The sequence below is a fragment of the Luteimonas sp. A537 genome, from assembly GCF_054052065.1.
In genome coordinates this window covers 562,976-675,628 of record NZ_JBSVRH010000002.1, presented here as the reverse complement: position 1 = coordinate 675,628, position 112,653 = coordinate 562,976, and the positions used below count along the sequence as shown (strand labels likewise).

The 112,653-nt window shown below is 68.2% G+C and carries 105 protein-coding genes, 6 tRNA genes and 1 pseudogene (2 of these 112 only partly in view); 80 read left to right on the top strand and 32 right to left on the bottom strand.

Annotated features, from left to right (window positions below; genetic code table 11):
• The 34 genes from rpoC to ACW7GZ_RS06950 form a co-directional block, all read left to right on the top strand.
• Window positions 1–2,903, top strand: partial view of a DNA-directed RNA polymerase subunit beta' gene (gene rpoC / locus ACW7GZ_RS07115; protein ID WP_457008535.1) — the 3' portion only. 1,342 nt of this gene lie to the left of the window's left edge; the window shows 2,903 of its 4,245 coding nt (coding positions 1,343–4,245); the start codon falls outside the window, past its left edge; its stop codon occupies window positions 2,901–2,903.
• A 353-nt stretch (window positions 2,904–3,256) separates the two neighbouring features.
• On the top strand, window positions 3,257–3,631 hold the full coding sequence (gene rpsL / locus ACW7GZ_RS07110) for a 30S ribosomal protein S12 (protein ID WP_343255887.1): 375 nt from the start codon (window positions 3,257–3,259) through the stop codon (window positions 3,629–3,631).
• A 102-nt stretch (window positions 3,632–3,733) separates the two neighbouring features.
• The gene (rpsG, locus tag ACW7GZ_RS07105; RefSeq protein WP_343279940.1) at window positions 3,734–4,201 is read left to right on the top strand and encodes a 30S ribosomal protein S7; all 468 of its coding nucleotides are present in this window, start codon (window positions 3,734–3,736) and stop codon (window positions 4,199–4,201) included.
• Window positions 4,202–4,332: 131 nt separating this feature from the next.
• A complete protein-coding gene (fusA, locus tag ACW7GZ_RS07100; protein WP_457008533.1) occupies window positions 4,333–6,423 on the top strand; it encodes an elongation factor G in 2,091 nt (696 codons plus the stop codon).
• A 52-nt stretch (window positions 6,424–6,475) separates the two neighbouring features.
• The gene (tuf, locus tag ACW7GZ_RS07095; RefSeq protein ID WP_457008531.1) at window positions 6,476–7,666 is read left to right on the top strand and encodes an elongation factor Tu; all 1,191 of its coding nucleotides are present in this window, start codon (window positions 6,476–6,478) and stop codon (window positions 7,664–7,666) included.
• A gap of 507 nt (window positions 7,667–8,173) precedes the next feature.
• Complete coding sequence (rpsJ, locus tag ACW7GZ_RS07090; protein ID WP_024891232.1) at window positions 8,174–8,485, top strand: 30S ribosomal protein S10; 312 nt, start codon at window positions 8,174–8,176, stop codon at window positions 8,483–8,485.
• 10 nt (window positions 8,486–8,495) lie between these two features.
• Entirely contained in the window at window positions 8,496–9,149 is a 654-nt protein-coding gene (rplC, locus tag ACW7GZ_RS07085) for a 50S ribosomal protein L3 (protein ID WP_457002921.1), read from the top strand.
• 12 nt (window positions 9,150–9,161) lie between these two features.
• Window positions 9,162–9,767 carry a 50S ribosomal protein L4 gene (gene rplD, locus ACW7GZ_RS07080; protein WP_457002923.1) on the top strand — a complete coding sequence of 202 codons (606 nt, stop codon included), beginning with the start codon at window positions 9,162–9,164 and terminating at the stop codon, window positions 9,765–9,767.
• Window positions 9,764–10,063: a 50S ribosomal protein L23 gene (rplW, locus tag ACW7GZ_RS07075; RefSeq protein ID WP_457002925.1), complete on the top strand. Its 300-nt coding sequence runs from the start codon at window positions 9,764–9,766 to the stop codon at window positions 10,061–10,063. Before rplD ends, rplW begins: the two co-directional genes overlap by 4 nt.
• Window positions 10,064–10,073: 10 nt before the next feature.
• Window positions 10,074–10,901 (top strand): 50S ribosomal protein L2, encoded by an 828-nt coding sequence (gene rplB / locus ACW7GZ_RS07070; protein ID WP_457002927.1) that lies wholly within the window; start codon window positions 10,074–10,076, stop codon window positions 10,899–10,901.
• Window positions 10,902–10,907: 6 nt separating this feature from the next.
• Complete coding sequence (rpsS, locus tag ACW7GZ_RS07065; protein ID WP_343255879.1) at window positions 10,908–11,174, top strand: 30S ribosomal protein S19; 267 nt, start codon at window positions 10,908–10,910, stop codon at window positions 11,172–11,174.
• A 10-nt stretch (window positions 11,175–11,184) separates the two neighbouring features.
• A complete protein-coding gene (gene rplV / locus ACW7GZ_RS07060) occupies window positions 11,185–11,520 on the top strand; it encodes a 50S ribosomal protein L22 (protein ID WP_343255878.1) in 336 nt (111 codons plus the stop codon).
• A gap of 4 nt (window positions 11,521–11,524) precedes the next feature.
• On the top strand, window positions 11,525–12,265 hold the full coding sequence (gene rpsC / locus ACW7GZ_RS07055; protein WP_457002929.1) for a 30S ribosomal protein S3: 741 nt from the start codon (window positions 11,525–11,527) through the stop codon (window positions 12,263–12,265).
• 3 nt (window positions 12,266–12,268) lie between these two features.
• Window positions 12,269–12,682, top strand: a complete 414-nt coding sequence (rplP, locus tag ACW7GZ_RS07050; RefSeq protein WP_343255876.1) for a 50S ribosomal protein L16 — start codon at window positions 12,269–12,271, stop codon at window positions 12,680–12,682.
• A complete protein-coding gene (rpmC, locus tag ACW7GZ_RS07045) occupies window positions 12,682–12,867 on the top strand; it encodes a 50S ribosomal protein L29 (protein WP_343255875.1) in 186 nt (61 codons plus the stop codon). Before rplP ends, rpmC begins: the two co-directional genes overlap by 1 nt.
• 13 nt (window positions 12,868–12,880) lie before the next feature.
• Window positions 12,881–13,147, top strand: coding sequence for a 30S ribosomal protein S17 (gene rpsQ, locus ACW7GZ_RS07040; RefSeq protein WP_457002932.1), 267 nt, complete (start codon window positions 12,881–12,883; stop codon window positions 13,145–13,147).
• A gap of 12 nt (window positions 13,148–13,159) precedes the next feature.
• A complete protein-coding gene (rplN, locus tag ACW7GZ_RS07035; RefSeq protein ID WP_343255873.1) occupies window positions 13,160–13,528 on the top strand; it encodes a 50S ribosomal protein L14 in 369 nt (122 codons plus the stop codon).
• Window positions 13,529–13,550: 22 nt separating this feature from the next.
• Window positions 13,551–13,865 (top strand): 50S ribosomal protein L24, encoded by a 315-nt coding sequence (gene rplX / locus ACW7GZ_RS07030; RefSeq protein WP_457002934.1) that lies wholly within the window; start codon window positions 13,551–13,553, stop codon window positions 13,863–13,865.
• An 11-nt stretch (window positions 13,866–13,876) separates the two neighbouring features.
• Window positions 13,877–14,419, top strand: coding sequence for a 50S ribosomal protein L5 (gene rplE, locus ACW7GZ_RS07025; RefSeq protein WP_343255871.1), 543 nt, complete (start codon window positions 13,877–13,879; stop codon window positions 14,417–14,419).
• A 15-nt stretch (window positions 14,420–14,434) separates the two neighbouring features.
• Window positions 14,435–14,740, top strand: a complete 306-nt coding sequence (gene rpsN, locus ACW7GZ_RS07020) for a 30S ribosomal protein S14 (RefSeq protein WP_457002936.1) — start codon at window positions 14,435–14,437, stop codon at window positions 14,738–14,740.
• 81 nt (window positions 14,741–14,821) lie between these two features.
• Complete coding sequence (gene rpsH / locus ACW7GZ_RS07015; protein WP_343255869.1) at window positions 14,822–15,217, top strand: 30S ribosomal protein S8; 396 nt, start codon at window positions 14,822–14,824, stop codon at window positions 15,215–15,217.
• 13 nt (window positions 15,218–15,230) lie between these two features.
• Window positions 15,231–15,758: a 50S ribosomal protein L6 gene (rplF, locus tag ACW7GZ_RS07010; RefSeq protein ID WP_457008529.1), complete on the top strand. Its 528-nt coding sequence runs from the start codon at window positions 15,231–15,233 to the stop codon at window positions 15,756–15,758.
• Window positions 15,759–15,788: 30 nt separating this feature from the next.
• Window positions 15,789–16,142 (top strand): 50S ribosomal protein L18, encoded by a 354-nt coding sequence (gene rplR / locus ACW7GZ_RS07005; protein ID WP_343255867.1) that lies wholly within the window; start codon window positions 15,789–15,791, stop codon window positions 16,140–16,142.
• A gap of 172 nt (window positions 16,143–16,314) precedes the next feature.
• Window positions 16,315–16,848, top strand: coding sequence for a 30S ribosomal protein S5 (gene rpsE, locus ACW7GZ_RS07000; protein WP_457002940.1), 534 nt, complete (start codon window positions 16,315–16,317; stop codon window positions 16,846–16,848).
• Window positions 16,841–17,038 carry a 50S ribosomal protein L30 gene (rpmD, locus tag ACW7GZ_RS06995; protein WP_144892887.1) on the top strand — a complete coding sequence of 66 codons (198 nt, stop codon included), beginning with the start codon at window positions 16,841–16,843 and terminating at the stop codon, window positions 17,036–17,038. The genes rpsE and rpmD overlap by 8 nt, the downstream gene beginning before the upstream one ends.
• A gap of 4 nt (window positions 17,039–17,042) precedes the next feature.
• Complete coding sequence (gene rplO, locus ACW7GZ_RS06990; protein WP_457002942.1) at window positions 17,043–17,477, top strand: 50S ribosomal protein L15; 435 nt, start codon at window positions 17,043–17,045, stop codon at window positions 17,475–17,477.
• Window positions 17,478–17,484: 7 nt separating this feature from the next.
• Window positions 17,485–18,840 carry a preprotein translocase subunit SecY gene (secY, locus tag ACW7GZ_RS06985; RefSeq protein WP_343255864.1) on the top strand — a complete coding sequence of 452 codons (1,356 nt, stop codon included), beginning with the start codon at window positions 17,485–17,487 and terminating at the stop codon, window positions 18,838–18,840.
• A gap of 345 nt (window positions 18,841–19,185) precedes the next feature.
• On the top strand, window positions 19,186–19,542 hold the full coding sequence (gene rpsM, locus ACW7GZ_RS06980; RefSeq protein ID WP_343255863.1) for a 30S ribosomal protein S13: 357 nt from the start codon (window positions 19,186–19,188) through the stop codon (window positions 19,540–19,542).
• Window positions 19,543–19,554: 12 nt separating this feature from the next.
• Entirely contained in the window at window positions 19,555–19,944 is a 390-nt protein-coding gene (rpsK, locus tag ACW7GZ_RS06975; protein ID WP_343255862.1) for a 30S ribosomal protein S11, read from the top strand.
• Window positions 19,945–19,958: 14 nt separating this feature from the next.
• Window positions 19,959–20,594 carry a 30S ribosomal protein S4 gene (gene rpsD / locus ACW7GZ_RS06970; RefSeq protein WP_457002945.1) on the top strand — a complete coding sequence of 212 codons (636 nt, stop codon included), beginning with the start codon at window positions 19,959–19,961 and terminating at the stop codon, window positions 20,592–20,594.
• Between the two features lie 49 nt (window positions 20,595–20,643).
• On the top strand, window positions 20,644–21,642 hold the full coding sequence (locus ACW7GZ_RS06965) for a DNA-directed RNA polymerase subunit alpha (protein ID WP_457002947.1): 999 nt from the start codon (window positions 20,644–20,646) through the stop codon (window positions 21,640–21,642).
• A gap of 25 nt (window positions 21,643–21,667) precedes the next feature.
• A complete protein-coding gene (gene rplQ, locus ACW7GZ_RS06960) occupies window positions 21,668–22,042 on the top strand; it encodes a 50S ribosomal protein L17 (protein ID WP_343277310.1) in 375 nt (124 codons plus the stop codon).
• Window positions 22,043–22,133: 91 nt separating this feature from the next.
• Entirely contained in the window at window positions 22,134–22,640 is a 507-nt protein-coding gene (locus ACW7GZ_RS06955; protein WP_457008629.1) for a disulfide bond formation protein B, read from the top strand.
• A 69-nt stretch (window positions 22,641–22,709) separates the two neighbouring features.
• Window positions 22,710–24,104 carry a class II 3-deoxy-7-phosphoheptulonate synthase gene (locus ACW7GZ_RS06950; protein WP_457002949.1) on the top strand — a complete coding sequence of 465 codons (1,395 nt, stop codon included), beginning with the start codon at window positions 22,710–22,712 and terminating at the stop codon, window positions 24,102–24,104.
• Window positions 24,105–24,155: 51 nt separating this feature from the next.
• Here ACW7GZ_RS06950 and ACW7GZ_RS06945 read toward each other — a convergent pair whose 3' ends face one another.
• Together ACW7GZ_RS06945 and typA are read right to left on the bottom strand one after the other, a co-directional pair.
• Window positions 24,156–24,740, bottom strand: a complete 585-nt coding sequence (locus ACW7GZ_RS06945; RefSeq protein ID WP_457008527.1) for a 2'-5' RNA ligase family protein — start codon at window positions 24,738–24,740, stop codon at window positions 24,156–24,158.
• Window positions 24,737–26,566: a translational GTPase TypA gene (gene typA, locus ACW7GZ_RS06940; protein WP_457002952.1), complete on the bottom strand. Its 1,830-nt coding sequence runs from the start codon at window positions 26,564–26,566 to the stop codon at window positions 24,737–24,739. The genes ACW7GZ_RS06945 and typA overlap by 4 nt, the downstream gene beginning before the upstream one ends.
• Before the next feature lie 190 nt (window positions 26,567–26,756).
• Between typA and ACW7GZ_RS06935 the strand changes: the two genes are divergently transcribed.
• From ACW7GZ_RS06935 to prpC, 6 genes are all read left to right on the top strand, one after another.
• On the top strand, window positions 26,757–27,251 hold the full coding sequence (locus ACW7GZ_RS06935; RefSeq protein WP_457008525.1) for a peptidylprolyl isomerase: 495 nt from the start codon (window positions 26,757–26,759) through the stop codon (window positions 27,249–27,251).
• A 133-nt stretch (window positions 27,252–27,384) separates the two neighbouring features.
• Window positions 27,385–28,584: an aminotransferase class I/II-fold pyridoxal phosphate-dependent enzyme gene (locus ACW7GZ_RS06930; protein WP_457002955.1), complete on the top strand. Its 1,200-nt coding sequence runs from the start codon at window positions 27,385–27,387 to the stop codon at window positions 28,582–28,584.
• 104 nt (window positions 28,585–28,688) lie between these two features.
• A complete protein-coding gene (locus tag ACW7GZ_RS06925) occupies window positions 28,689–29,675 on the top strand; it encodes a malate dehydrogenase (protein ID WP_457002957.1) in 987 nt (328 codons plus the stop codon).
• A gap of 543 nt (window positions 29,676–30,218) precedes the next feature.
• Window positions 30,219–32,105 carry a propionate--CoA ligase gene (gene prpE, locus ACW7GZ_RS06920; RefSeq protein WP_457008523.1) on the top strand — a complete coding sequence of 629 codons (1,887 nt, stop codon included), beginning with the start codon at window positions 30,219–30,221 and terminating at the stop codon, window positions 32,103–32,105.
• Between the two features lie 164 nt (window positions 32,106–32,269).
• On the top strand, window positions 32,270–33,151 hold the full coding sequence (prpB, locus tag ACW7GZ_RS06915) for a methylisocitrate lyase (protein WP_457008521.1): 882 nt from the start codon (window positions 32,270–32,272) through the stop codon (window positions 33,149–33,151).
• Window positions 33,152–33,203: 52 nt separating this feature from the next.
• Complete coding sequence (prpC, locus tag ACW7GZ_RS06910) at window positions 33,204–34,358, top strand: bifunctional 2-methylcitrate synthase/citrate synthase (protein ID WP_457002962.1); 1,155 nt, start codon at window positions 33,204–33,206, stop codon at window positions 34,356–34,358.
• Window positions 34,359–34,464: 106 nt separating this feature from the next.
• Here the strand turns inward: prpC and ACW7GZ_RS06905 are convergent, their stop codons facing one another.
• The 3 genes from ACW7GZ_RS06905 to ACW7GZ_RS06895 form a co-directional block, all read right to left on the bottom strand.
• The gene (locus tag ACW7GZ_RS06905) at window positions 34,465–35,076 is read right to left on the bottom strand and encodes a glutathione S-transferase family protein (protein ID WP_457008519.1); all 612 of its coding nucleotides are present in this window, start codon (window positions 35,074–35,076) and stop codon (window positions 34,465–34,467) included.
• Between the two features lie 108 nt (window positions 35,077–35,184).
• The gene (locus ACW7GZ_RS06900; protein ID WP_457002966.1) at window positions 35,185–35,640 is read right to left on the bottom strand and encodes a cell wall hydrolase; all 456 of its coding nucleotides are present in this window, start codon (window positions 35,638–35,640) and stop codon (window positions 35,185–35,187) included.
• A 274-nt stretch (window positions 35,641–35,914) separates the two neighbouring features.
• Window positions 35,915–37,939 carry an oxidoreductase gene (locus ACW7GZ_RS06895; protein ID WP_457008517.1) on the bottom strand — a complete coding sequence of 675 codons (2,025 nt, stop codon included), beginning with the start codon at window positions 37,937–37,939 and terminating at the stop codon, window positions 35,915–35,917.
• A gap of 400 nt (window positions 37,940–38,339) precedes the next feature.
• Between ACW7GZ_RS06895 and ACW7GZ_RS06890 the strand changes: the two are divergent.
• Together ACW7GZ_RS06890 and ACW7GZ_RS06885 are read left to right on the top strand one after the other, a co-directional pair.
• A pseudogene (locus ACW7GZ_RS06890) lies at window positions 38,340–38,474 on the top strand (OmpA family protein); the annotation flags it as partial.
• Window positions 38,475–38,594: 120 nt separating this feature from the next.
• Window positions 38,595–39,173 (top strand): hypothetical protein, encoded by a 579-nt coding sequence (locus ACW7GZ_RS06885; protein WP_457003950.1) that lies wholly within the window; start codon window positions 38,595–38,597, stop codon window positions 39,171–39,173.
• Between the two features lie 43 nt (window positions 39,174–39,216).
• On the opposite strand, the gene kbl is transcribed toward ACW7GZ_RS06885, so the two are convergent.
• Both kbl and tdh read right to left on the bottom strand, forming a co-directional pair.
• A complete protein-coding gene (gene kbl / locus ACW7GZ_RS06880) occupies window positions 39,217–40,470 on the bottom strand; it encodes a glycine C-acetyltransferase (RefSeq protein WP_457002970.1) in 1,254 nt (417 codons plus the stop codon).
• Between the two features lie 79 nt (window positions 40,471–40,549).
• A complete protein-coding gene (gene tdh, locus ACW7GZ_RS06875; protein ID WP_457003952.1) occupies window positions 40,550–41,581 on the bottom strand; it encodes an L-threonine 3-dehydrogenase in 1,032 nt (343 codons plus the stop codon).
• 160 nt (window positions 41,582–41,741) lie between these two features.
• On the opposite strand from tdh, the gene ACW7GZ_RS06870 reads away from it, so the two are divergent.
• The 10 genes from ACW7GZ_RS06870 (at window position 41,742) to ACW7GZ_RS06825 (ending at window position 56,106) form a co-directional block, all read left to right on the top strand.
• Complete coding sequence (locus tag ACW7GZ_RS06870; protein WP_457008515.1) at window positions 41,742–43,943, top strand: S46 family peptidase; 2,202 nt, start codon at window positions 41,742–41,744, stop codon at window positions 43,941–43,943.
• Window positions 43,944–43,979: 36 nt separating this feature from the next.
• Window positions 43,980–46,151, top strand: coding sequence for a S46 family peptidase (locus ACW7GZ_RS06865; protein WP_457002974.1), 2,172 nt, complete (start codon window positions 43,980–43,982; stop codon window positions 46,149–46,151).
• The gene (locus ACW7GZ_RS06860) at window positions 46,148–46,792 is read left to right on the top strand and encodes a histidine phosphatase family protein (protein ID WP_457008513.1); all 645 of its coding nucleotides are present in this window, start codon (window positions 46,148–46,150) and stop codon (window positions 46,790–46,792) included. Before ACW7GZ_RS06865 ends, ACW7GZ_RS06860 begins: the two co-directional genes overlap by 4 nt.
• Before the next feature lie 3 nt (window positions 46,793–46,795).
• On the top strand, window positions 46,796–48,097 hold the full coding sequence (gene folC, locus ACW7GZ_RS06855; RefSeq protein ID WP_457008511.1) for a bifunctional tetrahydrofolate synthase/dihydrofolate synthase: 1,302 nt from the start codon (window positions 46,796–46,798) through the stop codon (window positions 48,095–48,097).
• Window positions 48,098–48,126: 29 nt separating this feature from the next.
• Window positions 48,127–49,227, top strand: a complete 1,101-nt coding sequence (locus ACW7GZ_RS06850; RefSeq protein ID WP_457008509.1) for an SPOR domain-containing protein — start codon at window positions 48,127–48,129, stop codon at window positions 49,225–49,227.
• 78 nt (window positions 49,228–49,305) lie between these two features.
• Window positions 49,306–50,778, top strand: coding sequence for an amidophosphoribosyltransferase (gene purF, locus ACW7GZ_RS06845; RefSeq protein ID WP_457008507.1), 1,473 nt, complete (start codon window positions 49,306–49,308; stop codon window positions 50,776–50,778).
• A gap of 3 nt (window positions 50,779–50,781) precedes the next feature.
• Window positions 50,782–51,588 (top strand): ferritin-like domain-containing protein, encoded by an 807-nt coding sequence (locus tag ACW7GZ_RS06840; protein ID WP_457008505.1) that lies wholly within the window; start codon window positions 50,782–50,784, stop codon window positions 51,586–51,588.
• Between the two features lie 213 nt (window positions 51,589–51,801).
• Window positions 51,802–52,179, top strand: coding sequence for a BlaI/MecI/CopY family transcriptional regulator (locus ACW7GZ_RS06835; RefSeq protein ID WP_457002985.1), 378 nt, complete (start codon window positions 51,802–51,804; stop codon window positions 52,177–52,179).
• Entirely contained in the window at window positions 52,176–53,726 is a 1,551-nt protein-coding gene (locus tag ACW7GZ_RS06830) for a peptidoglycan DD-metalloendopeptidase family protein (RefSeq protein WP_457008503.1), read from the top strand. Before ACW7GZ_RS06835 ends, ACW7GZ_RS06830 begins: the two co-directional genes overlap by 4 nt.
• Window positions 53,727–53,850: 124 nt before the next feature.
• On the top strand, window positions 53,851–56,106 hold the full coding sequence (locus ACW7GZ_RS06825; RefSeq protein WP_457008501.1) for a TonB-dependent receptor plug domain-containing protein: 2,256 nt from the start codon (window positions 53,851–53,853) through the stop codon (window positions 56,104–56,106).
• A 22-nt stretch (window positions 56,107–56,128) separates the two neighbouring features.
• Here ACW7GZ_RS06825 and lpxH read toward each other — a convergent pair whose 3' ends face one another.
• Window positions 56,129–56,860 carry a UDP-2,3-diacylglucosamine diphosphatase gene (gene lpxH / locus ACW7GZ_RS06820; RefSeq protein ID WP_457008499.1) on the bottom strand — a complete coding sequence of 244 codons (732 nt, stop codon included), beginning with the start codon at window positions 56,858–56,860 and terminating at the stop codon, window positions 56,129–56,131.
• Window positions 56,861–57,122: 262 nt separating this feature from the next.
• Here lpxH and gltX point away from each other — a divergent pair, with 262 nt between their 5' ends.
• Complete coding sequence (gene gltX / locus ACW7GZ_RS06815) at window positions 57,123–58,520, top strand: glutamate--tRNA ligase (RefSeq protein ID WP_457002993.1); 1,398 nt, start codon at window positions 57,123–57,125, stop codon at window positions 58,518–58,520.
• A gap of 73 nt (window positions 58,521–58,593) precedes the next feature.
• Window positions 58,594–59,082 (top strand): transcriptional repressor, encoded by a 489-nt coding sequence (locus tag ACW7GZ_RS06810; RefSeq protein ID WP_457002995.1) that lies wholly within the window; start codon window positions 58,594–58,596, stop codon window positions 59,080–59,082.
• 54 nt (window positions 59,083–59,136) lie between these two features.
• Here the strand turns inward: ACW7GZ_RS06810 and ACW7GZ_RS06805 are convergent, their stop codons facing one another.
• Window positions 59,137–61,353, bottom strand: a complete 2,217-nt coding sequence (locus ACW7GZ_RS06805) for a TonB-dependent receptor (protein ID WP_457008497.1) — start codon at window positions 61,351–61,353, stop codon at window positions 59,137–59,139.
• 70 nt (window positions 61,354–61,423) lie between these two features.
• On the opposite strand from ACW7GZ_RS06805, the gene ACW7GZ_RS06800 reads away from it, so the two are divergent.
• Together ACW7GZ_RS06800 and ACW7GZ_RS06795 are read left to right on the top strand one after the other, a co-directional pair.
• Window positions 61,424–61,828, top strand: coding sequence for a MerC domain-containing protein (locus ACW7GZ_RS06800; RefSeq protein ID WP_457008495.1), 405 nt, complete (start codon window positions 61,424–61,426; stop codon window positions 61,826–61,828).
• Window positions 61,829–61,905: 77 nt separating this feature from the next.
• Window positions 61,906–62,097, top strand: a complete 192-nt coding sequence (locus ACW7GZ_RS06795) for a 30S ribosomal protein THX (protein WP_457003001.1) — start codon at window positions 61,906–61,908, stop codon at window positions 62,095–62,097.
• Window positions 62,098–62,157: 60 nt separating this feature from the next.
• On the opposite strand, the gene ACW7GZ_RS06790 is transcribed toward ACW7GZ_RS06795, so the two are convergent.
• A complete protein-coding gene (locus tag ACW7GZ_RS06790) occupies window positions 62,158–63,378 on the bottom strand; it encodes a dipeptidase (RefSeq protein WP_457008493.1) in 1,221 nt (406 codons plus the stop codon).
• A 210-nt stretch (window positions 63,379–63,588) separates the two neighbouring features.
• A complete protein-coding gene (gene hutI, locus ACW7GZ_RS06785) occupies window positions 63,589–64,845 on the bottom strand; it encodes an imidazolonepropionase (RefSeq protein ID WP_457003004.1) in 1,257 nt (418 codons plus the stop codon).
• A gap of 107 nt (window positions 64,846–64,952) precedes the next feature.
• On the opposite strand from hutI, the gene ACW7GZ_RS06780 reads away from it, so the two are divergent.
• Window positions 64,953–66,263 carry a formimidoylglutamate deiminase gene (locus ACW7GZ_RS06780; RefSeq protein ID WP_457008491.1) on the top strand — a complete coding sequence of 437 codons (1,311 nt, stop codon included), beginning with the start codon at window positions 64,953–64,955 and terminating at the stop codon, window positions 66,261–66,263.
• A gap of 69 nt (window positions 66,264–66,332) precedes the next feature.
• Here the strand turns inward: ACW7GZ_RS06780 and ACW7GZ_RS06775 are convergent, their stop codons facing one another.
• The gene (locus ACW7GZ_RS06775; protein WP_457003008.1) at window positions 66,333–67,253 is read right to left on the bottom strand and encodes a hypothetical protein; all 921 of its coding nucleotides are present in this window, start codon (window positions 67,251–67,253) and stop codon (window positions 66,333–66,335) included.
• Between the two features lie 235 nt (window positions 67,254–67,488).
• Here ACW7GZ_RS06775 and ACW7GZ_RS06770 point away from each other — a divergent pair, with 235 nt between their 5' ends.
• The 4 genes from ACW7GZ_RS06770 (at window position 67,489) to ACW7GZ_RS06755 (ending at window position 72,538) form a co-directional block, all read left to right on the top strand.
• The gene (locus ACW7GZ_RS06770) at window positions 67,489–69,588 is read left to right on the top strand and encodes an N-acetylmuramoyl-L-alanine amidase (RefSeq protein ID WP_457008489.1); all 2,100 of its coding nucleotides are present in this window, start codon (window positions 67,489–67,491) and stop codon (window positions 69,586–69,588) included.
• A 153-nt stretch (window positions 69,589–69,741) separates the two neighbouring features.
• The gene (locus ACW7GZ_RS06765; RefSeq protein WP_457008487.1) at window positions 69,742–70,212 is read left to right on the top strand and encodes an RNA polymerase sigma factor; all 471 of its coding nucleotides are present in this window, start codon (window positions 69,742–69,744) and stop codon (window positions 70,210–70,212) included.
• 2 nt (window positions 70,213–70,214) lie between these two features.
• Complete coding sequence (locus ACW7GZ_RS06760; protein ID WP_457008485.1) at window positions 70,215–70,802, top strand: hypothetical protein; 588 nt, start codon at window positions 70,215–70,217, stop codon at window positions 70,800–70,802.
• Between the two features lie 68 nt (window positions 70,803–70,870).
• Window positions 70,871–72,538 (top strand): serine hydrolase, encoded by a 1,668-nt coding sequence (locus tag ACW7GZ_RS06755; protein ID WP_457008483.1) that lies wholly within the window; start codon window positions 70,871–70,873, stop codon window positions 72,536–72,538.
• A 122-nt stretch (window positions 72,539–72,660) separates the two neighbouring features.
• Here ACW7GZ_RS06755 and ACW7GZ_RS06750 read toward each other — a convergent pair whose 3' ends face one another.
• The 3 genes from ACW7GZ_RS06750 to ACW7GZ_RS06740 form a co-directional block, all read right to left on the bottom strand.
• Window positions 72,661–73,161, bottom strand: coding sequence for a methylated-DNA--[protein]-cysteine S-methyltransferase (locus tag ACW7GZ_RS06750; RefSeq protein WP_457008481.1), 501 nt, complete (start codon window positions 73,159–73,161; stop codon window positions 72,661–72,663).
• Entirely contained in the window at window positions 73,158–74,714 is a 1,557-nt protein-coding gene (locus ACW7GZ_RS06745; protein ID WP_457008479.1) for an AlkA N-terminal domain-containing protein, read from the bottom strand. Before ACW7GZ_RS06745 ends, ACW7GZ_RS06750 begins: the two co-directional genes overlap by 4 nt.
• Before the next feature lie 90 nt (window positions 74,715–74,804).
• On the bottom strand, window positions 74,805–76,112 hold the full coding sequence (locus tag ACW7GZ_RS06740; protein WP_457008478.1) for an alkaline phosphatase family protein: 1,308 nt from the start codon (window positions 76,110–76,112) through the stop codon (window positions 74,805–74,807).
• A 420-nt stretch (window positions 76,113–76,532) separates the two neighbouring features.
• Here ACW7GZ_RS06740 and thrS point away from each other — a divergent pair, with 420 nt between their 5' ends.
• The 10 genes from thrS to ACW7GZ_RS06690 all read left to right on the top strand — a co-directional run bounded on the left by thrS (window position 76,533) and on the right by ACW7GZ_RS06690 (window position 85,445).
• Window positions 76,533–78,437, top strand: coding sequence for a threonine--tRNA ligase (gene thrS, locus ACW7GZ_RS06735; RefSeq protein ID WP_457008476.1), 1,905 nt, complete (start codon window positions 76,533–76,535; stop codon window positions 78,435–78,437).
• 92 nt (window positions 78,438–78,529) lie between these two features.
• Window positions 78,530–79,051, top strand: a complete 522-nt coding sequence (infC, locus tag ACW7GZ_RS06730) for a translation initiation factor IF-3 (RefSeq protein ID WP_457003954.1) — start codon at window positions 78,530–78,532, stop codon at window positions 79,049–79,051.
• Window positions 79,052–79,291: 240 nt separating this feature from the next.
• A complete protein-coding gene (gene rpmI, locus ACW7GZ_RS06725) occupies window positions 79,292–79,489 on the top strand; it encodes a 50S ribosomal protein L35 (protein ID WP_457003025.1) in 198 nt (65 codons plus the stop codon).
• Between the two features lie 13 nt (window positions 79,490–79,502).
• Window positions 79,503–79,862 (top strand): 50S ribosomal protein L20, encoded by a 360-nt coding sequence (gene rplT, locus ACW7GZ_RS06720; RefSeq protein ID WP_343254941.1) that lies wholly within the window; start codon window positions 79,503–79,505, stop codon window positions 79,860–79,862.
• A gap of 130 nt (window positions 79,863–79,992) precedes the next feature.
• Window positions 79,993–81,018, top strand: a complete 1,026-nt coding sequence (gene pheS, locus ACW7GZ_RS06715) for a phenylalanine--tRNA ligase subunit alpha (protein WP_457003027.1) — start codon at window positions 79,993–79,995, stop codon at window positions 81,016–81,018.
• A 43-nt stretch (window positions 81,019–81,061) separates the two neighbouring features.
• Window positions 81,062–83,443, top strand: a complete 2,382-nt coding sequence (gene pheT / locus ACW7GZ_RS06710) for a phenylalanine--tRNA ligase subunit beta (RefSeq protein WP_457008474.1) — start codon at window positions 81,062–81,064, stop codon at window positions 83,441–83,443.
• 13 nt (window positions 83,444–83,456) lie between these two features.
• Complete coding sequence (locus tag ACW7GZ_RS06705; RefSeq protein WP_457003031.1) at window positions 83,457–83,759, top strand: integration host factor subunit alpha; 303 nt, start codon at window positions 83,457–83,459, stop codon at window positions 83,757–83,759.
• Window positions 83,752–84,108, top strand: coding sequence for a MerR family transcriptional regulator (locus tag ACW7GZ_RS06700; protein WP_457003033.1), 357 nt, complete (start codon window positions 83,752–83,754; stop codon window positions 84,106–84,108). Before ACW7GZ_RS06705 ends, ACW7GZ_RS06700 begins: the two co-directional genes overlap by 8 nt.
• Window positions 84,109–84,174: 66 nt before the next feature.
• Window positions 84,175–84,251: transfer RNA gene (locus ACW7GZ_RS06695), tRNA-Pro, on the top strand.
• A 147-nt stretch (window positions 84,252–84,398) separates the two neighbouring features.
• Complete coding sequence (locus ACW7GZ_RS06690; protein WP_457008627.1) at window positions 84,399–85,445, top strand: TraB/GumN family protein; 1,047 nt, start codon at window positions 84,399–84,401, stop codon at window positions 85,443–85,445.
• A gap of 15 nt (window positions 85,446–85,460) precedes the next feature.
• On the opposite strand, the gene ACW7GZ_RS06685 is transcribed toward ACW7GZ_RS06690, so the two are convergent.
• The 6 genes from ACW7GZ_RS06685 to ACW7GZ_RS06660 form a co-directional block, all read right to left on the bottom strand.
• Window positions 85,461–86,564 carry a diguanylate cyclase gene (locus ACW7GZ_RS06685; RefSeq protein WP_457008473.1) on the bottom strand — a complete coding sequence of 368 codons (1,104 nt, stop codon included), beginning with the start codon at window positions 86,562–86,564 and terminating at the stop codon, window positions 85,461–85,463.
• 73 nt (window positions 86,565–86,637) lie between these two features.
• A complete protein-coding gene (dxs, locus tag ACW7GZ_RS06680) occupies window positions 86,638–88,554 on the bottom strand; it encodes a 1-deoxy-D-xylulose-5-phosphate synthase (protein WP_457008471.1) in 1,917 nt (638 codons plus the stop codon).
• A 69-nt stretch (window positions 88,555–88,623) separates the two neighbouring features.
• Window positions 88,624–89,775: a hypothetical protein gene (locus ACW7GZ_RS06675; protein ID WP_457008469.1), complete on the bottom strand. Its 1,152-nt coding sequence runs from the start codon at window positions 89,773–89,775 to the stop codon at window positions 88,624–88,626.
• A gap of 167 nt (window positions 89,776–89,942) precedes the next feature.
• On the bottom strand, window positions 89,943–90,599 hold the full coding sequence (locus ACW7GZ_RS06670) for an HNH endonuclease (RefSeq protein WP_457003055.1): 657 nt from the start codon (window positions 90,597–90,599) through the stop codon (window positions 89,943–89,945).
• Window positions 90,600–90,648: 49 nt separating this feature from the next.
• Entirely contained in the window at window positions 90,649–92,439 is a 1,791-nt protein-coding gene (locus tag ACW7GZ_RS06665; protein WP_457008467.1) for an acyl-CoA dehydrogenase C-terminal domain-containing protein, read from the bottom strand.
• Between the two features lie 46 nt (window positions 92,440–92,485).
• A complete protein-coding gene (locus ACW7GZ_RS06660; RefSeq protein WP_457003059.1) occupies window positions 92,486–92,962 on the bottom strand; it encodes an NDR1/HIN1-like protein in 477 nt (158 codons plus the stop codon).
• A gap of 131 nt (window positions 92,963–93,093) precedes the next feature.
• Between ACW7GZ_RS06660 and ACW7GZ_RS06655 the strand changes: the two genes are divergently transcribed.
• Window positions 93,094–93,726: a hypothetical protein gene (locus ACW7GZ_RS06655; RefSeq protein ID WP_457003060.1), complete on the top strand. Its 633-nt coding sequence runs from the start codon at window positions 93,094–93,096 to the stop codon at window positions 93,724–93,726.
• A gap of 12 nt (window positions 93,727–93,738) precedes the next feature.
• Here ACW7GZ_RS06655 and ACW7GZ_RS06650 read toward each other — a convergent pair whose 3' ends face one another.
• The 5 genes from ACW7GZ_RS06650 to ACW7GZ_RS06630 all read right to left on the bottom strand — a co-directional run bounded on the left by ACW7GZ_RS06650 (window position 93,739) and on the right by ACW7GZ_RS06630 (window position 101,147).
• Window positions 93,739–95,292, bottom strand: a complete 1,554-nt coding sequence (locus ACW7GZ_RS06650) for a Ppx/GppA phosphatase family protein (protein ID WP_457003062.1) — start codon at window positions 95,290–95,292, stop codon at window positions 93,739–93,741.
• The gene (gene ppk1, locus ACW7GZ_RS06645) at window positions 95,289–97,451 is read right to left on the bottom strand and encodes a polyphosphate kinase 1 (protein ID WP_457003063.1); all 2,163 of its coding nucleotides are present in this window, start codon (window positions 97,449–97,451) and stop codon (window positions 95,289–95,291) included. Before ppk1 ends, ACW7GZ_RS06650 begins: the two co-directional genes overlap by 4 nt.
• On the bottom strand, window positions 97,420–98,787 hold the full coding sequence (gene phoR / locus ACW7GZ_RS06640; RefSeq protein ID WP_457003065.1) for a phosphate regulon sensor histidine kinase PhoR: 1,368 nt from the start codon (window positions 98,785–98,787) through the stop codon (window positions 97,420–97,422). The genes ppk1 and phoR overlap by 32 nt, the downstream gene beginning before the upstream one ends.
• Window positions 98,788–98,796: 9 nt before the next feature.
• Window positions 98,797–99,486 (bottom strand): phosphate regulon transcriptional regulator PhoB, encoded by a 690-nt coding sequence (phoB, locus tag ACW7GZ_RS06635; protein WP_457003067.1) that lies wholly within the window; start codon window positions 99,484–99,486, stop codon window positions 98,797–98,799.
• An 86-nt stretch (window positions 99,487–99,572) separates the two neighbouring features.
• Entirely contained in the window at window positions 99,573–101,147 is a 1,575-nt protein-coding gene (locus ACW7GZ_RS06630; protein ID WP_457008465.1) for a M48 family metalloprotease, read from the bottom strand.
• 254 nt (window positions 101,148–101,401) lie between these two features.
• Here ACW7GZ_RS06630 and grxC point away from each other — a divergent pair, with 254 nt between their 5' ends.
• The 3 genes from grxC to ACW7GZ_RS06615 all read left to right on the top strand — a co-directional run bounded on the left by grxC (window position 101,402) and on the right by ACW7GZ_RS06615 (window position 104,350).
• The gene (gene grxC / locus ACW7GZ_RS06625) at window positions 101,402–101,680 is read left to right on the top strand and encodes a glutaredoxin 3 (RefSeq protein WP_457003070.1); all 279 of its coding nucleotides are present in this window, start codon (window positions 101,402–101,404) and stop codon (window positions 101,678–101,680) included.
• Between the two features lie 161 nt (window positions 101,681–101,841).
• Complete coding sequence (locus tag ACW7GZ_RS06620; RefSeq protein ID WP_457008463.1) at window positions 101,842–102,855, top strand: isocitrate dehydrogenase; 1,014 nt, start codon at window positions 101,842–101,844, stop codon at window positions 102,853–102,855.
• A gap of 28 nt (window positions 102,856–102,883) precedes the next feature.
• A complete protein-coding gene (locus ACW7GZ_RS06615) occupies window positions 102,884–104,350 on the top strand; it encodes a Na+/H+ antiporter NhaC family protein (RefSeq protein ID WP_457008461.1) in 1,467 nt (488 codons plus the stop codon).
• A gap of 248 nt (window positions 104,351–104,598) precedes the next feature.
• Here ACW7GZ_RS06615 and ACW7GZ_RS06610 read toward each other — a convergent pair whose 3' ends face one another.
• The 6 genes from ACW7GZ_RS06610 to ACW7GZ_RS06585 form a co-directional block, all read right to left on the bottom strand.
• Window positions 104,599–105,360, bottom strand: a complete 762-nt coding sequence (locus ACW7GZ_RS06610) for a Bax inhibitor-1/YccA family protein (RefSeq protein WP_457003074.1) — start codon at window positions 105,358–105,360, stop codon at window positions 104,599–104,601.
• Between the two features lie 84 nt (window positions 105,361–105,444).
• A tRNA-Leu gene (locus ACW7GZ_RS06605) sits at window positions 105,445–105,529 on the bottom strand.
• A gap of 76 nt (window positions 105,530–105,605) precedes the next feature.
• Window positions 105,606–105,681 (bottom strand) — tRNA-Lys (locus tag ACW7GZ_RS06600).
• A gap of 63 nt (window positions 105,682–105,744) precedes the next feature.
• Window positions 105,745–105,821 (bottom strand) — tRNA-His (locus ACW7GZ_RS06595).
• Window positions 105,822–105,906: 85 nt separating this feature from the next.
• Window positions 105,907–105,983 (bottom strand) — tRNA-Arg (locus tag ACW7GZ_RS06590).
• Between the two features lie 7 nt (window positions 105,984–105,990).
• Window positions 105,991–106,067, bottom strand: a tRNA-Pro gene (locus tag ACW7GZ_RS06585).
• Between the two features lie 202 nt (window positions 106,068–106,269).
• On the opposite strand from ACW7GZ_RS06585, the gene tig reads away from it, so the two are divergent.
• The 5 genes from tig to ACW7GZ_RS06560 form a co-directional block, all read left to right on the top strand.
• A complete protein-coding gene (tig, locus tag ACW7GZ_RS06580) occupies window positions 106,270–107,571 on the top strand; it encodes a trigger factor (RefSeq protein ID WP_457003076.1) in 1,302 nt (433 codons plus the stop codon).
• 26 nt (window positions 107,572–107,597) lie between these two features.
• Window positions 107,598–108,224, top strand: coding sequence for an ATP-dependent Clp endopeptidase proteolytic subunit ClpP (clpP, locus tag ACW7GZ_RS06575; protein ID WP_457003078.1), 627 nt, complete (start codon window positions 107,598–107,600; stop codon window positions 108,222–108,224).
• 129 nt (window positions 108,225–108,353) lie between these two features.
• Window positions 108,354–109,643: an ATP-dependent Clp protease ATP-binding subunit ClpX gene (gene clpX, locus ACW7GZ_RS06570; RefSeq protein ID WP_457003081.1), complete on the top strand. Its 1,290-nt coding sequence runs from the start codon at window positions 108,354–108,356 to the stop codon at window positions 109,641–109,643.
• Between the two features lie 390 nt (window positions 109,644–110,033).
• On the top strand, window positions 110,034–112,457 hold the full coding sequence (gene lon, locus ACW7GZ_RS06565) for an endopeptidase La (protein WP_457003082.1): 2,424 nt from the start codon (window positions 110,034–110,036) through the stop codon (window positions 112,455–112,457).
• 161 nt (window positions 112,458–112,618) lie between these two features.
• A protein-coding gene (locus ACW7GZ_RS06560) for an HU family DNA-binding protein (RefSeq protein WP_343255444.1) crosses the window boundary here: on the top strand, window positions 112,619–112,653 show its start. 238 nt of this gene lie beyond the right edge of the window; the window shows 35 of its 273 coding nt (coding positions 1–35); its start codon is at window positions 112,619–112,621; its stop codon lies off the right edge, out of view.

Sequence of the window (112,653 nt, the reverse complement as noted above, 5' to 3'; positions counted from 1 at the left end):
AGCTGCACCCGCTGGTCTGCACAGCGTTCAACGCCGACTTCGACGGTGACCAGATGGCCGTGCACGTCCCGCTGAGCCTCGAGGCCCAGCTGGAAGCGCGTGCGCTGATGATGTCGTCCAACAACATCCTGTCGCCGGCCAACGGCGAGCCGATCATCGTGCCGTCGCAGGACGTGGTGCTGGGCCTGTACTACATGACCCGCGCGCTCGAGAACACCCCGGGCGAAGGCATGGCGTTCGCCAACGTCTCCGAGGTCAAGCGCGCCTATGACAACAAGGCCGCCGGCCTCCACGCCAAGGTCAAGGTGCGCATCACCGAGACCGTGGCCGACGAGGAAGGCAACCGCGAGAAGAAGACCTCGATCGTGGACACCACGGTCGGGCGCGCCCTGCTGGCCGAGATCCTGCCCGACGGCCTGCCGTTCGCGCTGGCCAACACCGAGCTGACCAAGAAGAACATCAGCCGCCTGATCAACAGCTGCTACCGCATGCTGGGCCTGAAGGACACGGTCGTGTTCGCCGACAAGCTGATGTACACCGGCTTCGCGTACGCCACGCGCGCCGGCGTCTCGATCGGCATCGACGACATGATCATCCCCGACGAGAAGAAGGGCATCCTGGCCGAAGCCGAGACCGAGGTGCTGGAGATCCAGCAGCAGTACCAGTCGGGCCTGGTCACCGCCGGCGAGCGCTACAACAAGGTGGTCGACATCTGGTCGCGCACCAACGAACGCGTCGCCCAGGCGATGATGAAGACCATCGGCACCGAGATCGTGACCAACGCCAAGGGCGAGAAGATCGAGCAGAAGTCGATGAACTCGGTCTTCATCATGGCCGACTCCGGCGCGCGTGGTTCGCAGGCGCAGATCCGCCAGCTGGCCGGCATGCGCGGGCTGATGGCCAAGCCCGACGGCTCGATCATCGAGACCCCGATCACCTCGAACTTCCGCGAGGGCCTGAACGTCCAGCAGTACTTCATCTCGACCCACGGTGCCCGAAAGGGCCTGGCGGATACCGCGCTGAAGACCGCGAACTCCGGCTACCTGACCCGTCGTCTGGTCGACGTGGCCCAGGACGTGGTGATCACCGAGACCGATTGCGGCACCCTCGACAGCCTGACCATGACTCCGATCGTGGAAGGCGGCGACGTGGTCGAGCCGCTGAAGGATCGCGTGCTGGGCCGCATCGTGGCCGAGGACGTGTTCCTGCCCGGCGACGACGAGGATCCGATCGTGACCCGCAACACCCTGCTCGACGAAGCCTGGGTGCAGAAGCTCGAGGACGCCGGCGTGCAGACCATCCAGGTCCGCTCGACGATCACCTGCGAGTCGTCCTTCGGCGTGTGCGCGCACTGCTACGGCCGTGACCTCGGCCGTGGCCACCTGGTGAACCTCGGCGAAGCCGTGGGCGTGGTCGCCGCGCAGTCGATCGGCGAGCCCGGCACCCAGCTGACGATGCGCACGTTCCACATCGGTGGCGCGGCCTCGCGTGCGGCGGCGATCGACAACGTGACCGTCAAGACCACCGGCTCGGTGAAGTTCAACAACGTCAAGTCGATTTCGCACTCCGCCGGCCACCTGGTGGGCGTGTCGCGCTCGGGCGAGATCTCGGTGCTCGACCAGCACGGTCGCGAGCGCGAGCGCTACAAGCTGCCCTACGGCGCGACCATCAACGCGAAGGACGGCATGGCGGTGAAGACCGGCCAGACCATCGCGACCTGGGACCCCCACAATCACCCGATCGTGTCGGAAGTGAAGGGCGTGATGCGCTTCGTCGACTTCATCGACGGCGTGACCGTGATCGAGAAAACCGACGACCTGACCGGCCTGGCCTCGCGCGAGATCACCGATCCCAAGCGTCGCGGTTCGCAGGGCAAGGACCTCCGCCCGACCATCCGGATCGTCGACGCCAAGACCGGCGAAGGCCTCAACATCCCGGGCACGGACCTGCCGGCGCAGTACATGCTGCCGCCGCGCTCGATCGTCAACATGCAGGACGGCGCCGAGGTCGGCGTCGGCGACGTGGTCGCGAAGATCCCGCAGGAAGCGTCGAAGACCCGCGACATCACCGGTGGTCTGCCGCGCGTGGCCGACCTGTTCGAGGCGCGCAAGCCCAAGGACCCGGCGATCCTCGCCGAGAAGTCGGGCGTGGTCAGCTTCGGCAAGGACACCAAGGGCAAGCAGCGCCTGATCATCAAGGGCGTGGATGGCGACGATCACGAAGAGCTGATCCCGAAGTACCGCCAGATCATCGTGTTCGAAGGCGAGCACGTCGAGAAGGGCGAGACTGTGGTGGACGGCGAGCCGAGCCCGCAGGACATCCTGCGCCTGAAGGGCGTCGAGGAACTTGCGTCGTACCTGACCAAGGAAATCCAGGACGTCTATCGCCTGCAGGGCGTGAAGATCAACGACAAGCACATCGAGGTGATCGTCCGCCAGATGCTGCGCAAGGTCGAGGTCACCGACGCTGGCGACAGCACCCGTTTCCTCAACGGCGAGCAGGCCGAGCGCCAGCGCGTCATCGAGGCCAACGAGAAGCACAACGCCAAGGGCGAGCTGCCGGTGCACTACGACCCGGTGCTGCTGGGCATCACCAAGGCCTCGCTTGCGACCGAGTCGTTCATCTCGGCCGCGTCCTTCCAGGAAACCACCCGCGTACTGACCGAGGCCGCCGTCCGCGGCACCCGTGACAGCCTGCGCGGCCTGAAGGAGAACGTCATCGTCGGCCGCCTGATTCCTGCGGGCACCGGCATGGCGTACCATGCACAGCGTCGCAAGAACGCCTCGGGGCTGACTGAGTCCGAGATGGAGACCCTGTCCGGGGTCGCCGTGGCCGACGAGGTCATGGTCCAGGATGCACCTGTCGAGAACGCCGCCGCCGCAGGCGAGGGCGCGGAAGACTGATACACCGTTAGTGACGGCCCCCAAGGGGGCCGTCCCAGATCCCGAAATGAGGTGCCATGGAGGCGCTTCGTGTTCGGCCCAGGAAGGGCGGGAAAGAAGACTGCGGCCTTGGCCGCGTCCCGGTTGACGGGGCGCCGCCTGCCGCGTCCTTGCATGCGTTGACGCTGGCCGTCGGCGCAAGCTATACTTTTCCGTCTCGGCAGGCCGGGTTGAATCCGCCTGCCTTCGTTTTTCGCGTACGGAACCTGGACCGTGCGGCCGGCGGATCCCTTCGGGGAGCGCTACCAGAGCCGGGCCCAGGCCCGCCACACACCACCGCGGGCCGCGTGCCCGGAGCAGAAGACCCGACACTGATGGCAACGATCAACCAGCTTGTGCGCAAGCCGCGCAGCCCGGAAACCTACCAGAGCAACTCGCCTGCGCTGCAGAACTGCCCGCAGCGTCGCGGCGTGTGCACGCGTGTGTACACGACCACCCCGAAGAAGCCGAACTCGGCCCTGCGCAAGGTCGCCAAGGTGCGCCTGACCAATGGCTACGAGGTCATCTCCTACATCGGTGGCGAAGGCCACAACCTGCAGGAGCACTCGGTGGTGCTGATCCGCGGCGGTCGCGTCAAGGACCTGCCCGGCGTGCGCTACCACACCGTCCGCGGCTCGCTCGACGCCGCCGGCGTTGCGAAGCGCAGGCAGGCCCGTTCCAAGTACGGCGCCAAGCGTCCGAAGGCTTGAGTGTCCCGGGCGTCCTGCCCGGGAGGGTTTTCGCGAGGCGGGTAATGTCCCGCCATCCGGAACAAACGGCGGGCCAGTGCCCGCCCTACAGAGAATCGAACAATGTCGCGTAAAGGAAATACCCCGCAGCGCTCGGTGCTGCCCGACCCGAAGCACGGTAGCGAAACCATCGCCCGCTTCATCAACATGGTGATGTACAGCGGCAAGAAGTCGGTCGCCGAGAAGATCGTGTACGGCGCCATGGACGTGATTGGCGAGAAGAACCCCAATCCGCTCGAGGTCGTCGAGAAGGCCCTCGGCAACATTTCGCCGACGGTCGAGGTCAAGTCGCGTCGCGTCGGCGGTGCCACCTACCAGGTGCCGGTCGAAGTGCGCGCTTCGCGCCGCATGGCGCTGGCGATGCGCTGGCTGATCGACTCCGCCCGCAAGCGCGGCGAGAACAGCATGCCGCGCAAGCTGGCCGCCGAGCTGATCGACGCCTCCGAGAGCCGCGGTGGCGCGGTGAAGAAGCGCGAGGAAACCCATCGCATGGCCGAGGCCAACAAGGCGTTCGCGCACTACCGCTGGTAATGGCGCGCGGCCGGGACGCTTCGCGTGCCGGCCAAGTGATTGCGTAACCGGGTGCCGCCGCAGGGCGGCATTCGGCCTTTCGAACCAATTCGCACGTCCGCAGCCTGTGGACCAAATACAGAGAGATCGCCGTGGCCCGCACCACTCCCATCGACCGCTATCGCAACTTCGGCATCATGGCCCACATCGATGCCGGCAAGACCACCACGTCCGAGCGCATCCTGTTCTACACCGGTGTCAGCCACAAGCTGGGTGAAGTGCACGACGGTGCCGCCACCATGGACTGGATGGAGCAGGAGCAGGAGCGCGGCATCACGATCCAGTCGGCGGCCACGACCGCGTTCTGGTCGGGCATGGACAAGTCCCTGCCGCAGCACCGCTTCAACATCATCGACACCCCCGGGCACGTCGACTTCACGATCGAAGTCGAGCGCAGCCTTCGCGTGCTCGACGGTGCCGTGTTCGTGCTGTGCGCGGTCGGCGGCGTGCAGCCGCAGTCCGAGACCGTGTGGCGCCAGGCGAACAAGTACCAGGTGCCGCGCATGGCGTTCGTCAACAAGATGGACCGCACCGGTGCCAACTTCGACAAGGTCGTCGGCCAGCTGAAGTCGCGCCTGGGCGCGAGCCCGGTGCCGATGCAGGTGCCGATCGGTGCCGAGGACGGTTTCGAGGGCGTCATCGACCTGCTGAAGATGAAGGCGATCCGCTGGGATTCCGCCTCGCAGGGCATGGTGTTCGAAGTCAGCGAAATCCCCGCCGAGCTGGCCGACAAGGCCGCCGAGGCGCGCGCGTTCATGGTCGAGTCCGCGGCCGAGGCCAATGAAGAGCTGATGGACAAGTACCTGGAGGGCGGCGAGCTCTCCATCGAAGAGATCATCGGCGGCCTGCGCGAGCGTGTCATCAAGGTCGAGATCGTGCCGGTGTACTGCGGCACCGCGTTCAAGAACAAGGGCGTCCAGGCGATGCTCGACGGCGTGATCCAGCTGCTGCCGTCGCCGATCGACCGTCCGGCGGTGCAGGGCCTGAACGAGAGCGAAGAGATCGAGACCCGTCCCGCCGACGACAAGGCTCCCTTCTCGGCGCTGGCGTTCAAGATCATCACCGACCCGTTCGTCGGCTCGCTGACGTTCTTCCGCGTGTACTCGGGCGTTCTCAACGCCGGCGACCAGGTCTACAACCCGATCAAGTCGCGCAAGGAGCGCATCGGCCGCCTGCTGCAGATGCATTCCAACGATCGCGCCGAGATCAAGGAAGTCCGCGCCGGGGACATCGCCGCGGCCGTGGGCATGAAGGACGTCGCGACCGGCGACACGCTTTGCGCGCAGGACGCGATCATCACCCTGGAGCGCATGGTGTTCCCGGAGCCGGTGATCTCGATGGCGGTGGAGCCCAAGACCAAGTCCGACCAGGAAAAAATGGGCGTCGCGCTCGGTCGCCTCGCGCAGGAAGATCCTTCCTTCCGCGTGCGCACCGACGAAGAGTCCGGCCAGACCATCATCGCCGGCATGGGCGAGCTGCACCTGGATATCCTGGTCGACCGCATGAGGCGCGAGTTCAACGTCGAAGCCAACGTCGGCAAGCCGCAGGTCGCCTACCGCGAGACCATCCGCAAGACGGTCAAGTCGGAAGGCAAGTTCGTGCGCCAGTCCGGCGGCAAGGGCCAGTTCGGCCACGTGTGGCTGGAGATCTCGCCGCAGGAAGCGGGCAAGGGCTACGAGTTCGAGAACGCGATCGTCGGCGGCGTGGTGCCCAAGGATTACATCCCGGCCGTCGACAAGGGCATCCAGGAAGCGATGGCCAACGGCATCCTTGCCGGCTATCCGATCGTCGACATCAAGGTGAAGCTGTACGACGGCTCCTACCACGAGGTCGACTCCTCGGAAATGGCGTTCAAGATCGCCGGTTCCATGGGCTTCAAGGAAGGCTTCAATCGTGCCTCGCCGGTCCTGCTCGAGCCGATCATGAAGGTCGAGATCGTCAGCCCCGAGGATTACCTGGGTGACGTGATGGGTGACGTCAGTCGCCGTCGCGGCATCCTCCAGGGCCAGGACGACAGCCCGTCGGGCAAGATCATCAACGCGATGATCCCGCTGGGCGAGATGTTCGGCTATGCCACCACCCTGCGCTCGATGTCGCAGGGCCGCGCGACCTTCACCATGGAGTTCGACCATTACGCGGACGCGCCGGCGAACATCGCCGACGAAGTGGTGAAGAAGAAATAAGCGGCGCCGGAAACGGCAACCAAGTCAACCAACTTTCGAAGAGACTGCAATCATGGCCAAGGGTAAGTTCGAGCGCACCAAGCCCCACGTGAACGTGGGCACGATCGGTCACGTGGACCACGGCAAGACGACGCTGACGGCGGCGCTGACGAAGATCGGCGCGGAACGTTTCGGCGGCGAGTTCCATGCCTATGACGCGATCGACAAGGCGCCGGAAGAGAAGGCTCGCGGCATCACGATCTCGACTTCGCACGTCGAGTACGAATCGCCGACGCGCCACTACGCGCACGTCGACTGCCCGGGTCACGCGGACTACGTGAAGAACATGATCACGGGTGCCGCGCAGATGGACGGCGCGATCCTGGTGTGCTCGGCCGCCGACGGCCCGATGCCGCAGACGCGCGAGCACATCCTGCTGGCGCGCCAGGTCGGCGTGCCGTACATCGTGGTGTTCCTGAACAAGGCCGACATGGTCGACGACGCCGAGCTCCTTGAGCTGGTCGAGATGGAAGTGCGCGAGCTGCTGTCGAAGTACGATTTCCCGGGCGACGACACGCCGATCATCCATGGTTCGGCGCTGAAGGCGCTGGAAGGCGACCAGTCGGACATCGGCGTGCCGGCGATCATCAAGCTGGTGGACGCGCTGGACACCTGGATCCCGGAGCCGGAGCGTGACATCGACAAGACGTTCCTGATGCCGGTCGAGGACGTGTTCTCGATCTCGGGTCGCGGCACGGTGGTGACCGGTCGCATCGAGCGCGGCATCGTGAAGGTGGGCGAGGAAATCGAGATCGTGGGCATCCGCCCGACGGTCAAGACGACGGTCACCGGCGTCGAGATGTTCCGCAAGCTGCTGGACCGGGGCCAGGCGGGCGACAACGCGGGCCTGCTGCTGCGCGGCACCAAGCGTGACGACGTGGAGCGCGGCCAGGTGCTGTGCAAGCCGGGTTCGATCAAGCCGCACACGGAGTTCGAGGCCGAGGTGTACGTGCTGTCGAAGGACGAGGGTGGTCGCCACACGCCGTTCTTCAAGGGCTACCGCCCGCAGTTCTACTTCCGCACGACCGACATCACCGGTGCTTGCGAGCTGCCGGAAGGCGTCGAGATGGTGATGCCGGGCGACAACGTGAAGATGGTGGTGACGCTGATCAACCCGATCGCGATGGACGAGGGCCTGCGCTTCGCGATCCGCGAGGGTGGCCGTACGGTCGGCGCGGGCGTGGTTGCCAAGATCATCAAGTAAAGAGTCATATCCCGGCGGCCGTTGGCCGCCGCGATATGTGCTGACGTTGATCCGGCCTGCCAGCAGGCCGGATAACGCCAGCGGCCATCGGCTCACGCCGACGGTCTTGACGATGCCGGCGGGGCGCGGGCTCCTCGCAATTTGTTGGCCGAAGGTGTTGCGCGGCTGGCGGATAGGTGTCTATAATGTCCGACTACTTCGGCAAGTCCCTTCGGGGGCGCGCCGGAACCGCGAAATGAGGAGCAGGACGCACCTCGTTTTCGCCAGACAGGGAACACGTCGCGCGGCAGTACCCCGGTCCCTCCCGAAGTTCTTCGGGACATAGCGGACCAGGGGAATTGTCACGTTCGCTTCTCCGTCTGGGCGGACCGGGTCACCGGTCTGCCTTGTTTTTTGCAGGGAAGGTCGCCAGGGCGCGGGTCGTCAGTCCTGGTTGCCAATGAATCCATTTGGGGTTCCGCGCACCCAGCCGCGGGCCTGTCGCTCTTTTAACGAAGGAATTCCGTCATGGCGGACCAAAAGATCCGGATCCGGCTGAAGGCGTTCGATCATCGACTGATCGACCGTTCGGCCAGCGAGATCGTCGAAACGGCCAAGCGGACCGGCGCCCAGGTGCGCGGCCCGATCCCGTTGCCGACCAAGATCGAGCGCTACACCATCCTTACGTCGCCGCACGTCGACAAGGACGCGCGCGACCAGTACGAAACCCGCACGCACAAGCGCGTGCTCGACATCGTCGACCCCAACGACAAGACCGTGGACGCGCTGATGAAGCTCGAGCTCGCGGCTGGCGTCGACGTCCAGATCAAGCTGACCTGAGGCCACTGACATGACTGCGAAGAAATATTCGCTGGGTATCGTCGGTCGCAAGGCCGGCATGAGCCGGGTGTTCACCGAAGGCGGCCAGTCCGTGCCGGTGACCCTGATCGAAGCCACCCCCAACCGCATCACGCAGGTGAAGACCAGCGCAACCGACGGCTACAGCGCCGTGCAGGTCGCCGTCGGCAGCAAGCGCGCCGTGCTGGTGAACAAGCCCGAGGCCGGTCACCTGGCCAAGGCCAAGGTCGAGGCGGGTCGTGGCCTCTGGGAATTCCGCGTTGCCGACGACCAGGTCGGTGGCTTCGAGGTTGGCGGCGAAGTGAAGGCCGACATCTTCGAGGTCGGCCAGATGGTCGACGTCCAGGGCGTGACCAAGGGCAAGGGCTTCCAGGGCACGATCAAGCGCTGGAACTTCAGCATGGGCGACGCGACGCACGGCAACTCGCTGTCGCACCGCTCGCCGGGCTCGATCGGCCAGCGCCAGACGCCGGGCCGCGTGTTCCCGGGCAAGAAGATGTCCGGCCACATGGGCGCGGTGCAGCAGAGCACGCAGAACCTCGAAGTGGTCCGGGTCGACGCCGAGCGCGGCCTGATCGCCGTGAAGGGCGCGGTTCCTGGCGCACCGGGCGGAGACGTGATCGTGCGTCCCGCGAGCAAGGGTTAAGGAGAGATGACGATGGAACTCTCTATCAGGGATAGCAGCAGCAAGGTGTCGGTTTCCGAAGTGGTGTTCGGCCGCGAATTCAACCGTGACCTGGTTCACCAGGTCGTGGTCGCGTACCGCAACGCCGGCCGTGCCGGCACCAAGGCGCAGAAGACGCGCTCGGAAGTCCGCGGCACCACCAAGAAGTCGAAGAAGCAGAAGGGCGGCGGCGCGCGTCACGGCGCACTGACGGCTCCGATCTTCGTTGGCGGTGGCGTGACCTTCGCGGCCAAGCCGCGCAGCTTCGAGCAGAAGGTCAACCGCAAGATGTACCGCGCGGCGATGTCGGCGATCCTGTCCGAGCTCAACCGCCAGGGCCGTCTGCAGGTCGTCGAGTCCTTCGACGTCACCGAGACCAAGACCAGCGCGTTCGCCGAGATGCTCAAGGGCTTCGACCTCGGCAAGCGTCCGCTGATCGTCACCGAGGAGGCCTCGGACAGCCTGTACCTGTCGGCGCGCAATCTGCCGTACGTGCAGATCCGCGACGTCCAGGGCCTGGATCCGGTTTCGCTGGTCGGTGCCGACAGCGTGCTGGTCACCGCGGACGCCATCAAGAAGATCGAGGAGTGGCTGGCATGAACGACGCCAAGCTCTATGCGCTGATCCGTGCGCCGCGCGTGTCCGAGAAGACCGCGCGCCTGCAGGAAGCGTCCAACCAGTACGCGTTCGAAGTCGCCACCGATGCCACCAAGGCCGACATCAAGATCGCGGTCGAGAAGCTGTTCGACGTCAAGGTCGAATCGGTCAACGTGCTGAACGTGAAAGGCAAGCAGAAAGCCTTCCGCAATCGCAACGGCCGTCGCGCCGACTGGCGCAAGGCTTACGTGAAGCTCGCCGACGGTCAGTCGATCGACGTCATGAACGCCAAGGCCTGAGGAAGCCCCCATGCCATTGATGAAATTCAAGCCAACTTCCGCCGGTCGCCGTTCGGCGGTCCGCGTGGTCACCCCGGAGCTGCACAAGGGTGAGCCCTATGCGCCGCTGCTCGAGAAGCAGAGCCGCTCGGGTGGCCGCAACCACCATGGGCGCATCACAACGCGCCACATCGGTGGTGGCCACAAGCAGCACTACCGCATCATCGATTTCAAGCGCGACAAGGAAGGTATTCCGGCGCGCGTCGAGCGGATCGAGTACGACCCGAACCGCACCGCGCACATCGCGCTGCTGTGCTACGTCGACGGCGAGCGCCGCTACATCATCGCTCCCAAGGGCCTGAAGGCCGGCGACCAGGTGATCGCGGGCAACGACGCCCCGATCCGCGCCGGCAACACCCTGCCGCTGCGCAACATCCCGGTCGGTTCCACGGTGCATTGCATCGAGATGAAGCCGGGCAAGGGCGCGCAGATCGCCCGTGCCGCCGGCGCCGGCGTGCAGCTGGTCGCCCGCGAAGGCGTGTATGCCACGCTTCGCCTGCGTTCGGGCGAGATGCGTCGCGTGCCGGCCGAGTGCCGTGCCACCATCGGTGAAGTCGGCAACGTCGAGCACAACCTGCAGAAGCTGGGCAAGGCCGGTGCGAAGCGCTGGCTCGGCATCAAGCCGACCGTGCGCGGTGCGGCCATGAACCCGGTCGACCATCCGCACGGCGGTGGCGAGGCGAAGGCCGGCCAGGGCAACCCGCATCCGGTCACCCCGTGGGGCGTCCCGACGAAGGGCTACAAGACCCGCCATAACAAGCGGACGCAGCAGTTCATCGTGCGCGACCGCAGGAGCTGATAGACCATGGCACGTTCACTCAAGAAGGGCCCGTTCGTCGACCATCACCTCGTCAAGAAGGTGGAAGCCGCGGGTAACACCAAGCGTCCGATCAAGACCTGGTCGCGCCGTTCGATGGTGCTGCCGGAGATGGTTGGTTACACCATCGCCGTGCACAACGGCCGCAATCACGTCCCGGTGCTCGTCAACGAGAACATGGTCGGCCACAAGCTTGGCGAGTTCGCCCTGACCAGGACCTTCAAGGGTCATGGCGGCGACAAGAAGTCGCGTTAAGGAGATGACAATGGAAGCGAAGGCAATCCTGCGCACCGTGCGCATCTCCCCGCAGAAGGCTCGCCTGGTCGCCGACCAGGTCCGCGGCCTCTCGGCCTCGCGTGCCCTCGACCTGCTGAAGTTCAGCGACAAGAAGGCCGCGCACCTGATCTACAAGGTCGTGTACTCGGCCACGTCGAACGCCGAGAACAACCTCGGTGCCGACGTCGACGAGCTCAGGGTCAAGACGATCATGGTCGACGAAGGCCCGACGCTGAAGCGCTTCATGGCGCGCGCCAAGGGTCGCGGCACGCGCATCCTCAAGCGCACCAGCCACATCACCGTCGTTGTCGGCGAGGGGAAGTAAGCATATGGGTCACAAAGTTCATCCGACCGGCTTCCGCCTTGGCATCGCCAAGGACTGGAACTCCAAGTGGTATGCCGGCAAGAAGGATTACGCCGAGTACCTGATCTCGGACCTGAAGGTCCGTGAGATGCTTCGCAAGAAGTTGGCGGCCGCCGGTATCAGCCGCATCCTGATCGAACGGCCGTCGAAGTCGGCCCGCGTGACGATCCACACCGCCCGTCCGGGCGTGGTGATCGGCAAGCGCGGCGAAGACATCGAGAAGCTGCGCAAGGAAGTCAGCGCGATGATGGGCGTCCCGGCGCACATCAACGTCACCGAGGTCCGCAAGCCGGAGCTCGACGCGCAGCTGGTCGCCGAATCGATCGCGCAGCAGCTCGAGCGCCGCATCATGTTCCGCCGCGCGATGAAGCGTGCCGTCGGCAACGCGATGCGCCTGGGCGCGCTGGGCATCAAGGTCAACGTCGGTGGTCGCCTGAACGGCGCCGAGATCGCGCGTTCGGAGTGGTACCGCGAGGGTCGCGTGCCGCTGCATACGCTGCGTGCCGACATCGACTACGGCTTTGCCGAGGCGAAGACCACCTACGGCATCATTGGAATCAAGACCTGGATCTACAAGGGCGAGATCTTCGACTTCGCCCAGGTCGGCCAGGAAAAGCAGGACGATTCGCCGCGTGGCGAGCGTGGCGACCGCGGTGACCGCGATCGTCCGCGTGGCCCGCGCCGTGATCGCGAGGCGAGGGACTAAGTCATGCTGCAACCCAAGCGAACCAAATACCGCAAGATGCACAAGGGCCGCAACGACGGCCTTGCCTGGAGCGGCAATGCCGTCAGCTTCGGCGAGTTCGGCCTCAAGGCTACTCAGACCGGCCAGTTGACCGCACGCCAGATCGAGTCGGCGCGTCGCGCCATCAGCCGCCACGTGAAGCGCGGCGGCAAGATGTGGATCCGGGTGTTCCCGGACAAGCCGATCTCCAAGAAGCCGATCGAAGTGCGCATGGGCTCGGGCAAGGGCAGCGTGGAGTTCTGGGTTGCCCAGATCCAGCCCGGCCGCATGATCTACGAGATCGAGGGCGTTGACGAGGCGACCGCACGCGAGGCATTCCGCCTGGCGGCCGCCAAGCTCTCGGTCACCACCACTTTCGTGACCCGGACGGTGCGCTGATGGAAATCAAGGAACTCCGCCAAAAGTCGACGGACGAGCTGAAGGCCCATCTGCTCGAGCTGCAGAAGGAGTCGTTCTCGCTCCGCATGCAGAAGGCAACCGGCCAGCTTTCCAAGACCCACGACGCCCGTCGGGTGCGCCGCGAGATTGCTCGCGTCAACACCCTCCTTGGCGCCAAGCAGTAAGGACCGGGCAGACATGACCGAAAATACCGAAAAGAAGCTGCGCACGGTCGAAGGCCGCGTTGTCAGCAACAAGATGGACAAGACCGTGACGGTGCTCATCGAGCGCCAGGTCAAGCACGAGCTGTACGGCAAGTACATCCGTCGCTCGACCAAACTGCACGCCCACGACGCTGAGAATTCCTGCAACGAGGGCGATACCGTCCGCGTGGTGGAAATTGCGCCGATGTCCAAGACCAAGAACTGGCGCGTCGTCGAGATCGTCGCGCGCTCGGCTGAATAAGGAGGCTCCGAAATGATCCAGATGCAGAGCCACCTGGCCGTGGCCGACAACTCCGGTGCCAAGGAAGTGATGTGCATCAAGGTGCTGGGCGGCTCGAAGCGCCGCTACGCAGGCATTGGCGACATCATCAAGGTGTCGGTCAAGACCGCCATCCCCCGCGGCAAGGTCAAGAAGGGCGAGGTCTACGACGCGGTCGTGGTGCGCACCCGCAAGGGCGTTCGTCGCCCCGACGGTTCGCTGATCCGCTTCGACGGCAACGCCGCCGTGCTGCTCAACAACAAGCAGGAGCCGATCGGCACCCGCATCTTCGGGCCCGTTACCCGCGAGCTGCGCTCCGAGAAGTTCATGAAGATCGTCTCGCTCGCACCCGAAGTGCTCTGAGCCGGACGAAGAGGAAACCGACATGAACCGCATCAAGAAGGGTGACCGCGTCGTCGTCACCGCCGGCAAGGACAAGGGCAAGCAGGGCGAAGTCGTCCGCGTGCTCGGCGAGAAGGTCGTTGTCTCCAACGTCAACATGATCAAACGCCACACCAAGCCGAATCCCCAGGCCAACCAGCCGGGCGGCGTGATCGAGCGTGAAGCTCCGATCGACGCTTCGAACGTGATGCACTTCAACCCTGCCTCCGGCAAGGGCGAGCGCATCGGAACCAAGGTCCTCGAGGATGGACGCCGCGTACGCGTGTTCCGCTCGAGTGGTGAGGCGATTGACGCCTGAGGAATGCTGAAATGACCACCCGTCTGGAAAAGTTCTACAAGGAAGAAGTGGTGCCGAAGCTCACCGAGCAGTTCGGCTACACCAATCCGATGCAGGTCCCGCGCCTGTCGAAGATCACGCTCAACATGGGCGTGGGCGAGGCCGCGGCCAACAAGAAGGTGCTCGAGCACGCAACCGCCGACATGGCCAAGATCACCGGCCAGAAGGCGCTTGTCACCAAGTCGCGCGTTTCGGTGGCTTCGTTCAAGATCCGCGACGGCTGGCCGATCGGCTGCAAGGTCACGCTGCGCCGCGCGAAGATGTACGAGTTCTTCGATCGCCTGGTGAACGTTGCCCTGCCGCGCGTCCGCGACTTCCGCGGCGTGTCGGGCCGTTCGTTCGACGGCCGTGGCAACTACAACATGGGCGTGAAAGAGCAGATCATCTTCCCGGAGGTCGACTTCGACCAGGTTGACGCGCTGCGTGGAATGGATATCGCCATCACCACGACCGCCAAGACCAACGAGGAAGCCCGCGCCCTGCTGGAGGCGTTCCGCTTCCCGTTCCGCAACTGACCGGACAGAGAGACAATGGCCAAGACTTCAATGATCAACCGCGAAGTGAAGCGCGCGAAGCTGGCGAAGAAGTTCGCCGCCAAGCGCGACGAACTGAAGAAAGTCGTCAGCAGCGAGTCCGCGAGCTACGAAGAGAAGATGGATGCCGCGGTCAAGCTGCAGAAGCTGCCCCGTGACTCCTCGCCTTCGCGCCAGACCACGCGCTGCGCCCTGACCGGCCGTCCGCGCGCCGTGTACAAGAAGTTCGGCCTCGGCCGCAACATGCTGCGCAAGGCGACGATGAACGGCGACGTCCCCGGCCTGCGCAAGGCCAGCTGGTAACAGGTTCCAGGCCGGCCGCAAGGCCGGTTACAACGAATTCGCAATCCTGCGGATATCGGTGCACTCATAAGGTGATTTCAAATGAGCATGACTGATCCCATCGCCGATATGCTGACCCGCATGCGCAATGCGGCGGCTGTCGGCAAGCCGACGGTGAAGATGCCGTCCTCCAAGACCAAGGTGGCCATCGCCAAGGTGCTGCAGGACGAGGGCTACATCGCCGAGGCGCGCGTGATCGAGAATGGCGCCAAGGCCGAACTCGAGATCGAGCTCAAGTATTACGAAGGCCGTCCGGTCATCGAGCGCATGCAGCGCTTTTCCCGCTCCGGCCTGCGCCAGTATCGTGGCAAGGCCGATCTGCCGAAGGTCCTCAACGGCCTCGGCATCGCAATCATCTCCACCTCGAAGGGCATCATGACCGATGCGCAGGCGCGCCAACAGGGCGTCGGCGGTGAGGTTCTGTGCTTCGTGGCCTAAGGGAGTAACCGCAATGTCCCGAATTGCCAAGAAGCCGATTGCCCTTCCGAAGGGCGTCGAGCTGAAGATCCAGGACGGCACCGTTGCCGCGAAGGGCCCCAAGGGTGCCCTGTCGATGGCGATGCCGCTCGGCGTCGAACTCAGGATGGAAGACGGCCAGGCCGTGCTTTCGCCGGAAACCCCGGAGCAGATGGCCATCACCGGCACCATGCGTTCGGTCATCGCCAACATGGTGCGGGGCGTGTCCGAGGGCTTCGAGCGCAAGCTCGAGCTGGTCGGCGTCGGCTACCGTGCCGCGATGCAGGGCCAGGACCTGAACCTGTCGCTGGGCTTTTCCCATCCGGTGCTGTTCAAGCCGCCGGCGGGGATCACCATCAGCACCCCGACGCAGACCGAGATCGTGGTCAACGGCGCCGACAAGCAGCAGGTTGGTGAGGTCGCAGCGAAGATCCGCGGCTACCGCCCGCCGGAGCCGTACAAGGGCAAGGGCGTCAAGTACGCCGGCGAGAACATCATCCGCAAGGAAGCCAAGAAGGCCTAAGCCGGCCTTCAGCTTTCGGAGAACGAGACCATGCAGAAGAAAATTGCCCGCCTGCGCCGCGCCAAATCCACGCGCGCGCATATCCGCAACCTCGGCGTGCCGCGCCTGTCGGTGCTGCGCACCGGCCAGCACCTCTACGCCCAGCTGTTCACCGCCGACGGCTCCAAGGTCCTGGCTGCGGCCAGCACCACCCAGGCCGACGTCCGCGACGGCCTGAAGAACGGTCGCAATACCGAGGCCGCCGCCAAGGTCGGCCGCGCAATCGCCGAGAAGGCCAAGGCCGCCGGGATCGATTCGGTTGCCTTCGACCGGTCCGGTTACAGGTATCATGGGCGGATCAAGGCCCTGGCCGACGCCGCGCGCGAAGGTGGCCTGCAGTTCTAAGCGTCACGACGTGTTGAAAGGGTGGGGCACCGTCCCCACCCAAGCCTATCTGCCGATGCGGGCTGCATCGGACGCCTCCCGGCTTCTGCCCGGGAACGCGGTCCACCGATCCATATCACAACCATAAGCGGCTGAAAGCCGTACATCCTTCAACAACACAGGCAGCATCAAAATGGCAGAAGAACGCTCCCCGCGCGGTCGCGACCGCAACCGCGAGGAAATCGACGACGGGATGATCGAGAAGCTGATCACGGTCAACCGCGTCAGCAAGACCGTCAAGGGTGGTCGCCAGTTCACCTTCACCGCGCTGACCGTGGTCGGTGACGGCGCCGGCAAGGTCGGCTTCGGCTACGGCAAGGCCCGCGAGGTCCCGATGGCCATCCAGAAGTCGATGGAGCAGGCGCGCCGCAACATGGCCAACGTCGAGCTCAACGGCGGCACGCTGTACCACACGGTCAAGGCCGGCCATGGCGCCGCCCGCGTGTTCATGATGCCCGCGTCCGAAGGTACCGGCGTGATCGCCGGTGGCGCCATGCGCGCCGTGCTCGAGGCGGTGGGCGTGAAGGACGTGCTGGCCAAGGCCGTCGGCTCGCGCAACCCGATCAACCTCGTCCGCGCCACGGTCAAGGGCCTGGCCGGCATGCATTCGCCTGGCGCCATCGCGGCCAAGCGCGGCAAGAAGGTGGAGGACATCCTCAATGGCTAAGAACGAAGCCGGCACCGGCACCGTCAAGGTGCGCCTGGTCAAGGGCCTGCGCGGCTCGCAGGCCAAGCACCGCCTGTCCGTCAAGGCCCTGGGCCTGGGCAAGCTCAACTCCGTCCGCGAACTGAAGGACAGCCCGCAGGTCCGTGGCCTGATCAACAAGGTCCACTATCTGGTCCGGGTCGAGGAATAAGCACATGAAGCTCAACACCATGCAGCCCGCAGAGGGCGCCCGCACCGATCGCAAGCGCGTCGGCCGCGGCATCGGCTCCGGCCTCGGCAAGACCGCCGGCCGTGGCCACAAGGGTTCCTTCGCCCGCTCGGGCAAGGGCAAGATCAAGGCCGGCTTCGAAGGCGGCCAGATGCCGCTTCGCAAGCGCCTGCCGAAGGTCGGTTTCCGCTCGCGCATCGCCGGCGACACCGCCGAAGTCATGCTTTACCACCTCGACCGCCTCGAGGGCGACATCGACTTCAAGGCGCTGCGCGCCGCGAAGCTGGTGCCGGCCACGGCCAAGCGCGCGAAGATCGTCCTCAAGGGTGACGTGACCCGGGCGCTGGTGCTGAAGGGCATTCTTGCGACGGCCGGTGCCCGTGCGGCGATCGAAGCCGTCGGCGGCAAGGTCGAGGAGTAAGCGACGCATGGCACGCAGCGGCAGCGCAATGGGTGGCATGGGCGGGCTCGGAAAATTCACCGAGCTGCGCCAGCGCCTGCTGTTCGTCGTCGGGGCGCTGATCGTCTATCGCATCGGCTGCTACATCCCGGTGCCCGGCGTGAACCCCGACGCCATGCTGCGCCTGATGGAGCAGCAGGAAGGCACCATCGTGGACATGTTCAACATGTTCTCCGGTGGTGCGCTTTCGCGCTTCAGCCTGTTCGCGCTCAACGTGATCCCCTACATCTCGGCATCGATCATCATCCAGATGCTGGTGCAGATCGTGCCGAGCCTGAAGGCGATCCAGAAGGAAGGCGAGTCGGGTCGTCGCCGGATCACCCAGTGGTCGCGCATCGGCTCGATCCCGCTGGCGGTGTTCCAGTCGGCCGGCATCGCCGTGGCCCTGCAGAGCTCGGGCGCCAGCAATGGCATCCCCGTGGTCTACGCGCCGGGCATCGGCTTCGTTCTGACCGCAATCATCGCGCTCACGGCGGGCACCATGTTCCTGGTGTGGCTGGGTGAGCAGGTGACCGAACGCGGCATTGGCAACGGCGTGTCGCTGATCATCTTCGCCGGCATCGTGGCCGGGCTTCCGAGCGCGGTCATCACTACGTTCGAGGCCGCCCGCAACGGGGACATGAGCCCGATCGCGGTGATCATGATCGCGCTGATCGTGGTCGCGTTCACCTACTTCGTGGTGTTCGTCGAGCGCGGCCAGCGCCGGATCACGGTCAACTACGCGCGCCGCCAGGGTGGTCGCAACGCGTACATGAACCAGAGTTCGTTCCTGCCGCTCAAGCTGAACATGGCTGGCGTGATCCCCGCGATCTTCGCCTCGTCGATCATCATGTTCCCGGCCACGGCCTCGACCTGGTTCAGCCAGGCCGGCTCCGCCACCTGGCTGCAGCGCGTCAGCCAGGCGCTGTCGCCCGGGGAGCCGCTGTACATCCTGCTGTATGCGGGTCTGATCGCGGGCTTCACGTTCTTCTACACCGCGCTTGTCTTCAATTCCCAGGAAACCGCGGACAACCTGAAGAAGTCGGGCGCGCTGATCCCGGGCATCCGGCCGGGCAAGGCCACGGCCGACTACATCGACGGTGTGCTGACCCGTTTGACGGCTGCCGGCGCCACCTACCTGGTGCTGGTCTGCCTGCTCCCGGAGTTCATGCGTACCGAGCTCAACGCGTCGTTCTATTTCGGCGGTACGTCGCTGCTGATCGTGGTGGTGGTGGTGATGGATTTCATCTCCCAGATCCAGGCGCACCTGATGTCGCACCAGTACGAGAGCCTGCTGAAGAAGTCCAACCTCAAGGGTGGCGCGCGCAGCTTGCCGCGCGGCTGAAGATTCGAACGGATCCCGAGGGCCGCCGGCATTGCCGGCAGCGCCGAAGGATCCAGGCCCGGCCGTTTCACGGCTGGGCCTTGATGGGCGACCTGCGCGGCGATCCCGCGCGCAGGTGGTTCCAGGGCCGTCCCGGCGCCAGAGTAGCGCCGGGCGGGCAGGTCCCCCAAAGGGCCGGCCCAGCCAGGGAGCCGTCGCCGGAGCATGGGCACACTCCCCATGCCGGGCCGGTCGGACGCTTTTTTAGCGGCCGCGGGCTTTATTGACTGCCGGGATTCTGATACAATTTCTTGTTCACTGCGCCGGATACCCATTCGGCTGCCCCAAACAGTTGGAGATCCGCGCATGGCGCGTATTGCAGGTGTCAACCTGCCTGCCCAGAAACACGTCTGGGTTGGGCTGCAAAGCATCTACGGCATTGGCCGTACCCGTTCGAAGCAGGTCTGCGATGCCGCAGGCGTGGATTCGTCCACGAAGATCCGCGACCTTTCGGAGCCGGACGTCGAGCGCTTGCGCGCCGAAATCGGCAAGTTCGCGGTCGAGGGCGACCTCCGCCGCGAAATCGGCATGGCCATCAAGCGTCTGATGGACCTGGCCTGCTACCGCGGCCTTCGTCACCGTCGCGGCCTTCCGCTTCGCGGCCAGCGCACCCGGACCAATGCCCGTACCCGCAAGGGTCCGCGCAGGGCCATCAGGAAATAAGGAACCACCACCATGGCCAAGCCGGCAGCCAAACCGAAGAAGAAGATCAAGCGCGTCGTCACCGACGGCATCGCCCACGTCCACGCTTCGTTCAACAACACCATCATCACGATCACCGACCGGCAGGGCAACGCCCTGTCGTGGGCGACTTCGGGCGGCGCGGGTTTCCGCGGCTCGCGCAAGTCCACCCCGTTCGCAGCCCAGGTCGCCGCCGAAAAGGCCGGCAAGGTTGCGCTCGACTACGGCGTGAAGTCGCTTGAAGTCCGCATCAAGGGACCGGGCCCGGGCCGTGAGTCCGCCGTCCGCTCGCTGAACAACGTGGGCTACAAGATCACCAACATCATCGACGTGACGCCAATCCCGCATAACGGGTGCCGTCCGCCGAAGAAGCGTCGCGTCTAAGGGGGCGATAAGAAATGGCTCGTTATATCGGACCCACCTGTAAGCTCGCCCGCCGCGAAGGCGCCGACCTCTCGCTGAAGTCGCCCGCCCGCGCGCTGGATTCCAAGTGCAAGCTGGAGCAGAAGCCCGGCCAGCACGGCGCCGGTACCGGTGCACGTCGCAGCAAGCTTTCCGACTATGCCCTGCAGCTTCGCGAGAAGCAGAAGGTCAAGCGCATCTACGGCCTGCTGGAGCGCCAGTTCCGCAACTACTACAAGAAGGCTTCGACCACGAAGGGCAACACCGGCGAGAACCTCCTGCAGCTGCTGGAAACCCGCCTGGACAACGTCGTCTACCGCATGGGCTTCGCGATCACCCGCCCGGCCGCGCGCCAGCTGGTTTCGCATCGTGGCGTCACGGTCAACGGCAAGTCCGTGAACCTGCCGTCCTACCAGGTCAAGGCAGGCGACGCGATCGCGCTGTCCGAGAAGGCCCAGAAGCAGATGCGCGTCCAGGAAGCATTGACGGTGTTTGCGACCATGGACCTTTCGCCGTCCTGGGTCGAGGTCGACTCGAAGAAGTTCAGCGGCGTGTTCAAGGCGGTCCCGGACCGCGGCGACCTGCCCGCGGACATCAACGAAGCGCTGATCGTCGAGCTGTACTCGAAGTAATTCACCCGGCCCGCCGGTTCATCCCGGCAGGCCACAGGAGACACCAAACATGACGGTTACCGCCAACCAGGTCCTGCGCCCGCGTGGCCCCCAGATCGAACGACTCGCCGGAAACCGCGCGAAGGTCGTGATCGAGCCGCTCGAGCGCGGCTATGGCCATACGCTCGGCAACGCCCTGCGCCGCGTGCTGTTGTCGTCGATCCCCGGTTTCGCCATTACCGAGGTCGAGATCGACGGCGTGCTGCACGAGTACAGCACCATCGAAGGCCTGCAGGAAGACGTGCTCGAGGTGCTGTTGAACCTCAAGGACGTCGCCATCCGCATGGGCACCGGCGACAGCTCCACGCTCACCCTGGCCAAGTCCGGCCCGGGCGTCGTGACCGCCGCCGACATCAAGACCGACCACAACGTCGAAGTCCTCAACGGCGAGCACGTGATCTGCCATCTCACCAAGGATGCGTCGATCAACATGCGCCTGAAGATCGAGCGCGGCTTCGGCTATCAGCCGGCTGCCGCTCGCCGCCGCCCGGACGAAGAGACCCGCTCCATCGGTCGCCTGATGCTGGACGCGTCGTTCTCGCCGGTCCGTCGCGTCGCCTATGAGGTCGAAGCGGCCCGCGTCGAACAGCGCACCGACCTCGACAAGCTGGTGCTCGACATCGAGACCAACGGCACGATCGACGCCGAGGAAGCCGTGCGCACCGCCGCCGACATCCTCACCGACCAGCTCAGCGTCTTCGGCGATTTCACCCGCCGCGAGGGCAACGACCAGAAGGTCCAGACCCCGGGTGTTGATCCGGTGCTGCTGCGCCCGATCGACGACCTGGAGCTGACGGTGCGTTCGGCCAACTGCCTCAAGGCCGAGAGCATCTATTACATCGGCGACCTGATCCAGAAGACGGAAGTCGAGCTGCTCAAGACCCCCAACCTCGGCAAGAAGTCGCTCACCGAGATCAAGGAAGTGCTGGCCCAGCGTGGCCTCTCGCTCGGCATGAAGCTCGAGAACTGGCCGCCGGCCGGCGTCTCGGCGCACGGCATGCTCGGCTAAGACCAGACAGACAGGAACCAAGACCATGCGCCACCAGAAATCCGGCCGCAAGTTCAGCCGCACCAGCGCACACCGCGATGCCATGTTCACCAACATGGCGGCGTCGCTGCTCAAGCACGAGCTGATCAAGACCACGCTCCCGAAGGCCAAGGAGCTCCGCCGCGTCGCCGAGCCGCTGATCACCATGGGCAAGACCGACGGCGTCGCGAACCGCCGCCTGGCCTTCTCGCGCCTGCGCGACAAGGAAGCCGTGGGCAAGCTGTTCGTCGACCTGGGCCCGCGTTACCGCGAGCGTCCGGGCGGCTACCTCCGCATCATCAAGTGCGGTTTCCGCGACGGCGACAACGCGCCGATGGCCTACGTCGAGCTCGTCGACCGGCCCGAGGCCGCGGCGGAGTAATCACCGCCGTCGTCCGCTATGCAAAAGCCCCGGCCCTGCGCCGGGGTTTTTGCTATCTTGGCGTCCGTTTCGCGCGAGCCCAACGATGAACCTGAATCCGTTCCGCTGGTCGTTCCGCCAGCAATGCTTCGCCGGCTTTGCGATCTGCGCAGCGCTGATCGGCTTTGCGATCTACTCCCAGTTCGCCTGGGGCCTTGAGCCGTGCCCGTTGTGCATTTTCCAGCGCATCGCCTTCGCCGCGCTGGGCCTGGTCTTTCTGGTTGCCGCCCTGCACTCGCCGCGCGGGGCAGGGGGCAGGGCGTTCTACGGGGGCCTCGGCTTCCTTGCCGCCGCCGTCGGCATGGCGATCGCCGGGCGTCACGTCTGGATGCAGTACAACCCGCCGGAGATCCCCGGCTGCGGCCCGCCGCTGTCGTTCATGCGCGAAACCATGTCGACCGGCAACGTGATCCGCAAGGTGCTGACGGGAAGCGGTGACTGCGGCAACGTCGACTGGACCTTCCTCGGCCTGTCGATGCCGGCGTGGAGCCTGGTGTGGTTCGTGCTGCTGGCGATCCTGTTCGTGGTCGCGGCCTTCCGTCCACGACGCCATCGCTGACGACCATTGCGATACGCGGCGCGGCGGCGGATGATGGCTGTCGCTGCAGTGCAACAACCGCGAACTCCAATGCCCGTAAAAGAACGAAACCTCCAAGCCGTGAACATCCCCGAAGCCTGGGCGCCAGGAACCTGGCGCGGCCGCGCCGCGTTGCAGCTGCCCACCTACCCGGACGCCGGCGAGCTTGCGCGCGTCCAGGACGAGGTCCGGGCGCTTCCGCCGCTGGTAACGTCATGGGAGATCATGGCGCTCAAGCAGCAGCTGGCGGAGGCCCAGGAGGGTCGGCGGTTCCTGCTGCAGGGCGGGGACTGCGCCGAGAATTTCAGCGATTGCAGTGCCGAAGTGATCTCTAACCGGTTGAAGGTGCTGTTGCAGATGAGCCTGGTGCTCGTGCACGGCCTGCGCCTGCCCGTGGTGCGGGTGGGGCGCTTCGCCGGCCAGTACGCCAAGCCACGCTCGGCTGATACCGAAACCCGCGGCGACGTCACCTTGCCGAGCTATCGCGGCGACATGGTCAATGGCCCCGAGTTCAGCCCCGCCTCCCGGATTCCCGATCCCCGGCGCATGGTCAAGGCGCATGCGCGCTCGGCGATGACCATGAACTTCGTGCGCTCGCTGATCGATGGCGGCTTTGCCGACCTTCACCACCCCGAATACTGGGACCTTGGCTGGGTGACGCATTCGCCCCTGGCCGAGGATTACCAACGCATGGTGGGCAACATCGGCGAAGCCGTGCGCTTCATGGAAACGCTGTCCGGTACCGAGGTGCACAACCTCAACCGCGTCGACTTCTTCACGTCGCACGAAGCGCTGCTGCTGCCCTACGAGGAGGCGCTGACGCGCGAGGTGCCGCGGCAGTGGGGCTGGTTCAACCTCAGCACCCATTTTCCGTGGATTGGCATGCGCACCGCGGCCGCCGGCGGTGCCCACGCCGAGTATTTCCGCGGCATCCGCAATCCCGTGGCGGTGAAGATCGGCCCGTCGACGGCGCCCGACGAACTGCTTCGCCTGGTCGACCTGCTCAACCCGGCGGACGAGCCGGGGCGGCTTGGCCTGATTTGCCGCATGGGCGCCGGCAAGGTCGCCGAGCGGCTTCCGCCGCTGCTGGAGGCCGTCAAGCGGGAGGGGCGTCGCGTGCTGTGGATCTGCGACCCGATGCACGGCAACACCGAGTCGACCAGCAACGGCTACAAGACGCGGCGCTTCGACAACATCCGCAGCGAGATCGAGCAGAGCTTCGACCTCCACGCGGCCGCGGGGACCAGGCTGGGCGGCGTGCACCTGGAGCTCACCGGCGAGGACGTGACCGAATGCACCGGCGGCGCGCGCGACCTTGCCGAGTGCGACCTCGAGCGTGCATACCGCACGATGGTGGATCCGCGCCTCAACTACGAGCAGTCGCTCGAGATCGCGATGCTGATCGTGCGCAAGCACGAGCAGTTGAACGTTCCGGCCAGGGCCTGAGCGGCCTGGGCGGCCGCCGGGTCGGCGGTCGCCACCGGCGGTGGAAGGGCGCTAGAAAAGTCCCGCCTGCAGCGGCACCTGGGGGAGCGCGGCGCCGGTCAGCGGCCATTCGCCCAGCGCCTCGTATCGCCCTCCCGGGTTGAACAGCAGTTCGAAGCCGTCGACGCGCAATGCCTCGTCCGGGCAACGGACGGCGTCCAGCCAGGGTTGCGCGGGCAGCTGGCGTTCCAGGTAGGCCAGGGTCACATGGGGCTGGGTGGTTGCCTGCAGCGGCTTGATGCCGCAGCGGCGAATGGCGTCGCGCGTGGCGTCGCACAGCGCCTGGAGTTCGGGACAATCACGTGGAAGCGCGACCACGGCGCCGGAGCCTGCCCAATACGCGACGCGCGCGACCTGGAACACGTGCGCCGGAATGCGCCGCGCGGCGTCGGCCAGGCCCTCGCGCAGCGATGGCGTGAACATGTCCATCGCGTCGTAGCCGATGAAGCACAGGGTGGCGTGCCACTGGTCGGGGCGGCGGAGCTGCAGGCGCGGTCCGTCCGCAGGCCGCGCCGCCTCGATCCCGGCCACGAGCGTGGCCAGCTGCCCACGGGCGTCGGCGCCAGGCCTCCACCCCGGGAACAGCGCCCCGCTCACGCCGAGCGGCTGGCCCGCTTGCGGTCGGTTTCGCTGAGGTGCTTCTTGCGCAGGCGGATTTCCTTCGGGGTGACCTCGACCAGCTCGTCGTCCTCGATGAAGTCCAGGGCCTGCTCCAGCGTGTACTTGATCGCCGGCGTCAGCTTGATGGCGTCGTCCTTGCCGGAGGCGCGCATGTTGGTCAGCGGCTTGGTCTTGATGGCATTGACGGTGAGGTCGTTGTCCTTCGAGTGGATGCCGATCAGCTGTCCCTCGTAGACGTTGTCGCCCTCTGCCGCGAACAGCTTGCCGCGCTCTTCGAGCGGCCCGAGCGAGTACGCGGGAGTCGCACCCGGCGCGTTGGCGATCATCACGCCGTTGCTGCGCTTGGCGATCGCACCCTGTTCCTTCGGGCCGTAATGGTCGAACACGTGGAACAGCAGGCCGGTGCCCTGGGTCAGGGTCTTGAACTCGTTCTGGAAGCCGATCAGGCCGCGCGCCGGGATCATGTAGTCCAGCCGCACGCGCCCCTTGCCGTCGGACTCCATGTTCTTCAGCTGGCCCTTGCGGATGCCGAGCTTCTCCATCACGCCGCCCTGGTGCACTTCCTCGATGTCGATCACCAGCTGCTCGACGGGCTCCATCTGCTGGCCGTCGATCTCCTTGATGATGACTTCCGGGCGCGACACGGCGAGTTCGAAGCCCTCGCGGCGCATGGTCTCGATCAGCACCGACAGATGCAGCTCGCCGCGGCCGGAGACCAGGAACTTGTCCGGATCCGAACCTTCCTCGACCTTCAGCGCGACGTTGTGCAGCGTCTCGCGCTCAAGGCGCTCGCGGATCTGGCGGCTGGTGATGAACTTGCCGCCGCTGCGGTCCTTGTTGCCGGCGAACGGCGAGTTGTTGACCTGGAAGGTCATGCTGATGGTGGGCTCGTCGACGGTCAGCGCGGGCAGCGCCTCGGGCGTGTCGAGCGCGCAGATGGTGTCGGAGATCGACAGGTCCGCGATGCCGGAGAGGGCAAGGATGTCGCCGGCGTTGCCGCTCTCGACCTCGACGCGCTCCAGGCCCAGGAAGCCCAGCACCTGCAGCACCTTGGCCTGGCGCTTCTTGCCGTGGCGGTCGACCACGCTCACCGCCATGTTGGTCCGCACCGTGCCGCGCTGGATGCGGCCGATGCCGATCAGGCCGACGAAGTTGTTGTAGTCCAGCTGGCTGATGCGCATCTGGAACGGGCCGTCCGGGTCCACCGTCGGCGCCGGTACGTGCTTCATGATCGCTTCGTACAGCGGGGTCATGTCGCCGTCGCGGACGCTGTCATCCAGGCTGGCGTAGCCATGCAGGGCCGAGGCGTAGACGATCGGGAAGTCGAGCTGCTCGTTGGTGGCGCCGAGCTTGTCGAACAGGTCGAACACCTGGTCGATCACCCAGTCCGGGCGCGCGCCGGGGCGGTCGATCTTGTTGACCACCACGATCGGGTTGAAGCCCATCGCGAACGCCTTCTGGGTCACGAAGCGCGTCTGCGGCATCGGTCCGTCCATGGCATCGACCAGGATCAGCACCGAGTCGACCATCGACAGCACGCGCTCGACCTCGCCGCCGAAGTCGGCGTGCCCGGGGGTGTCGACGATGTTGATCCGGTTGCCATTCCAGTTGATGGCGGTGTTCTTGGAGAGGATCGTGATGCCACGTTCCTTTTCCTGGTCGTTGCTGTCCATCACGCGCTCGGTCATGACCGTGCGTTCATTGAACGTGCCCGACTGCTTGAGCAGGCAATCTACGAGGGTGGTCTTGCCGTGGTCGACGTGGGCGACGATGGCGATGTTGCGGAGGCGTTCGATGGACATCGGGAAAACCGCACCTCGTGCCTTCTTGGGGCAGGGCGCGCGGGACCTGGTTCGGGTGAGCCGATCATTATACTGCGTTCAAGGCCCGCGCAAAAGTATTGCAAATAGCCAGAGCGGCTCCATCTCAGCCCCGAGGCCGGCGGGGATGTCCCGCCGGTCACCTTTTCGACCCCCATTGCAGGAGTTCCAGATGTCCCTGAACGCCGTTTTCGACACCGACCGTGGCCAGATCAAGGTCGAGCTTTACGCCGACAAGGCCCCTCTGACCGTTGCCAGCTTCGTCAATCTCGCCAAGCGGGGCTTCTACGACGGCCTGGGCTTCCACCGGGTGATCCCGGATTTCATGATCCAGGGCGGTTGCCCCAAGGGCACCGGTACCGGTGGTCCCGGCTACAAGTTCGAGGACGAGACCGACAACGGCGTGAAGCATGATCGCGGCGTGCTGTCGATGGCCAATGCCGGCCCGGGCACCAACGGCAGCCAGTTCTTCATTACCCACATCAAGACCGACTGGCTGGACGGCAAGCACACGGTGTTCGGCAAGGTCACCGAGGGCCTGGACGTGGTCGACGCCGTCAAGCAGGGCGACGCCATCAAGTCGGTGAAGATCGAGGGCGATGTCGACGCGGTGCTGGCCGCGAAGGCCGACCGCGTGGCCGAGTGGAACAAGGTGATGTCGGCCTGACCCATGCCGGCCCGAGAGCCGGGCCGGGCGGGGGCGCGATGCTAGAATAGGCGGCTGCCGCGCGTGCAGCGGACAGCCGCGCGTCGCGTCCCGGACTCCCAAGAATCCCTCCCAGAATCCCGAGGTTCCCGCAATGCCCAAGCTTGCCAAGCGCATGGGTCGCGCCAAGCCCAGCGCGATCATGGTCGTGGCCGAGACGGCCCAGCGCCTGAAGGCCGAAGGCCGCGACATCATCAGCTTCTCGATCGGCGTCCCCAACTTCCTGCCCGGCGAGCATGTCTACGCCGCCGCGCGCAAGTCGCTGGAGTCCGACTCCGGCCAGTACGGCAACAACCGCGGCGCCAACGCGCTGCTTGACGCGTTCATCGCGCACATGGACGGCCTTGGACTCACCGGCTACACGCGCGCCAACTGCGCGACCGGCGTCGGCGCCAAGCACATCCTGTACAACCTGGCCGAGGCGCTGCTGGACGAGGGCGACGGCTTCGCCTTCGCCACGCCGTACTGGACCAGCTACATGGACATCGCCGAGATCGTCGGCGCCGACATCCAGCTGCTGCCGTGCCCGCCCGAGCAGGATTACAAGCTCACCCCGGCCCAGCTCGACGCCGCGCTGGCGAAGAAGCCCAGGGTGTTCCTGTTCAACAACCCGTCCAACCCGACGGGCATGGTCTACACGAAGGACGAGATCGCCGCCCTGGCGGACGTCATCGCGCGCCATCCCGACACCTGGATCATCACCGACGACATCTACAACAAGATGGTGTTCGACGATCTCGGCTACCACAACTTCGTGCAGGCGCGCCCCGAGCTGCGCGACCGCGTGATCTTCGTCGATTCGCTGTCCAAGACCTATGGCATGCCGGGCTGGCGCGTCGGCCTGATGGCCGGTCCCGAGGTCGTGGCCCAGGCGGTGACGGTCATGAACTCGAACCACATCACCAGCCTGCCCGAAGTCGTGGCCGCCGCCGCCACGGCTGCGCTGTCCGGCCCGCAGGACGTGCCGGCCGAGCGCTGCGCCGAGTTCCAGGCCAAGCGCGACCAGGTCGTGGCCGCGCTCAACGCCATCCCCGGCGTGGTCTGCCCGGTGCCGCAGGGCGCGTTCTACGCCTTCCCCGACATCAGCTGCGCCTTCGGCAAGTCGCACGACGGCAAGCTCATCGCCAACGACGTCGACCTGTGCAACGCGCTGCTCGAAGCCAAGGGCGTGGCCTGCGTGCCGGGTTCGGCCTTCGGCGAGCCGCGCGGCCTGCGCATCAGCTACACCTGCCCGACGCCGCAGCTGGCGCCGGGCCTGGCGCGCATCCAGGAATTCTTCGCCGAACTGTCCTGAGTCCGCCCACGGCGGCCGGGTCCCGATCACGGTCCCGGCCGCCAGCCGACAGCGCCATTGCGCATCCCGTTTTCCTCCAGTCCCACGCATCCGGAGCCACCCACATGAAGACCCCCGTCCGAGTTGCCGTCACCGGCGCCGCCGGCCAGATCGGCTATGCCCTCCTGTTCCGCATCGCCTCCGGCGACATGCTGGGCCGTGACCAGCCCGTCATCCTGCAGATGCTCGAGCTGCCGATGGAAAAGGCCCAGGCCGCGCTCAAGGGCGTGATGATGGAGCTCGAGGACTGCGCGTTCCCGCTGCTGGCCGGCATGGTCGGCACCGATGATCCGGACGTGGCGTTCAAGGACGCCGACATCGCCCTGCTGGTCGGCGCGCGTCCGCGCGGCCCGGGCATGGAGCGCAAGGATCTGCTGCTGGAGAACGCGAAGATCTTCACCGCCCAGGGCGCGGCCCTGAACAAGGTCGCCAGCCGCGACGTCAAGGTGCTGGTGGTCGGAAACCCGGCCAACACCAATGCCTGGATCGCGATGAAGTCGGCGCCGGACCTGAAGGCTGCGAACTTCACCGCCATGCTGCGCCTGGACCACAACCGCGCGCTGAGCCAGCTCGCCAACAAGGCCGGCGTGGCCGTGGGCGACATCGAGAAGCTGGTGGTCTGGGGCAACCACAGCCCGACCATGTATCCCGACTACCGCTTCGCCACCGTCAAGGGCGAGTCGCTGAAGGACCGCATCAATGATGCCGACTGGAACGCGAATGCGTTCATCCCGCAGGTCGGCAAGCGCGGTGCGGCGATCATCGAGGCCCGCGGTCTGTCCTCGGCCGCCTCCGCCGCCAACGCCGCCATCGACCACATCCGCGACTGGGTGCTGGGTTCGAACGGCAAGTGGGTGACCATGGGCGTGCCGTCGGACGGCAGCTATGGCATCCCCGAAGGCGTGATTTACGGCGTGGCGGTGACCACGGAGAACGGCGAGTACACCCGCGTCGAGGGGCTGGAAGTCGACGAATTCAGCCGCGCGGCGATGGACAGGACCTTGGCCGAGCTCGAGGAAGAGCGCGCGGGCGTCGCCCACCTGCTGGGCTGACATCGATGCGGGACCCGTCCCGCATGCCGCATCGAAGCGACCGGGCCTGGCCCGGTCGTTTTCGTTTGGCTCTTCTCCCGGTTGAGGGGCTTCCAGGTGGTGGCTTCGTCGGGGGCACACTGATTTCCGTGGGCGCGCGCGCTGCTCTCCGTGAGGGTGCACGCTGCCCGCCGTGGACGCAGGGGGGATGCCCAGCCGGATGTCTCCGCGTCCTGCTCCCATCATCCGGCCGCCGGCCATCCATGGCCGGCTCTGGACATCCCCCCTGCATCCACGGCGGACCCGGAGCTTCTGGGCGGTCGGCTGGAGCAAGCGCGCCTACGTCCGGAGCGATCGAGCCCTCACCGGACCTGACGATCACGGCCCGGCCACGCGGACGCCCCGCTTTTGATCTTCGGTCCGAAGCCGAATAGCGCCACAGCCCACCCCCTGGGTACGGACGGGCAGCGCTGACCACCACGGTGCGGTGAAGGCATTCGACCAACGTCGTAGCGCGCGTGGCGGCGTGGCGGACTAGCCTCGATCGAACCATTGGAGGCCGCCATGCGCTACGAAGACGTGTACCGGCGTTCGGTCGAGGAGCCGGAGGCCTTCTGGGCCGAGCAGGCCGAAGCCATTTACTGGCACAAGGCGCCGGAGAAGATCCTCGACTACTCCAACCCGCCGTTCCGAAAATGGTTCGTCGGCGGCGAGACCAACCTGTGCCACAACGCGGTCGACCGGCACCTCGACGCGCGCGGCGACCAGCTCGCGCTGGTGGGTTGTTCCACCGAGACCGGCAGCGTCCGCGAGCTGAGCTACCGCGAACTGCATCGTGAAGTGAACGTGTTCGCCGCCGTGCTCGGCTCGCTGGGCGTGGGCAAGGGCGACCGGGTGGTGATCTACATGCCGCACACCGTGGATGCGGTGGTGGCGATGCTGGCCTGCGCGCGCATCGGCGCGATCCACTCGGTGGTGTTCGGCGGCTTCGCCTCGAAGAACCTGGCGCTGCGGATCGACGACGCCGAGCCGAAGGTGCTGGTCTGCGCCGACGCCGGCAGCCGCGGCGGCAAGGTCATCCCCTTCAAACCGCTGGTGGACGAGGCGCTGGCCCAGGCCGCGCATCCGCCGGCGCGCGTGCTGGTGGTCAGCCGCGGGCTGGCCGAGGTGCCGATGCAGGAGGGCCGCGACCTCGACTACGCGACGCTGCGGCGCGGCCACGAAGACGCACAGGTGCCCGTGCAGTGGCTGGAGTCCAACGAACCCAGCTACATCCTTTACACCTCCGGGACCACCGGCACCCCCAAAGGCGTGCAGCGCGACGTCGGCGGTTACGCGGTGGCGCTGGTGCTGTCGATGTGGGCGGTCTACGACATCCGCGCCGGGCAGGTGATGTTCTCCACCTCCGACATCGGCTGGGTGGTGGGGCATTCCTACAACGTCTACGGGCCGCTGATCGCGGGCGCCACCTCGATCATCTACGAGGGAATGCCGACCCGGCCGGATCCGGGCATCTGGTGGGAGCTCTGCGAACGCTACGGCGTGCGCACGCTGTTTTCCGCGCCCACCGCGCTGCGGGTGCTGAAGAAGTTCGACACCACGTACATCACCGATCGCGACCTGTCGAAGCTCGAGCACCTCTTCCTGGCCGGGGAGCCGCTGGACGAGCCCACCGCGAGCTGGATCTCCGGCGTGCTCGGCAAGCCGGTGATCGACAACTACTGGCAGACCGAGACCGGTTGGCCAGTGCTGACCCTGATGCCGGGGCTGGACATGAAGCCGGTCAAGCTGGGCTCGCCGGGCCTGCCGAACCTGGGCTACAGGCTGCGGGTGATCAACGAGGTCACCGGCGAGGACGCGCCGGCCGGCGAGAAGGGCGTGCTGGTGATCCAGCCGCCGCTGCCGCCGGGATGCCTGAGCACGGTCTGGCGCAACGACGAGCGCTTCATCGCCAGCTACTTCAGCCACTTCCGGGAGCCGCTCTACAGCTCGCTGGACTGGGCGATCCGCGACGAGGACGGCTACGCGTACATCCTCGGGCGCACCGACGACGTGATCAACGTGGCCGGGCATCGCCTGGGCACGCGCGAGATCGAAGAATCGGTGTCGGGCCATCCGGGCGTGGCCGAGGTCGCGGTGATCGGCGTGCACGATGCGATCAAGGGCCAGGTGCCGGTGGTGTTCGCCACGCTGAAGCAGGCCGCGGACGCGTCCCTGGCCGCGCACGAGATGCAGGGCAGGGTGGTGGAGCAGCTGGGCGCGATCGCGCGCCCGGCGCGGATCTACGTGGTTGCGTCGCTGCCCAAGACGCGCTCGGGCAAGCTGCTGCGGCGCTCGATCCAGGCCCTTGCCGAGTCGCGCGATCCCGGCGACCTGTCCACGCTTGATGATCCGGGCGCGCTCGATGACATCCGTGACGCGATCGAACGCGGCGCCGACGCCGGCAGCTGAGCTGTTCCGGGAAATTGCCGCGACGGGCGGCCCGGGATGCCTCCGGCTGCCGACTCGCGAACAGGCCTTGGCAGCGCCTGCGCGCCCTGCGCCCGGGGCGGTCGCGGGGCCGTGCACCCGCGCGCTCCGCTAGAATGGCGGTGTTCCCCAACGCAGACTTCCCCATGTCCGAGCATGTTTCCGCAGGCGCGCGCTTCCGCGCCGCCGTCGCCGACGAATCCCCGCTGCAGGTGATGGGCGCCATCACCGCCTATGCCGGCCTGATGGCCAGGCGCACCGGTTACAAGGCGCTGTACCTGTCCGGTGGCGGCGTCGCCGCGAACTCCCTGGGTATGCCCGACCTCGGCATCAGCACCATGGAGGACGTGCTGATCGACGCCCGCCGCATCGTCGAGGCCACCGGCCTGCCGCTGCTGGTCGATATCGACACCGGCTGGGGCGGTGCCTTCAACATCTCCCGCACCGTCCGCAGCTTCGAGCGCGCCGGTGTCGCCGCCGTGCACATGGAGGACCAGGTCGGCCAGAAGCGCTGCGGCCACCGTCCCAACAAGGAAGTGGTGTCGAAGGGCGAGATGGTCGACCGGGTGAAATCCGCGGTCGATGGCCGCACCGAAGCCGGCTTCGTGATCATGGCGCGCACCGACGCGGCGGCGGTGGAGGGCATCGACTCGGCGATCGAGCGCGCGATCGCCTACGTCGAGGCCGGCGCCGACATGATCTTCCCCGAGGCGATGACCTCGCTCGAGGACTACCGCAAGTTCAAGGACGCAGTGAAGGTGCCGATCCTGGCTAACCTCACCGAGTTCGGTTCCACCCCGTTCTTCACCACCGACCAGCTGCGCTCGGCCGGCGTCGACATCGCGCTCTACTGCTGCGGCGCCTATCGCGCCATGAACAAGGCGGCGCTGAACTTCTACGAGACCGTGCGCCGCGAGGGCACGCAGAAAAACATCGTCGACACCCTGCAGACGCGAGCGGAGCTGTACGACTTCCTCGGCTACCACGCCTACGAGGACAAGCTCGACACGCTGTTCTCGAAGGACTGACCCACGCCGGCACGCGCGCTGCGCGACCACACACGTTGCACTGGAGTACCTGATGAGCGAGACCCCCAGCACCCTGCCCAAGCCGAAGAAGTCGGTGGCCCTGTCCGGCACCGCCGCCGGCAACACCGCGCTGTGCAGCGTCGGCCGCAGCGGCAACGACCTGCATTACCGCGGCTACGACATCACGCAGTTCGCCACTACGGCCGAGTTCGAAGAGGTCGCCTACCTGCTGGTCCACGGCAAACTGCCGTCGAAGGCCGAGCTCGCGGGCTACAAGGCGAAGCTGAAGTCGCTGCGCGGCATCCCGGCTGCGGTCAAGGCGGCACTCGAAGAGCTGCCGCCCTCGGCGCACCCGATGGACGTGATGCGTACCGGCGTTTCGGTGCTGGGCTGCGTTTCCCCGGAGAAGGACGACCACAACCATCCCGGAGCGCGCGACATCGCCGACAAGCTGATGGCCTCGCTGGGTTCGATGCTGTTGTACTGGTACCACTACAGCCACAACGGCCGGGTCATCGATGTCGAGACCGACGACGACTCCATCGGCGGGCACTTCCTGCACCTGCTGCACGGCGAGCCGCCGCGCGAGAGCTGGGTGCGCGCGATGCACACCTCGCTAATCCTGTACGCGGAGCACGAGTTCAACGCGTCCACGTTCGCCTCGCGCGTCATTGCCGGTACCGGCAGCGACATGCATTCCTGCATCACCGGCGCGATCGGCGCGCTGCGCGGGCCGAAGCACGGCGGCGCCAACGAGGTCGCATTCGAAGTCCAGCAGCGCTACGACTCGCCGGACGAAGCCGAGGCCGACATCCGTGAGCGCGTTGGCCGCAGGGAAGTCGTGATCGGCTTCGGCCACCCGGTCTATACCGTCTCCGATCCCCGCAACGGCATCATCAAGGAGGTCGCGAAGGAGCTGTCGGCGGAGCAGGGCGACAACACGATGTACGACATCGCCGAGCGCCTGGAGTCGGTGATGTGGGACGCCAAGAAGATGTTCCCCAACCTCGACTGGTTCAGCGCGGTGAGCTACCACATGATGGGCGTGCCGACGGCGATGTTCACGCCGCTGTTCGTGATCGCGCGCACCAGCGGCTGGAGCGCGCACGTGATCGAGCAGCGCATCGACGGCAAGATCATCCGCCCGAGCGCGAACTACACCGGTCCCGAGAACCGCGACTGGGTGCCGATGGCCGATCGCGGCTGAGGCGGGGCCAGGCTGCAAGCGAAGACGGCGCCCGATGGGCGCCGTTTTTTTTCCGGAGTGGGAGCCGCGATGCGGTGGTAGTGCGCTGCGGCCCCGCCGCTTTGGTCTATTCCAGTCCCTCGGCGTCCAGCGCGGCGCGCACGCCCGGGTCGGCCTCCATCCGTGCCTTGAAGGCCGCGATGTTGTCCAGCCCGGACATGTCCACGCCGGTGCCGTGCGCCCAGCGCACCGTGATGTAGAAGTAGGGATCGGCGAAGCTGCGGAAGCCGGCCAGCCATTCATGGTCCGCCAGGCGTCTGTCGGCGGTTTCCATGAGTCCCCGGACCAGCTTGCGCGCCGCGGCCTTCAGCGCATCGTGCCGCGACTCGTCACCGATGTAGCGCGATGGTCCGAAGATCGGCTTGAACGCCGGGTGCAGGTCGGAATTGACGAAGGCGAGCCAGCGTGCCGCCTCGGCGCGCTGGCGCGGCGAGCCGTCGCCGGCCAGGCCCGCCTGCGGCCGCAGGTCGGCGATGTAACCCATGATCGCGGCGTTCTGGGTGAGCACGAAATCGCCGTCGATGAGCGCCGGCACTGCTCCGCTGGGATTGATCGCCAGGAATGCCGGCGCCTTCATCGAGGACCCGTCAAGGATTTCCACCTCGAATGGGCCACCGCTCCACTGCAGTGCGACGTGGACGGCGGTCGAGCAGGCGCCCGGCTTTGAATACAGTTTCATGTGCGGCTCCGCGCGGGGGTAGGCCGTCATCATCGGCGCAGCCGGTGCCCCGCTCAAGGCTGGGCCGTGGGTGCAGGCGCGATCAGTGCAGGCCTGCGGAACCCAGGGTCACGACCTGGGCTTCAGGCGCTGCACGCGCAGGAAGGTGTGGTCGCCGATGGTCGCCACCTGGTAGGCGTTGCGCCAGCTCGGGCTGGCGATGGCGTGTGCCAGGAAGTGGCTGGCGCCGGGCACGACTTCCTTGCGCTCACCGGCCGGCAGCGCCCAGTTGCTCTGCGACTCGAGTGCGATGGTCACGGCCTGCGACCAGGCTTCGGTGTTGGTCAGGCGCGTGTTCGGCGAGACGATGGTCGGCGCGAACTGCTTGCGCGCGGTGACCACGTCGCAGACCGAATCACCCCACAGGCCGCTGTCGGCGCGCCGCAGGGCGACTTCGGCCACGGCATGCTGGCCGAGGACGGACTGGTCGCGGGCTTCGAGGTACAGCGTGGTGCTGAGGCAGAGGGAATCTGCGGCCGGTGGCGGCATGATCGATGCCAACCACAGGATCCAGGCGAGTTTCATGGCGGCTCCTTGCTCCGTTGCGCCGCCCGCACGGCTTTGGCGCCGGATCCCTGCATGGGTCCGGGCACCGCAGTGCGGATCGGCCTGGCGTGTTGGGGAGGGCGGCGGCACTCTGTGGCGCTTTGCTGCCCGGGCGCGAAGCCCGCGGGAGTGCGGGTCGTGCCGGTTCCGCCGAAGTGGCGACGGAGAAAGTGCGCGCAAGGTACTGCCGGTTTTCGCAATCCCAGCTGAACAGGGGGTCGGCGGGCTGTTGCGAGCGCGGCAAGAAAACGCGTCAAAGCGCAGCGGCGAGCCGGCTTCCCTGTTCGATCGCGCGCTTGGCGTCGAGCTCGGCGGCGACGTCCGCGCCGCCGATCACGTGCAGCTCCAGGCCGCGGCCGTCCAGTTCATCGAGCAGTGCGCGCCGCGGCTCCTGTCCGGCACAGACCACGACATGGTCGACATCGAGCACCTGCTCGACGCCGTCGATGGTCACGTGCAGTCCGGCATCGTCCACGCGGCGGTACTCGACCCCGCCCTGCATGCGTACGCCCTTGGCCTTGAGCGTTGCCCGGTGGGTCCAGCCAGTGGTCTTGCCCAGTTTCGCGCCCGGACGCCCTGCGCTGCGCTGCAGCAGCCACACCCCACGCGCCGGCGGCTCCGGTTGCGGCGGCTGCAGGCCGCCAGGCGTAGCGGAAGCGGGATCGACGCCCCATTCCTTCATCCAGCGGACGGGATCCAGGCTGGGCGAAGGTCCGTCATGGACCAGGAACTCGGCGACGTCGAAGCCGATGCCACCGGCGCCGATGATCGCCACCTTGCCGCCGGGAACGACGTTGCCGAGCAGCACGTCGGTGTAGCCCACCACGCGAGGATGGTCGTGTCCTTCGAAGTGCGCCACGCGCGGAACCACGCCCGTGGCCAGCACCACGGCATCGAAGCCTTCCAGCAGCCGCGGCGTCGCACGGGTGCCCAAGCGCAGGTCGACGCCGGTTTCGCGCAATTGCAGCCGGTAGTAGCGCAGGGTCTCCTCGAATTCCTCCTTGCCCGGGATCCGCCGCGCCAGGTTGAACTGGCCGCCAATCGAGTCTCCGGCCTCGAACAGGGTCACGGCGTGGCCTCGCCCGGCCGCCACCGTGGCGCAGGCCAGGCCCGCCGGCCCCGCGCCGACCACCGCGATCCGCCGTGGCGCAGTGGCTGGCGAATAGGCCAGCTCGGTTTCATGGCAGGCGCGCGGGTTCACGAGGCAGCTCGCGCGGCGATTCTGGAACACGTGGTCCAGGCAGGCCTGGTTGCAGGCGATGCAGGTGTTGATCGCATCCGCGCGCCCGGCGGCGGCTTTCGCCACCCAGTCCGGATCGGCCAGCAGTGGGCGTGCCATCGACACCATGTCCGCCTGGCCGGTGGCGAGGATCGATTCGGCGACATCGGGCATGTTGATCCGGTTGGTCGCCACCAGCGGCACCGAGACCTCGGGCATGAGGCGGGCGGTGACCCCGGCGAAGGCGGCCCGGGGCACCGAGGTGGTGATGGTCGGTACCCGGGCTTCGTGCCAGCCGATGCCGGTGTTGATGATGGTCGCGCCCGCTGCCTCGACCGCGCGTGCCTGGGCCACGATGGCCGGCCAGTCGTTGCCGTCCTCGACCAGGTCGAGCATCGACAAACGGTAGATGATGATGAAGTCCGGCCCGCAGGCCTCGCGCACGCGGCGCACGATTTCCACCGCGAAACGCATGCGGTTCTCGACGCTGCCGCCCCAGCGGTCGTGGCGTCGGTTGGTACGCGCGACCGTGAACTGGTTCAGCAGGTAGCCCTCCGAGCCCATGACCTCGACGCCGTCATAGCCGGCTTCGCGCCCAAGCCGCGCGGCGTGCGCGAAGGCGTCGATCTGGCGCTCCACGCCGCGCGCGGACAGCGCCCGGGGCCGGAACGGATTGATGGGCGCCTTCAGCGCCGACGCCGATACCGAGAGCGGGTGGTAGGCGTAGCGCCCGGCGTGGAGCAGTTGCAGGCAGATGCGCGAGTCATGCGCATGGACCGCATCGGTGACCTGCCGGTGCCGGGCCACTTCCGCGCGCCGCGTGAGCTTGCCGGCGAAAGGTTTCAGCCAGCCGGTCAGGCTCGGAGCAAAGCCGCCGGTGACCATCAGTCCGACGCCTCCGGCGGCGCGCTCGGCGAAGTAGGCGGCGAGCTTGGGGAAATCGCGCCGCTGGTCTTCCAGCCCGGTGTGCATCGAACCCATCAGCACGCGGTTGCGCAGGGTGGTGAATCCAAGGTCGATGGGCGAAAGAAGGTGCGGGTACGGAGATGCGGCGGTCATTCACATTCGTCGGCGTACGGGATGGGTCACGATGCGGGCATGTGACATCCACGGCAAGAGCCCGGCTCGGCCGCTTCCGGACGATTTGTTAGACCAGCGTTAACGCCATCTTCACATCTTCGAATCTAACCTGCACTCCGATGGCGGCCCGGGAGGCGGCCGTCGTGCCCCACAACTCGAGTGATGCGGTTCCGGCGCTGCCGGATTCGTGCACCTTTTCCAAGGAGCGACACCATGATGAACAAGAAGTTGCTGTGCGCAGCCCTGCTGGCTGGCTTGGGCGTCGCCCCCGCCGCCTTCGCCCAGGATTTCGACGACCGCTGGTACCTGACCGGTGGCGCTGGTTTCAACCTGCAGGACAATGACCGCGGTACGCGCGATGCGCCGTTCGCAANGCATCGACTCGTCGCGCATGGTGGGTCCGACCGGTTACGGCGAGAGCCGCCCGATCGCGCCGAACACCAATGACGACGGTTCGGACAACCCGGACGGCCGCGCGCGCAACCGCCGCACGGAGCTGAACGTCCAGAACTGAGGACGTCGGCACAGGTGACACCACGGAGCCCGGCCTTGTGCCGGGCTTCGTGCATTTGGAGGCTGCTAGACTCTCGCCCTGTGCAGACGAAGCGGGGCAAGAGCAATGAAGCGGTCAGCGTTGATGAGTGTGGCGGCAGTGGGCCTCCTGGTTCCGGGAATGGCCCTGGCGGCGATCGACTGCGGCAGCCTGCCGAGCGCGGGCGTCGCCGCGCAGCGGGTCACGGTGCTTGCGCCGCTGGCGACCGAACTGGCCGCGCCCTCGTACATGCTCGGCGCCAACAGCGGCGTGCTTGGGCATGCGTACGACGAGTCGCAGACGGTCGACGAAGTGCTGCTGCGCCGGCGCATCGAAGGCTGCCGCAACGTGGCGATCGCAGCGCCCGCGAGCGTGGCGGATCCGAATGACCCCGGTGCCTACAAGCCCAAGACCGAATTCGACAACACGCCCTGGCGCTTCGATATGAACCAGAACGGCCGGCAGATGACCGCCGACGAGTTCGATGCCTGGATGAAGACGCGCGGCGTCCGGATCGCTCGTGGCAGGACTCCCGCACCGGCGGCTGGCGCCGTGGCCGCACCGGCCGGCGATGCGGTGCCGGCCGTCGAAGGCGTGCCCGTGGGAGCCGCGCCCGAAGCCGCGGCCGCTGGAACACAGCCTGCCCAGGTCCCCGCGGACGACGGCTCCGAGCCGCGCTGACCTCCTCGCGGCCCGCGGCGCAGCTGCGCCGCGGCGTCGCGTTTCAGTCCTTGATGACGCCCAGTTCGTGCCCGATGCGGGTAAAGGCGTCGATCGCCCGGTCCAGGTGCTCGCGCGTGTGCGCCGCCGACAGCTGCGTGCGGATCCGCGCCTGGCCCTGCGGCACCACCGGGAAGAAGAACCCGATCGCGTAGATGCCTTCCTCGAGCAGGCGCTCGGCGAAGCGCTGCGCCAGCGGCGCGTCGTACAGCATCACCGGGCTGATCGGATGCGTGCCGGGCTTGATGTCGAAGCCGGCCGTGGTCATGCGCTCGCGGAAGTACGCGGTGTTCTCCGCCAGCCGCTCGCGCAGCCCGCCGGCGGCGTCGAGCATCTGGAACGCCTTCGTGCCCGCGGCCACCACGTGCGGCGGCAGCGAGTTCGAGAAGAGATACGGCCGCGAGCGCTGGCGCAGCAGCTCGATCACCTCGGCCTTGGCCGTGGTGAAGCCGCCCAGCGCGCCGCCCATGGCCTTGCCCAGGGTGCCGGTGATGATGTCGATCTTCTCGAGCACGCCCTTGACCTCGGCAGAGCCGCGGCCGGTTGCGCCGATGAACCCCGTCGCGTGGCACTCGTCGATGTGGACCAGTGCGCCGTACTTGCCGGCGAGCGCGGTGATCTCGTCGAGCGGCGCGATGAAGCCGTCCATCGAGAACACGCCGTCGGTGGTGATCATGATCGTGCGCGCGCCGTCGGCCTTCGCCTGCTTGAGCTGCGCTTCCAGGTCGGCCATGTCGCAGTTGGCGTAGCGGTAGCGCTTCGCCTTGCACAGGCGCACGCCGTCGATGATCGAGGCGTGGTTGAGCGCGTCGCTGATGATCGCATCGCCGTCGCCCAGCAGCGGTTCGAACAGCCCGCCGTTGGCGTCGAAGCAGGCGGCATAGAGGATCGTGTCCTCCTTGCCGAAGAAACCGGAAATCGTCCGCTCCAGCTCCTTGTGCAGGTCCTGGGTGCCGCAGATGAAGCGCACCGAGGCCATGCCGAAGCCGTGCGTGTCCAGCGCCTCGCGCGCGGCGGCGATGACGTCCGGATGGTCGGCAAGGCCGAGGTAATTGTTGGCGCAGAAATTCAGCACCCTGCGGCCGTCGGCGAGTTCGATCTCGGCCGACTGCGGGCTGGTGATGATGCGTTCGGCCTTGAACAGGCCCGCCTCGCGGATCTCTGTCAGGGTCTGGCTGTAGCGTTCGGTCAGGGACACAGGACACCTCAACGATGGGGAAGGCAGGTGGCGCCGTCGAGGCGCGACCTTCGGCGGCATGGATGCCGCCGAGAGCCTACATGGACGTATTCACGGCGTGTCGCGCCTCGGCGGCGCCACCTGCCTTCGCGCGACCGGGCTACCAGCTCAGGACCACCTTGCCCGACTTGCCCGACTCCATCAGGTCGAAGCCCTTCTGGAACTCGTCCGCCGGCAGCTGGTGGCTCAGCACCTTGTGCAGCGGGAAGCCCGACAGCACCAGCTGCGTCATCTTGTACCAGGTCTCGTACATGCGGCGGCCGTAGATGCCGTGCAGCGTGAGCCCCTTGAAGATCACCCGGTCCCAGTCGATGCCCGCGCCCTTGGGCAGCAGGCCGAGGAGTGCGACCTTGCCGCCGTGGTACATGCAGTCGAGCATGTCGTTGAACGCCGCCGGGTTGCCGCTCATCTCCAGGCCGACGTCGAAGCCGTCCATGTGCAGCTCGGCCATCACGTCCTTCACCGAGGTCTTGCTGACGTTGACCACCCGCGTGGCGCCCATGTCGGCGGCCAGCTTCAGGCGGAAGTCGTTGACGTCGGTGACCACCACGTTGCGCGCGCCGATGTGCTTGCAGATGCCCGCGGCCATCACGCCGATCGGGCCGGCGCCGGTGATCAGCACGTCTTCGCCGACCACGTCGAACTCCAGCGCGCAGTGCGCGGCGTTGCCGTAGGGATCGAAGAACGCGGCCAGCTCCGACGGGATCTGGTCGGGGATCGGCCACAGGTTGCTGGCCGGCATCACGATGTACTCGGCGAAGGCGCCGTTGCGGTTGACGCCGATGCCGACCGTGTTCGGGCACAGGTGCTGGCGGCCGGCACGGCAGTTGCGGCACTGGCCGCAGACGATGTGGCCTTCGGCCGAGACCCGCTGGCCGATCTCGTAGCCGGCCGCGCCGGGGCCGAGCTTCACCACGCGGCCCACGAACTCGTGGCCGATGGTCAGGCCTTGCGGAATGGTGCGCTGCGCCCACTCGTCCCAGAGGTAGATGTGCAGGTCGGTGCCGCAGATGGCGGTCTTCTCGAGGCGGATCAGGACCTCGTTGGCGCCGGGCTCGGGGACGGGGACTTCCTCCATCCAGATGCCGCGGGCAAGCTCGCGCTTGACCAGCGCCTTCATGGTGGCGGGAATGGTGGACTGCTGGGGCTGCGACATGGTTGGGCCGGTCGGATGGTCGAAACGCCCATTGTACCGCCGCCGCGGCGTGCAGCCCGGGGCATGACCGGCGACATTTGCACCCGGCCGCCGCCGCGGCCTATGGTCGCGGGCTGTCCAGACCACCGGTAATCCCATGCGCCCGAGCCCCATCGCCACGGCCCTCGCCGCCGCCCTGCTGCTGCCCGCCGCCGCCCTTGCCGACGAAGGCATGTGGCTGCCCTCCCAGCTGCCGGAGATCGAATCGGCCATGCGCGCTTCCGGCTTCCAGGGCGACCCCAAGGACCTGTCCGACCTGTCGAAGCCGCCGATGAGCGCCGTGGTCTCGCTTGGAGGCTGCACCGCGAGCTTCGTTTCGCCGCAGGGCCTGGTGGTCACGAACCACCACTGCGCACACGGCGCGATCCAGCTGAATTCGACGCCTGGAAACAACCTCATCGCCAACGGCTTCAACGCGCCGACGATGGCCGAAGAGCTGTCGGCGGGCCCGGGCGCGCGGGTGCTGGTCACCGACCGCTTCGAGCGCATCACCGATCGCATCCTGGCCGATGCCTGCGGCAGGACCGGCCGCGCCTACCACGACGCGGTCGAGACCGCATCCAAGGCCGCCGTGGCCGAGTGCGAGGCCGAGGAGCCCGGCTACCGCTGCAGCGTGGTCGACATGTACTACGGCACCGATTTCGACCTGGTGCGCCAGCTCGAGATCCGCGATGTGCGGCTGGCCTACGCGCCGCCGGATGCGATCGGCAGCTACGGCGACGAGATCGACAACTTCATGTGGCCGCGGCACAGCGGCGACTTCACCTTCTACCGCGCCTATGTCGGGCCGGACGGCAAACCCGCGGCGTATTCGCCGGACAACGTGCCGTTCAAGCCCGCGGCCTGGCTGACGGTCTCGACCGAGCCGCTGGCCGAAGGCGACTTCGCGATGCTGGCGGGCTATCCCGGCCGCACCTTCCGCCACCGCACCGCGGCCGAGTTCGCCGACCAGGTCGAGTGGCAGCTGCCCTCGCGCGTGGAGCTGATGACCGCGCTGCTGGCGGCGGTCGAGCGCGGCTCGGCCGGCGATGCCGACGCCGAAGTGCGCTATGCCGCCCAGGTCGCCAGCCTCAAGAACACGCTCAAGCGCGCCCAGGGCGAGCTCGACGGCCTGCGCCGCAGCGATGCCGTCGCCGGCCGCCGCACCGAAGAGGCGGCGATGGCGACGTGGCTGTCCGGCCAGCCCGACGCCGCCGCGACGCGTGCCGACATCGACGCCGCGGCCGAGGTGATCGCCTCTGCCCGGGCCACGCGCGAACGCGACCAGCTGTTCAGCCTGATGCAGGCCCAGACCCAACTCCTGGGCGGTGCGATGCGGCTGCAACGCCTCGCCCTGGAGCGCGGCAAGCCCGACGCCGAGCGCGAAAGCGGCTACCAGCTGCGCGACGAGGCCCGGATCGAGGCCGCCCTGCGCCAGGCCCAGCGCCGCTACGCGCCGGCGGTGGAGCGAGCGATCCTGGCCGAGCTGCTGGGCCGGCATGCCGCGCTGCCCGCGGAGCAGCGCGTGCCCGAAATCGATGCCGTCTTCGGTACCGACGAAGCGACGATCGCCTCGCGCCTGGAGCGCCTGTACACCGGCGCCCCCCTGGCCGACGAAGCCGAGCGCATGCGCCTGTTCGCGGCTGGGCCGGCCGAGGTCCAGGCATCGACCGATCCGCTGATGCAGGCGGCCGCGACCCTGCAGCAGGCCGACCTGCGCTTCGAGGACGAGGCCAAGGCACGCACCGGCGAGCTGCTGCGCCTGCGCCCGGCCTACATGCGCGGCATGATCGGCCACGCCCGCAGCGAGGGCAGGGCGGTCTACCCGGATGCCAACTCCACCCTTCGCGTGAGCCACGGCCGCATCGAGGGCCTGCAGCCGCGCGACGCGGTCAGCTGGTCGCCGCTGACGACCGTCGAAGGCATCGTCGAGAAGCACACCGGCGTTGCTCCCTTCGACGCGCCGCAGCCGCTGCTCGATGCCATCGCCCGCCGCGACTTCGGCGCCACGGTCGATCCGGGCCTCGGCACCCAGACCGTGAACCTGCTTACCAACCTCGACACCACCGGGGGCAACTCCGGCTCGCCGGTGATGGACGCGCGCGGCCGCCTGATCGGCCTCAACTTCGACAGCAACTGGGAGGCGGTCAGCGCCAGCTGGAAGTTCGATCCGCGCTACAAGCGCGCGATCCACGTCGACGCCCGCTACATGCGCTGGATCATGGCCCGCGTCTATCCCGCGCCGCAGCTGCTGCGCGAGATGGGGCTGCCGCTCGACCAGGCCGACAGGCAGGCTCCCGCCGCCGGCCTCGGCCGTTAAACTCCGAATCATCCAACCGTCCAGGACACCGAACCTATGGGCAAGACACTTCTCGCCGCCGCCGTCGCGGCCTTCGCGGCCGCTGCCGCCAGCCCCGCCCACTCCGGCGAAGGCATGTGGGTCCCGCAGCAGCTCCCCGAGATCGCCAAGCCGCTGAAGAAGGCCGGCCTCAAGCTCAAGCCCGAACAGCTTGCCGACCTGACCGGTGACCCGCTCGGCGCCGTGGTCTCGCTGGGCGGCTGCACCGCGAGCTTCGTCTCGCCGCAGGGCCTGGTGGCGACCAACCACCACTGCGCCTATGGCGCGATCCAGCTCAATTCCACGCCCGAGAACAACCTCATGCGCGACGGCTTCTATGCCGCGGCGATCGGCGACGAGATCAGCGCCGGACCGAATTCGCGCATCTTCGCGCTGGAGTCGATCGAGGACGTGACCGCCAAGGTGCAGGCCGCCGTGGCCGCGGCGCCCGATGCGATCGGCCGCACCAACGCGCTGGACGCGATCGAGAAGTCCCTGGTCGCCGGCTGCGAGGCCGACGAGGGCTATCGCTGCCGCCTGTACAGCTTTGCCGGGGGCAATACCTACCGCCTGTTCAAGAACCTCGAGATCAGCGACGTGCGCCTGGTCTACGCGCCGCAGGGCAGCGTCGGCGCCTACGGCGGCGAAACCGACAACTGGATGTGGCCGCGGCACACGGGCGACTTTTCTTTCTACCGCGCCTACGTCGGCAAGGACGGCAAGCCGGCGGCCTTCGCCGAGGACAACGTGCCCTACCAGCCGAAGCGCTGGCTCGAGTTCGCCGACAAGCCGCTGGGCGAGGGCGACTTCGTGATGGTCGCCGGCTATCCCGGCCGGACCGCGCGCTATGCGCTGGCCAGCGAGTTCAAGGACACCCAGGACTGGCAGTACCCGACCGTGGTCCGCCACTACAAGGCGCTGCAGAAGATGGTCGCCGAAGCGGGCGCGGCCAATCCCGACATCGAGGTTAAGTACGCCAGCACCATGCGCGGCTGGGAAAACGTCTACAAGAACTACGACAGCCAGCTCGCCGGCTTCGAGCGCACCAAGGCGATGGCCACCAAGGAGCGCCAGGAAGCCGAGGTGCTGGCCTGGGCACGAGACGAAGGCGAAGCCGGCCAGGCCGTGCTCGACGCCTACGCGCGCATTCTCGAGCTCAACGAAGCCAGCCGCGCCACCCGCGAGCGCGACCTGGTGTTCGGCCAGTTCAACGGCACCGGCGTGCTGTCGACCGCGATCCGCGGCTACCGCCTGGCGATCGAGCGCGAGAAGCCCGACGCCGAGCGCGAGCAGGGCTACCAGGAGCGCGACCTGCCCACGATCGAGGGCGCGGTGCGTCAGATGGAGCGCCGCTACGTGCCGGAAATGGACCGCGGCCTGCAGCGGTACTGGCTGGCCGAGTACGTCAAGTTGCCGCAGGCCCAGCGCCTTGAAGCCGTGGACGCCTGGCTGGGCGGCAGCGATGACAAGGCGATCAACGGCGTGCTCGACCGCCTCGGGCGCAGCGAGTTGGCCGACAGCACCGAGACCCGCCTGAAATGGCTGAAGGCCGACCGCAAGGCCTTCGAGAAAAGCAAGGATCCCGCGATCCGCTACGCGGTGGCGATCATGCCCACGCTGCTGGCGCAGGAGGCCGAGCGCAAGGCCCGCGCCGGCGACGCGCTGCTGGCGCGCCCGGTCTACCTGCAGGCGGTGGCCGACTACAAGGCCAGCAAGGGCGAGTTCGTCTATCCGGACGCCAACTCCTCGCTGCGCATCACCTTCGGCAACGTCAAGCCCTACACCAAGCTCGACGGCACGCCGCAGAAGCCGTTCACCGTGCTCGAGGAGATCCCGGCCAAGGACACCGGCGAAGATCCGTTCGACGCCCCGAAGGCGCTGCTCGATGCCGTGGCCGGGAAGCGGTACGGCGGCCTGCAGGACCGCCGCCTGAAGTCGGTGCCGGTCAACTTCCTCGCCGACCTCGACATCACCGGTGGCAACTCCGGTTCGCCGGTGCTCGATGCACAGGGCAAGCTGGTCGGCCTCGCCTTCGACGGCAACTGGGAGTCGGTGGCGTCGAACTGGGTGTTCGACCCGGTGATGACGCGCATGATCTCGGTCGACCAGCGCTACATGCGCTGGATCATGCAGGAGGTCTACCCGGCGCCGCGCGTGCTGGCCGAGCTGGGGCTGGAGCCGAAGCGTTGAGGGTGCTCCTCGCTCGCCACGGCGAGACCGAGTGGAACCGCGCCGGCCGCTACCAGGGGCAGGAGGACATCCCGCTCTCCGATACCGGTGCCAGGCAGGCGCTGCGCTTGGGCGAGCGCCTGCACGACGTGCGCATCGACCGCGCCGTGGCGTCGCCGCTGTCGCGCGCGTACGACACGGCGCGGCTGGCGCTGGGCGAGGCGCGTGCGGACATGCTCGAGGTCGACGAGGGGCTGATGGAAATCGCCCACGGAACCTGGGAAGGCAAGCTTGCCAGCGAGATCCGTGAAGTGGACCCGGAGCGCCTGGCGGCGTGGCGCGATACGCCGGACAAGGTGCAGATGCCCGGTGGCGAGTCGTTGAAGCAGGTGCTCGAGCGCGCCTGGCCGGCGTTCGCCAAGGCCTGTGAAGGCCTGGGTCCGGAGGACACCCTGCTGGTGGTGTCCCACGACGCGGTCAACCGCGTGCTGCTGTGCCGGGTGCTGGGCCTGCCGCTGTTTCGGCTGTGGACCTTCCGCCAGGCGCCGGCCACGCTCAACCTGCTTGAAGGGCCCGATGCCGGGCACCTGGACGTGGTGCGCATGAACGACTGCGCGCACCACACCCTGCTGTTCGGCGAAGCGGTGCACCGGGCGCTCTGAACCATGGCCGCAGCGCGCAGCCTTCAGGACTGGCTCCATGACATCGAGGGCCGGCATCCGCGCGAGGTCGACCTCGGCCTCGATCGCGTGCGCGCCGTGGCCGAGCGCATGGGCCTCGGCCGGCCGGCGCGCCTGGTGGCGACCGTCGCCGGCAGCAACGGCAAGGGTTCGACCGTGGCCTTCATCGAGGCGATCGCCGCTGCCTCCGGGTTGCGGGTGGGCGCGTACACATCGCCGCACCTGCTGGCCTACAACGAGCGCGTGCGCATCGATGGCGAAGACGTGGACGATGCCGGCCTGGTGGCGGCGTTCGAAGCGGTCGAGGCCGCGCGTGGCGCGACCACGCTGACGTATTTCGAATACGGCACGCTCGCCGCGCTGTGGCTGTTCGAACGCGCCGGGCTCGATCTCGCCGTGCTCGAGGTCGGGCTGGGCGGGCGCCTGGACGCCGTGAACCTGGTCGATCCCGACGTCGCGGTGATCACCACCGTCGACCTCGACCACCAGGACTGGCTTGGTGCCGACCGCGAGGCCATCGGCACCGAGAAGGTCGGCATCGCGCGGCCGTGGACGCCGCTGGTGCTGGGCGAGGATGATCCGCCGTCGAGCGTTCTCGGCCACGCCTATGCCATCGGCGCCTCCGCGATCCGGGCCGGCAGCGACTACCGATTCGGCCGCGATGATGCCGGCGATGGCTGGTGGTGGCGCGAGCCCGGGTTCGAGCTGGCGCTGCCGCGGCCGCGCATGGCCGCGCCGGCACAGCTGCGCAACGCCGCGGCCGCGATCGCCGCGCTGCGCGCGCTGGACGTGGAGATCGACGACGGCGCCTGGGCGTGCGGCGTGGCGGCCGCGCAAGTGCCGGGGCGCCTGCAGCGTTTCGAACGCGGGGGCGTGGAGGTGCTGGTGGATGTCGGCCACAACCCGCAGGCGGCGCGCGCGCTGGCCGAGTGGCTGCATGAGGCGCCGGCGATGCGCACCATGGCCGTGTACGGCGCGCTGGCCGACAAGGACGCCGTTGGCGTGGTCGCCGCGATCGCGCCCTGCGTGGATGCCTGGCATCTCGCCGGCATTGCCGGGGTCGGCGCTCGTGGCCGTGATGCCCATGCATTGGCCGACGCCCTGGCCGGCACCGCGGCCGGAACCGCGCAGCGCCACGCCGACGCTGCCGGGGCGCTGTCGGCGGCACTGGCACAGGCCCATCCGGGCGAACGCGTGATCGCCTTCGGCTCCTTCCACGTCGCCGGCGCGGCGCTCGCGTGGCTCGCTGCCGGGGATTCAGAAGCGGAGCCCGGCGGGGCCGTATAATTCAGCGGCCCCCGTTGCCTCGAGCCTCCATGGACTCCGGACTGAAACAGCGCCTGATCGGCGCCGCGGTACTGATTGCGCTGGCCGTGATCTTCCTGCCGATGCTGGTGCAGGGTCCCGCCCCCGACAGCGGCGTGTCGGATCTTTCGCTGCACGTCCCGGACGCGCCCTCTGGCGAGTACGTCACCCGCGACCTGCCGCTGGTGGCGCCCAGCGCCACGAGCAGCGCCGGCCTGCTCGCCGACGACGGCAGCCTGGCAACCGTGGACACAGCCACCGCAGCGCCGCAAGGCGATGCGCGCGCCGAAGATGCGGCCGATCTCGCATCCGACGTGGACGTGGCTCCATTGGCCGAGGGTGATGCGGCCGACGTGGCGCCCCTGCCGGCGCAGGAACGACCGGCCACGCAGCCCGAGCCTCTCGCGCCGCAGCGCCCCGTCGCGGCGGCCGGACCGGCGCCCGAAGCTCCGCTGCCGGCAAGGCCCGAGCCTCCCAAGCCGGAACCTTCAAAGCCCGAGCCCGCAACGCCCCCGGCGCGCCTGCCCGCGGCCACCGCCGGCGGCGACTACGCGGTGAACTTCGGCGCGTACGGTTCGCGCGCCGACGCCGGCACCGTCGTCAACCGCCTCCGCCAGTCCAACCTTCCTGCCTATGTGGAAGAAACCCGCGTTGGCGATCGTGATGCCTGGCGGGTCCGCATCGGTCCCTATGCTTCGCGTGCCGATGCGGAGTCCGCGCGCGTGCGCGCCGGCAGCATCGGCTCGCGCGCCACGGCCGCGGTGGTAGCGCTGGACGCGGCAGCGCCGGCATCGTCCGGTGGCAGCGCGGCGTCGCGGCCGCCGGCGCCGACTGCCGCACCATCCGCTCCGGCTCCGGCTCCAACGACCGCGGCCGGCACCGGTTTCTCCGTGCAGCTTGGCGCCTATGGCAACGCCAGCGAAGCCAATGCACTGCGCGACCGGCTGCGCGCCGCGGGCATCGGTGCTTTCACCGAGACCGTGCAGACCGACAAGGGCACGCTGACCCGCGTCAAGGCCGGTCCGGTGGTCACGCGCGGCGAAGCCGACCAGCTCAAGGCGCGGGTCAAGTCGAACTTCAACATCGACGGTCTCGTGCGTTCGCATCCGTAGCCGCTCGCTCGAAGTCGCGCGCCCGGCGCCGTCTTGCCGAAATCGCCTTTCCACTCCAGACACTCGCAGGTCCACCCCATGTGCGGCATCGTCGGCATCGTCGGAACCACTGAAGTCGCGGCCGCGCTGTACGACGGCCTGACGGTGCTGCAGCACCGCGGACAGGATGCCGCCGGCATCGCGACCGGATACGGCACGCGCCTGCGCGTGCACAAGGCCAATGGCCTGGTGCGCGACGTCTTCGACGACGCGGCGATGGCGCTGCTGCAGGGGCGCGTGGGCATCGGCCACTGCCGCTATCCCACCGCCGGCAGCGAGGGTCATGACGAAGCGCAGCCGTTCTACGTCAACTCGCCCTATGGCATCGCGCTCGCCCACAACGGCAACCTGATCAACACCGATGCCCTGCGCCGCGAGGTCTTCGAGACCGACCGCCGCAACGTCAACACCGAATCGGACTCCGAAGTGCTGCTCAACGTGTTCGCGCACGAGCTCGACCGCGAGCGCGCACTCACCCCCGAAGCCGCGCTGAAGGCGGTCGAGGGCCTGCACCGGCGCGCGCGCGGCGGCTATGCCGGCATTGCCCTGGTGCTGGGCCTGGGGCTGGTCGCGTTCCGCGATCCCAACGGCATCCGCCCGCTGGTGCTCGGAAAGCGCGAGGCCGAGGGTGGTACCGAATACGCGGTCGCCTCGGAATCGGTGGCCCTGGACATCCTCGGCTTCGAGCGTGTGCGCGACGTCGAGCCGGGCGAAGGCATCGTCATCACCGCGAACGGCGAGCTGCACGCGCGGCAGTGCGTGGAGGCGGGCGAGCACGCGCCGTGCATCTTCGAATACGTCTACTTCGCGCGCCCGGACTCGATGATCGAGAACATCTCGGTGCACAAGGCGCGGATGCGCATGGGCGTGACCCTGGGCGAGAAGATCCTGCGCGAGCGGCCCGACCACGACATCGACGTGGTGATCCCGATCCCCGACACCTCGCGCGACTCGGCGATGGAGCTCGCCAACGTGCTCGGTGTGAAGTACCGCGAGGGCTTCGTCAAGAACCGCTATGTCGGCCGCACCTTCATCATGCCGGGGCAGGGCGAGCGGGCGAAGTCGGTGAGGCGCAAGCTCAATGCGATCCCGCTCGAGTTCCGCAACCGCGTGGTGTTGCTCGTCGATGACTCGATCGTGCGCGGCACCACGTCCAAGCAGATCGTGCAGATGGCGCGCGACGCCGGCGCGCGCAAGGTCTATCTGGCGTCGGCCGCGCCGCCGGTGCGGTATCCCAACGTTTACGGCATCGACATGCCCTCGGTCGAGGAGCTTGTGGCCAACGGCCGCAGCGAGAAGAACATCGAGGCCTTCCTGGGCTGCGACTGGCTGGTCTACCAGGACCTGCCGGACCTCGAGACCGCGGTGGCGGGGCACAAGTTCCCGGGCAAGAAGTTCGACAGCTCCTGCTTCAGTGGCGAATACGTGACCGGCATCGAGCCGGGCTACTTCGAACGCCTGCGCCAGCTGCGCTCGGACGAGGCGAAGAAGAAGCGCCGCGTGGGCGCCTGAGGCGTGCGCGTTTCGCTGTTCGACGCCGCGCGCGACTGCCTTGCCGCGGCGTCGCCGGAGGACAAGGTCGCGGCCACGCATGCGGCTGCCAGGGCGTTCAGGCGCGGCGAGCTCGCCATCGACGCCGCCGGCTCGGGGCCGGAGCCCATCCGCATGCCCGGCCGGCCGCCACGACCGTGCCTGGTGCATCCACGCGAGCTCCCGCGCCGCGGCTTCGGCAGCGACGAAGGCCGCGCCGCCTTCATCCACGCCATCGCCCACATCGAGTTCAACGCCATCGACCTCGGCTGGGACGCGGTCTACCGCTTCCGCGGCATGCCGGCGCAGTACTACGCCGACTGGGTGATGGTGGCCGACGACGAAGCACGGCACTTCACGATGCTGCGCACGCGGCTGCAGGCGAAGGGCTTCGACTACGGCGATTTCGACGCCCACAACGGCCTGTGGGAGATGGCGGAGAAGACCGCGCACGACGTGCTGTCGCGCATGGCGCTTGTGCCGCGCGTGCTCGAGGCGCGCGGGCTGGACGTGACCCCGGGCATGATCGTGAAGCTGCGCGCGCTGGGCGACGAGGCCACCGTCGAAATCCTCGAGGTGATCCTGCGCGAGGAAGTAGCCCACGTTGCCGCCGGCAGCCACTGGTTCCGCTGGTGCTGCGAGCGTGCAGGCGTCGATCCGGAACCGAGGTTCCGCGAGCTGCTTGCCGAATATGCGCGCGCGGTGCTGCATGGCCCGTTCAACATCGATGCGCGCAGCGCGGCGGGGTTCAGCGAGGACGAGTTGGCGGCGTTGCAGCAGCTTTCGGGCTGAAGGTTTGGCGGCGGGCACCGGGTGCGTGGGGTACTCCGCCGACTGAGCAGCAAGCCGCTCTTTATGTCGGCTGCGTACCCCACGCACCCGGTGCTGCCATCGCGGTGGCGGGTTGGGGCGGGAGTGCCCGTGACGCTCATGGGACGAGGCTTGTCATGCGTGTGACAAGTGTCGTATGTTTGCGACTCACGACATGTCGCGGGCACAGTTTCGATGATCCATCCCTCGAATACCGAACTTGAGCTGCTCAAGTGCCTGTGGCGACACGCTGTCTGCAGCGCCCGCGAAGTGCACAACCATGTGACGCCCATTCTCGGCTGGTCCTACTCTTCCACCCGCAAGACGCTGGAGCGGATGGTGGAAAAGGGTCTGGTCGAAGAGTTCGATTCGCACGGTTTGAACGTCTACCGCGCGGCCGTCGGCAAGGTTTCGACGCTGGCGGCGTTGAGCATGGACTTCGCGCGGAGAGTGCTGGAGATCGAGGGGCCGCTTCCGGCACAGGCATTTGCCGACAGTCGCCTGCTCAGCGAGGACGAGGTCGACGAGTTGGAGGCGCTGCTGCGTGATCCCGACCAGGATGGGCAGGCATGAGCCTCTCCGTGCTGGATATCTGGTGGTTTCACGCCGGCGCCTGCCTGTTCGCCGGCGCGCTGGCCTGGTCGCTGGGGCTTGTCCTGCATCACGGCCTGCGCATCTCTCACGCGGCGCGCAGCTACTGGCTTGTCGTCTGGGCCCTGGCGATCCTGCCGACCTTGCTGGCGATCGCCTTCCACGGCTTCGCCTCGGCAGGTGCCAACTGGTCGCTGCCGACGCCGCTGCCGCTGCCATCGGTAGCCGGGCTGGGTGGGTGGTCGAGCGGCCTTGAAGCGCCGTGGCAGGACGCAGCGCAGCCGCTTGGCGCCAGGGCCTGGCAGGAACCACTGCTGCCGATGCTGTATCTGGCCGGTGCCGGGCTGGCGGCCCTGCGCTGGGGCAGGGGCATGCTCGCCGTTCGCCGCATCGTCCGGGCGTCGTCCCTGGTCGTTCCGGCTGCCTTGCCGGGGCCCCTGTCCGCAATGGAGCAGCAACGCCTCCATCGTCTTGGCATCGAACTGCGGTCGACCACGCGGCAGGTCAGTCCCTTCGCGGTGTGCTGGCCGCGGCGGGCGATCATCATCCCGGCTGCCCTGGCCGCTCGCCTGGAGGATCGCCAGTTGCAGATGGTCCTGCGCCATGAAGCGAGCCACCTGGCCCGGCATGACCCGCAGCGCGCGGCGCTGATGCGCCTGGTGGGCGTGGTGCTCTGGTTCAATCCCTTCCTGGGACTGATCGAGCGTCGTGTCCAGGTCGCCGCGGAACTGTGCTGCGACGCCGCGGCAGCGGGAGTGGAGCCGGAAGCCCGCCATGTCTATGCGAGGGCCTACCTGGAAGCCTTGCGCCTCTCGGCACGATCGCAGATGCCATCCCCGGTCGCGGCGTTCTCGCGCCATGACCCCGGCAGCCACAGGCTGAGGATCCGCCACATGGTGCAGGGGGATGCGCGGCGACGCCTGGCCCTGCCATGGCGCATCGCGCTGCTTGCGTTGGCGCTGGCGGCCGGCAGCGCGGTGGCTGCAGTGCAGATCGGCACGGTCACGCCTGGCCGCGGCCAGGCCGGCATCGACGAAGCTGCTGGCGGCCCACGGGCAGCCGTCGTGTCGGTCGTGGCGCCTTTGCGCAGTGAAGCGGCGGCTCCGGAAGCCACCGCCGGCGTGACTGCCAGGCCCGCCATCGACTTTCGTTTTCCGGTGGCGGCGCCCAGGATCAGCAGCCGCTACGGGGCCGAAGGCGGGCCCTACACGCGCCCGCACAGGGGCATCGATTTCGCCGCAGCGCGTGGCACTCCCGTCTACGCACCTGCGGATGCAACCGTCGCGGCGGCGACCACGCGTTATCCGGATGGCCCCAACTACGGGACGGTGGTCGTGCTCGACCACGGTGGTGGCTGGCAGTCACTGCATGCGCATCTCGACGGCTTCGACGTCCAGATCGGGCAACGGGTCGCGGCCGGTACGCAGATCGGCCGCGCCGGCACCACCGGCAAGGTGACAGGGCCGCACCTGCACATGGAGCTGCTGTTGAACGGGCAGCGCGTCGATCCGGAGCCCTTGCTGCGATGAGCGGATAGGCACGCAGCACGGCTGCACCGGAGTCCCGGTCGACGTATCCCCGGCTGGCTCCCCCACATCCATCACTTGCCGCGCTTCCCGGCTCACGGGAGGGACGGTGCTTGCCTGGCGAACCATGAAAAATCCGCTCCTGCAGATGAAAGCCCGCTCCGCATCGTCTTCGCCTCGCAACTGCCTGCGCCTGGGGCTTGCTGCTCCGCTGTTGCTGGCCTGCTTCCAGGCTGGCGCGGCGGCCGTTGCCACCGATCCCGCACCGGAGCCATCGACTGACGCGCCACTGCAGGCACCTGCGTCCGAAGGCGTGACCGACCTGCAGCAGGTGCAGGTCCGGGGCGAACGCCACGATCCGCGTCGGGACGACACGGCCTCCCGCCTGGTCGTCGGCAAGGACGAACTGGTCCGGCATGGTGATGCCACCCTCGTGGACGCGATCAAGCGCCTGCCGGGGGTGACCGTGACCACCGCTGCGCCCGGAAGCACGGGCAGCATCACCCTGCGCGGGATGGGCAAGGGATACACGCAGGTCCTGGTCGACGGGCAGGCTGCCCCGGCGGGATTCGATCCGGGCTCGCTGTCCCCGGACATGGTCGAGCGGATCGAAATCCTGCGCACGGCCACCGCCGACATGCGCGCCGAGGCCATCGCCGGGACGATCAACATCGTGCTGGCCAAGGCTGCACGCCAGGATTCAAGCGAGCTCAAGATCAGCCTGGCGGAATCCAATGGCCGGTCCACGCCCGGCATCAACTGGAGCCGGTCCCGTCGCGGTGAACACCGTGGCTACACGGTGAACGCCGCCTTGTCACGGCGCGCGTTCCTGGTGGAGGAAGCCGGTATCGAAGGGGGCTTCAGCCCTGAAGGTGTGCAGGACCTGCATCGCAGCACGAACCTGCGCGTCGAAGGGTTCCGCGATGTGCTTTCGCTGTCTCCTTACTTCAACGCCGTCCTGGAGAACGGCGACACCCTCGGCTGGCAGACGTTCCTGGAGGCCAGCAACTACAACAAGCATGGCGACATCGGCTGGCAGACGCAGTCCGGACCGGAGCTGCGGCACGTGCGTTACCGCCAGTCCACCGGCATCGACGTGGTCCAGCTCCGCACCGATCTCAGCTGGGCCCGTGAGTTCGACAGCGGCGGAACATTCACCAGCAAGCTGGGGCTGGGCGGCAACCGCGAGGACTACCGCTTCCGCGAACAGGGATATGGCGCCGACGGCATGCAGAACCTGGACGAAGCCACCCACGGATGGCTGCGCGTGCGGAACTTCGCCTCCTTCGGGAAGTACACCTGGCCAGGTAGCGGAGCGCATGTGTTCGAGGCGGGATGGGAGGGCAGCCTGGATCGCCGGCGCGAAGCGCGGGTGCAGCGCCTGCTGGCTTTCGATGGGATCCCGGAAGGCTTCAGCGATCTTTCATTCGATGCCCAGGTCCGACGAGCCGCGGTCTATGCACAGGACGAATGGACGGTGACGCCCGCCTGGTCCCTGTACCTCGGGGCGCGCTGGGAGCAGATCGAAACCCGCAGCGACGGCAACGGCTTCGAGCCGATCCGCAACCGGTCCGCCATATTTTCGCCCGTGCTGCAGTCGCGGTGGCGACTGCCGGATTCGAAGAACCAGGTCCGTCTGGGGCTGAGCCGTACCTATCGCTCCCCGGAACTCCGCCTGCTGGTACCAAGGCCGTACACCTCCACCAACAACCGTGAACTCGATCCCGACACCATGGGCAACCCGCTGCTGAAGCCCGAGCTGGCCACCGGTGTGGACCTGGCCTACGAGGCGTTTCCGGAGGACGGTGCTACGTTCAGCCTCGGCGGCTATGTCCGGACCATCGAGGACGTCATCCGCACGGAGACACGCCTGGTCGGTGACCGTTGGGTCGCCATGCCGACCAATGGCGGCAGCGCAACCGCTTGGGGCATCGAACTCGATACCAGGTTTTCGCTCCTGCAGACTCAGGATGCGTCAGGGCTGGAGCTTCGCTTCAACCTGACCCGCAACTGGTCACGGATTGACGATCTGCCGGGACCGGACAACCGCATCGACAAGCAGCCGAGCCTGAGCTCCACCCTGGCCGCGGATTACCGCTTCAGCCCCGCCTGGTCGGTTGGTGCCAGCTACAGCTATCGCAGCGGTGGTTCGACGCGAACCGGCATCCATCAGATCGCAGGCGAGTCCGCGCGGCGCGAACTCGATGCCTACATGCTGGCCAGCCTGTGGGACAAGGCCCGGCTGCGGCTGGGCGTGGCCAACGTGCTGCAGCAGGACATCGCCAGCAATACGGAATACTTCGATGCCAGCGGCAGGCAGCGGATCGAACGCCTGCGGCCGACGCACCTCAGCATTCGCGCCAATCTTGAAGTTGCGTTCTGAGGCGAGTCGAGGACGCGCGGCTTTACAGGCTCGCCAACTGGACTCCTGTCGCGTCCACGCGCAACACCGATCCCTGCTCGTACCAGTCGCCCAGCACCACCCGCGTGCATGCATGCCCATCGACATCAAGCGCATGCACCGCCGGTCGATGGGTATGGCCGTGGATCAGCAGATCCACGCCGTGCGCACGGAGCGCTGCTTCGACCGCAGCGGGCGCCACGTCGGTGATCGTTTCCATCTTGCCGGCGTCGCGCAGTTCGCCCTGCCGAACCTGGCTGGCCGCCCGGGCCTGCTGCGCGAACGCCTGCCGGGCCGCCAGCGGCTGCGCCAGGAACTGCCGCTGCCAGCCCGGATCACGCGTCTGCGCCCTGAACTGCTGGTAGGCCACGTCGTCGGTGCACAGCGTGTCGCCGTGCATCAGGAGTGCGCGCCGCCCGTGCAGGTCGATCACGGTCGGATCCTCCAGCAGCGTCATGCCCGCCCGCTGCGCGTAACCGGTACCAAGCAGGAAATCGCGGTTGCCATGCATGAAGTACACCGGCACGCCGCTCCCCGCCAATGCCGCCAGCCGCTCCGCCACGAACGCGCCGGTTTCCGAGGGGTCGTCGTCGCCCACCCAGGCCTCGAACAGGTCGCCGAGGATGTACAGCGCATCGGCGCCGCGCGCTTCGCCGTCCACGAACTCCCCGAACAGGCGGGTGATCTCCGGGCGCGCCGGGTCGAGATGCAGATCCGAGATGAGAAGGGTGGTCATCGGGGGATTGTAATTGGCTGCGCTGGTGGGGTCGCGGTGGCGCCGGGCGCGTGGGGTACTCCGCCGGCTGACCACGGTGGTGGTCTTTATGCCGGCTGCGTACCCCACGCGCCCGACGCTCCCATCGTCGTGGCGGGTTGTGGCGTCGCTTCGCGAGGCCTCTCAAGGCCCCGGCCTCACAAGCAGCGATCGCCCAGGCAGCCGTGAGGCTGTGCCCGGGTGGGCTAAAATCGCCGGTCATCCCAGCAAGCCCCTCGATGCCATGACCTGCCGCACCCGCTTCGCCCCCAGCCCCACCGGCTACCTGCACATCGGCGGCGCCCGCACCGCCCTGTACTGCTGGCTGGAGGCGCGCCGCCGCGGCGGCAGCTTCATCCTGCGCATCGAGGACACCGACCGCGAGCGCAGCACCCAGGCCGCCATCGACGCCATCCTCGAGGCCATGGAGTGGCTTGGCCTCGACTACGACGAAGGCCCGGTCTACCAGACCGCCCGCACCGAGCGTTATCGCGAGGTCGCCGAGCAGCTTGTCGCCTCCGGCAACGCCTACTACGCCTACGAGTCGAAGGAAGAGCTCGACGCTATGCGCGAAGCGGCGATGGCCAAGGGCGACAAGCCCCGCTACAACGGCGCCTACCGCGAACAGGGCGCCGCGTACCGCGACGACCCCAATCGCGTCATCCGCCTGAAGAACCCGCTCGATGGCGTCGTGGCCTGGGACGACAAGGTCAAGGGTCGCATCGAGATCAGCAATACCGAGCTCGACGACCTGGTCATCTTCCGCCCGGACGGCTACCCGACCTACAACTTCGCCGTAGTCGTCGACGACCTCGACATGGGCATCACCGACGTCGTCCGCGGTGACGACCACGTCAACAACACCCCGCGCCAGATCAACATCTACCGCGCGCTGGGCGCCGACGTGCCGGCGTTCTCGCACCTGCCGATGATCCTCGACGAGCAGGGCGCCAAGCTTTCCAAGCGCACCGGCGCCGCCGACGTCATGCAGTACCGCGACGCCGGCTACCTGCCGCACGCGCTGCTGAACTACCTGGTGCGGCTGGGCTGGTCGCACGGCGACCAGGAGATCTTCTCGATCACCGAGATGCAGCAGCTGTTCGACCTGAAGGACGTCAATGCCAAGGCCGCGCGCCTGGACATGGCGAAGCTGGGCTGGTTGAACCAGCAGTACCTGAAGGAGGACGCACCGGCGGATGTGGCGACGCATCTCGAGTGGCACCTGCGCAAGGCCGGGTACGACCTTGCCGCCGGCCCGGCGCCGGCCGACGTTGTCCTCGCCCTGCGCGACCGCGTGCAGACGCTGAAGGACATGGCCGAGCGCGCCGCGGTCTGGTTTCAGCCGCTCGCGGAGTACGACGACAAGGCCGTTGCCAAGCACCTGAAGCCCGAGGCGAAGGCGCCGCTGGCCGAGGCGCGCCACCGCATGGCCGCGCTTGCGGAATGGAACGTCGAAGCGATCGCCGGCGCCCTGCAGGCCACCGCGGAAACACTCGGCCTGGGCATGGGCAAGGTGGCGCAGCCGCTGCGCGTGGCGATCACCGGCACCCAGGTCAGCCCGGACATCGCGCACACCGTGTACCTCGCCGGCCGCGACGAAGCGCTGAAGCGGATCGACGCCGCGATCGCCATGGCCGCCTGACGACGCAGATCCTTGCGTTCCGGCGGGTGGCGCCCGGCTTGAGTCCCCGGCCGTTCGCCACCATCATCAAGGCATGCCAGCGCATGCCTGCACCGATCCCAAGCACCACGTCCACGACGCCTCGGCCTTCGTGGCCGCGGTCGAGCGCGCCTGCCGCGAGCGCGGCCTGCGGCTGACGCCGATCCGCGCCCATGTGCTCGGCCTGATCGCGGAGACCGGGCAGCCGATCAAGGCCTACGACCTGCTTGACCGCGTGCGCGAGGGCAACGGACCCGGGGCCGCGGGACCGCCCACGGTGTATCGCGCGCTGGACTTCCTGCTCGCCAACGGCTTCATCCACAAGCTGCAATCGGTCAACGCGTTCGTCGCCTGCCACCATCCGAGCACCGCGCAGCACTCGGTGCCGTTCCTGATCTGCGACAGCTGCCATTCGGCGGTCGAGCTCGAGGACAGCAAGATCGTGGCCGCGCTGGACGAACGCGCGCGCGGGCTCGGCTTCCGCCCGCGCGCGCAGACGCTCGAGGTGCACGGCACCTGCGCCGACTGCGCCGCGCAGGACTAGGTCGCCCGGGCGGCGCCGCTCGATCGCACGCGACGCCGCAGGCCGGCCCGGCTGCTAGAACAGCACGCGCACGCCGGCGCTCGCGCCACGGCCGGCCATCGGCGCGAGGTCCTTGAGGAACGAGGTGTGCACCCGGGCCTCCCTGTCGAGCAGGTTGTTGCCGTTGATGAACAGCTCGACTGCGTTGCCGCTGGCGGTGTCCATGTGCCAGGCCAGGTTCGCGTGCACCAGCGTGTGGCCGGGCGTGGCGTCCTCGAATCCGGCCACGTCGTCCTGCCGCGCGTAGCGCACTGCGCCGATGCCCGCGCGCCAATGGTTGCCGGCCCAGCGCAGGTCGGTGCCGATGCGCGCGGGCGCGATCCGGGGCAGGTTGCCGTCGAGCGCCAGCTCGGCCGCGTAGTCGTGCGCGTGGTCTCCGTGGGGCACGGACACCTCGATCGCGCGCGTCCCTTGCCCGGCAAGCCGCCCGCGCACCACGTCGGCGAAGGCGCTCAGGGTCCACGCGCCGCTGTCGTTGTCGATGAAGGTCCATTCCGCGTCCAGTTCACCGCCGCTGAAGCGCGCGTCCGCCTGGGTCCAGGCCCGCACCGGCAGGCCGCCGTCGACGATCCCGGTATCGGCCAGGTAGATGAAGTCGTCGTAGCGCACGTGGTAGATCGCCGCGCCCACGCGCAGCGGGCCGCGGTGCCAGTGCAGTCCGGCCTCGGCGCGGTTGGCGGTCTCGACGTCCAGGGCCGGATCGCCGAATTCGTGGCTCTGCGTCGCCACGTGCATGCCGCTGGAATGCAGCTCCTCGGCGGTGGGGGAGCGCTGCGCACGGTCGAGGCCGAAGGACACGTGCACGTCAGGCGTCAGGTCCCAGCGCGACGCCAGCGACAGGCTGGTGGTGCTGAAGTCACGCGAAGGCCCGGCGTCGGCCGCGATGTCGATGGCGTTGCGGTCGTGGCGCAGGCCGAGTTCCAGGCTGGCCGGGCCGAAGTCCCGTTCGCCGATCCAGAACAGGCCGGCGTCGCGCGATTCGGAATCGGGCACGAAGGCCTCGGCGCCGGCCGCGGCGAAGTCGCGCTGCGACCACTGCAGGCCGAAGGCGCCTTCCCAGCCGCCGAGCGGCCGGTGTGCGAGCTCCAGCCGGGCCTCGATGGTTTCGTTGTCGAACACGGTGCCGACCTCGTCGCCCTCGTATTCGGTGTGGGTGTAATCGGTGTGCGCGATCCGCGCGCGCAGGCTCTGGAAGGGGCCGATGTCGTCGAGCCCGCCGCGGAGCTCGGTGCGGCGCTGGTCCATCACGATGTGGACGCCGCCATGGTCGTCGGCATCGTGGTCGTGGTCGTGGTCGTGGTCTTCCTCCCCGCCGTGCCCGTGGCCATGGTCTTCCCCGGCGTGGACATGGCCGGGTACGCCGTAGCGCGTGTTGAACAGGCTCTGGCCGACGCCGATGAAGCCGCGGTCGCCGACCCAGGACAGGCCCAGGGCGCCGCTGTCGGTGCGCACGAAGCTGTTGGACAGCGTGCCGCGGGCGTCGTCGTGGTTGTCGTCGTCGTGGTCATGTTCCGCGCGCAGGGCGGCGCTTTCCGCATGGCCGGGAATCTCGACGTCACCCGTTTCGCGGTGCAGCGCGTCGACATGGAACACCAGCCGCCCCGAGGCCGCGGTGCCGTCCAGGCGGAGCATGCCGGTGCGCTCGTCGTTGACGCTGCCGGCGCGCAGTTCCGCGCGGCCCTCCAGCGGCCGCGACGTGGCGGCTTCCGGAATGCGCCCATCGACTACGTTGACCGCGCCGCCGATGGCGCCGTTGCCGTACAGCAGGCTGGCCGGACCCTTCAGGACTTCGATCTGGTTGGCGAGGAAGGGCTCGATGCTCACCGCATGATCGACGCTGACCGTTGACACGTCGCCGGCGGAAAGGCCGTCGCTGAGCACCTGGACGCGCGCGCCCTCCATGCCGCGGATGATCGGGCGGCCGACGCCGGCGCCGAAGAAGGAGGACTGGACGCCGGGCAGGCGCGCGACCGTTTCGCCGATGGAGTTGGCCTTTGCATCGTCAAGGCGCTCGCCGGCAAGCACCGCTACGGGCCGCGCAAGGTCCTCGGCGGTGCGGGCGATGGGGTTGGCGCGGACCCTGAGCGTATCGAGGTCGGTCACGCCGTGCTCGTGGCCGGGCGCGTCCTCGGCCGACGCAGGCAGGGCCAGGGCCAAAAGGATCGCGCCGGCGAGCGTGGCGAAGGCGGCGGCGCGCGGGGTGGTGCGTGAATCGCGTGGTCTGGTGGTCATGGGGGCAAGTGTGGTGAAGTCGATTGAAATGTTATACTGTTTCAATCCCGACGCCACCCCAACGAAAGTCATGACCACTTCATGCAACCTCAATCGAGCGGACCGGGTTGGTTTCGCGGCGTCGTTCCTCTGTGCGCTGCACTGCGCACTGCTGCCGCTGGCGCTGGCCGTGCTGCCCACGTTCGGGCTGTCGGTGGGCGGCTGGGTGGACATCGACCAGGCGGTCACGGTGTTCGCCACGCTGCTGGGCGCCACCACGCTGGCGATCGGCTTCCGCCGCCACCGCGCGTTCCGGGCGTGGGCGCTGCTGGTGCCGGGCCTGGTGCTGGTCTGGCTGGGGGCGTTCAGCCCGCTGCATGACCACGGTATGGTCCACGCTGCGGTGATGACCCTGGGCGGCCTGATGATCGCCGGCGCGCACCTGTTGAACCTGCGCCTGACCCACGCTGCCGCGGCGGCCCGCGCGACGCCGTGAAACCGGCGCGCGTGCTAGGATGCGCGCCCTGTGGCGTGCAAAAGCGCGCCCCACCGAACGAACTCCAGGAGCGACAGATGGGTAAGGGCGATCGCAAGACGGCCAAGGGCAAGCGCTACAACTCCAGCTACGGCAACGCCCGCAGCCACGCCACCGCGAAGGCGACCGGCGCCACCGCCGCGCCGGTTGCGAAGAAGGCTGGCACCAAGACCGTGGCCAAGGCCCCGGCAAAGAAGGTCGTGGCCAAGAAGACCGTGGCCAAGGACTGACGTCCTGCGCCAGCGTTGACGTACGAAGCCCCGCCAGAAGCGGGGCTTCGTCGTTTCCGGTCAGCGGGTCGCGGCCCCCGCCTCGATCACCGCCCATACCCGCAGCAGGTTGTCGCCCAGGATCTTGCGGATGTCTTCGTCCGAATGCCCGCGTGCCTGCAGCCCGGTGATGAAGTTGGGGAAGTCGGCCACGGTGCGCAGGCCTTCGGGCAGCTCGCCGTCGACGCCATCGAAGTCGGAGCCGATGCCGACATGGTCGACGCCGATCAGCTTGACCGCGTAGTCGATCTGGTCGAGCACGTCGCTGATCGGGGCCTCCACCTTGGGATGGTCCAGCTCCCACTGCGCTTCGAAGGCCTTGCGGTCCAGCGCCGGTTCGCCGGCGGCCACCGCCGCCGCACTGCGCCGGTCGAAGGCGAGCGACTCACGGAACCAGTCGCGGGTATTGGCCGCGGCGGTCGGATTGACGAACGCGGTGCCGAACGGAATCTGCACGACGCCGCCCTTCGCCGCGATGGCCCTGGCCAGTTCGTCGCTGAGGTTGCGCTCGAAGTCCGGAGTGAAGTGGCGCAGCGCGGAATGGCTGGCGATCACCGGCACGTTGCTGAGTTCGATCGCCTGGTGCACGGCGTCGTCGGACAGGTGCGAGACGTCGACCATGATCCCGAGCCGGTTCATCTCCCGCACCACTTCGCGGCCGAAGGGGCTCAGGCCGTTCCAGCGCTTCTCCACCGTGTAGGAGGAGTCGGCGATGCGGTTGTTGCCGCTGTGCGCCAGGGTGATGTAGCTCACGCCGCGGTCGCGGAAGAAGGCGAGCTGCGCAAGGTCTTCGCCGAGCGGAGCACCGTTCTCGAGTCCCAGCGGCAGCAGCACGCGGCCACCGGCACGCAGGCGTTCGACGTCGCCCGGCGAGGTCAGCAGGGCGAAGCGGTCCGGGTGTCGCGCGACCAGCGCCTCCACCGCGTCGATCTGGATGTTGGCCGCCTGCCAGGCGCTGCCGGACTCGTCCTGGCGCGCGGAGGTGTAGATCGACATGAAGGCGACGTCCAGGCCCCCTTCGCGCGCGCGCGGGTAGTCGAACTCGCGGTCGGGCGCGGCCTCGCCGAGGTCGGCCCAGCTGGAGACCAGCACTCCGGGCGCATCGATATGGGTATCGACGATGATCGCGTCGGCGGCCAGCGCGCGCGCGGCGTCGGTGGCCTGGGCCAGCGCGGTGGCGGGCAGGGCGAAGCTCAGGGCGAAAGCGAGTGCGAGTGCGTGGCGGCGTGGGCTTTGGGGCATCGGGAGGCTCCTTGTCGGACGGAAGGGTTTGTCGCGGCTGTAGGCGCTGCCACAGGGGGGTTCGGCAACCGTGGGCGGCATTCTCATAGCGGCATGTCCTGGTGGCATTCGTGGGAGCTACAGCCGCGATGGCACTTCGTAGCGGCATTTGTGGGAGCGGCTATAGCCGCGACGCCTTTCGTGCCGGCAACACATCTCATGGTCCCGCAATCAGGCCACCCGGCGGCCACCGGAATGGACGGAGGCGGCAAGCTCCCCGCCCAGCCAGTAGCACAGCGCCGCAGGCTCGCGCACGCGCCAGCGCACGAAGTCCGCGCGCAGGCCGGTGCGCAGCATGCCGCGGTCGCCGAGGCCCAGCGCGCGTGCGGCGTGGATGGTGGCGCCGCGCAGCGCCTCCGCCGGCGTCAGGCGGAAGTGGGTGCAGGCCAGCTGCATGGCCTGGCGCAGCGACAGCAGCGGCGAGGTCCCGGGATTGCAGTCGGTGGCGACCGCCATCGGCACGCCGTGCGTGCGGAACGCATCGATCGGCGGCAATGTCGTTTCGCGCAGCACGTGGAAGGCGCCCGGCAGCAGCACCGCCACGGTGCCGGCGGCCGCCATCGCGCGCACGCCTGCATCGGAGGTGTGTTCGACGTGGTCGGCGGACAGGCCGCCGAATTCCGCCACCAGCGCCGCGCCTTCGCCATCACTGAGCTGGTCGGCGTGCAATTTCACCGGGAGCTCGAGTGCGCGTGCGGCCTCGAACACGCGGCGGGTCTGCGCGTTGCTGAAGCCGATGCGTTCGCAGAAGGCGTCCACGGCATCGACCAGGCCTTCAGCGTGCAGTCGCGGCAGCCAGTCGCAGACGGCGTCGATATAGCCGTCGGGATCGCCGGCGTATTCGGGTGGCAGCGCGTGGGCGCCAAGGAAGGTGGTGCGCACGCCAATGCCAAGCGCGTCGCCGAGTTCGCGCGCGGTGCGCAGCATCTTGCGCTCGTTGTCGAAGTCCAGGCCGTAGCCGGATTTCACTTCCAGCGTGGTCACGCCATCGGCGACCAGGGCGCGGGCGCGTGGCAGGGTTTGCGCCAGCAGCGCCTGCGCGTCGGCGGCGCGGGTGGCGCGCACGCTGGAGACGATGCCGCCGCCGCCACGCGCGATGTCCTCGTAGCTGGCGCCGGTCAGGCGCTGCTCGAACTCGGCGGCGCGATCGCCGGCGAACACGATGTGGGTGTGGCAATCGACCAGGCCGGGGGTGACAAGATCGCCGCCGGCGTCGATCACCTCGTGCGCGAGCTCATCGGCGCGCGCGGGCAGCGCATCGGCCGCCCCGGCAAACACGATTCGTCCGTCGCGCCAGCCAAGCGCGGCGTTCTCGAGCAAGCCGTAAGCGTCCGGGCCGTCTTCAGCCGTGTCGCCGTCCAACCCGCCATCGTCAAGCGTGGCCAGGCGCGCATCGAGCAGCAGGCCGTCCCAACGTTCAGTGGCCATCGGCGAGCGCCCGGACGGGGGTGGTGGCTGCAGTGCAGGGCATGTCAGGACCTCGGGCTGGCATCGACGCGGTAGCCTATCGCACCCCGCCGCCGGAGCGTGCCGCCATGTCCCCGAACCCGATCCCCGAAGCGTCCGGCATGTCCGTCGCAGGCGAAGCGCGCGATGGCGCCTTCGCGCCGCGCGCGGTGGCCGGCGGCTGGCAGCTGCCAACGATCGCCAACCTGCATTCGCACGCTTTCCAGCGGGCGATGGCCGGGCTGGCCGAACGCCAGACGCATCCCGAGGATTCGTTCTGGACCTGGCGCGACACCATGTACCGCATGGCCGCGCGCTTCGATCCTGATTCGCTGTATGCGGTCGCAAGCCAGCTCTACGTCGAGATGCTGGAGGCCGGCTACGGCAGCGTCTGCGAATTCCACTACCTGCATCACGCGCCCAACGGCCGGCCCTACGCCGATCCGGCGGCGATGTCGCAGGCGCTGGTGGCCGCCGCGCGCGACACCGGCATCCGCCTGACCCTGCTGCCGGTTCTGTACATGACCGGCGGCTTCGACGGCCGCGCGCTGGGCGAGCGCCAGAAGCGCTTCGGCCACGACGTCGATGGCTACCTGCGCCTCTTCGAGACGATGCATGCACAGACCGGCGACATGCTGCGCGTCGGCTGCGCCCTGCACAGCCTGCGCGCCGTGCCGCCGGAGGCGATGCGCGCGGTGCTGGCGGCGCTGCCCGCCGACGCGCGCATCCACATCCACATCGCCGAACAGGTGGGCGAGGTGCAGGACTGCCTCGCCATCCGCGACCTGCGCCCGGTGGAATGGCTGCTGCAGAACGCCAACGTCGACGCGCGCTGGACACTGGTGCACGCGACCCACCTCAACGACTGGGAAGTCGCGGGCATCGCGAAGAGCGGCGCCACCGTCGCCATCTGCCCGACCACCGAGGCCAACCTCGGAGACGGCCTGTTCCGCCTGCGCGATTATCTCGATGCCGGCGGCGCCTGGGGCATCGGCTCGGATTCACATATCTCCGTGTCGCCGGTCGAAGAGCTGCGCTGGCTGGAGTACGGCCAGCGGCTGCTGAAGCGGCGTCGCAACATCGCCGTGGGCGCTGCATCGTCCAGCGTCGGCGAGACCCTGCTGCGCGGCGCGTACGCGAGCGCGGCCAACGCCGCCGGCTTCGATGCCGCCGGTGACATGCTGGTGCTTGATGCGGAGGCGCCGCTGCTTGCCGCTGCAACCGCGGGCGACGTTGCCGACCGCTGGCTGTTCAGCGGAAACCGGCCTTGCATCAGCGAAGTGCATGTGGCCGGCCGTCGGGTGGTGGCCGACGGCCGCCATGCGGACAGTGATGCGGTGCTTGCGCGGTATCGGACGGCGCTTGCGACGCTGTCCGGCGGGCACGCCACCAGCCGCTAGCAGAAGCGGCTGGTATCCCGCGCGCCCACGCAGATCAGGCGCAGCCGGCCTTTGCACTCATGAAGGGCTTCAGATGATCGGCGGCGCGACAATGCGCCACGCGTTCGCGATGACCGAGGTCACCGCCGAATAGACGTCCTGCAAGGCCCGCTCCAGCGGGTCGGTGGTCTCGATGCGATACGACGCACCCTGCTCGATCGCCGCCTTCACCGGCCCGATGTAGTGATTGCTGCCGATGTTCAGGATGCCCGCCGGATCGTTGAACTGGATGTGGGTGCCCAGCGGGTTGGGCAACATGTCGAGGACCGGGACCTGGCGCTGCACGCCGGTCGCCCAGTCGCCGTCGATGCTGTAGTGGCGCATCTGGCCGTTTTCCGCGCCATGGCGGATGGCCCCGGCGTCAAGGCCATGCTGGCGCAGCGTGTTGTCGTGGATGCCCTGCGCGTTGAACGTGATCGCGGTGCTGCCGGTCGCCGCCGCTGCCATGGACGCGAGACCGCCGCCAAGCGAGTGCCCGGTGTAGACCACGTTGTCGCCGCCAAAGGCGTTCTCGGCCTGATGCGCGAGGGTGACCGCAGTGTCGTACTGCCGGGTCTGGAAGCCCGCCGACTGCGCGATCACCGTGCCCACGTCCTCCACGCCTCCGGTGTCGTTTCCGGCATAGGCCACGACGTAGTTGCCGACACCATCGGTGTAGACGCCGGCCTCCATGCCGTGGCTGTACTGGAGGCCGGGATCGATCCCCGCCGCGGCCAGTTCGCCGTCGCCCATCCGCTGCCAGCCGTCCGCGTCCTGGCGCAGGTAGACGGCCTCCGCGACGCCCGCCATCGCGCTGTCGAATGCCTGGTCCATCCCCGTGCCGCCCACGGCCTGGTCGAAGCCGCCGTCGCGTCCCGGAACGCTCCCCGTGTTCGGGTTCAGGGCTTCGTGGACCTGGCGGAAGAAGAGATCGGCCGCGTGCAGCGCGTTGTTGATAAGGGGCTGGAACATGTCGGGACGGACCTCGGCGGCGCGCGTGGAACGCAGGATGCAGCGAGTCTCGTGTCCGTTCCCGGTGCGGACAACCTAGGGCTGACTGCAGGTGGCGATGACCGCGGTCACGTTTCACGACCATGGCGTCGCAGGCCGTGCGTCGCATGGGGCTGGCCCCAATGACGCCGAGCGGATGGATGTGGCCAGACTTGTTGGCCAGGGGATGGACCACATGACCGGACGGGAGAGTCTGATGAAGAAGAATGTGATGTTGACGGCCGCGGCCACGCTGCTGATCGCGCTGGCGGGGCCAGTCGCCGCGATGGAAACCACCGAAGCCGAACGCGAGTCGGCGATGGCGTTGCAGGCGCAGGAACGGGCGGACTATCCGATGTATTTCCAGCGCGCCCACGAGCGCTACCCGGCCATTCCACGCGGCGTGCTCGAGGCGATCGCCTACACGGAAACCCGCTGGGTCCACGTTGATCCCGATGCCCACGGCAAGGCCGGGCATCACCACATGCCGGCCTCGTACGGCGTGATGGGCCTCTATCGCGGCGGTGGGTTCGACAACCAGGTGGCGGAGGGCGCAAAGGTCCTTGGTGTCAGCGAGCGCCTGGTCGTGGTGGATCCGGAGACCAATATCCTGGCCGCTGCGGCGCTGCTGGACCGTGCACTGAAGAAGGATGGTGGCACCAGCCGGGCCGGCGGTGGTGTGGAAGCCATGGCCGGTGCGCTCGCACGCTATGCCGGTTATGGCAGCGGCGATGGCAACATCCACGGCTTCGCACGGCAGAGTTTCGCCTACGAGGTGCTGCAGACTTTGGCGCGTGGAGTGGACGAGAAGGGCATCCGCATCTCCGCCATGCCCATCGAAATGGAACTCGCCTTTCCCGCCGATCGCCTCCGGCTGCTCGGCGCCCCGGCACTAAGGCTGGACTACGGCACCGACACCATCGGTGCCACGGATGAGCTGGTGGAGGAGCACCCGGCGCGTGCAGCAGGGCGCGTGGAAGCGCAGGCATCCGACGTGGGCATCGCCATGGATTTCGGCGAGGCGATCTGGAACCCGGCGCATTCCAGCAACTACAGCACGGCCGGCAACGGCCGCTCTGCCGTGATCATGCATACGATCGAGGGCAGCTACGCTGGCGGAATCTCCTGGTTCAAGAACCCCGCATCGAACGTCTCGGCGCACTACGTGATCCGCAGGTCCGATGGCCAGGTCACGCAGATGGTGCGCGAGCACCACCAAGCCTGGCATGCGGCGTATCACAACTATTACACCATCGGCATCGAACACGATGGGCGCGCCGGTGACGCCGGCAACTGGACCTCGGCGATGATCAACGCTTCGGCGCGCCTGACCCGGAGCATCTGCGCGCGCCAGCCGGTCAACTGCGCGTCCGCATGGCAGGGTCCCGGCTACGACTACTGGCACGTGGTCCCTGACAGCGTTCGCATCAAGGGCCACGGGATGCTGACCAGCAACCAGAACCGCTACGACCCGGGCCGGTACTTCCCCTGGGCAAGTTTCTACAACCTGATCAACAACGGCGCACCGCCGCCGGCCACGGCACCGACCTACTGGGTCGACACCTACGCCAGCGCGCCCGGCTTTCCGTCGCCGACCGGTGGCTCGCAGAGCGGCAGCCTGCACGCCGGCACCAACTATGTGTACTGCAAGGCCTGGGGCCGCGAGATCCGCAGCGGCGCGACGTTCAACCGCTGGTGGCTCAAGACCGACCTCGACGTGGGGCCGGCGGGGCAGTGGGTGTCCGCCTATTACCTCTCGCGCTGGGGCAATGACGAAGCGCGTGACAACGACGGCTACGACCTGCCGCGCTGCGACGTCCTGCCGCATGGCGAGATTGGCAGGAAGTACTACGCCATGGGCGGCGTGCGCAGCCACCTGGGCGTGCCCGATCTGGCCGAGATGGCGGCCCAGGCGGGTGGTCGCTACCAGCAGTTCCGGAACGGCATGATCCTGTGGCATTCGCGCACCGGCGCGTTCGCGGTCGCCGGCAAGATCCTGGAGCACTACCGGGCCACCGGTTCGGAAACACGCTGGGGCTTCGCGATGATCGACGAGCTCAACGCCGCCGTGTCCCCGGTGTCGGGGCAGCGCGGCAAGTTCCAGTACTTCGAGGATGGCCTGTTCCTGTGGACGCCGGCCACCGGCGCGCACGCGGTGCACGGCGCGATCCTGGCGCACTTCGAGAACAACGGGCGCGAAGCGGCGCTCGGCTATCCGAAGACCGACGAGCAGGCGCACGGCAGCAACGGCCGCAAGCAGCAGTTCGAGCGCAAGACGCTGTACTGGACGCCCGAGCGCGGGGTCTGGGCGGAGTGAACACGATCGCCTGATCCGCGGCGGCCGGCATTCGCGTGCCGGCCGCCGCCTTCCCCGTGCACCATGTTCCGGTCGCGCTGCGCGACCGATGAAAATTTCCGTCGGGCGCTGCGACTAATACGTTGAGACCCAAGCAGCAGGCATCTTTCCGGGATGGAAATCGAAAGGGCGTTCACCGCCATGGTCCAGGACAACCGCGGGGCGCTGGTGCGCCTGGCGCGGCGATATGCCGGTCCTGACGACTGGCAGGACCTGCTGCAGGAAATGCAGCTCCAGCTCTGGCGCAGCTTCGGCGGCTTCGACGGGCGCGCGCAGCGCTCCACCTGGCTTTTCCGGGTGGCGCTGAACACCGCGCTGAGCCACGTGCGCAAGCCGCGTCGCGACCACCGTTCGCTGGACGACGTGCCCGAACAGGGCGACACCGGCCATGCGGTCGATCCCATGGGCGTGCTCGACGAGTTCCTCGCGATGCTCGATCCGCTGCAGCGCAGCGTCCTCCTGCTCGACCTTGAAGGGCTGCCCCGCGAGCAGGTCGCCGACGTGCTGGGCCTCAGCGTCAACGCGGTGGCGGTGCGCATGACGCGCCTGCGCCAACTGTTCGAACAGCGATTCCTGGAGGGCTGAGCATGGACTGGGACAAGATGAGGAACGCGTGGCGCGGCGACGCGCCGACTGTGCGCCTGCTGCCGATGGAAGAGCTTCGAACGCGCGACCAGGCGCTGTGGAAGAAGGTGCGCCGGCGCGACCTGGTGGAGACGGTCGCGGCGGTGCTCGTCGTCATCTTCTTCGCCCTGATCACGCTGGCGGCGCTCGTGGAAGGCGAGTGGCTGCAGGCGGGGTTCGCCCTGCTGATCACAGCCTGGGGCGTGGCGCTGCCGTTCCGGCTGCGCCGGTCCAGGCGGCTGGCACCGGATCCCGACCATGGCGTTCCACTGCTGGCCTACCTGCAGCGGCAGCGCGACGCCACGCTGGCGCAGGCGCGGATGCTCGAACAGGTCTGGCTCTGGTACCTGACTCCTCCAGCGATCGGGCTGACCGGGCTGACCTTGGCGCGCGACGGTGCGACCGCTGGCGCACTTCGCTATCTTGCGGTGATGCTGGTGCTGTACGCGGCCCTGGCCTGGATCAACCGCCGGGTGGCGCGGACGCAGTTCCGTGCCCACGCCGAAACACTGCAACGCCAGATCGACAGGCTGGCGAGGGACGACACGTGACAACGGACAGCGTCATTCTAGGAACACCCTCCGTGCCCGTGGATGCCACCCATGCCAAGGAGAGCGCCATGCCAACCCGTCCTGCTTCCGTATTCCCCGTGCTTGCCGGGCTCGCACTGGCCGTGAGCGGCAGTGTCCATGCCGCTGACAACGCCGCGCTTGCGACGCTCATCGACCAGCGACTGGCCGGTGACCGCACCGGCGCCTGCATGGCGGTGGCGGTGATCGACAAGGGTGACGTCGCGCGCGCGTTCCGCTGCGCCGACCCCAAGGCCACCGCACGCGTAGGCCCCGACAGCGCGTTCGAGATCGGTTCGGTCGCCAAGACCATGACGTCCACCCTGCTGGCCGACCTGATCGTGCAGGGCAAAGCTTCGCTGGACGATCCGCTGGCCGACTACCTGCCCGAAGGCACGGTGGTGCCGCAGTTCGAAGGTGCGCCGATCCTGCTGCGTCACGTGGTCACGCACACCAGCGGACTGCCGGCGCTGCCTGCGCGAATGGCGGTCACCAATCCCGCCGACCCGTATGCCGCGCTTACGGTGGATGACCTGCTCGCCTCGCTTGGTGACGTAACGCTGGCGCAGGCTCCGGGCACGCAGTTCGCGTACTCCAACTTTGCTTCGATGGTGCTGTCCTATGCGGTGACGCGTCGCGCCGGAAGTGACTTCGAAACCCTGCTCAGGCAGAAGCTGCTCGCGCCGCTGGGCATGGACACGGCTTACATCGGCCAGCGCCCCGAGGGCGTGCGCGCCGCGGACGGGCACACGCCCAACGGCGTGCCGACCGCGGCGTGGACCTTCCCGGTGGACGTTGCCGGCGTCGGCGGCGTGCGCGCCACGCTGGATGACATGGTGCGCTACGTGCAGGCCAACCTCGATCCTTCGGGAACGCCGCTGGAAGCTGCGATCGAACTTGCACAAACGCAGGTCGGCGATCAGCCGCCGATGGCCATGAACTGGATGATCCTGCCCGTGGACGAGCGCAGCGTGCTGGCGCACGAGGGTGGAACCGGAGGGTTCTCGTCGTTCGTGTCGGTGGACAAGGCGCAGCAGCGCGGCGTCGTCATCCTGTCCGACACCAACTGGAACTCCATCGATGGCCTGGGCAGCCTCGGCCTGCACCTGGTCGACGCTTCGTTCCCGATGGGCGAACCGCGCAAGCTGGTGGCACCGCCGCAGGAGCTGCTCGACGGGCTCGTCGGCGAATACCAGCTGCAGGGCATGATGAAGATGAGCCTGCGCCAGCGCCAGCGCGACGGCAAGCTGTTTGGCCAGGCCGAGGGCCAGGGCGAATTCGAGCTGTTCCACGACAGCGCCGGGGATTTCTTCCCGACGGTGGTGGATGCCGTGCTGCGGCCGCAGGAGAAGGCGGACGGCGGCTACGCGTTTACCTGGATGCAGGGCGGTGGCGCGATTCCGGCGACGCGTCTCGGCGAGGCTGGCGAGGCTGGCGAGGCCGCACAGGTGGCTGCGCTGTCGGACGGGGATCTCGCGGTCTATGCGGGCGAGTATCCGCTGATGCCAGGCTTCGCCCTGACCGTGCGTGCGCGCGACGGCACGCTGCATGCCCAAGCCACGGGGCAGGGCGAGTTCCCGCTCCAGGCGCGAGGCAAGGACACGTTCGAGGCGCCGGCGTTCGGCGTCGAGATCATGTTCAAGCGCGGCGCCGACGGCAGCGTGGAGTCGCTGGAGCTGCACCAGGGCGGGCAGGTGCTCTCCGGCAAGCGGAACTGAGCGCGCCGGTGCCAGGCAAGACCTGAAGAACCTGTGGGAGCGGCCATGGCCGCGATATCGCCAATCGCGGCTGTAGTCGCTCCCGCACACGATTACCGGTCGGGGCTGGTGCCGAAGGCTCCTCAGCCAAACAGGTCGTAGCCGGCCGGCAGCGCGCCCTCCAGCTTCAGCAAGAACTGCTTGGTCGGCAGGCCGCCGCCGAAGCCGGTCAGCGATCCATCGGCACCGATCACGCGGTGGCAGGGCAGCACGATCGGCAGCGGGTTGCGGCCGTTGGCGGCGCCGACTGCGCGGGTCGCGGTTGGCCTGCCGATCCTGTGCGCGAGATCGCGATAACTCCAGGTCCCGCCGTACGGAATTTCCGCAAGCGTGGTCCAGACCGCGCGCTGGAAGTCGGTGCCATGCGGCGACAGTGGCAGGTTGAACTGCATGCGCTTGCCAGCGAAGTACTCGCCAAGCTGTCGCTGCGCTTCGAGCAGCACGTCGTTGCTGCCTTTTTGCCAGCCATCGCCCGGCGATGGGCCGTGCGGCGGCGGGAAGTCGATGCGGCGCAGTCCGTCTTCGTCGGCGGCCAGGGTCAGCACGCCGATGGGCGTGTCCATATGCAGGCAGGTGATGGTCATGGGCTTGCCTCATGCGTTGTGGGTCGCGCGCGGGTGCGCGGCGTCGCGGCGCGGACCCGCGTCGCTGGAGGTGTCGTGGCGGCGCGCTCCATCGCGTCCTTCCACAGATGTATCACCGCGTAGGCGCGCCACGGGCGCCAGACCTCGGCGTGGGCGCCGAGCGCCTTGGCCGTGAGTCGGGAGCCGTCCGTCGGCAGCGCTTTTTGCAACACCAGGTCTTCCGCCGGGAACGCATCCGGGTGGCCGAGCGCGCGCATTGCGATGTACTGCGCCGTCCATGGACCGATGCCCGGAAGCGCCACCCACCGCGCGGCGAAGTCTTCAAGCGTGCGCTCGGGCTGGAAGTCGACCCGGCCATCGAGCAGTGCCCGCGCCACGCCGCGCACCGTTTCTGCACGCGCGCGGGTGAGCCCGATGCTGCCGAGGTCGGCCTCGGCAAGCGCGTCGGGCGTCGGGAACAGATGGTCGAGGCCTTCGTCGAACGGTTCCGACATCACCTCGCCGAAGCGCTGCACCAGGCGCGTGGCCAGAGTGCGCGCGGCGGCCACGCTGACCTGCTGGCCAAGCACGGCCCGCACCGCGATTTCGAAGCCGTCCCAGCCGCTGGGCAGGCGCAGGCCGGGACGCGCGTGCAGCAGGGGGCGCAGCCGGTCGTCCACTGACAACGTGGCGGCGATCAGTTGGGGATCGGCATCCAAGTCGAACATGCGCCGCAGCCGCTGCACGATGTCGAGCAGGCGCGCCGCCTGCGCTGCGTGCAGTTCCAGCCGCAGCGCATGCTCGTCGCCAGGCCATGCCGAGACCCGCAGCCACCCGTGCGGCGCGCCATCGATGCCGGCGATCACGCGCGCGTAGTGCGCATCGCCCACCGACTCCACGCCCGGCAGCGCGCGGCCGCGCAGGAACGCCAGCATCGCCGCGAAGTCGTAGGGCGGCCGATAGCCCAGGCGGAGCACCAGCGCATCGCCCGGCGCCTGGCGTGCCGCACCTGGCTGCCGGCGCAGGTCCCGCGGCGCCATCCGATACGCATCCTTGAAGCTGGTATTGAAGCGCCGGAGGCTGCCGAAGCCGGCCGCAAGTGCGACCTCGGTGACGGGCAGCGCGGTCTCGGTCAGCAGCTGCTTGGCAAACAGCAGGCGCCGCGTGCCGTGCACGGCGACCGGCGGCGCGCCGACACGCTCCACGAACAGGCGACGCAGCTGGCGCTCACCCATGCCGATGCGCTCGGCCAGCGCCGACAGCGGCGCATCGGCCAGTGCGCCCTGATCGATCAGAACCAGCGCGCGCGCGACCGCCGCGTCACCGCGCCGCCAGGCACCATCTGACGGCGACAGTTCCGGACGGCAGCGCAGGCATGGGCGGAAGCCCGCGCCCTCGGCAGCCGCCGCGCTGGCGTAATAGGTCACCCGCTTCGCGAACGGCGCCGGGCACACCGGGCGGCAGTAGATCCGCGTGCTGTGGACGCCGGTGAAAAACAGGCCGTCGAAGCGCGGATCGCGGCTGCGTCGGGCCTGGTCGCAGACCGCGGCGTCGGGGAGCAGGGGCGTAGCCATGGATGCAGGCTAGCACCGCCGCCATGACCTGACTCGCCGCTTTCGGACATCAGGGCGGAAGCCCCCCGGGAGGCTCCCGCCACGCTCGGCTCAGTGCGCGGGATCGCCCTCAAGCGCCGGCAGCAGCGCCGCCGGATCGCCGTCATGGTCGGCCGCGGGGATACCCAGCAGCCGCACCAGCAATGGGTAGACGTCGACGTTGTCGATCGGCTCGATCACCGCACCGCTGCGGAACGCCGGGCCGGACGCGATGAATACCGCGCGCATCGACGGCAGCGCAGGGTCGTAGCCGTGCGAGCCGCGCATGCCGCCGGCGGAGCGGCGTTCCAGCATCTGCGGCGCCAGCGCATCCCAGCCCTCGTCCATCTGGCAGACGATGGCCGGGATGCGCGGATGCGTGCCGTAGTGCCAGCGCGCCGGGAGCGCGTCCCGGCGCCAGCATTCGTAGTGATCGTGGCGGCCGGGCAGGCGTGCAACCACCTCGGCTTCAAAGCCGGGATTGGGCTGGACCTGGATCACCTGGCCGATGCTGACGATGCGCGCCTGTTCCATCGTCACCATGTCGCTGGTCGACACCTGGTTGCCCGGCGGCACCGGCGCCATGCCGTGGTCGGAGACCAGCACGATATTGGTGTGCTGCAGGCGCCCGCCGCGCTGCAGGTTCGCGAGCAGGCTGCCGATGGCGGCATCGATTTCATCCAGCGCCGCGCGCGCCTCGTCGGAATCGGGGCCAAAGGTGTGGGCCGCCGTGTCGACGTTGTGGAAGTAGAGCGTGGCCAGGTGCGGGCGGGTGGCTTCGGGCTCGAGCAGCCAGCCTGCGACCGTGTGGGCGCGCTCCAGTGGCGTGATCGACTCGTCGTAGAGATTCCAGCGCGTGGGGCGTACGCCATTGATCTCGGCCTCGGTGCCCGGCCAGAACATGGTTGCGGTGGACAGACCGGCGTTCTCGGCGCCCACCCAGATCGGCTCGCCTCCCCACCACGCGCTGGTGCCCACCGCATCGCGGTCGGACAGGCGGAAGGCGCCGAGCTCCGTGTCGAGCATCGAGTTGTGGACGATGCCGTGGCGATCAGGGCGCAGGCCGGTGGCGAGGGTGTAGTGGTTGGGGAAGGTCAGCGTGGGGTAGGACGGCGTCATCCAGCGTGCCTGAACGCCGCCCGCGGCGAGCCGGACGATGTTGGGCGAGTCGGTGGCGTTGATGCGGTCCGGATGCAGGCCGTCGATGGAGATGAGCAACAGCGGGTTGGTGCTGGCGCCGATGGCTGTGCCGGTGCTGGCAATGGCCTCAGCTTGAGCGTTCGTCGTGGTGGGCACGCCGGGGCTGCTGCAGGCGCCGAGTATCAACAGGGCGGCGAGAGTGGCGGCGAACTGCGCCGCGGGTCGGGTATGTAATGGCATTGGCGAATGGTACGGCGCGAGGATGACACTGCAATCGCGAGCCGAGGCGCTGAAAGTGCGCTCGGAGCTTTCTGCTCTCTGGACGCGGTCACATATCCATTGGCAAATGCTATTGAACGACATGCTGCAGGCCGGTTGCGTTCAGCCATTTTCATGGTCCGCCCGATCCCGCTGCAGGTCGCCTGCATGGTGTTCCCGTGCGGTTCGGGAACTGTGTCCGCACGGGACAGGCAATGGGCTAGAATCATGGGCGACACCGTTTCCGGACAGGTGGCCCGCGCCAACGCGCCGGCCGAGCGTGCGACATGAGCACTACCACCGCCCACTGCTGATCCTTGCCCGCGGCCGATCCGGAAGGCGCCCGCGTGGCGCCTTTTTCATGCCCGCGGGGCCACCCGCCAGACCAGAACGCCAGCCCACATGATCACCATCACGCTCCCCGACGGCAGCCGCCGCGAGTTCGAAGCCCCCGTCACCGTCATGCAGGTCGCCGAGTCGATCGGTCCGGGCCTGGCCAAGGCGACCGTCGCCGGCAAGGTCGACGGTCGCCAGGTCGATGCATCCGACCTCATCGAGCACGACGCCAGCCTGCAGATCCTGACCCCGAAGGACGCCGAGGGCGTGGAGATCATCCGCCACTCCAGCGCGCACCTGGTCGGGCACGCGGTGAAGCAGCTCTACCCGGACGCCAAGATGGTGATCGGCCCGGTGATCGACGAGGGCTTTTACTACGACATCTGGCGCGAACAGCCGTTCACCCCCGAAGACATGGTCGCGATCGAGCAGCGCATGCGCGAGCTGATCGACACCGAGTACGACGTCATCAAGCGCATGACCCCGCGCGACGAGGTCATTGAAACGTTCAAGGCACGCGGCGAGGACTACAAGCTGCGCCTGATCGATGACATGGGGCCCGAGGTCACGGCCATGGGCCTGTACCACCACCAGGAGTACGTCGACATGTGCCGCGGCCCGCACGTGCCGAACACGCGTTTCCTGAAGGCCTTCAAGCTGCTGCGCACCTCCGGCGCCTACTGGCGCGGCGACGCGAAGAACGAGCAGCTGCAGCGCATCTACGGCACTGCATGGGCCGACGCCAAGCAGCTCAAGGCTTACGTCCTGCGCATCGAGGAGGCCGAGAAGCGCGACCACCGCCGCATCGGCAAGGCCCAGGAGCTGTTCCACCTGCAGGAAGAAGCGCCGGGCCTGGTGTTCTGGCACCCCAAGGGCTGGGCGCTGTGGCAGGTGGTCGAGCAGTACATGCGCGGCGTGTACCGCAGCAGTGGCTACGGCGAGGTGCGCTGCCCCCAGATCCTGGACGTGAGCCTGTGGCAGAAGTCCGGCCACTGGGACAACTACAAGGAAAACATGTTCTTCACCGAGTCCGAGAAGCGGACCTACGCGCTGAAGCCCATGAACTGCCCCGGCCACGTACAGGTGTTCAACCAGGGCCTGCACAGCTACCGCGACCTGCCGATCCGCTACGGCGAGTTCGGCAGCTGCCATCGCAACGAGCCCTCCGGCGCGCTGCACGGGATCCTGCGCGTGCGCGGCTTCACCCAGGACGACGGCCATGTCTTCTGCACCGAATCGCAGATCGAGCAGGAGGTCACCGACTTCCACGCCCAGGCGATGAAGGTCTACGCCGATTTCGGCTTCACCGAGGTGCAGGTCAAGCTGGCCCTGCGCCCCGAGCCGCGCCTGGGCGACGACGCCACCTGGGACAAGTCCGAGGCCGCGCTGCGCAATGCGCTTTCCGCCGCGGGAGTGGAGTGGGAGGAGCTGCCGGGCGAGGGCGCTTTCTACGGCCCCAAGATCGAGTACCACCTGAAGGACGCCATCGGCCGCACCTGGCAGCTGGGCACCATGCAGGTCGATTTCATGATGCCGGGCCGTCTTGGCGCGGAATACGTCGACGAGGCCAGCCAGAAGCGCACCCCGGTCATGCTGCATCGCGCCATCGTCGGCTCGATGGAGCGCTTCATCGGCATCCTGATCGAGAACCACGCCGGAGCGTTCCCGGCCTGGCTGGCGCCGGTCCAGGCGGTGGTGATGAACATCACCGATGCCCAGGCCGACTGGGCCGACGAAGTCCGGAAAACCCTTGCAGATCAAGGCGTCCGGGTGGAATCGGATTTGCGGAACGAGAAAATCGGATATAAGATCCGCGAGCATACGCTGCAGCGCGTACCGTACCTGCTCGTGGTGGGGGACCGCGAGAAGGAACAGGGCACGGTCGCCGTCCGCACGCGTGCAGGGGAAGACCTGGGTTCGATGCCATTGGCCGATTTCACGGCCAGGATGCACGCGGAACAGGGTCCCTGAGTATCATGTAACCCGGTGCCTGCCCTTGCGGCGGGCGCAGTGGGTCCCGGACACGGGGCCTTGCCAGAAGTGCCACCCACGGAGATCGCAATATCAGTACCCCGGACAAGCAGAACCGCAGGAACCTCGACATCCGCGTACCCCGCGTACGCGTGATCGGCTCGGATGGCGAGATGATCGGCGTGCTTTCGCGCGACGAAGCCCTCGCCATGGCCGTTGAAGAGGGCTTGGACCTCGTCGAGATCCAGCCCAACGCCGATCCGCCGGTCTGCAAGATCATGGACTTCGGCAAGTTCAGGTTCGAGGCGCAGAAGAAGGCGAACGAAGCCAAGAAGAAGACCCGCCAGGTCGAGATCAAGGAAGTCAAGTTCCGTCCGGTGACCGACGAGGGCGACTACCAGATCAAGCTGCGCAAGATGCGCGGCTTCCTCGAGGATGGCGACAAGATCAAGGTCAACATCCGCTTCCGTGGGCGCGAGATGAGCCACCAGGAGCTGGGTCGCGGCATGGCTTCGCGCATCGAGGCCGACCTGGGCGAAGACATCGTCGTCGAGTCCAGGCCCCGCCTCGAGGGCCGGCAGATGGTGATGATGATCGCGCCGAAGAAGAAGTGATGCCGCGCGCCGCTGGCGCGTGACTTCCCCTCTTGTTTTGCGGGGGAGGCGTGATTTGCCACATGAACCCCTCTCCGTGCATAATGCGCGGCTCGGTTCGCCCGCGTTGCGGGTGGGCCGGTTGGACCCGCCTCGGCTGCTTTCGGCACCCGGGGCCATCAAGCAGGCAAGGGCAGGACGGAAAGAGTGGCGCCAGCCACCGCCCGGGCCAGTAGAAGAGCTACCAACAAGGACATCGCAATGCCCAAGATCAAGACGCATCGGGGCGCGGCCAAGCGCTTCCGGAAGACTGCTTCCGGCAAGTACAAGGCGGGCCACGCCAACCGCAGCCATATCCTCACGAAGAAGCCGACGAAGCGGAAGCGCAATCTCCGCCAGACGAACCATATCCGGGCGTGCGACAGCGGTCGCCTCGACCGCATGCTGCCGTATCTCTGAGGAGGACTGAACAATGGCACGAGTCAAACGTGGTGTGCAGGCACGCCGTCGTCACAAGAAGGTCCTCAAGCAGGCCAAGGGTTACTACAACGCGCGCCGCAAGGTGTTCCGCGTTGCCAAGCAGGCCGTCACCAAGGCCCTGCAGTACGCCTACATCGGCCGCAAGCAGAAGAAGCGCAATTTCCGCTCGCTGTGGATCACCCGCATCAACGCCGCGGCCCGCATCAATGGCCTGAGCTACAGCCGTTTCATGAACGGCATGCTGAAGGCCGGCATCACCCTCGACCGCAAGGTGCTGGCTGACATCGCCGTGCACGACGCGGCGGGTTTTGCCGCGCTGGCCGAGAAGGCGAAGGGCGCGCTCGCAGCGTAAGACGTGTCGCCCGCGCGCGGTGCCCCCGGCACCCGCGCCAGGCGGACATCGCGATACACGCATGGGGAAGGGCGCAAGTCCTTCCCCATGCTTCGTTTACGGCCCCCGAAGGCCTTCCGATGGTGCCCCGATGACCGATATCGAATCCGTCCGCGAGCAGGCGCTCGCCGACATCGCAGCAGCCGCGAGCCCCGACGCCATCGAGGCATTGCGCGTGGCGCTCCTGGGCAAGAGCGGCAGCGTCACCGCGCAGCTGAAGACGCTGGGCGCGCTTCCCGCCGACCAGCGCAAGGCGGCCGGTGAAACGATCAACCGCGCGCGCGATGCCATCGGCGCCGCGCTGTCGGCGCGCAAGGCCGATCTCGACGCCGCCGCGCTCGACGCGCGCCTGGCCAACGAGACCATCGACGTGACGCTCCCTGGCCGCGACGCCGAGGCCGGTGGCCTGCACCCGGTCAGCCGCACCATGGAGCGCATCGCCGACATCTTCGGCCGCCTGGGCTACGAGCTCGCCGACGGCCCCGAGATCGAGGACGACTGGCACAACTTCGAGGCCCTGAATTTCCCGCCGCACCATCCGGCGCGGGCCATGCACGACACCTTCTACACCGCCGACGACGGCAGCGGCGAGCGCCGGGTGCTGCGCACGCACACCTCGGGCGTGCAGGTGCGCTACATGCAGGACCTGCTCGCCCGCGGTGGCCAGCCGCCGCTGCGCATGATCGCGCTGGGCAAGGTCTACCGTTCCGACTCCGACCAGACGCACACGCCGATGTTCCACCAGTGCGAGGGACTGCTGGTCGACGAGCACGCGAGCTTCGCCGACCTGAAGGGCACGCTGTCTGAATTCGTGCGCGCTTTCTTCGAGCGCGACTTCGAGATGCGCTTCCGCCCGAGCTACTTCCCATTCACCGAGCCCTCGGCCGAGGTCGACATCGCCTGGGCGCAGCCCGACGGCAGCACCCGCTGGCTGGAGGTCTTGGGCTGCGGCATGGTGCATCCGAAGGTGCTGGCCAACGTCGGCATCGATCCCGAGCGCTACACCGGTTTCGCCTTCGGCCTGGGCGTGGAGCGCTTCGCGATGCTGCGCTACGGCGTCGACGACCTGCGCAGCTTCTTCGACAACGACCTGCGCTTCCTGCGCCAGTTCGCCTGACGCAGCTGCGTCAGTCCCTCGACCCTGACAACCGGGTGTTGCGATGAAATTTTCCGAGAACTGGCTGCGCCAGCACGTCCCCACTACGGCCACGCGCGAGGAGCTGGCCGCGACCTTGACCGCGATCGGCCTGGAGGTCGAAGAAGTCACGCCGCTGGGCGAGGCGCTGGGCGGCGTCGTGGTCGCGCGCATCGTGTCGGCCGGGAAGCATCCCGAGGCCGACCGCCTGCAGGTCTGCCAGGTTGATGCGGGCGCTGCCGGCATGCTGCAGATCGTGTGTGGCGCGCCCAATGCGCGCGTGGGCCTGGTGGCGCCGCTTGCGACCATCGGAACGACCGTCGGCGAACTCACGATCAAGGCCGCGAAGCTGCGCGGCGTCGAGTCCAACGGCATGCTGTGTTCGGCGAAGGAGCTCGGCATCGACGCCGATGCCTCCGGCCTGCTGGAACTCGCGGACGATGCGCCCGTGGGCACGCCACTGGCGGACCACCTCGGCCTGCCCGACGCCAGCCTCGAGCTCAAGCTCACGCCCAACCGCGCCGATTGCTTCAGCGTGCGCGGCATCGCCTATGACGTGGCCGCGGCCTGTGGCGGAACGGTCGTGGAGCTCGACGCAGCTCCGGTGCCGGCAACCGGCGACGCTGCGGTCGAAGTGCGCCTGGAAGCCGGTGGCGATGCGCCGCGCTACCTCGGCCGCGTCATCGAAGGCATCGACGCCACCCGTGCCACGCCGGTGTGGATGGCCGAGCGCCTGCGCCGCAGCGACATCCGCCCGGTATCGCTGCTGGTCGACATCACCCAGTACGTGATGCTGGAGCTGGGCCAGCCGATGCACGCCTATGACCGAGCCCTGCTGAGGGGTCCCGTCGGCGTTCGCCGCGCGCGCGCCGGTGAGTCGCTGGTCCTGCTCGACGGCCGCGATGCCGCGCTCGACGACGGCTTCCTCGTCATCACCGACGCCGACCGCGCCGTGGGCCTGGCCGGGGTGATGGGCGGCTTCGACACCCGTGTCACCGATGCCACGCGTACGGTGTTCCTCGAGGCCGCGCACTTCGCGCCGGCCGCGATCATCGGCCGTGGCCGCCGCCTTGGCCTGCACACCGAAGCGGGGCACCGCTTCGAGCGCGGCGTTGATCCCGAGCTGCCGCGCACCGCCATCGAACGCGCGACGCGTCTGGTCCTGGATATCGCCGGTGGCGTGCCCGGGCCCGTCAGCGAGGCGGTGATTGCCGATGCGCTGCCGCGCCCGACCACGATCACGCTGCGCCGCGCCCGCCTGTCGCGCGTGCTCGGCGTGGCCATCGCCGATGCCGACGTCGAGCGCATCCTGCGCGCCCTCGGCCTGGGCGTCGAGGCCGAGGCCGGAGGCGAAGGCTGGACGGTCATCGCGCCGACCCGCCGCTTCGACCTGGCCATCGAAGAGGACCTGATCGAAGAGGTCGCACGCATCCACGGCTACGACGCCGTGCCCACCACGCTTCCCGGCGGCTCGACCCGCCTGGTGGCGCCGACCGAAGGGCGCGTGCCCGAGCACGACCTGCGCCGCGTGCTGGCGGGCCGCGGCTACCTGGAAGCCATCAACTACGCCTTCGTCGATGCCGCTCTGCTGGAGCGCTGGCAGGTCGACGAGGCGCTGGTCCGGCTGGCCAACCCGCTGAGCGCCGAGCTCGGCGTGATGCGGCCGCGGCTGCTGCCCGGGCTGGTGGACGCGCTGGCGCGCAACGCCGCGCGCCAGCAGGACCGCGTGCGCCTGTTCGAGCTGGGCAAGGTGTTCACCGCGACTGCGGCCGGCAAGGCACCACGGGAGACGCCATGCATTGCCGCGGTGGCCAGCGGCAATGCTGCCGCCGAACAGTGGGGCGTGCCCGCGCGCCGCGTCGACTTCCACGACCTGAAGGGCGACCTGGAAGCCTTGGCGGCGCTGTCCGGCACGCGCCTTGAGTTCCGTCCCGCGACGCCGTCCTGGGCGCATCCCGGCCGCGCCGCCGACGTGCTGCGCGAAGGCGTGGTGGTGGGATCGATCGCCGAACTGCATCCGCGGCTGCAGCAGGCGCTGGATCTGGACCACCCGGTGGTGGCGTTCGAACTCGATCTCGCCGCGCTGCTGGCACGCGGCCTGCCGCGCGCGCGCGCGCTGTCGAAGTTCCCCTCGGTGCGCCGCGATCTCGCATTCATCGTTGCCGACTCCGTTGCCTGGGGTGAGCTCGAGGCCACGGCGGTGGCCGCCGCCGGACCCTTCCTGCGTAGCCTGCGACTGTTCGACGTCTATGCCGGCAAGGGCGTGGAAACGGGATGCAAGAGTGTCGGCATGGGCTTGATTCTGCAGGATGATTCGCGCACGCTGACCGACCGCGATGTGGATGCGGCGGTGGCTTCGGTCACCGATGCGGTCGCTGCGGCGCACGGCGCAAGGATCAGGAATTGACCAGGGGGCTGGCATGGCGTTGACGAAGGCTGAAATGGCTGAGCGGCTCTACGAAGAAGTGGGTTTGAACAAGCGCGAGGCGAAGGAATTCGTCGATGCCTTCTTCACCGCGCTGCGCGAGGCCCTGCAGGGCGGCCGCCAGGTCAAGCTTTCGGGTTTTGGCAACTTCGACCTGCGCCGCAAGAACCAGCGCCCTGGCCGCAACCCCAAGACCGGCGAGGAGATCCCGATCTCCGCGCGCACCGTGGTCACCTTCCGCCCCGGCCAGAAGCTCAAGGAGCGGGTCGAGGCCTACGCCGGAGGCACCCATGCTTGATCCCGGCAGCAACCGCGAACTCCCGCCGATCCCGGCCAAGCGCTACTTCACCATCGGCGAAGTCAGCGAGCTCTGCGACGTCAAGCCGCACGTGCTGCGCTACTGGGAAACCGAATTCCCCAGCCTCAGCCCGGTCAAGCGCCGCGGCAACCGCCGCTACTACCAGCGCCACGACGTGCTGATGGTGCGCCAGATCCGCGGCCTGCTGTACGAGCAGGGCTACACCATCGGTGGCGCCCGCCTGCGGCTGGAGGGCGACGATGCGAAGCAGGAGTCCGCACTCAGCAGCCAGATCATCCGCCAGGTGCGGATGGAGCTGGAGGACGTGCTGCTTCTGTTGCGGCGCTGAGCACATCCGAAGTTTCGACGCCGGACGGCTCCCATCGTGGCGCCGCGGCGGCTATAATTCTCCGACCGGGGTATAGCGCAGCCTGGTAGCGCACTTGTCTGGGGGACAAGTGGTCGTCGGTTCGAATCCGGCTACCCCGACCATTTCCAACACGAAGCCCGCCTTGTGCGGGCTTCGTGCTTTTCCGGGCGCGGGAACCTTCCGGTCGCGCCATGTTCCAATCGCTTCATCGCCAACATGGAGGGTGTGGAATGCGCGCGAAAGAGACAGGGATCCCGGTCGTCTTGGCGGTGCTCCTCGCGATGGCTGCGGCGGGTGCACAGGCGCAGCCGCAGCGCGCGGAGCTGATGGATACTCCGGTCGCAACGGAGTCCGCGGCCACGCTGGCCGGCGCACCGGAATCCGTGGATGGCCCGGAGCGGGCCATCGTCGACCTCGACACCATGGTCGTCTCCGGCGCGCAGCCGGGTCCGGGCATGTGGACGGTCCGGAGCGGCGACCACGTGCTGCATATCCTCGGCACGGTGTCGCCGCTGCCGCGGCGCATGGAGTGGAGCTCGGCCGGTGTCGAAGCCGTCATCGCCGGGTCGCAGGTGGTGATCGGCGCGCCGTCGATCGCGGTCGGCGCCGACCTCGGCTTTTTCCGCGGCATGGCTCTGGTGCCGGCGATGCTGCGCGCCCGCAACAACCCGGGCAAGCGGCCGCTGAGCGAGGTCGTGTCGCCGCAGCTGTACGCGCGCTGGCAGGTGTTGAAGGCGCGCTACATGGGCCGCGACCGTGGCGTGGAGAAGCGACGCCCGCTGCTGGCGGCGCAAGCGCTGTACGAGGCGGCGCTGGACAAGTCCGGACTGCGGATGAGCGGCGTGGTCGGTCCGGTGGTGCGCAAGGCGCGCAAGGCCGGCGATGTCCCGCTGGTCGCGACCACGGTGCGGCTGACGGTGGAGGATCCGAAGGCCGTGCTCAAGGAGCTCGGCGAGAGCGACCTGGCCGACCGCGAGTGCTTCGCCGGCACCATGGACCGGATCGAGACCGACCTCGACAACATGCGCGCGCGTGCCAATGCCTGGGCGCTGGGCGACATCGAAGGGCTGCGTGCGCTGCCCTACGAGAACCACTACACAAGCTGCCAGGACGCACTGACCGGCAGCGCACTGGCTCGGAGGCTGGGCATCGACGACATGCCGCGCCGCGCCGGCGAGGCCTGGCTGGAGAACGTGGACCGGGCGCTGGCCGAGCACGGCTCGAGCTTCGCCATGCTGCCGATGCACCATCTGCTGGGGGCCGACGGCATGCTGGAGAAGCTCGCGGCGCGCGGCTACGCCATCGAAGCACCGTAGCGCCCCGGGCGAGCTTCAGCCGTTCGCGCCCTCGGCCTCGCCGGGGGCCAGCACCAGGCGGTTGCGGCCGCCGCGCTTGGCCGCGTACAGCGCCGCATCGGCGGCGCCGATCCAGTGCTCGATGCGCGCATGGTTGGCGCGCGCCTGCGCGATGCCGATGCTCACCGAGTACACATCGCCCGGCGCTTCGGCCAGTGCGATGCGTTCGACCGCGGCCCGGTAGGCTTCGGCCAGCCGGGCGGCCTCGTCCAGTCCGGTGGCGGGGCAGACCACCGCGAACTCGTCGCCGCCATAGCGGCCGGCGATATCCCCCGGGCGCAGCAGCGTGCGCAGCGCGGCGCCGGCCGCGCGCAGCAGGGCATCGCCCGCGACGTGGCCGCTGTCGTCATTGACGCGCTTGAATCCGTCCACGTCGATCAACAGCAGGGCCGCGGGCCGGGCATGGGCGTGGACGTCATGCAGCGCCGCCGCGGCGTCGCGCTCCCAATGCCCGCGCAGCGCCAGCCCGGTGACCCGGTCGACGCGGCCGAGCAGGTCGAGCTCCCGGTTCTTCTGCAGCACCTTGCGCACCAGTTGCTGGCGGCCGAGGCTCACCATGCCGGTGTGGATCAGCAGCATCGGCAGGCAGGCCAGGATCACGGCGGTGCTGGAGGCGGGCTGGAAGGCGAAGCTGGTCGCCAGGCCACCAAGCAGCAGCGCGGCCAAGGACACGGGAAGCGTGCGCCGGAAGATGCCCGGCACGTCGGAGTTGACCTTGTCCGCCGCGGACAGCGCGACCAGCAGCACGCTGGGCAGCAGGTTGAAGTGCATCAGCGGCACCCAGAACGCGGCGATCGCGGAGTCGACCAGCAGGTTGCGCTGCTCGGCCGCGAAGGGGTCGGCACTGCGCCTGGCCAGCAGGTAGGCGATGTGCGGCCAGGCCAAGCCGGTGAGCGCGCACAGGGTCCAGCGCAGCGGTCCGGCCTGGAGCTCCCACAGCACCATCGCCATCGCCAGGGCGCCGAACCCCATGCCGAGTATGCGATAGCGGTAGACGCGCCGGGGCAGCGCCGCGCGCGCGCGCGGCGAACTGAACACGCTCGCGTGGGCGGCCTCTCCGTTCAGTGGTCCTGTCTTCACTGGCCCTCCCCACCGGTCGGCCGCCCCGCGCAGACGCGCCGGATGCCCGGAGTATAGGCCTTGCGGCCGGCCTTCAGCCGGCCGCGCTGCGCGGTCCCGGCGCCTCGGTCCGGCCTGCCTGCGGCCAGCGAGCCAGCACCGATGCGCGGATCCCCGCGGCGTCGATGCCGGCCTCGGCCAGCAGGTCCTCGCGGCTGGCGTGGTGCTGGAACGCATCCGGCAGTCCAAGGTGCAGCACGGGCAGGAGCACGGCCTCCGCGGCGAGGAGTTCGGACACGCCCGAGCCGGCGCCGCCCATCACCACGTTGTCCTCGATGGTCACGAAGCCTTCGTGCGTGCGCGCCAGCTCCAGCAGCAGCTCGCGGTCCAGCGGCTTCACGAAGCGCATGTTGACCACCGTGAGGCCGAGCTCGGCGCCCACGGCCTCGGCCGCGGGTACCGTGGCGCCGAAGGCGAGCAGCGCGATGCGCGCACCCTCGCGGCGCAGCTGCGCCTTGCCGATGGGCAGCGTCTCGAGCCCCGGATCGATCGCGATGCCGGGGCCGCTGCCGCGCGGGTAGCGCACCGCGGCCGGACCGTCGAAGCGGAAGCCGGTGGACAGCATCTTCCGGCACTCGTCTTCGTCTGCGGGCGCCATGACCACCATGTTGGGCACGCAGCGCAGGTAGCTGAGGTCGAGGTTGCCGGCGTGGGTGGCGCCGTCGGGACCGACCACGCCGCCGCGATCGATCGCGAACAGCACGTCCAACTCCTGCAGGGCCACGTCGTGCACCAGCTGGTCGTAGCCGCGCTGCAGGAAGGTGGAGTAGATCGCGACCACGGGCTTGGCGCCTTCGCAGGCCATGCCGGCGGCAAGCGTGACCGCGTGCTGCTCGGCGATCGCGACGTCGAAGTAGCGCTCGGGGTACTCCCGGCTGTAGCGCACGAGGCCGGAGCCTTCGCGCATCGCCGGGGTGATGGCCATGAGCTTGGGATCCGCCGCAGCCATGTCGCAAAGCCAGTCGCCGAAGATGTCGGTGTAGGTCGGCTTCTTCACCGCGCCGGGCTTGGCCACCAGGCCCTGGTCGGGATCGAAGGGCGACACCGCGTGGTAGCCGATCTGGTCGCCTTCGGCGCGCTCGTAGCCCTTGCCCTTGGTGGTGATGACGTGCAGCAGTTGCGGTCCCTTGAGGGTCCTGAGCAGCTTCAGCGCCGAGGCCAGGGCCTTGATGTCGTTGCCATCGATGGGGCCGGTGTAGTGGAAGCCCATTTCCTCGAAAAGCGTGGACGGCACGAACATGCCCTTCCAGTGTTCTTCCCAGCGGCGCACGAAGCGCGCCGGCGACTTGTTCTTGTCGCCCAGCAGCTTCTTCCCGCCCTCGCGCAGGGCGTTGAGCGTGTGGCTGCCGGTGGCGCGGCCAAGCATCTTGGTCAGGCCGCCGACGTTCTCGCTGATCGACATGCGGTTGTCGTTGAGCACCACCAGGATGTCGGGCTCGGGCTCCATGCCGCCGGCGTGGTTGAGGGCCTCGAAGGCCATGCCCGCGGTCATCGCGCCGTCGCCGATCACCGCGACCACCTTGCGCTCGTCGCCGGCGCGGGCGGCGGCGATGGCCATGCCAAGCGCGGCCGAGATGCTGGTGGAGGAGTGGCCGACGCCGAAGGTGTCGTACTCGCTTTCCTCGCGCTTGGGGAACGGCGCGACGCCGTCCTTCTGCTTGACGGTGTGGATGCTGTCGCGGCGGCCGGTCAGGATCTTGTGCGGATAGGCCTGGTGGCCGACGTCCCAGACGATGCGGTCGCGCGGGGTGTCGTAGAGGTAGTGCAGGGCGGTGGTCAGCTCCACCACGCCCAGGCCGGCGCCGAAATGGCCGCCGCTCTTGCCGACGGATTCAATGAGGTAGGCGCGCAGCTCGTCGGCGATGGCGGGCAGTTCCGCTTCGTCGAACTCGCGCAGGCGGGCCGGGCTGTCGATGCGCGCAAGGCGCGGATGGCGAGTGGAGTCGATCATCCCCGCATTGTAGGACGCCGTGGCGTACTGCGGCGCATTGAGGGGCCGGCGTCCACCCGCAGGCCCCGTTCAGCGGTTGCGGAGGCGGCCGAACAGCCCGCCGCGCGGCTTTGCCGGCTCTTCCGCGTGCACGGGCTCGTCGCGCACCGGCTCGGCAAAGCCGGTGGCCAGGTTGGCGTTGACGAAGTCGGCGACATCGGCTGCCGGAACGCCGCTGGCGGCGGCGAGCTCGGCCACGGTGGCCGGCCCCTTCATCATCTGGGTGGCGATGCGGAAGTGGCGCGGGTATTCGCGTTCGGTCTGCGGCCATTTGTTGAGCTGGAACAGGCCCATCGGGTCGAGGCCCGGCAGCAGCGCGCCGCCACCGGCAAGCAGGCCGTCGAACCAGCGCAGTCGCGAGAGTGGCTGGGGGGCGCCGGCTGACGCCGTCTCACGCGCCCATTCCTCCGCGCCCATGGGCTCGAAGTCCGAAGCCTCGATGCCGCGCTCGAAGCAGGCAGCCAGTGGCTTGAGCTGCGCCGGGCCAAACCAGCTGTCGTTCGACGCATCGATCAACAGGCCGGGTTGCCCGTCCTGGCGATAGCGCAGCTTGCCCGTGAGGGCGCCGGGCTGCAGCCACGTGGCCAATGAGCCTTCGACGGAAAGAGGCGGGGTGGCCGCCGGTTCGTTCGCGGGTGCCGAAACCGGCGGAACGGCTGCAGCGCCCGGCGGAACGGCTGCAGCAGCCGGGGCGGCCTCGGCCACGGGCGCCGGCTCGGGTTCGGCTTCGGCTGCTGCGCGCAGCAAGCTGGAGACGAGGGGTGCGGGTGCCACTGCCGGAGCCGCAGCCGGGGGTCCAGTCTCCGGCGGCACTGCGGGGGCGGGAGCCGGCGGGGTCATCGCGGCGCTGTCCCCCGCCTGCTGCAGCTCGATGCCCATCCCCCGCGCGACATCCGCCAGCAGCTCCACCAGCTGCGCGGTATCGAAGGGACGGCCGAGCCGGTAGTCGGTCTGGGTGCGCGGTGCGGAGGTCAGGCCGATCACCTTGCGGCCGGCGGCGTGCAGGCGCAGCCAGCTCATCGGCCCGTACATGCTGTCCATGTCCACGACGATGTGCCCGGCATCGGCGTCCGGGACCAGCGACCAGCGCTCGCCCAGGTGCGTGTTCGCCTCGATGAAGGCGGCCTTGAGTGCGGCTTCGGTGGCGGGGTCCATCCCGGTCAGGCCGAGGGTCAGCGACATCGCGCAGCATTCCTGACGTTGAATTGACCGAAGTGTTGCGGAGCGGGTCACGGCCGTCAACGCGCACAGGACGGCACTTGCGGCTGCGGTGCGTCACTTTCCCCTGTGTTCGGTGACGTCGGTCGCGTTCGCCCTGCGACGTGCTGCGCGTGACGGGCCCGGGATCCTCAGTGGCGCCGGCGCTTCGGCAACTGGCTGGAGAGGAAGGCCATCTGGTCGGCGAGGATGTTGCGGTTGGACAGGATCAGGTGCTCGATCCAGCTTGGCCGGTACGGGATCGCGAGCAGCGGCATCGACGCCTGCGCCGGATTGCGGCCGCCCTTGCGCGAATTGCAGGCGAAGCAGGCGGCGACCACGTTTTCCCAGGTGTCCACGCCGCCGCGCGACACCGGCTGCACGTGGTCGCGGGTGAGCTTCTGGCGCGGGAACGCGTGGCCGCAGTACATGCACAGGTGCTGGTCGCGGGCGAAGAGTGCGTTGTTGGTGAGCGCGGGGGTCGGGTCCAGCGCCCGCGCGCTGGCATGGCCGCGGGCGGCCACGATGGGATGCAGTTCGACCAGGCTGCGCGCCCCGGTGGCGCGGCTGATGCCGCCGCGGACCGCAAGGCAGGGTTCGCCAAGGGTCCAGGCAACTGCCCCGCGCACGTACAGGCAGGTGGCTTCCTGCCAGCTCATCCAGTCAAGCGCGCGGCCGTGGGCATCCAGGGCCAGCAGGCGCACGCGACCCAGGGCCGGGACCCCCATGCCCACGGACTGCGGGATCGCCGGTGGTGCCGGGGGTTCCATGCCGCTGACAAGGCGAAGTCGCGCTCTGCCGGGTTCCATGGGAACAGCAGTTTATACGCTCCCCACGGCGGCTTGTGTAGGGGCGGGCTCAGGCGCCGAAGTGATCGGCCTCCAGCGCCATCAGCGACCCGGCGCCGGCCCGGATCGCGGCGGCGTGGGCCAGCGTGCGCGGCAGGATCCTGGCGAAGTAGAAGCGGGCCGTCTCGCGCTTCGCCTCCTTGAACGCCGCCGGCCGCGATGAACCGCGTGCCGCCACGGCCGCGCGCAGCCACCAGTACGCCAGGACCACGTAGCCGGAATAGAACAGGTAGTCCCAGGCGGCCGCCCCGAGCTCGTCGGGGTTGCCGGCCGCACGGCCCAGCACGCCGGTGGTCAGCTCGCCCCATTCCGCGCACCTGGCGCGCAGGGTGGCGATGTCGTCGGCGAGTTCGCCGTCGCCGGCGTTGGCCGCGCAGAACGCCTCCACCTCGGCCAGGAACAGCTTCAGGCCCGCGCCCCCGGAGGAGGCCGTCTTGCGCCCGATCAGGTCCATCGCCTGGATGCCGGTCGTGCCCTCGTAAAGCGTGGTGATGCGGGCGTCGCGCGCCAGCTGCTCCATGCCGTGCTCGGCGATGTAGCCGTGGCCGCCGAAGCACTGCAGCGCGTTGTAGGTGTTCTCGATGCCCCATTCGGTCTGGCAGGCCTTGGAGATCGGGGTCAGGAAGCCGACCAGGGTCTCGGCGCGTTCGCGCGCGGCCGGGTCGCTGGCGTGCGCGGCTTCGTCCAGCAGGCTGCCGGCGTGCATCGCCAGCATGCGGCTGCCTTCGGTCAGCGCCTTGACCGACAGCAGCATGCGCCGCACGTCCGGGTGCACGATGATGGGATCGGCCGGCTTGTCGGGGAACTTGGGGCCGGTCAGCGCGCGCGACTGCAGGCGCTCGCGCGAGTAGCGCAGTGCGTTCTGGTAGGCGCGCTCCGACAGCCCGAGCCCCTGCAGGCCGACGCCCAGGCGCGCGGAGTTCATCATCGTGAACATCGCCTTGAGCCCGCCGTGCTTCTCGCCGACGAGGTAGGCCTGGGCGCCGTCGAAGTTCATCACGCAGGTGGCCGAGCCCTTGATGCCCATCTTGTGTTCGATCGAACCGCAGCGCACCGCGTTGCGCTCGCCGATGGTGCCGTCGCGGGCGACCTTGAACTTGGGCGCGACGAACAGCGAGATGCCCTTCGCCCCCGGCGGCGCATCCGGCAGCTTGGCCAGCACCAGGTGGATGATGTTGTCGGTGAAGTCGTGCTCGCCGGCGGTGATGAAGATCTTGGTGCCGGTGATGGAATACGCACCGTCGTCGACGGGCTCGGCACGGGTGCGCAGCAGGCCCAGGTCGGTGCCGCAGTGCGGCTCGGTCAGGCACATGGTGCCGGTCCAGCTGCCTTCGAGCAGCGGCTTCAGGAAGACCTCGCGCTGCCAGTCCTCGCCGTGCTGGCGCAGCGCTTCGACCGCGCCGTGCGAAAGCAGGGGGAAGTTGCCCCAGGCAAGGTTGGCGGAGTTGATCATCTCGCTCACCAGCGTGCCCACCAGGTGCGGCAGGCCCTGGCCGCCGTATTCCGGCGTCGCGGTCAGCCCCGGCCAACCGCCTTCGACGTACTGCGCATAGGCGGCCTTGAAGCCGTCCGGCGTGGTGACGTCGCCGGTGGCCGGGTCATGGTGGCAGCCTTGCTGGTCGCCGATCGCGTTGAGCGGCGCGAGCACGCTGCCGCTGAAGCGCGCGGCTTCCTCGAGGACCGCATCGATGACGTCGGGCGTGGCATCGGCGTGGCCGAGGCGGGCGAACTGCGTCGGTGCGTCGAGCACCTCGTTGAGGACGAAGCGGATGTCGTCGAGCGGGGCGGTGTACTGGCTCATGTCCGGGGACGTGTCCTTGCGATTGGTTGGAATGGGGTGGCGGGATTCAGCGCAATACGCCCGGCAGCCCCGGTGCGGGGCTGAGCGCGCTCTTGCGCGTCACCTTGTAGTCGCGGGCGGACCCCTTGTCCGCCGGTGCGGCCTGGATGCTGCCTTCGAGCCCGTAGTCGACGCCGCGGCCCGCGGCGAGCGCGTCGGCCAGCACCATGCGCGCGCTGGAGGCCGGCACCATCGCGACCGCGACCACGTCCGCCGACTCGGGGCCGATCTCGAGCGCCGGTGCGTGCTGCAGCGCGCCGGCGTCCTGGCCGCCGACGGTGACCTCCAGGTCCACCGAGTCGAAGCGCATCGGGATGCTGCTGTAGTTCTGCAGGCGCAGGTTGATCGACCAGCTGCCGTCGGCCTGCACGGTCAGCTGCTGGATGCTTGCCGCAGGCTCTGAAATGCGGCGCACCGGACCGCTGGAACAGGCGGTCGCAAGCAGCACAACCAGCGACGTGAACGCGAGGATTCGACGGCCCATTGCTGCCTCCTGAACGATTGTCCGGAGCATAGCATCGCTCGATACGGTGGCGGATGGTCCTGCTGCCTGTCGGGAACTGCCGCTGTTTAGCGTTTACAGTGAGTCGAAGACATCACGGAGCTGCAACAGAGATGAGTGCCGATCACACCCGGAACGGTTTCAAAGAGCGCCTGCCATGGACCATCGCCGCCATCGCGGTGGTCGCGCTGGTGGCGAGCCTGGTCTGGGACCGCCCGGACAAGGCGGACGCGGACGCGACGCTGGCCCAGCTGACCGAACGCCTGGACGCCTTGGAAAACACGCCGCCAACCCCTGCGCGACGCGCACCGGCGGGCATCCGGCCCGGGCCGGCCGGCGGCATCGGTGGCGACCTTGATGCCAGGATTGGCACCGGGGAGCCGCAGACGCCCGAAGAGATCGCCGCGGCGCGCGACCAGCAGCTCAAGGAGCTCGAGGCCAGCTTCGCCCGCGACGTGCCCGATCCGGTCAGCGGCCCGAGCACCGAGAACCTCCTGGTCGAGACCATCTCCGGTGAAACCATGGCCGGCACCGGCCTGCGCCCCGGCAACGTCGACATCGCCTGCAAGCAGTCGAGCTGCCGCATCGTCGGCAGCTTCGACAAGATGGGCGACGCCCAGGACTGGGGCCTGTTCTACATCACGGCCGCAGGCGGCAACGTACTGTCGCAGACGCGGATGGTGTTCGTGCCCAAGCCCGACGGCAAGACCGAAGTGCGCATCTATTCGGAGCGCGCGAAGGGCTGAGCGGACAGGTCGTTATCGCCCGGCGGGTGCGCGCTGGCTGAAGCGCAGCGCGATGCCCAGGGCAGCGGTTTCCGCAGGCTCGCCCGCAAGGTCGGCCTGCAGCAAGGGTCGCTCTTCGAGGTAGCGCGCCGGCAGCTGAAGTTGCAGCGCGTCGTCGCGGGCCACGGCGTCCAGCCCCGGGATGTCGGGACTCTCATGGCCGCGGTGCAGCAGCACCGCCAGCCGCAGCAGGGCCGACAGCCTGCGCGCAGAAGGCAGCAGGCGGTCGGGCAGGGCTTCGAACACGGTCTTCGGCACCTTGCGCCGGTGCGCGCGCACCAGGGCGGCGAGGAACTGCTGCTCCTGGCGCGAGAAGCCGGCGATGTCGGACTGCGCCAGGATGTAGGCGCCGTGCACCTGGTAATGGCTGTGCGCGATCGTCAGTCCCAGTTCGTGCAGCTGGGCCGCCCAGGACAGCATGACCCGGTCGTCGGGCGTGAGTGCCCACGCGGCCGCGACCTGGTCGAACAGCATGCCCGCGGTGGCCTCGACCCGGAGCGCCTGCGCGCGGTCCATGCCATAGCGCTGGACCAGCGCATCGACCGAAGCATCGCGCGGGTCCTGGTCGCCGGCACGGCCGAGCATGTCGTACAGCACGCCTTCGCGCAGTGCGGCCTTGCTTACCGCCATCCGCTCCAGGTCCAGGCTGCCGAAGGCCGCTTCGAGCACCAGCAGCCCGCCGGCGATGATCGGCCGGCGTTCGGCGGACAGGCCCGGCAGCTTGATGTCGTCGATATGGCCCGCGCGCAGCAGTTCGTCCCGGACCACGGGCAGCGCCGCGGCGGTGACCGCGCCCTTGGTGAGCTTCATCGCAGCGCAGATCTCACCGATGGCCTTGTTGGTGCCCGAGGCGCCGATGGCCTCCTGCCAGCCAAGGCTGCGATAGGTCGCCGCGAACTGCTGGAATTCCACGGAGGCTTCGATCAGCGCGTCGCGCCACTTCTTCTGTGACAGCCGGCCGCTGCTGAAATAGCGCATCGTGCTGGCCACCGCGCCCAGCTGCATGCTCTCGCGCTCCAGGGTCTCGAAGCCGCGGCCGATGATGCATTCGGTCGAGCCGCCGCCGATGTCGATCACCAGCCGGCGGTGTCCGGCCTTCGGCGGCTGCGCGTGCGCGACCCCCAGGTAGACCAGGCGCGCTTCCTCGCGTCCCGCCACGATCTCGATGGCATGGCCGAGCGCGGTCTCCGCAGGCATCAGGAAGGCCTGCGGCGCGGCCAGCTTGCGCACGCTGTTGGTGGCGACCGCGCGCACGCGATGCGGCGGGATGTGGCGGATGCGCTGGCCGAAGCGCGCCAGGCACTGCAGTGCGCGCTGGCGCACCTCCGTGACCAGGCCGCCGCGGGCGTCCAGGCCCTCGGCCATGCGCACGGTCTCGCGCAGGCGGTCGACGATGCGCAGCTGGCCCAGCGTGTAGCGGGCCACGACCATGTGGTAGCTGTTGGAGCCGAGGTCGATCGCGGCGAGCATGTCGCCGTCGACCAGCGGCTGGCTCTGCGAAGCCGGAGGCGCCGCCAACGGGCTCATCCGCAGATGTCCGCAAGCAGCGCCGCCTGCGCGGAATGCGCGGCTTCGCCCTCGGCCGGCGCGAGTTCGCGATAGCTGCCGTCCGGCTGCAGCTCCCAGGCGTTGGTGTTGTCGGCAAGATAGGTTTCGAGCGTCTCGTGGCGAACGCGCGCGGCGACCGCCGGGTCCAGGATCGGGAAGCAGGTCTCGACCCTGCGCAGCAGGTTGCGCTCCAGCCAGTCGGCGCTGGCGCACCAGGTTTCCGGCGCGCCATCGTTGCCGAACCAGTACACCCGGCTGTGTTCAAGGAAGCGGCCGACGATGGAGCGCACGCGGATGTTGTCGGAGACGCCGGGCACGCCGGGGCGAAGGGTGCAGGCGCCGCGCACGATCAGGTCGATCTGCACCCCCGCCTGCGAGGCGGCGTACAGGGCACGCACCACCTGCGGCTCGTTGAGCGCGTTCATCTTGGCGACGATCCGCGCCGGGCGGCCGGCGGCGGCGAACCGGGCCTCGCGCCTGATCGATGCCAGCACCGCTGCGTGCAGGGTGAACGGCGATTGCAGCAGACGCTTGAGGTGGATCGCCGGCGCCAGCCCGGAGATCTGCTGGAAGATCTGATGCACGTCGCTGCCGATGTCGGCATCGGCGGTCATCAGGCCGATGTCGGTGTACGCCCGCGCGGTTCCGCTGTGGTAGTTGCCGGTGCCCATGTGCACATAGCGGCGCAGGCGGCGGCCCTCGCGCCGCACCACCAGCAGCATCTTGGCATGGGTCTTGTAGCCGACCACGCCGTAGACCACCTGCACGCCGGCATCCTGCAGGCGGTCGGCAAGGCCGAGGTTGGCTTCTTCGTCGAAGCGCGCACGCAGCTCGACCACCACGGTCACGTCCTTGCCGTTGCGCGCGGCCTGCACCAGGTGCTCGACGATCGGCGAGTCGCGCCCGGTGCGGTACAGCGTCTGCTTGATCGCCAGCACACCCGGATCGGCTGCCGCCTGCTTGAGCAGCTCGAGCACCGGGCTGAAGGCGTCGAAGGGATGGTGGAGCAGGATGTCGCCTTCGGCGATGCGTTCGAACATCGCGTCGCCGCCGGGCAGGTGGCGTGCCTGGAAGGGCGGGAACTTGAGCTCGGGGCGGTCGACGTCGTTGTAGACGTGGATCACCCGGTTGAGGTTGACCGGCCCGTTGATGCGATAGACGGCGTTGTCGGGCAGGTCGAAGTTCCGCAGCAGGTCCTGCACGATCGGTGCCGGGCAATCGGCGGCGATCTCCAGCCGCATCGCGCGCAGGTAGCCGCGGCCGAGCAGTTCGTCGCGCAGCGCCAGCGCCAGGTTCTCGACCTCGTCCTCGTCGAGGATCAGTTCGGAGTTGCGGGTGACCCGGAACTGGTACGCGCCCTGGACCTTCATGCCCGGGAACAGGTCTTCGACGAATTCCGACAGCATCGCCGAGAGGAACACGAAGTCATGGTCACCGCCGGACACGCGCGGCGGCAGGCGGATGATCCGCGCCAGCGAACGTGGGGCGCGGACGATGGCCAAGTGCCCGCTGCGGCCGAACGCGTCCTTGCCCTTGAGCACCACCACCAGGTTGAGCGATTTGTTGAGGATCTTCGGGAACGGGTGCGACGGGTCCAGGCCCAGCGGCGACAGGATGGGCAGGATCTCTTCGCGGAAATACGCGCGCAGCCAGCGGCGCTGGCGCGTGTTCCAGGTTTCGCGAGCGAGCACTCGCACCCCGGCATCGGCGAGCGCGGGGCGCAGCACGTCGTTCCAGCAGGCGTACTGCGCGGCCACCAGTTCAGCGGTGCGCTCGTGGATCCTGCGCAGCACGGTGCCGGGCGACAGCCCGTCAGCCGGCAGCGGCACGTCGAAATCCTGCGCGTGGCGCACGGTGGCCGCGCGGATCTCGAAGAACTCGTCGAGGTTGGTGCAGGAGATGCAAAGGAAGCGCAGCCGCTCGAGCAGCGGCATGGTCGCGTCCTGCGCCTGTGCGAGTACGCGGAAGTTGAAGTCGAGCTGGGACAGCTCGCGGTTGAGGTACAGCGCGGGGTCGCGGAGCGAGTCCGCGGCCGGGTCGGTCGCGGCTCTCGCCTTCGCCGTGGCGGCCTGCGCGCGCGCGGCGAGGGTGCGGGCTGCGCCGGCGTCAGGCGGGTTGGCTGGTGTGGGTCTGGTCATGTGGCTCTTCATCATGGTCCTGCGTTCGCGCCAGGATGCGCTCGGCGCCGAAATGGCAGGAGAACGTGCTGCCGCGCCCGACTTCGCTGCTGATGTCCAGCCGCGCCTGGTGGAGCTGCAGTACGTGCTTGACGATCGCCAGGCCCAGGCCGGTGCCGCCGGTTTCGCGGGTGCGGCTGCTGGAAACCCGGTAGAAGCGCTCGGTCAGGCGAGACAGGTGCGCTTCGGGGATGCCGTAGCCGCTGTCCTCCACCACCAGCGAGACGCCACCGTGCGCGGCCGGCTGCAGGCGCACGGATACCGTGCCGCCGCTGGGCGTGTAGCGCACCGCGTTGGCGACGAGGTTGGAGAACGCGCTGTGCAGTTCGCGCGTGGAGCCGAGGAGGTCGACCCCGGCCAGGTCGTCGACGTTGACCTGGTGGCGGCCCTGGCTGATCGCTTCGGCCTCGCGGCGCAGGGTGGCAAGCATCGGCGCCATCGCGACTTCATCGTCTTCGATCGCCTCCTGCGCCTCCAGCCTGGACAGCATCAGCAGGTCCTCCACCAGCTGGGTCATGCGCTGCGACTGGCGCCGCATCTCGCTGATGATCGGCTCCCACTCGGCGGTTTCGGCGGCCTCGGCCGGGTCGAGCATGTCCAGGTAGCCGTGGATCACCGTCAGCGGCGTGCGCAGCTCGTGGGAGACGTTGGCCACGAAGTCGCGGCGCATCTTCTCCAAGCGCATCAGCTTGCCGACGTCGCGGGCCACCAGCAGCCACAGCGCGTCGGAGTAGGGGATCAGGCGCAGGCTGATGCGGATCGCCGGATCCGCGGGCGACGCGGCGTCGACGATCGGCTCGGCGTGGCGGCCGGCGCTCAGCCAGTGCGCGATCGGCAGCGGCTGCAGCCGTTCGCAGAGGCTGGCGCCGCGGTCCTGCGGGTAGCCGAGGCCAAGCAGCCTGCCGGAGGCGGCGTTGCACCAGATCACCCGCTGGGTGTTGCGGTCGACGACCACGAGCGCATCGGGCAGGGCGGTGGCGACCGCGCGATAGGCGCGCATCATCTCCACCAGCCGGCGCTCGCGGGTCCGGACCTCCTGGCGGGCGCGATGCAGCAGGCGCTCAACGGCCGACCAGGCGCCACCGCGCGCGCTGGGTGGCGGCAGGCGCATGCGTGCGTCCAGGTGGCCCATGATCCGGTGCAGGCGCAGCAGGTGCGCGGCCAGCAGCGCCAGCGCGGCCAACGCCACGGCGGGCCAGGGCTGGCCCACGGCCAGGCCGATGATCAGGGCGGCAACCAGGACCCCTGCCAGCGTTGCCAGGGTCCGCTGCCACGAAGTCTTGAGGGTCGGCGGCATGCCGCCAGTCTAGACCGAGGCGGAGAATCGGTAACCCGCGCCCCGCACCGTCTGCACCATGCCGTCGAGCGTGAAGGGCTCCAGGGTCTTGCGCAGGCGGCGGATGTGCACGTCGACCGTACGTTCCTCGACGTAGACGCTGCCGCCCCAGACGTGGTCCAGCAGCTGCGAGCGCGAATACACCCGGTCGGGATGGGTCATGAAGAAGTGCAGCAGGCGGTACTCGGTGGGTCCGATCGACACGGGCTCCTCGCCCGCGAACACCCGGTGCGCGGCGCCGTCGATGCGCAGGCCGCCGACGTTCACGCTGCCGTCCTCGTCGTCCTCCCGGGAGCGGCGCATGACCGCGCGGATGCGGGCCAGGAGCTCGCGCGACGAGAAGGGCTTGACCACGTAGTCGTCGACGCCGGCCTCGAGGCCGCCGACGCGGTCGTTTTCCTCGCCGCGGGCGGTGAGCATGATGATCGGGATCTCGCGGGTCAGCGATTCGCGGCGCCAGCGGCGGGCCAGCTCGATGCCGCTGGTGCCTGGCAGCATCCAGTCCAGCAGGATCAGGTCGGGCACGCGGTCGGCGATCGCCTCCTGGGCCTGGCGGGCATCGGCCGCATGGACCGGTTCGTAGTCGCCCTTGCGCACGGCGAAAGCCACCATGTCGCGGATGGCGGGTTCATCGTCGACGATCAGGATGCGCTTCTGCACGCTGCTACCGCTCACTTTTGGCCATGGCGGCCATTAGACGACGGTTTGGTGACTGTTTGGTGACAGCGCCGCGCGGCGGCGCGGTCTCACCGCCGGTGCAGGTCGGGGTCGCGGATGCCCTGGCGGCGGAGTTCAAGCACGGTCGGGGTGATCGCGGCGATCCGCGCATCGATCCGGGCGCGGGCGTAATAGTCGAGGTCGTCGCGCTTGCGCAGGGTATTGAGCTGGAGCAGGGCCTGCTCGGCGCGGCCGTTGAGGAAGGCGTTTTCCGCCCAGGCCTCGCCGGCGCGAATCGGGTCGCCGGCGCTGTCGCTGGCGCGGGCAAAGATGTGGTGGAACACCGGATCTTCGCCGGACGCGGCCATCAGCGGGCGCAGGATGTCCTGGGCACGACGCCCGGATTCGGCATTGTTGCGTTCGACCAGGGTTTCGGCATAGCCCAGCACCACGGCGCGGTTGCGCGGCATGCGCCGCACCAGGTCTTCGTAGCGGGCATCGGCTGCGGCGTGCAGGCCCTGGCGCGACTCGGCCCGTGCCAGGCCAAGCAGCAGCCAGGTGTCGCCGGGGTTCGAGGCCAGCAACGCTTCGAAGCCGCGTGCGGCCTCGGCCCCCTGGCCCGCAAGCAGCTGCGCCACGGCCAATCCGTAGCGCTGGGGGTCGGTGAGCTCGCCGCTGCGCGAAAGCCGGGCGTACTCGGAGATGGCGCGTGCCGGAGTCTCCGCGCTCAGCGCACGCAGGCGCTCACGAGCCCAACCGAACTGGTTGCCGCTGGCGGCGCCGGGAGCGCCCGGGCGCAACAGCGGCGGCAGCAGGGGGTTGTTGCCGGCAAGCCCGACGGTTGAAAAGCTGCCCTTGTTCCGGTCGGCATGCTGCTCGGCCAACTGCCGGGCCTCGCTGATCCGGACGGTGGTGACGGGGTGGGTGCGCAGGTAGTCCGGCATGCGCTCGCGCTCGCCTCCCTGGTTCGTGCGTGACAGCGCCTGCATGTGTTCGAACATCCTTGCCATAGCAGTCGTGTCGTAGCCGCTGCGGGCAAGCGTGCGCATGCCCACGCGGTCGGCCTCGGATTCGTTGGCGCGCGTGTAGTCGATCCGGCGCTGGAGCAGCAGGCCCTGGGCGCCGGCAACCGCCGCGACCGCGGCGTTTCCCGCCGAGTCGCTGCTGGTCTGCGAAGCCACGGCCATGGCGCCCAGCATCGCCAGCAGGATCGGAATGCTGTCGCGCTGGGCGCGCTCGGCCCCGCGCAGGACATGGGCCTGGGTCACGTGCGCGACTTCGTGGGCGAGCACGCCGGCGACCTCGTCCTCGCTTTCGGCGATCAGCACCAGGCCCGCGTTGGTACCGATGTACCCGCCCAGGGTGGCGAACGCATTGACCGAACGGTCCTTGATCATGAAGAAAGTGAACGGCTGCTCGGGCTGGTCGCTGGCCTCGGCCAGCCGGTTGCCCATGTGGCGGAGCCACGAATCGATCAACGGGTCATCGAGGATGTAGTCGTAGTGGCGCAGCTGCGCCAACAGCATCTGCCCGTACTCGCGCTGCTGTGCGGGTCCGAGCATGGTGTCCGCCGACGATCCGATATCGGGCAGCCGCTGCTGCGCAGGTGCCGCGGAGGCGGCCACTGCGAGAGCGAAGGCGATGGTGGCGGGAAGCAGGCGCATGCGGGATCGGATGGGCTGAGGCCAGGTCGTAGAGGGGGAGGGCGGGCTGACAGGATGGGGGCGACGCGGACGGCAGGCGTGAACACCTCGTTAATCCGGGCCCTCGATCCGGACCGTTGCGGCGCGTGCACGACGCGCCGTGCAAGATCGGCGAAAATGCAGCCGACCCGTGCGGAATCGGCCCGCGCGATATCCGCGTCCGCGCCCACCGCACCATTGACCGCGTCTGGCGCCACAAGTTTCCGGAGAATCCCTTGAACGAAAACACTTCCCCCGAGATCACCCTCTACACCAGCGCGGTTTGCGCCTACTGCGTCGCCGCCAAGAACTTCCTGCGCAGCAAGGGCCTTGAGTGGACCGAAGTGCGGATCGACACCGACCCCGCCGAGCGCGAGCGCATGGTGTCGCTTGCCGGTCGCACCTCGGTGCCGCAGATTTTCGTCGGCGACGCCCACGTCGGTGGCTACGACGACATGATGGCGCTGCACCGGGCAGGGGGCTTCGAGCCCCTGGTGACGGGCAAGGACGCGTAGGGCGCAAGGCGGCTGGCCCACGGGCCGCCACGCATTCATCACTGCGTTCAGGGGCGGCTGCGCGCAGTGCCGGACCGCTTGCGGCATAATCGGGGGCTGCATTTCGCTTCCCCGACGCCTGCGCATGCGCCCGGCGTCCCCCCCTGTATGGACCCCAAACAATGACCCAGACAATCACGGTCATCCGCGGCGATGGCATCGGCCCGGAGATCATGGACGCCACCCTGCACGTGCTCGACGCCATGGGCCTCGACCTTGCGTATGAAGAAGCCGACGCCGGCCTGATGGCGCTCGAGAAACACGGCGAACTGCTTCCGCAGGCCACGCTGGACTCGATCAGCCGCAACCGGGTCGCGCTCAAGAGCCCCCTGACCACGCCGGTCGGCGACGGTTTTTCGTCGATCAACGTCCAGCTGCGCCGCCACTTCGACCTGTACGCGAACGTGCGTCCGGCGACCTCGTTCCCGAACACCCGCTCGCGCTACACCGAGGGCGTGGACATCATCACCGTGCGCGAGAACACCGAGGGTGCCTACAGCGCCGAAGGCCAGGAAACCGCGCCCGACGGCAGCTGGGCGGTGTCGGTCACCCGCAACACCCGCAATGGCTCCGAGCGCATCGTGCGCTACGCATTCGACCTTGCGCGCCGCGTCGGCCGCAAGAAGGTCACGGTGGTGCACAAGGCCAACATCCTGAAGTCGACCTCGGGAATCTTCCTCAACGCCGCGCGCGAAGTGGCCAAGGAATACCCGGACATCGAGTGCAACGAGATGATCGTGGACAACACCTGCATGCAGCTGGTGATGCGCCCGGAGCAGTTCGACATCATCGTGACCACCAACCTGTTCGGCGACATCATCTCCGACCTCTGCGCCGGCCTGATCGGTGGCCTGGGCCTGATCCCGGGCGCCAACATCGGCAAGGACGCGGCGATCTTCGAGGCCGTGCACGGCTCGGCGCCGGACATCGCCGGCAAGGGCGTCGCCAACCCCTGCGCCCTGCTGTTGGGCGCGGTGCAGATGCTCGAGCACCTCGGCATGGTCGAGCAGGCCGGCAAACTGCGCGCGGCGATCGTGGCCACGCTGGAAGCCAAGGACTCGCTCACCCCCGACCTGGGTGGCTCCGGTACCACCATGGGCTTCGCCCGGGCGATCGCAGGCCGCGCCGCGGCCTGAGCCGGCGGCCTGCCGCGGGGCAGGCGGGATGGCAATGCAGACGGGCGCTTCGGCGCCCGTTTCGTTTCTGGAACACCGCTGTCCCGACGCTCGCCTCGACAGTGCGGGTCGTGCGGCCCACAATCGCAAATCCTTTCATGCGGATAAAGCGATGAATACCCGCCCCAGCGCCCTGGCGCTGACCCCGCTGCTGCTGTTCCTGGCGCTGTTCTTCGGATCCGGGCTCTATTTCACCCTGCAGGGCGAAGCGATGGGCTTCTACCAGCTGCGGGCGCCGGTCGCGATCCTCCCGGCGCTCGCGCTCGCCGCGTGGCTCGCCCACCGCCGGGGGGTGAAGGCGGGCGAGGTGCTGCTGCGCGGCATGGGCGACCCGAACATCATGACGATGTGCCTGATTTTCCTGTTGGCGGGCGCATTCGCCTATGTCTCGCAGGCGATTGGCGCGGTCGATGCGGTGGTTGCCCTGGGCGTCGGTGCGGTGCCTGCAGCGCTGCTGCTGCCTGGACTGTTCGTCGTCGCCTCGCTGATCTCGCTGGCGATAGGCACGTCGATGGGCACGATCGCGGCGGTGGTGCCGATCGCGTTGGGCGTGGCGGATGCGTCGGGCCTGGATCGCGCGCTGGTCGTGGGTGCGGTGATCGGCGGCGCGATGTTCGGCGACAACCTGTCGGTGATTTCGGATACCACCATCGCCGCCACCCGCAGCCAGGGCGCGGAGATGCGCGACAAGTTCCGCGAAAATTTCAGGATCGCACTGCCGGCGGCACTGGCGACGATGGTGCTGCTCGCCTTCCTCGGCGACCCGGCGCCGGTGACCACCGAGCAGCCGGCGTCGGCCTGGCTGGTGCTGCCCTATGTGCTGGTGCTGGCCCTCGCGCTCAGCGGTCTGGACGTGATCCTGGTGCTGGGCATCGGTCTCGCGCTGGCCGGCGCGTTCGGGCTGGCGCTGGGCCCGGACTACGACCTGGTGCAGTACGCCGGCGATATCTGGACCGGCTTCGAGGGCATGACGGAAATCCTGCTGCTGTCGCTGCTGATCGGCGGCGTTGGCGCGCTGATGAAGGCCGCTGGCGGCCTGGATTGGCTGGCGCGTGCGATCGCCCGCTTCGCGCGCGGCCATCAGGGACGGCGCACGGGCGAGTTCAGCATCGCCGCGCTCTCGGCGACCGCGGACGTGTTCACCGCCAACAACACCGTCGCGATCCTGGTCAGCGGCGACGTCGCCCGCGACATCGCCCACCGCCACGGCATCAGCCCCCGGCGCGCGGCGAGCGTGCTCGACATCTTCGCCTGCGTACCGCAAGGCGTGTTGCCCTATGGCGCGCAGATCCTGCTTGCCGCCGGCCTGGCCTCGGTCTCCCCGCTGTCGCTCTCGGGCAGCGTCTTCTACTGCTGGATCCTGGCGTTGGTGGCGATCGGCTTCATGGCCCGGCCGCGGCGCGAACCGGCGCTTGCGGCGGATGCGGCGGGTGCGGCGGGGCCAGGTGCTGCCTAGCCGGGAAAAGCCAAGAGCTTTTTTGCCACGGATTTACGCGGATTTTTCGCGGATCTACGCGGATAAGGCAGGAGAGGAGCAGGTCCGTGTGGCATGAAGCACCCGTTTTTCCCTGTTTTCGCTCTATCTGCGTAGATCCGCTTATCCGCGCGAATCCGTGGCAAAGGCTCTTGCTGTTCCCCTTGAAGCCCATACGCGAAGGGCGCCCCGCGGGGCGCCCTCCTGATGCGTGCTGCGTGGTGCAACCGTCAGCGGGACTGCAGCTTGGACAGCAGGCGCAGGAACTCGATGTACAGCCACACCAGGGTGACCATCAGGCCGAAGGCGCCGTACCACTCCATGTACTTCGGCGCGCCCTGCTCGGAGCCGGACTGGATGAAATCGAAGTCGAGCACGAGGTTCAGCGCCGCGATCACGATCACGAACAGACTGAAGCCGATGCCGACGATGCCGTTGTCATGGATCATCGGGATGTTGACGCCGAAGAAGCCCAGCACGATCGTCGCCAGGTACACCAGGAAGATGCCGCCGGTGGCCGCGACCACGCCGAGCTTGAACTTCTCGGTGGCCTGGATCCAGCCCGCGCGATAAGCGAACAGCATCGCGAACAGGGTGCCGAAGGTCAGCATCACGGCGTGGACCACGATGCCTTCGTACATATGGCTGTACAGAGCGGAGATCGCGCCGAGGAAAAAGCCTTCGACCAGCGCGTAGAGCGGCGCGGTCACCGGCGCCCATTCCTTCTTGAACACCGTGACCATGGCCAGGATGAAGCCGCCGATCAGGCCGCCCCACATGTACACGGAGAAGCCCGGGGCGATCTCGCCGCCCGGCGTGAACGCCTGGCTCCAGGCGAACGCCGCGGTCAACACTGTCAGGAACAGCAGGAACGCGGTCTTGTTGATCGTGCCGTTGATGGTCATGGTCCCGGCGCCATCGCGGGTCACGACGGTGCCGCTGCCAAGATCGAGGAAGGTGGAGTCGGAAAGGACCGGGTTGCCGCTGCGCATGGATTTCCCCAAGGGTTCAGTGTGCGTTTGCCTGCGCGGAAGGATACACGGGCCGGCTGGGCGGGAGCCTGCGCGGCCCCGGGGTGGTGCGAAAGGGGGGACTCGAACCCCCACGCCTTGCGGCACTGGTACCTAAAACCAGGGCGTCTACCAATTCCGCCACTTTCGCATCGTGCTGGGCCGGCCATCCGCCGGAGCGCCCCGCAAACAAAAAAACGCCCGGCGGGGCCGGGCGCTTCGGGTCTTGGTGGGCCGTCAAGGATTCGAACCTTGGACCTATTGATTAAGAGTCAACTGCTCTACCAACTGAGCTAACGGCCCCGAGCGGGAAATCTTAGCAAAACGATGGCCGGCAGATCAACACTGCAGGTCATCGGCGAAAGCTGGGGTGGAAGACGGGATTTGAACCCGCGACCCCCGGAATCACAATCCGGTGCTCTAACCAGCTGAGCTACATCCACCATTGGGTCCCGCGTCGAACCGACGGGCCGCGCATTGTAGCGCGGTCGGAAGTGAAGTGCGACGGGTTGCAGGCATCTGGAGATCTGGCGCGCCCGGCAGGACTCGAACCTGCAACCCCCGGCTTAGAAGGCCGGTGCTCTATCCGGTTGAGCTACGGGCGCAGAAGAATGGTCGGGGTAGAGGGATTCGAACCCCCGACATCCTGCTCCCAAAGCAGGCGCGCTACCAGACTGCGCTATACCCCGACGAATGCGGACAGCCGGTGCCGCCGCGGCTGGTCCGGGGCATTGTCGGGAGGCCTCCGGACGGTGTCAACGCGTGGTGCTGGCGGCAGCGGCCGGATTCCGCCAAAATGTCCCGTTCCGTCGCCGGATCCGGGCCAGCCCGCGGTTCGGCCAAACCAGACTATCAACGCCCGCGGCCCTGGCCGCGGTGGCAGGAGTGGGTATGCAAGTTTCAGTCGAGACCGTCGGCAACCTCGGACGCAAGATGACCTTCAGCCTGCCGGCCGAGCGCCTGCAGGACCAGATGGGCGGCCGCCTGCGCGAAATCGCACGTACGACGCGTATCAAGGGCTTCCGCCCCGGCAAGGTGCCGGCGAAGGTGATCGAGCAGCGCTTCGGCGCGCAGGTCCGCAGCGAGGTCCTGGACGGCCTGCTGCGCGAGGGCTTCGACAACGCACTGCGCGAGAACGAACTGCGCATTGCCGGCCAGCCCAGCATCGAACGCGAAGACGATGCCAACGACCTGTCGTACGTCGCCACCTTCGAAGTGGTGCCGGACTTCGGCGAGATCGACGTCTCCGGCCTCAAGGTCGACCGCGCGGTGGCCGAGGTCACCGAGGAAGACATCGACCGCATGATCGGGAACCTGCGCCAGCAGCGTCGCAGCTGGACCGCCGTGACCCGCGCCGCGAAGCAGGGCGATGCGGTCGACGTCGAGACCTGGTCCGAGGTCGACGGCGAGCGCATGCCTGCCGAGGGCACCGAGCGCGGCGTGTCGGTGATCGGTTCCGGCGCGATGTTCGCCGATATCGAAGCGGCGCTGGTGGGCATGTCCACCGGTGACGAGAAGGAGGTCGAGGTGACCTTCCCGGAAGGCTGGCGCGTGCCGCAGCTGGCCGGCAAGTCGGCGAAGGTGCACCTGCGCGCCGAGCAGGTGTCCGAGGAAGTGCTCCCGGAGGCCGACGCGGCGTTCATCCGCAGCTTCGGCGTCAAGAGCGGCGAGATGGACCAGTTCCGCGTGGACATCCGCACCAACCTCGAGCGCGAACTCAAGCACGCGCTGATGAACCGCCTGCGCCGCGCGGTCGGGGAGCAGCTGGTGGCCGCCTATGCCGACGTCGAGCTGCCGCCGAACCTGATCGAGCGGGAGGCGCGTGCGCTGGTTGCCCAGGTGGCCGAGCAGGCCCGCCGCGAGGGCCGCCCCTCCGAGCCGCCGGCCAATGCCCACGAGAATTTCATGGAGCCCGCGCGCAAGCGTGTCCTGGTCGGTCTGCTGGTCGGCGAGGTCGCCCGCAAGCACCAGCTGATCCTGGACCGCAAGCGCCTGGACGAAAGCCTGCGCCTGATCGCCTCGACCTACGAGGAGCCGCAGCAGGTCATTGACTTGTACCGCAACGATCCCCAGCTTATGAGTGGGCTGCAGAACCGGGTGATGGAGGAGCAGGTGATCGACTGGATCGCCGAGCGCGCCGAGCACACCGACACCCAGCTGACCTTCCAGGAAGCGATCGCGCCGCAGGCGTGAGCGCGTCCGACCGACACGGGAATCAAATGAACATCCAGACCAAGGCCCTCAACCTCGTGCCGATGGTGGTCGAACAGACCAGCCGCGGCGAGCGCGCGTACGACATCTATTCGCGCCTGCTGAAGGAGCGGGTGATCTTCCTGGTCGGCGGCATCGACGACCACGTTGCCAACGTGATCGTGGCGCAGATGCTGTTCCTCGAGGCCGAAAACCCCGAGAAGGACATCAACCTGTACATCAACTCGCCGGGCGGCATCGTCACGGCGGGCATGGCGATCTACGACACCATGCAGTTCATCAAGCCCGACGTCAGCACCATCTGCGTCGGCCAGGCGGCCAGCATGGGCGCGCTGCTGCTGGCCGCGGGCGCGGCCGGCAAGCGCTACGCGCTGCCGAACTCGCGGGTGATGATCCACCAGCCCCTGGGCGGCTTCCAGGGCCAGGCGACCGACATCGAGATCCACGCCCGCGAAATCCTCTCGATGAAGAAGAACCTGAACGAGATCCTGGCCCGCCACACCGGCCAGTCGATCGAGACCGTCGCCCACGACACTGAACGCGACAACTTCAAGAGTGCCGTGGCCGCGCGCGAGTACGGCCTTGTGGACGAAGTACTCGAACGGCGACCCGAAGACTCCATCCAGCCAGCCTGAGCAGGCAGGCCTGCCACTGACCCACGCCATGGCCCCGGCCATCGCAGCCTGGACCCCGCCGCGCTTGCGGCCCGGGGCCCGGGTGCTATTCTCGACCCCGACCCCCCCGAAACACCGATTGGCGAACGCATGACCGAAGACAGACAGGGCCGTTCCGGCGACAGCAGCAAGATCCTCTACTGCTCGTTCTGCGGGAAGAGCCAGCATGAGGTCCGCAAGCTGATCGCGGGCCCGAGCGTGTTCATCTGCGACGAATGCGTCGAGCTGTGCAACGACATCATCCGCGAGGAACTCGAGGAGAAGGCCCAGAGCGCGCGCAGTTCGCTGCCCAAGCCGAAGGAGATCCTCGAGGTACTGGACCAGTACGTGATCGGGCAGCAGCGGGCGAAGAAGACGCTCGCGGTGGCGGTGTACAACCATTACAAGCGCATCGAGAGCCGGCAGAAGAACGACGAGGTCGAGCTCGCCAAGTCCAACATCCTGCTGGTCGGCCCGACCGGCTCGGGCAAGACGCTGCTGGCGGAAACGCTGGCGCGGATGCTCAACGTGCCGTTCACGATGGCCGATGCCACGACGCTGACCGAGGCCGGCTATGTCGGCGAGGACGTCGAGAACATCATCCAGAAGCTGCTGCAGAAGTGCGACTACGACGTCGAGAAGGCACAGCAGGGCATCGTCTACATCGACGAGATCGACAAGATCTCGCGCAAGAGCGAGAACCCGTCGATCACCCGCGACGTGTCGGGCGAGGGCGTGCAGCAGGCGCTGCTGAAGCTCATCGAGGGCACGGTCGCCAGCGTGCCGCCGCAGGGCGGGCGCAAGCATCCGCAGCAGGAGTTCCTGCAGGTCGACACCCGCAACATCCTGTTCATCGTCGGCGGCGCGTTCGCAGGCCTGGACAAGGTCATCCAGCAGCGCAGCACCGACGCCAGCGGCATCGGCTTCGGCGCCAAGCTCAAGAGCTCCGAGCGCAAGGTCGAATTCGGCAAGGTGCTGGCCGCGGTCGAGCCCGAGGACCTGATCAAGTTCGGCCTGATCCCCGAGTTCGTCGGCCGCCTGCCGGTGGTCGCCACGCTCGAGGAGCTGGACGAGGCGGCGCTGGTCAAGATCCTGTCGGAGCCGAAGAACGCCATCACCAAGCAGTTCCGCAAGCTGTTCGAGATGGAAGGCGTCGAACTGGAGTTCCGCCCCGACGCGCTGGCCGCCATCGCCCGCAAGGCGCTGAAGCGCAAGACGGGCGCGCGTGGCCTGCGCACCATCGTCGAATCGGTGCTGCTGGACACGATGTACGACCTGCCGTCGCAGGAAAACGTGAGCAAGGTGGTGGTGGACGAGTCGGTGATCGAGCACAAGTCCGAGCCCTACCTGATCTACGAAACCCCAGCCGCCCCGCCGGCGAAGGCCGCCTCGGGCGACTGAACGCGGCCTCCGGGTGAGGCCGCCCCGGGGCGGCAGCCGGGGCTGGCGTCCGCCTTTGTCGAGTCCAGGCTTTTGTGGGGGCGGCCATGGCCGCGAATCCCGCCCGCCGGCATCGCGGCCGTGGCCGCTCCCCACAGTTGCACGCCCGCCGATCTCGCGGCCGTGGTTGTTTCCATGCAATCGCGGCTCGCGTCACGACCGCTCCCCGGGAGCGTCGCTTGGCCGCGGCTTGCGGCCGCCTGTCCGCCACTGCCTGCTGTCCATGAACGGGTACCGCGCCATGCGTCGGGGCGTTCAGCGCGGACCGGCTCGCAGCGCTTGCATCCACTTCCGCCGGACCCCATAACCAGAACCATGCGGCGCCCGGCCGCCCGTATTCCAGGAGTCCAGATGAGCACCCAGCCCACCACTTTTGACCTGCCGGTCCTGCCGCTGCGCGACGTGGTGGTGTTCCCGCACATGGTCATCCCGTTGTTCGTGGGCCGCGACAAGTCCATTCGCGCGCTTGACGTGGCGATGGAGGGCGACAAGCAGGTGCTGCTGGTCGCGCAGACATCCGCCGAAACCGACGATCCGGGCGCCGACGACCTGCACCCGGTTGGCACGCTGGCGCAGGTGCTGCAGCTGCTGAAGCTGCCTGATGGCACCATCAAGGTGCTGGTCGAGGGTGTCCAGCGCGCCTCGGTCGACGCCGTGCGCGAGGTCGATGGCGCGCTGGTCGGCACCGGCACCGCGGTGGACCCCGTCGAGGACCGCGAACCGCGCGAGGTCGAAGCCATCGCACGCTCGCTGATGGGGCTGTTCGAGCAATACGTCAAGACAAACCGCAAGCTGCCGCCGGAGCTGCTGCAGACGCTTGCGGGCATCGACGAGCCCTCGCGCCTGGCCGACACCGTCGCTGCGCACCTGGGCGTGCGCCTGGGCGAGAAGCAGCGCCTGCTTGAAACCTTCGGCACCGCTGAGCGGCTTGAGATGCTGGTCGGCCTGGTCGACGGCGAGATCGACGTGCAGCAGATGGAGAAGCGCATCCGCGGCCGGGTGAAGGGCCAGATGGAGAAGTCGCAGCGCGAGTACTACCTCAACGAACAGATGAAGGCGATCCAGAAAGAGCTGGGCGACATGGACGACGCGCCCAACGACCTGGAGGAACTGGCGCGGAAGATCGCCGCTGCCGGCATGCCCAAGCCCGTGGAAACCAAGGCGAAGTCCGAGCTCAACAAGCTCAAGCAGATGTCGCCGATGGCTGCGGAAGCCGCGGTGGTGCGCAACTACCTGGAATGGCTGCTCGGCGTGCCGTGGAAGAAGCGCAGCAAGGTGCGCAAGGACCTCAATGCTGCGCAGGACGTGCTTGACGCGGACCATTACGGGCTTGAGAAGGTCAAGGAACGCATCCTCGAATACCTCGCGGTGCAGACCCGCGTGAAGCAGATGAAGGGCGCGATCCTGTGCCTGGTCGGCCCGCCGGGCGTGGGCAAGACCTCGCTTGGCCAGTCGATCGCGAAGGCCACCAACCGCAAGTTCGTGCGCATGTCGCTCGGCGGCGTGCGCGACGAGGCCGAGATCCGCGGCCATCGCCGCACCTACGTTGGTTCGATGCCGGGACGCATCGTCCAGAACCTCAACAAGGCCGGCGTCAAGAACCCGCTGTTCATGCTCGACGAGATCGACAAGATGTCGATGGACTTCCGCGGCGACCCGTCCTCGGCGCTGCTGGAAGTGCTGGATCCCGAGCAGAACAACGCCTTCAACGACCACTATCTTGAAGTCGACCTCGATCTGTCGGAAGTGATGTTCGTCGCGACGTCGAACTCGCTCAACATCCCCGGTCCGCTGCTGGACCGCATGGAGGTGATCCGCCTTCCCGGCTACACCGAGGAGGAGAAGATCCACATCGCCATGCGTTACCTGCTGCCAAAGCAGATCAAGGCCAATGGCCTGCGCGATGACGAGATCAGGATCGCGGAGGGCGCGGTACAGGACATCGTGCGCTACTACACGCGCGAGTCCGGCGTGCGCAACCTGGAGCGCGAGATCGCAAAGATCTGCCGCAAGGTGGTGAAGGAGATCGCGCTGGCGGGGCCGCAGAAAAAGAAGTCGCGCGCGCTCAGCGTCGCCTCCAGGAACCTCGACAAGTACCTCGGCGTGCGCCGCTACGACTTCGGTCGCGCCGAGCAGGACAACGAGATCGGCCTGGTCACCGGCCTGGCCTGGACCGAGGTCGGCGGTGACCTGCTGCAGATCGAGTCCACCCTGGTTCCCGGCAAGGGCGGGCAGCTCACGCTCACCGGCCAGCTTGGCGACGTGATGAAGGAGTCGGCGTCGGCGGCGCTGTCGGTGGTGCGCGCGCGCGCCGAGCGGTTCGGCCTTGAGCCCGACTTCCTGCAGAAGCGTGACATCCACGTGCACGTGCCCGATGGCGCCACGCCCAAGGACGGCCCGAGCGCGGGCATCGCGATGGCGACCTCGCTGGTGTCGACCCTGACCCGGATCCCGGTGCGCGCCGACGTGGCGATGACCGGCGAGATCACCCTGCGTGGCAAGGTCACGGCCATCGGCGGGCTCAAGGAAAAGCTGCTGGCGGCGCTGCGGGGCGGCATCACCACGGTGATCATCCCGGAAGAGAACCGCAAGGATCTCGCCGACATCCCGAAGAACGTCACTCAGGGCATGAAGATCGTGCCGGTGAAGTGGATCGATGAAGTGCTTGACCTTGCGCTTGAGCGGCCGCTGCCTGCGTTGCCGCCCCCCGCGCCGGTCGAGCCGGTGGCGCGCGCGTCGCGCAAATCGTCGCCCAGGGCTGATGTCAAGCACTGACCGCGCCGCCTTTTTGTTGCGCGGCACCAAGCGCACTGGTATAAATTCCCGCTCGCTGCGCGACTTGTAGCCGCCAGCGATTCCGGAGCCGCGGCGGCCAGGCCGCCCGCAGGCCCGTCACCAATTCGAGCGACCCTTGGTCGCGCAGGAGCACCGATTAAATGAACAAGAACGATCTGGTCCAGGCCGTTGCCGA

Coding starts and splice junctions, on each gene's coding strand:
- rpsL (WP_343255887.1), top strand. CDS start 3,257: ATGGCAACGATCAACCAGCTTGTGCGCAAGCCGCGCAGCCCGGAAACC.
- rpsG (WP_343279940.1), top strand. CDS start 3,734: ATGTCGCGTAAAGGAAATACCCCGCAGCGCTCGGTGCTGCCCGACCCG.
- tuf (WP_457008531.1), top strand. CDS start 6,476: ATGGCCAAGGGTAAGTTCGAGCGCACCAAGCCCCACGTGAACGTGGGC.
- rpsJ (WP_024891232.1), top strand. CDS start 8,174: ATGGCGGACCAAAAGATCCGGATCCGGCTGAAGGCGTTCGATCATCGA.
- rplC (WP_457002921.1), top strand. CDS start 8,496: ATGACTGCGAAGAAATATTCGCTGGGTATCGTCGGTCGCAAGGCCGGC.
- rplD (WP_457002923.1), top strand. CDS start 9,162: ATGGAACTCTCTATCAGGGATAGCAGCAGCAAGGTGTCGGTTTCCGAA.
- rplW (WP_457002925.1), top strand. CDS start 9,764: ATGAACGACGCCAAGCTCTATGCGCTGATCCGTGCGCCGCGCGTGTCC.
- rplB (WP_457002927.1), top strand. CDS start 10,074: ATGCCATTGATGAAATTCAAGCCAACTTCCGCCGGTCGCCGTTCGGCG.
- rpsS (WP_343255879.1), top strand. CDS start 10,908: ATGGCACGTTCACTCAAGAAGGGCCCGTTCGTCGACCATCACCTCGTC.
- rplV (WP_343255878.1), top strand. CDS start 11,185: ATGGAAGCGAAGGCAATCCTGCGCACCGTGCGCATCTCCCCGCAGAAG.
- rpsC (WP_457002929.1), top strand. CDS start 11,525: ATGGGTCACAAAGTTCATCCGACCGGCTTCCGCCTTGGCATCGCCAAG.
- rplP (WP_343255876.1), top strand. CDS start 12,269: ATGCTGCAACCCAAGCGAACCAAATACCGCAAGATGCACAAGGGCCGC.
- rpmC (WP_343255875.1), top strand. CDS start 12,682: ATGGAAATCAAGGAACTCCGCCAAAAGTCGACGGACGAGCTGAAGGCC.
- rpsQ (WP_457002932.1), top strand. CDS start 12,881: ATGACCGAAAATACCGAAAAGAAGCTGCGCACGGTCGAAGGCCGCGTT.
- rplN (WP_343255873.1), top strand. CDS start 13,160: ATGATCCAGATGCAGAGCCACCTGGCCGTGGCCGACAACTCCGGTGCC.
- rplX (WP_457002934.1), top strand. CDS start 13,551: ATGAACCGCATCAAGAAGGGTGACCGCGTCGTCGTCACCGCCGGCAAG.
- rplE (WP_343255871.1), top strand. CDS start 13,877: ATGACCACCCGTCTGGAAAAGTTCTACAAGGAAGAAGTGGTGCCGAAG.
- rpsN (WP_457002936.1), top strand. CDS start 14,435: ATGGCCAAGACTTCAATGATCAACCGCGAAGTGAAGCGCGCGAAGCTG.
- rpsH (WP_343255869.1), top strand. CDS start 14,822: ATGAGCATGACTGATCCCATCGCCGATATGCTGACCCGCATGCGCAAT.
- rplF (WP_457008529.1), top strand. CDS start 15,231: ATGTCCCGAATTGCCAAGAAGCCGATTGCCCTTCCGAAGGGCGTCGAG.
- rplR (WP_343255867.1), top strand. CDS start 15,789: ATGCAGAAGAAAATTGCCCGCCTGCGCCGCGCCAAATCCACGCGCGCG.
- rpsE (WP_457002940.1), top strand. CDS start 16,315: ATGGCAGAAGAACGCTCCCCGCGCGGTCGCGACCGCAACCGCGAGGAA.
- rpmD (WP_144892887.1), top strand. CDS start 16,841: ATGGCTAAGAACGAAGCCGGCACCGGCACCGTCAAGGTGCGCCTGGTC.
- rplO (WP_457002942.1), top strand. CDS start 17,043: ATGAAGCTCAACACCATGCAGCCCGCAGAGGGCGCCCGCACCGATCGC.
- secY (WP_343255864.1), top strand. CDS start 17,485: ATGGCACGCAGCGGCAGCGCAATGGGTGGCATGGGCGGGCTCGGAAAA.
- rpsM (WP_343255863.1), top strand. CDS start 19,186: ATGGCGCGTATTGCAGGTGTCAACCTGCCTGCCCAGAAACACGTCTGG.
- rpsK (WP_343255862.1), top strand. CDS start 19,555: ATGGCCAAGCCGGCAGCCAAACCGAAGAAGAAGATCAAGCGCGTCGTC.
- rpsD (WP_457002945.1), top strand. CDS start 19,959: ATGGCTCGTTATATCGGACCCACCTGTAAGCTCGCCCGCCGCGAAGGC.
- ACW7GZ_RS06965 (WP_457002947.1), top strand. CDS start 20,644: ATGACGGTTACCGCCAACCAGGTCCTGCGCCCGCGTGGCCCCCAGATC.
- rplQ (WP_343277310.1), top strand. CDS start 21,668: ATGCGCCACCAGAAATCCGGCCGCAAGTTCAGCCGCACCAGCGCACAC.
- ACW7GZ_RS06950 (WP_457002949.1), top strand. CDS start 22,710: ATGCCCGTAAAAGAACGAAACCTCCAAGCCGTGAACATCCCCGAAGCC.
- typA (WP_457002952.1), bottom strand. CDS start 26,566: ATGTCCATCGAACGCCTCCGCAACATCGCCATCGTCGCCCACGTCGAC.
- ACW7GZ_RS06935 (WP_457008525.1), top strand. CDS start 26,757: ATGTCCCTGAACGCCGTTTTCGACACCGACCGTGGCCAGATCAAGGTC.
- ACW7GZ_RS06930 (WP_457002955.1), top strand. CDS start 27,385: ATGCCCAAGCTTGCCAAGCGCATGGGTCGCGCCAAGCCCAGCGCGATC.
- ACW7GZ_RS06925 (WP_457002957.1), top strand. CDS start 28,689: ATGAAGACCCCCGTCCGAGTTGCCGTCACCGGCGCCGCCGGCCAGATC.
- prpE (WP_457008523.1), top strand. CDS start 30,219: ATGCGCTACGAAGACGTGTACCGGCGTTCGGTCGAGGAGCCGGAGGCC.
- prpB (WP_457008521.1), top strand. CDS start 32,270: ATGTCCGAGCATGTTTCCGCAGGCGCGCGCTTCCGCGCCGCCGTCGCC.
- prpC (WP_457002962.1), top strand. CDS start 33,204: ATGAGCGAGACCCCCAGCACCCTGCCCAAGCCGAAGAAGTCGGTGGCC.
- ACW7GZ_RS06905 (WP_457008519.1), bottom strand. CDS start 35,076: ATGAAACTGTATTCAAAGCCGGGCGCCTGCTCGACCGCCGTCCACGTC.
- ACW7GZ_RS06900 (WP_457002966.1), bottom strand. CDS start 35,640: ATGAAACTCGCCTGGATCCTGTGGTTGGCATCGATCATGCCGCCACCG.
- ACW7GZ_RS06895 (WP_457008517.1), bottom strand. CDS start 37,939: ATGACCGCCGCATCTCCGTACCCGCACCTTCTTTCGCCCATCGACCTT.
- kbl (WP_457002970.1), bottom strand. CDS start 40,470: ATGCCGCCGAAGGTCGCGCCTCGACGGCGCCACCTGCCTTCCCCATCG.
- ACW7GZ_RS06870 (WP_457008515.1), top strand. CDS start 41,742: ATGCGCCCGAGCCCCATCGCCACGGCCCTCGCCGCCGCCCTGCTGCTG.
- ACW7GZ_RS06865 (WP_457002974.1), top strand. CDS start 43,980: ATGGGCAAGACACTTCTCGCCGCCGCCGTCGCGGCCTTCGCGGCCGCT.
- folC (WP_457008511.1), top strand. CDS start 46,796: ATGGCCGCAGCGCGCAGCCTTCAGGACTGGCTCCATGACATCGAGGGC.
- ACW7GZ_RS06850 (WP_457008509.1), top strand. CDS start 48,127: ATGGACTCCGGACTGAAACAGCGCCTGATCGGCGCCGCGGTACTGATT.
- purF (WP_457008507.1), top strand. CDS start 49,306: ATGTGCGGCATCGTCGGCATCGTCGGAACCACTGAAGTCGCGGCCGCG.
- ACW7GZ_RS06835 (WP_457002985.1), top strand. CDS start 51,802: ATGATCCATCCCTCGAATACCGAACTTGAGCTGCTCAAGTGCCTGTGG.
- ACW7GZ_RS06830 (WP_457008503.1), top strand. CDS start 52,176: ATGAGCCTCTCCGTGCTGGATATCTGGTGGTTTCACGCCGGCGCCTGC.
- ACW7GZ_RS06825 (WP_457008501.1), top strand. CDS start 53,851: ATGAAAAATCCGCTCCTGCAGATGAAAGCCCGCTCCGCATCGTCTTCG.
- lpxH (WP_457008499.1), bottom strand. CDS start 56,860: ATGACCACCCTTCTCATCTCGGATCTGCATCTCGACCCGGCGCGCCCG.
- gltX (WP_457002993.1), top strand. CDS start 57,123: ATGACCTGCCGCACCCGCTTCGCCCCCAGCCCCACCGGCTACCTGCAC.
- ACW7GZ_RS06810 (WP_457002995.1), top strand. CDS start 58,594: ATGCCAGCGCATGCCTGCACCGATCCCAAGCACCACGTCCACGACGCC.
- ACW7GZ_RS06805 (WP_457008497.1), bottom strand. CDS start 61,353: ATGACCACCAGACCACGCGATTCACGCACCACCCCGCGCGCCGCCGCC.
- ACW7GZ_RS06800 (WP_457008495.1), top strand. CDS start 61,424: ATGACCACTTCATGCAACCTCAATCGAGCGGACCGGGTTGGTTTCGCG.
- ACW7GZ_RS06795 (WP_457003001.1), top strand. CDS start 61,906: ATGGGTAAGGGCGATCGCAAGACGGCCAAGGGCAAGCGCTACAACTCC.
- ACW7GZ_RS06790 (WP_457008493.1), bottom strand. CDS start 63,378: ATGCCCCAAAGCCCACGCCGCCACGCACTCGCACTCGCTTTCGCCCTG.
- hutI (WP_457003004.1), bottom strand. CDS start 64,845: ATGGCCACTGAACGTTGGGACGGCCTGCTGCTCGATGCGCGCCTGGCC.
- ACW7GZ_RS06780 (WP_457008491.1), top strand. CDS start 64,953: ATGTCCCCGAACCCGATCCCCGAAGCGTCCGGCATGTCCGTCGCAGGC.
- ACW7GZ_RS06775 (WP_457003008.1), bottom strand. CDS start 67,253: ATGTTCCAGCCCCTTATCAACAACGCGCTGCACGCGGCCGATCTCTTC.
- ACW7GZ_RS06770 (WP_457008489.1), top strand. CDS start 67,489: ATGAAGAAGAATGTGATGTTGACGGCCGCGGCCACGCTGCTGATCGCG.
- ACW7GZ_RS06765 (WP_457008487.1), top strand. CDS start 69,742: ATGGAAATCGAAAGGGCGTTCACCGCCATGGTCCAGGACAACCGCGGG.
- ACW7GZ_RS06760 (WP_457008485.1), top strand. CDS start 70,215: ATGGACTGGGACAAGATGAGGAACGCGTGGCGCGGCGACGCGCCGACT.
- ACW7GZ_RS06755 (WP_457008483.1), top strand. CDS start 70,871: ATGCCAACCCGTCCTGCTTCCGTATTCCCCGTGCTTGCCGGGCTCGCA.
- ACW7GZ_RS06750 (WP_457008481.1), bottom strand. CDS start 73,161: ATGACCATCACCTGCCTGCATATGGACACGCCCATCGGCGTGCTGACC.
- ACW7GZ_RS06745 (WP_457008479.1), bottom strand. CDS start 74,714: ATGGCTACGCCCCTGCTCCCCGACGCCGCGGTCTGCGACCAGGCCCGA.
- ACW7GZ_RS06740 (WP_457008478.1), bottom strand. CDS start 76,112: ATGCCATTACATACCCGACCCGCGGCGCAGTTCGCCGCCACTCTCGCC.
- thrS (WP_457008476.1), top strand. CDS start 76,533: ATGATCACCATCACGCTCCCCGACGGCAGCCGCCGCGAGTTCGAAGCC.
- rpmI (WP_457003025.1), top strand. CDS start 79,292: ATGCCCAAGATCAAGACGCATCGGGGCGCGGCCAAGCGCTTCCGGAAG.
- rplT (WP_343254941.1), top strand. CDS start 79,503: ATGGCACGAGTCAAACGTGGTGTGCAGGCACGCCGTCGTCACAAGAAG.
- pheS (WP_457003027.1), top strand. CDS start 79,993: ATGACCGATATCGAATCCGTCCGCGAGCAGGCGCTCGCCGACATCGCA.
- pheT (WP_457008474.1), top strand. CDS start 81,062: ATGAAATTTTCCGAGAACTGGCTGCGCCAGCACGTCCCCACTACGGCC.
- ACW7GZ_RS06705 (WP_457003031.1), top strand. CDS start 83,457: ATGGCGTTGACGAAGGCTGAAATGGCTGAGCGGCTCTACGAAGAAGTG.
- ACW7GZ_RS06700 (WP_457003033.1), top strand. CDS start 83,752: ATGCTTGATCCCGGCAGCAACCGCGAACTCCCGCCGATCCCGGCCAAG.
- dxs (WP_457008471.1), bottom strand. CDS start 88,554: ATGATCGACTCCACTCGCCATCCGCGCCTTGCGCGCATCGACAGCCCG.
- ACW7GZ_RS06675 (WP_457008469.1), bottom strand. CDS start 89,775: ATGTCGCTGACCCTCGGCCTGACCGGGATGGACCCCGCCACCGAAGCC.
- ACW7GZ_RS06670 (WP_457003055.1), bottom strand. CDS start 90,599: ATGGAACCCGGCAGAGCGCGACTTCGCCTTGTCAGCGGCATGGAACCC.
- ACW7GZ_RS06665 (WP_457008467.1), bottom strand. CDS start 92,439: ATGAGCCAGTACACCGCCCCGCTCGACGACATCCGCTTCGTCCTCAAC.
- ACW7GZ_RS06660 (WP_457003059.1), bottom strand. CDS start 92,962: ATGGGCCGTCGAATCCTCGCGTTCACGTCGCTGGTTGTGCTGCTTGCG.
- ACW7GZ_RS06655 (WP_457003060.1), top strand. CDS start 93,094: ATGAGTGCCGATCACACCCGGAACGGTTTCAAAGAGCGCCTGCCATGG.
- ACW7GZ_RS06650 (WP_457003062.1), bottom strand. CDS start 95,292: ATGAGCCCGTTGGCGGCGCCTCCGGCTTCGCAGAGCCAGCCGCTGGTC.
- ppk1 (WP_457003063.1), bottom strand. CDS start 97,451: ATGACCAGACCCACACCAGCCAACCCGCCTGACGCCGGCGCAGCCCGC.
- phoR (WP_457003065.1), bottom strand. CDS start 98,787: ATGCCGCCGACCCTCAAGACTTCGTGGCAGCGGACCCTGGCAACGCTG.
- ACW7GZ_RS06630 (WP_457008465.1), bottom strand. CDS start 101,147: ATGCGCCTGCTTCCCGCCACCATCGCCTTCGCTCTCGCAGTGGCCGCC.
- ACW7GZ_RS06620 (WP_457008463.1), top strand. CDS start 101,842: ATGACCCAGACAATCACGGTCATCCGCGGCGATGGCATCGGCCCGGAG.
- ACW7GZ_RS06615 (WP_457008461.1), top strand. CDS start 102,884: ATGGCAATGCAGACGGGCGCTTCGGCGCCCGTTTCGTTTCTGGAACAC.
- ACW7GZ_RS06610 (WP_457003074.1), bottom strand. CDS start 105,360: ATGCGCAGCGGCAACCCGGTCCTTTCCGACTCCACCTTCCTCGATCTT.
- tig (WP_457003076.1), top strand. CDS start 106,270: ATGCAAGTTTCAGTCGAGACCGTCGGCAACCTCGGACGCAAGATGACC.
- clpP (WP_457003078.1), top strand. CDS start 107,598: ATGAACATCCAGACCAAGGCCCTCAACCTCGTGCCGATGGTGGTCGAA.
- clpX (WP_457003081.1), top strand. CDS start 108,354: ATGACCGAAGACAGACAGGGCCGTTCCGGCGACAGCAGCAAGATCCTC.
- lon (WP_457003082.1), top strand. CDS start 110,034: ATGAGCACCCAGCCCACCACTTTTGACCTGCCGGTCCTGCCGCTGCGC.